At 61.5% G+C, this 115,343-nt stretch carries 82 protein-coding genes (2 of these 82 cut by a window edge); 33 read left to right on the top strand and 49 right to left on the bottom strand.

Annotated features, from left to right (window positions below; all coding sequences use genetic code 11):
• Positions 1-119 carry the 3' end of a DinB family protein gene (locus ACA047_RS13335; protein WP_497359660.1) on the top strand. The gene continues 436 nt to the left of window position 1, outside the view, so 119 of the gene's 555 nt are visible here — the last part of the coding sequence; its start codon lies beyond the left edge, outside the window; its stop codon occupies positions 117-119.
• A 74-nt stretch (positions 120-193) separates the two neighbouring features.
• On the opposite strand, the gene ACA047_RS13330 is transcribed toward ACA047_RS13335, so the two are convergent.
• The 5 genes from ACA047_RS13330 to ACA047_RS13310 form a co-directional block, all read right to left on the bottom strand.
• Positions 194-1,258, bottom strand: a complete 1,065-nt coding sequence (locus ACA047_RS13330) for a 2,3-butanediol dehydrogenase (RefSeq protein ID WP_497360342.1) — start codon at positions 1,256-1,258, stop codon at positions 194-196.
• 83 nt (positions 1,259-1,341) lie between these two features.
• Positions 1,342-2,454, bottom strand: coding sequence for an acetoin dehydrogenase dihydrolipoyllysine-residue acetyltransferase subunit (locus ACA047_RS13325; protein ID WP_497359658.1), 1,113 nt, complete (start codon positions 2,452-2,454; stop codon positions 1,342-1,344).
• Positions 2,454-3,470: an alpha-ketoacid dehydrogenase subunit beta gene (locus ACA047_RS13320; protein ID WP_497359656.1), complete on the bottom strand. Its 1,017-nt coding sequence runs from the start codon at positions 3,468-3,470 to the stop codon at positions 2,454-2,456. Before ACA047_RS13320 ends, ACA047_RS13325 begins: the two co-directional genes overlap by 1 nt.
• A gap of 39 nt (positions 3,471-3,509) precedes the next feature.
• Positions 3,510-4,487, bottom strand: a complete 978-nt coding sequence (locus tag ACA047_RS13315; protein ID WP_497359654.1) for a thiamine pyrophosphate-dependent dehydrogenase E1 component subunit alpha — start codon at positions 4,485-4,487, stop codon at positions 3,510-3,512.
• Between the two features lie 2 nt (positions 4,488-4,489).
• On the bottom strand, positions 4,490-5,572 hold the full coding sequence (locus ACA047_RS13310) for an ATP-NAD kinase family protein (RefSeq protein ID WP_497359652.1): 1,083 nt from the start codon (positions 5,570-5,572) through the stop codon (positions 4,490-4,492).
• Positions 5,573-5,931: 359 nt separating this feature from the next.
• Between ACA047_RS13310 and ACA047_RS13305 the strand changes: the two genes are divergently transcribed.
• Positions 5,932-7,812 carry a sigma-54-dependent Fis family transcriptional regulator gene (locus ACA047_RS13305; RefSeq protein ID WP_497359650.1) on the top strand — a complete coding sequence of 627 codons (1,881 nt, stop codon included), beginning with the start codon at positions 5,932-5,934 and terminating at the stop codon, positions 7,810-7,812.
• 10 nt (positions 7,813-7,822) lie between these two features.
• Here the strand turns inward: ACA047_RS13305 and ACA047_RS13300 are convergent, their stop codons facing one another.
• Together ACA047_RS13300 and leuA are read right to left on the bottom strand one after the other, a co-directional pair.
• Positions 7,823-8,152: a hypothetical protein gene (locus tag ACA047_RS13300; protein ID WP_497359648.1), complete on the bottom strand. Its 330-nt coding sequence runs from the start codon at positions 8,150-8,152 to the stop codon at positions 7,823-7,825.
• A gap of 341 nt (positions 8,153-8,493) precedes the next feature.
• Entirely contained in the window at positions 8,494-10,197 is a 1,704-nt protein-coding gene (gene leuA / locus ACA047_RS13295; RefSeq protein ID WP_497359646.1) for a 2-isopropylmalate synthase, read from the bottom strand.
• A gap of 322 nt (positions 10,198-10,519) precedes the next feature.
• On the opposite strand from leuA, the gene ACA047_RS13290 reads away from it, so the two are divergent.
• A complete protein-coding gene (locus ACA047_RS13290; protein WP_497359644.1) occupies positions 10,520-13,093 on the top strand; it encodes a bifunctional diguanylate cyclase/phosphodiesterase in 2,574 nt (857 codons plus the stop codon).
• Between the two features lie 99 nt (positions 13,094-13,192).
• Here ACA047_RS13290 and ACA047_RS13285 read toward each other — a convergent pair whose 3' ends face one another.
• The 19 genes from ACA047_RS13285 to gspG all read right to left on the bottom strand — a co-directional run bounded on the left by ACA047_RS13285 (position 13,193) and on the right by gspG (position 46,186).
• Entirely contained in the window at positions 13,193-14,173 is a 981-nt protein-coding gene (locus ACA047_RS13285) for a LysR substrate-binding domain-containing protein (protein WP_497359642.1), read from the bottom strand.
• Between the two features lie 105 nt (positions 14,174-14,278).
• Positions 14,279-15,223: a peptidylprolyl isomerase gene (locus ACA047_RS13280; protein ID WP_497359640.1), complete on the bottom strand. Its 945-nt coding sequence runs from the start codon at positions 15,221-15,223 to the stop codon at positions 14,279-14,281.
• Positions 15,220-15,699 (bottom strand): YbjN domain-containing protein, encoded by a 480-nt coding sequence (locus ACA047_RS13275; RefSeq protein WP_497359638.1) that lies wholly within the window; start codon positions 15,697-15,699, stop codon positions 15,220-15,222. The genes ACA047_RS13280 and ACA047_RS13275 overlap by 4 nt, the downstream gene beginning before the upstream one ends.
• Positions 15,700-15,720: 21 nt before the next feature.
• Positions 15,721-16,368, bottom strand: a complete 648-nt coding sequence (locus tag ACA047_RS13270; RefSeq protein ID WP_497359636.1) for a DNA repair protein — start codon at positions 16,366-16,368, stop codon at positions 15,721-15,723.
• 15 nt (positions 16,369-16,383) lie between these two features.
• Positions 16,384-18,075, bottom strand: coding sequence for a putative porin (locus ACA047_RS13265; protein ID WP_497359634.1), 1,692 nt, complete (start codon positions 18,073-18,075; stop codon positions 16,384-16,386).
• Between the two features lie 39 nt (positions 18,076-18,114).
• Positions 18,115-18,819 carry a TonB C-terminal domain-containing protein gene (locus tag ACA047_RS13260; protein ID WP_497359632.1) on the bottom strand — a complete coding sequence of 235 codons (705 nt, stop codon included), beginning with the start codon at positions 18,817-18,819 and terminating at the stop codon, positions 18,115-18,117.
• 2 nt (positions 18,820-18,821) lie between these two features.
• Positions 18,822-19,247, bottom strand: coding sequence for an ExbD/TolR family protein (locus ACA047_RS13255; protein WP_497359630.1), 426 nt, complete (start codon positions 19,245-19,247; stop codon positions 18,822-18,824).
• A gap of 10 nt (positions 19,248-19,257) precedes the next feature.
• Entirely contained in the window at positions 19,258-21,057 is a 1,800-nt protein-coding gene (locus ACA047_RS13250; protein WP_497359628.1) for a DUF2341 domain-containing protein, read from the bottom strand.
• Positions 21,058-21,075: 18 nt separating this feature from the next.
• Complete coding sequence (locus tag ACA047_RS13245) at positions 21,076-22,680, bottom strand: ShlB/FhaC/HecB family hemolysin secretion/activation protein (RefSeq protein WP_497359626.1); 1,605 nt, start codon at positions 22,678-22,680, stop codon at positions 21,076-21,078.
• A gap of 26 nt (positions 22,681-22,706) precedes the next feature.
• Positions 22,707-23,309 carry a transposase gene (locus ACA047_RS13240; protein WP_497360340.1) on the bottom strand — a complete coding sequence of 201 codons (603 nt, stop codon included), beginning with the start codon at positions 23,307-23,309 and terminating at the stop codon, positions 22,707-22,709.
• 317 nt (positions 23,310-23,626) lie between these two features.
• A complete protein-coding gene (locus ACA047_RS13235) occupies positions 23,627-36,064 on the bottom strand; it encodes a filamentous hemagglutinin family protein (RefSeq protein WP_497359624.1) in 12,438 nt (4,145 codons plus the stop codon).
• Between the two features lie 214 nt (positions 36,065-36,278).
• Positions 36,279-37,451, bottom strand: coding sequence for a substrate-binding domain-containing protein (locus ACA047_RS13230; RefSeq protein WP_497359622.1), 1,173 nt, complete (start codon positions 37,449-37,451; stop codon positions 36,279-36,281).
• A gap of 409 nt (positions 37,452-37,860) precedes the next feature.
• The gene (gspF, locus tag ACA047_RS13225; RefSeq protein ID WP_497359620.1) at positions 37,861-39,072 is read right to left on the bottom strand and encodes a type II secretion system inner membrane protein GspF; all 1,212 of its coding nucleotides are present in this window, start codon (positions 39,070-39,072) and stop codon (positions 37,861-37,863) included.
• On the bottom strand, positions 39,072-40,490 hold the full coding sequence (gspE, locus tag ACA047_RS13220) for a type II secretion system ATPase GspE (RefSeq protein ID WP_497359618.1): 1,419 nt from the start codon (positions 40,488-40,490) through the stop codon (positions 39,072-39,074). Before gspE ends, gspF begins: the two co-directional genes overlap by 1 nt.
• A gap of 169 nt (positions 40,491-40,659) precedes the next feature.
• A complete protein-coding gene (gspD, locus tag ACA047_RS13215) occupies positions 40,660-43,017 on the bottom strand; it encodes a type II secretion system secretin GspD (protein ID WP_497359616.1) in 2,358 nt (785 codons plus the stop codon).
• Positions 43,014-43,574 (bottom strand): type II secretion system protein M, encoded by a 561-nt coding sequence (locus tag ACA047_RS13210; RefSeq protein ID WP_497359615.1) that lies wholly within the window; start codon positions 43,572-43,574, stop codon positions 43,014-43,016. Before ACA047_RS13210 ends, gspD begins: the two co-directional genes overlap by 4 nt.
• On the bottom strand, positions 43,567-44,745 hold the full coding sequence (gene gspL / locus ACA047_RS13205) for a type II secretion system protein GspL (protein WP_497359613.1): 1,179 nt from the start codon (positions 44,743-44,745) through the stop codon (positions 43,567-43,569). The genes ACA047_RS13210 and gspL overlap by 8 nt, the downstream gene beginning before the upstream one ends.
• Positions 44,742-45,728: a type II secretion system minor pseudopilin GspK gene (gene gspK, locus ACA047_RS13200; RefSeq protein WP_497359611.1), complete on the bottom strand. Its 987-nt coding sequence runs from the start codon at positions 45,726-45,728 to the stop codon at positions 44,742-44,744. Before gspK ends, gspL begins: the two co-directional genes overlap by 4 nt.
• Positions 45,729-45,736: 8 nt before the next feature.
• Positions 45,737-46,186 carry a type II secretion system major pseudopilin GspG gene (gene gspG / locus ACA047_RS13195; RefSeq protein ID WP_497359610.1) on the bottom strand — a complete coding sequence of 150 codons (450 nt, stop codon included), beginning with the start codon at positions 46,184-46,186 and terminating at the stop codon, positions 45,737-45,739.
• Between the two features lie 149 nt (positions 46,187-46,335).
• Between gspG and gspI the strand changes: the two genes are divergently transcribed.
• A complete protein-coding gene (gene gspI / locus ACA047_RS13190; RefSeq protein ID WP_497359609.1) occupies positions 46,336-46,710 on the top strand; it encodes a type II secretion system minor pseudopilin GspI in 375 nt (124 codons plus the stop codon).
• Between the two features lie 40 nt (positions 46,711-46,750).
• Here gspI and ACA047_RS13185 read toward each other — a convergent pair whose 3' ends face one another.
• Entirely contained in the window at positions 46,751-47,182 is a 432-nt protein-coding gene (locus ACA047_RS13185; protein WP_497359608.1) for a type II secretion system protein N, read from the bottom strand.
• Positions 47,183-47,301: 119 nt separating this feature from the next.
• Here ACA047_RS13185 and gspH point away from each other — a divergent pair, with 119 nt between their 5' ends.
• A complete protein-coding gene (gene gspH / locus ACA047_RS13180; RefSeq protein ID WP_497359607.1) occupies positions 47,302-47,754 on the top strand; it encodes a type II secretion system minor pseudopilin GspH in 453 nt (150 codons plus the stop codon).
• On the top strand, positions 47,751-48,362 hold the full coding sequence (locus ACA047_RS13175) for a type II secretion system protein GspJ (RefSeq protein WP_497359606.1): 612 nt from the start codon (positions 47,751-47,753) through the stop codon (positions 48,360-48,362). The genes gspH and ACA047_RS13175 overlap by 4 nt, the downstream gene beginning before the upstream one ends.
• A 68-nt stretch (positions 48,363-48,430) precedes the next feature.
• Here ACA047_RS13175 and ACA047_RS13170 read toward each other — a convergent pair whose 3' ends face one another.
• From ACA047_RS13170 to ACA047_RS13160, 3 genes are read right to left on the bottom strand one after another with little or no spacing between them, the layout of a single operon-like run.
• Complete coding sequence (locus tag ACA047_RS13170) at positions 48,431-49,372, bottom strand: FecR family protein (RefSeq protein ID WP_497360338.1); 942 nt, start codon at positions 49,370-49,372, stop codon at positions 48,431-48,433.
• A gap of 37 nt (positions 49,373-49,409) precedes the next feature.
• On the bottom strand, positions 49,410-49,955 hold the full coding sequence (locus tag ACA047_RS13165) for a sigma-70 family RNA polymerase sigma factor (protein ID WP_497359605.1): 546 nt from the start codon (positions 49,953-49,955) through the stop codon (positions 49,410-49,412).
• Positions 49,952-50,584 (bottom strand): TonB C-terminal domain-containing protein, encoded by a 633-nt coding sequence (locus ACA047_RS13160; RefSeq protein WP_497360336.1) that lies wholly within the window; start codon positions 50,582-50,584, stop codon positions 49,952-49,954. The genes ACA047_RS13165 and ACA047_RS13160 overlap by 4 nt, the downstream gene beginning before the upstream one ends.
• Before the next feature lie 205 nt (positions 50,585-50,789).
• Between ACA047_RS13160 and ACA047_RS13155 the strand changes: the two genes are divergently transcribed.
• The gene (locus tag ACA047_RS13155) at positions 50,790-51,131 is read left to right on the top strand and encodes a hypothetical protein (RefSeq protein WP_497359604.1); all 342 of its coding nucleotides are present in this window, start codon (positions 50,790-50,792) and stop codon (positions 51,129-51,131) included.
• A gap of 60 nt (positions 51,132-51,191) precedes the next feature.
• Here the strand turns inward: ACA047_RS13155 and ACA047_RS13150 are convergent, their stop codons facing one another.
• On the bottom strand, positions 51,192-51,632 hold the full coding sequence (locus ACA047_RS13150; RefSeq protein WP_497359603.1) for a carboxymuconolactone decarboxylase family protein: 441 nt from the start codon (positions 51,630-51,632) through the stop codon (positions 51,192-51,194).
• 202 nt (positions 51,633-51,834) lie between these two features.
• Here ACA047_RS13150 and pdxR point away from each other — a divergent pair, with 202 nt between their 5' ends.
• The 3 genes from pdxR to ACA047_RS13135 all read left to right on the top strand — a co-directional run bounded on the left by pdxR (position 51,835) and on the right by ACA047_RS13135 (position 54,343).
• Positions 51,835-53,268, top strand: a complete 1,434-nt coding sequence (gene pdxR / locus ACA047_RS13145; RefSeq protein ID WP_497359602.1) for a MocR-like pyridoxine biosynthesis transcription factor PdxR — start codon at positions 51,835-51,837, stop codon at positions 53,266-53,268.
• Positions 53,269-53,391: 123 nt separating this feature from the next.
• Positions 53,392-53,673, top strand: coding sequence for an antibiotic biosynthesis monooxygenase family protein (locus ACA047_RS13140; protein WP_497359601.1), 282 nt, complete (start codon positions 53,392-53,394; stop codon positions 53,671-53,673).
• Positions 53,674-53,938: 265 nt separating this feature from the next.
• Positions 53,939-54,343, top strand: a complete 405-nt coding sequence (locus tag ACA047_RS13135) for a cupin domain-containing protein (protein ID WP_497359600.1) — start codon at positions 53,939-53,941, stop codon at positions 54,341-54,343.
• A 111-nt stretch (positions 54,344-54,454) separates the two neighbouring features.
• On the opposite strand, the gene ACA047_RS13130 is transcribed toward ACA047_RS13135, so the two are convergent.
• Positions 54,455-59,323: an NAD-glutamate dehydrogenase gene (locus tag ACA047_RS13130; RefSeq protein ID WP_497359599.1), complete on the bottom strand. Its 4,869-nt coding sequence runs from the start codon at positions 59,321-59,323 to the stop codon at positions 54,455-54,457.
• Positions 59,324-59,823: 500 nt separating this feature from the next.
• Between ACA047_RS13130 and ACA047_RS13125 the strand changes: the two genes are divergently transcribed.
• The 17 genes from ACA047_RS13125 (at position 59,824) to ACA047_RS13045 (ending at position 82,036) form a co-directional block, all read left to right on the top strand.
• Positions 59,824-60,177, top strand: a complete 354-nt coding sequence (locus ACA047_RS13125; protein ID WP_497359598.1) for a hypothetical protein — start codon at positions 59,824-59,826, stop codon at positions 60,175-60,177.
• Between the two features lie 248 nt (positions 60,178-60,425).
• Positions 60,426-61,451 (top strand): LacI family DNA-binding transcriptional regulator, encoded by a 1,026-nt coding sequence (locus ACA047_RS13120; protein WP_497359597.1) that lies wholly within the window; start codon positions 60,426-60,428, stop codon positions 61,449-61,451.
• Positions 61,452-61,604: 153 nt separating this feature from the next.
• On the top strand, positions 61,605-62,387 hold the full coding sequence (locus ACA047_RS13115; RefSeq protein WP_497359596.1) for a sugar phosphate isomerase/epimerase family protein: 783 nt from the start codon (positions 61,605-61,607) through the stop codon (positions 62,385-62,387).
• Positions 62,380-63,360: a sugar kinase gene (locus tag ACA047_RS13110; protein WP_497359595.1), complete on the top strand. Its 981-nt coding sequence runs from the start codon at positions 62,380-62,382 to the stop codon at positions 63,358-63,360. Before ACA047_RS13115 ends, ACA047_RS13110 begins: the two co-directional genes overlap by 8 nt.
• Positions 63,361-63,439: 79 nt before the next feature.
• Positions 63,440-64,738, top strand: coding sequence for an MFS transporter (locus ACA047_RS13105; protein WP_497359594.1), 1,299 nt, complete (start codon positions 63,440-63,442; stop codon positions 64,736-64,738).
• A 14-nt stretch (positions 64,739-64,752) separates the two neighbouring features.
• Positions 64,753-65,730 carry a 2-hydroxyacid dehydrogenase gene (locus tag ACA047_RS13100; RefSeq protein ID WP_497359593.1) on the top strand — a complete coding sequence of 326 codons (978 nt, stop codon included), beginning with the start codon at positions 64,753-64,755 and terminating at the stop codon, positions 65,728-65,730.
• Positions 65,731-66,406: 676 nt separating this feature from the next.
• Positions 66,407-67,465, top strand: a complete 1,059-nt coding sequence (locus ACA047_RS13095; protein WP_497359592.1) for a YcaO-like family protein — start codon at positions 66,407-66,409, stop codon at positions 67,463-67,465.
• Between the two features lie 151 nt (positions 67,466-67,616).
• On the top strand, positions 67,617-69,332 hold the full coding sequence (locus ACA047_RS13090) for an ATP-binding cassette domain-containing protein (RefSeq protein ID WP_497359591.1): 1,716 nt from the start codon (positions 67,617-67,619) through the stop codon (positions 69,330-69,332).
• Between the two features lie 245 nt (positions 69,333-69,577).
• Complete coding sequence (locus ACA047_RS13085) at positions 69,578-70,537, top strand: AAA family ATPase (protein ID WP_025213310.1); 960 nt, start codon at positions 69,578-69,580, stop codon at positions 70,535-70,537.
• Between the two features lie 10 nt (positions 70,538-70,547).
• Complete coding sequence (locus tag ACA047_RS13080) at positions 70,548-71,492, top strand: DUF58 domain-containing protein (protein ID WP_497359590.1); 945 nt, start codon at positions 70,548-70,550, stop codon at positions 71,490-71,492.
• Positions 71,489-71,983 carry a DUF4381 domain-containing protein gene (locus tag ACA047_RS13075; RefSeq protein ID WP_497359589.1) on the top strand — a complete coding sequence of 165 codons (495 nt, stop codon included), beginning with the start codon at positions 71,489-71,491 and terminating at the stop codon, positions 71,981-71,983. Before ACA047_RS13080 ends, ACA047_RS13075 begins: the two co-directional genes overlap by 4 nt.
• The gene (locus ACA047_RS13070; RefSeq protein ID WP_497359588.1) at positions 71,976-73,055 is read left to right on the top strand and encodes a vWA domain-containing protein; all 1,080 of its coding nucleotides are present in this window, start codon (positions 71,976-71,978) and stop codon (positions 73,053-73,055) included. Before ACA047_RS13075 ends, ACA047_RS13070 begins: the two co-directional genes overlap by 8 nt.
• On the top strand, positions 73,052-74,788 hold the full coding sequence (locus tag ACA047_RS13065) for a vWA domain-containing protein (RefSeq protein WP_497359587.1): 1,737 nt from the start codon (positions 73,052-73,054) through the stop codon (positions 74,786-74,788). Before ACA047_RS13070 ends, ACA047_RS13065 begins: the two co-directional genes overlap by 4 nt.
• Positions 74,785-76,422: a BatD family protein gene (locus ACA047_RS13060; protein WP_497359586.1), complete on the top strand. Its 1,638-nt coding sequence runs from the start codon at positions 74,785-74,787 to the stop codon at positions 76,420-76,422. The genes ACA047_RS13065 and ACA047_RS13060 overlap by 4 nt, the downstream gene beginning before the upstream one ends.
• Positions 76,423-76,554: 132 nt before the next feature.
• Positions 76,555-77,799 (top strand): exonuclease SbcCD subunit D C-terminal domain-containing protein, encoded by a 1,245-nt coding sequence (locus ACA047_RS13055; RefSeq protein ID WP_497359585.1) that lies wholly within the window; start codon positions 76,555-76,557, stop codon positions 77,797-77,799.
• Positions 77,796-81,437, top strand: a complete 3,642-nt coding sequence (locus tag ACA047_RS13050; protein WP_497359584.1) for an AAA family ATPase — start codon at positions 77,796-77,798, stop codon at positions 81,435-81,437. The genes ACA047_RS13055 and ACA047_RS13050 overlap by 4 nt, the downstream gene beginning before the upstream one ends.
• A complete protein-coding gene (locus ACA047_RS13045) occupies positions 81,434-82,036 on the top strand; it encodes a glutathione S-transferase (protein ID WP_497359583.1) in 603 nt (200 codons plus the stop codon). The genes ACA047_RS13050 and ACA047_RS13045 overlap by 4 nt, the downstream gene beginning before the upstream one ends.
• A gap of 171 nt (positions 82,037-82,207) precedes the next feature.
• Here ACA047_RS13045 and ACA047_RS13040 read toward each other — a convergent pair whose 3' ends face one another.
• The 7 genes from ACA047_RS13040 to ACA047_RS13010 all read right to left on the bottom strand — a co-directional run bounded on the left by ACA047_RS13040 (position 82,208) and on the right by ACA047_RS13010 (position 88,434).
• A complete protein-coding gene (locus ACA047_RS13040; RefSeq protein WP_497359582.1) occupies positions 82,208-82,333 on the bottom strand; it encodes a hypothetical protein in 126 nt (41 codons plus the stop codon).
• A gap of 161 nt (positions 82,334-82,494) precedes the next feature.
• Complete coding sequence (locus tag ACA047_RS13035) at positions 82,495-82,674, bottom strand: hypothetical protein (protein WP_497359581.1); 180 nt, start codon at positions 82,672-82,674, stop codon at positions 82,495-82,497.
• Between the two features lie 156 nt (positions 82,675-82,830).
• The gene (locus tag ACA047_RS13030) at positions 82,831-84,006 is read right to left on the bottom strand and encodes a lactonase family protein (protein ID WP_497359580.1); all 1,176 of its coding nucleotides are present in this window, start codon (positions 84,004-84,006) and stop codon (positions 82,831-82,833) included.
• Positions 83,993-84,289, bottom strand: a complete 297-nt coding sequence (locus ACA047_RS13025) for a DUF5629 family protein (protein WP_497359579.1) — start codon at positions 84,287-84,289, stop codon at positions 83,993-83,995. Before ACA047_RS13025 ends, ACA047_RS13030 begins: the two co-directional genes overlap by 14 nt.
• Positions 84,290-84,446: 157 nt before the next feature.
• Positions 84,447-86,027 (bottom strand): aldehyde dehydrogenase (NADP(+)), encoded by a 1,581-nt coding sequence (locus tag ACA047_RS13020; RefSeq protein WP_497359578.1) that lies wholly within the window; start codon positions 86,025-86,027, stop codon positions 84,447-84,449.
• 13 nt (positions 86,028-86,040) lie between these two features.
• Positions 86,041-87,033 carry an AraD1 family protein gene (gene araD1 / locus ACA047_RS13015; protein ID WP_497359577.1) on the bottom strand — a complete coding sequence of 331 codons (993 nt, stop codon included), beginning with the start codon at positions 87,031-87,033 and terminating at the stop codon, positions 86,041-86,043.
• 78 nt (positions 87,034-87,111) lie between these two features.
• Positions 87,112-88,434: an MFS transporter gene (locus ACA047_RS13010; protein ID WP_497359576.1), complete on the bottom strand. Its 1,323-nt coding sequence runs from the start codon at positions 88,432-88,434 to the stop codon at positions 87,112-87,114.
• A 193-nt stretch (positions 88,435-88,627) separates the two neighbouring features.
• Between ACA047_RS13010 and ACA047_RS13005 the strand changes: the two genes are divergently transcribed.
• The 4 genes from ACA047_RS13005 (at position 88,628) to ACA047_RS12990 (ending at position 101,289) form a co-directional block, all read left to right on the top strand.
• Positions 88,628-90,364 (top strand): IlvD/Edd family dehydratase, encoded by a 1,737-nt coding sequence (locus ACA047_RS13005; protein WP_497359575.1) that lies wholly within the window; start codon positions 88,628-88,630, stop codon positions 90,362-90,364.
• Between the two features lie 203 nt (positions 90,365-90,567).
• The gene (locus ACA047_RS13000; protein ID WP_497359574.1) at positions 90,568-91,287 is read left to right on the top strand and encodes a FadR/GntR family transcriptional regulator; all 720 of its coding nucleotides are present in this window, start codon (positions 90,568-90,570) and stop codon (positions 91,285-91,287) included.
• Positions 91,288-91,609: 322 nt separating this feature from the next.
• Positions 91,610-96,367: a dermonecrotic toxin domain-containing protein gene (locus tag ACA047_RS12995; RefSeq protein WP_497359573.1), complete on the top strand. Its 4,758-nt coding sequence runs from the start codon at positions 91,610-91,612 to the stop codon at positions 96,365-96,367.
• A 143-nt stretch (positions 96,368-96,510) separates the two neighbouring features.
• Complete coding sequence (locus ACA047_RS12990) at positions 96,511-101,289, top strand: dermonecrotic toxin domain-containing protein (protein ID WP_497359572.1); 4,779 nt, start codon at positions 96,511-96,513, stop codon at positions 101,287-101,289.
• Positions 101,290-101,380: 91 nt separating this feature from the next.
• Here ACA047_RS12990 and ACA047_RS12985 read toward each other — a convergent pair whose 3' ends face one another.
• The 8 genes from ACA047_RS12985 to ACA047_RS12950 all read right to left on the bottom strand — a co-directional run bounded on the left by ACA047_RS12985 (position 101,381) and on the right by ACA047_RS12950 (position 111,708).
• Positions 101,381-103,756, bottom strand: a complete 2,376-nt coding sequence (locus ACA047_RS12985) for an efflux RND transporter permease subunit (RefSeq protein ID WP_497359571.1) — start codon at positions 103,754-103,756, stop codon at positions 101,381-101,383.
• A gap of 43 nt (positions 103,757-103,799) precedes the next feature.
• On the bottom strand, positions 103,800-104,852 hold the full coding sequence (locus ACA047_RS12980) for a WD40/YVTN/BNR-like repeat-containing protein (protein ID WP_497359570.1): 1,053 nt from the start codon (positions 104,850-104,852) through the stop codon (positions 103,800-103,802).
• Positions 104,853-105,173: 321 nt separating this feature from the next.
• Complete coding sequence (gene pepN / locus ACA047_RS12975; protein ID WP_497359569.1) at positions 105,174-107,831, bottom strand: aminopeptidase N; 2,658 nt, start codon at positions 107,829-107,831, stop codon at positions 105,174-105,176.
• A gap of 13 nt (positions 107,832-107,844) precedes the next feature.
• Entirely contained in the window at positions 107,845-108,675 is an 831-nt protein-coding gene (locus ACA047_RS12970; RefSeq protein WP_497359568.1) for a DUF2797 domain-containing protein, read from the bottom strand.
• A complete protein-coding gene (locus ACA047_RS12965) occupies positions 108,672-108,932 on the bottom strand; it encodes a YeaC family protein (RefSeq protein ID WP_497359567.1) in 261 nt (86 codons plus the stop codon). Before ACA047_RS12965 ends, ACA047_RS12970 begins: the two co-directional genes overlap by 4 nt.
• A gap of 45 nt (positions 108,933-108,977) precedes the next feature.
• On the bottom strand, positions 108,978-109,850 hold the full coding sequence (locus ACA047_RS12960; RefSeq protein WP_497359566.1) for a rhomboid family intramembrane serine protease: 873 nt from the start codon (positions 109,848-109,850) through the stop codon (positions 108,978-108,980).
• Positions 109,847-110,821 carry a metallophosphoesterase gene (locus ACA047_RS12955; protein ID WP_497360335.1) on the bottom strand — a complete coding sequence of 325 codons (975 nt, stop codon included), beginning with the start codon at positions 110,819-110,821 and terminating at the stop codon, positions 109,847-109,849. The genes ACA047_RS12960 and ACA047_RS12955 overlap by 4 nt, the downstream gene beginning before the upstream one ends.
• Positions 110,818-111,708, bottom strand: coding sequence for an NAD(+) kinase (locus ACA047_RS12950; protein WP_497359565.1), 891 nt, complete (start codon positions 111,706-111,708; stop codon positions 110,818-110,820). The genes ACA047_RS12955 and ACA047_RS12950 overlap by 4 nt, the downstream gene beginning before the upstream one ends.
• Positions 111,709-111,811: 103 nt before the next feature.
• Here ACA047_RS12950 and ACA047_RS12945 point away from each other — a divergent pair, with 103 nt between their 5' ends.
• A complete protein-coding gene (locus ACA047_RS12945) occupies positions 111,812-112,777 on the top strand; it encodes a DUF1853 family protein (RefSeq protein ID WP_497359564.1) in 966 nt (321 codons plus the stop codon).
• Positions 112,778-112,880: 103 nt separating this feature from the next.
• Here the strand turns inward: ACA047_RS12945 and ACA047_RS12940 are convergent, their stop codons facing one another.
• Both ACA047_RS12940 and ACA047_RS12935 read right to left on the bottom strand, forming a co-directional pair.
• Entirely contained in the window at positions 112,881-114,164 is a 1,284-nt protein-coding gene (locus ACA047_RS12940) for an arsenic transporter (RefSeq protein WP_497359563.1), read from the bottom strand.
• Positions 114,165-114,454: 290 nt separating this feature from the next.
• Entirely contained in the window at positions 114,455-115,015 is a 561-nt protein-coding gene (locus tag ACA047_RS12935; protein ID WP_497359562.1) for an NADPH-dependent FMN reductase, read from the bottom strand.
• A gap of 185 nt (positions 115,016-115,200) precedes the next feature.
• Here ACA047_RS12935 and ACA047_RS12930 point away from each other — a divergent pair, with 185 nt between their 5' ends.
• Positions 115,201-115,343: the 5' portion of a hypothetical protein gene (locus ACA047_RS12930; protein WP_497359561.1), read on the top strand. 85 nt of this gene lie beyond the right edge of the window; 143 of the gene's 228 nt are visible here — the first part of the coding sequence; its start codon is at positions 115,201-115,203; its stop codon lies beyond the right edge, outside the window.

Raw genomic sequence — 115,343 nt, 5'->3', positions numbered from 1 at the left:
TCAAGCCGCCGCAGCTCGATGAGTTCTTCCTCGATTGCGACCGCCCGCTTCGGCAAAAAGAAGAACAGCAACTGCAGCTCAACGAAGGGTATGTCTGGCGAGACTATCGACCTGACTGAACCGCCCCGCAAAACCCGAATAAAAAATGCGATGGCCACTGCTGGCCATCGCCAATCGCCCACCTCAGGCGCTCTCAGATCCGTGCGGGTGACACGATGATTTTCACGTTGTGTTCCTTGTTATTGACCAGCTCCTCAAAGCCCTGGCCCACGATCTGTTCCAACTGGATGCGTCCGGTCACCAGCGGCGAAATATCCAGGCGCCCATCGGCAATAAAAGCGATCACGTCAGCGAACTCACCGTTGTAAGCCAGCGCACCGAGCACCTGTTTTTCGGTGGCCACCAGTTCGAAGAAGTTGAATTCGCTGGGCTCCTCGAAGATCCCCACCAGCACGCATTTTCCGGCCTTGCGGATCAGGTCGATGGCGAGTTTGGCGGTGTGCTTGTTGCCGATGCACTCGAAGCTGACATCGGCGCCCAGGCCGCCAGTCAGGCGTCGCACTTCGGCCAGTGCGTCGCATTCGTTCGGATCGATGACATGGCTGGCGCCGACTTCCAGGGCCTTGGCCTTGCGCGCGCCGGACATCTCCAGGGCAATCACCTGCGCCGCGCCGGCGGCCTTGGCACACATGATGGTGCACAGGCCGATGGTGCCGGCGCCGACCACCACCACGTTCTGCCCCAACAGGCTGCCGGCCTTTTTCACCGCGTGCATGCCCACCGCCAACGGTTCGATCAGCGCGCCGGCCTCGGCAGGGAAATCGGCGGGCAATTTGTAGAGCAGATTGGCCGGCACGTTGACCAGCTCTGCAAACGCACCATTGTTCATCAGCCCGGTGAACGCCAGGTTTTCGCAGATGTTATAGAGCCCGTGGGTGCAGTAATAGCAAGTGCCGCAGTGCTGACAGGCATCGGCCGCCACCGGCTCGCCGACATTGAAACCCTCGACGCCGGCCCCCAGTTCGACGATCTCACCGCAAAACTCATGGCCGAGGATGCACTGGCCCTTGATCCCGGTCAGCGGGTGCGGTGCGTCCACCGGAATGAACACCGGCCCGGCTACATATTCATGCAAATCAGAGCCGCAGATGCCGCACCACTGCACGCGGATCTGCACCCAACCGGCGGGCGGCGAGACGGGCAGTGGCACGTCTTCGACGCGGATGTCATGACGGCCATGCCAGACGGCGGCGCGCATGCTACGGGTAGGCGTGATTGAAACAGTCATAGCGTCTCTCCAGAGTTCTTGGGGGGCGACGACTCGAGTCGCCGCCCGTTTACTCAGTTCTGTTGAATGAATTCGAGGATCAGCCGGTTGACCTGCTCGGCCGCTTCCATCTGCACCATATGGCCCTGGCCCGAAAGCACCTCGACCCTCGCCGCCAGCCCTTCGCTGTGGGCCGCCGGGATGATTGCGTCGTCGCTGCCCCAGATCACCAGGGCCGGTACGTGGCCGGCTTGCACCACCTCGCGCAGGTCCAATTGCTGGCGACCGTCAGCGAACAGCGTCGCTGCCAGTTGGCGCAACGCCGTCTCTACGCCTTCCAGGCGCTTGTACTTGAGCATGTCATCGAGCATCTGCCGGTTGACCAGCTCGGCGTTGGAAAACAGTTGCACCAGCTGCGGCTTGAGGGCATTGCGGTTGGCGGCTTCAACAAAACCTTGCAGATAGCTGCCGTTGATCTCCGCGCCCAGGCCGGCGCTGCCGATCAAGGTCAGCGAGCGCACCCGCCGGGGCATCAGGCGCGCGGTGTTCAGCGACACTGCCCCGCCCATGGAATGCCCCACCAGGTGAGCCACGCTGATGTCCAGATGATCGAGCAAGGCCAGCACCACGCCGCTCAGCTCATCCAGATCGCCACGTTGCAAGACCTTGCCGGACTCACCATGGCCCGGCAGGTCCAGGGCAATGACCCGACGCCCGGCCGCCAGCGCTTCGTGGTTGAACAGCCAGTTGTTCAGGTCGCCACCAAAACCGTGTACCAGCACCAGCGGCGTACCGCCTTCGCCACGTTCGAAATAGCGAATCACCCGACCGTCCAGCTCGATCTTCTGCGGCTTGGGCCCACTGTCTTCGTCGGCGGCATCGCCGGGCACGAAGGTGGATTGGAACTGTTCGATGACCGCATCGATCTCGGCGTCGCTGGCCTCGCCGTCCACGACGATGCCGAGCAAGGCGCCGACCGAAAGCGTTTCGTCCTGCCGGGCGATCTGCCGGCGCAATACACCGGAAAACGGGGCCTCGACGCTGCTGGAAATCTTGTCGGTTTCCACGTCCAGTACTTCATCGCCCTTGGTGATGGCCTGGCCCTCCTCCTTGAGCCAGGCATCGACCCGGCCTTCGGTCATCGACAGGCCCCACTTGGGCATGGTCAGGGTATGAATCTGGCTCATCAGCGCTTGCTCCACTCGATCACGTTGAGCACGGCGGTTTCGATCTTCGCCGCGTCAGGGATGTACAGGTCCTCCAGGGCATCGGAGAACGGCACCGGTGTGTGGGGCGCGGTAACCATTTCAATCGGGGCCTTAAGTGCACCGAAGGCTTTTTGCGCCACCAGCGCCGAGACATCGGTGGCCATGGAACAGCGCGGGTTGGCTTCGTCGATGACCACCAGGCGCCCGGTTTTCTCTACGCTTTCAAGGATGCTGTCCTCATCCATCGGGCTGGTGGTGCGCAGGTCGATGACTTCGCAGTCGATGCCACGCGCGGCCAGGTTGCGCGCCGCATCCATCGCGGTGTTGACCATGCGCCCGTAAGACACGAGGGTCACGTCCTTGCCATCGCGCAGGAAGTTGGCCTCGCCAAAGGGGATGGTGTAGAGCTCTTCGGGTACGTCGCCCTGCATGCTGTACAACAACTTGTGCTCACAGAAAATCACCGGGTCGTTGTCGCGGATCGCCTGGATCAGCAAGCCCTTGGCGTCGTAGGGCGATGACGGGCACACCACTTTGAGCCCCGGAATGTGCGTCCACAGGGACGTGAGCATCTGTGAATGCTGGGCCGCGGCACGCAGGCCGGCGCCGACCATGGTGCGGATCACCAACGGTGTGGACGCCTTGCCGCCGAACATGTAGCGAAACTTCGCCGCCTGGTTGAGGATCTGGTCCAGGCAGCACCCGGCGAAGTCGACGAACATCAGTTCGCACACCGGGCGCACGCCACAGGTAGCAGCGCCGACCGCCGCGCCGACGTAACCGATTTCCGACAGTGGCGTATCCAGCACCCGTCCGGGAAACTGGTCGTAAAGCCCCTTGGTGACGCCGAGCACGCCGCCCCAGGCGTCGTTCTCACCGGGCGCGCCGGCGCCGCCGGCCACGTCCTCACCCATGATGAACACGCTGCAATCGCGGCGCATTTCCTGGGCCAGGGCTTCGTTGATTGCCTGCTGATAGCTGATTTTTCTCGCCATGATGGAGTTCTCTGTTCTTGTTTTATTAGGAGCGGGCGCTCAGGGATAGGAGACGTAGACGTCGGTCAGCAGGTCTGCCGCCGTGGGCTTGGGATCGGACTTGGCCTTGCGCACCGCGTTTTCGATCAGCAACTCCACTTCTTGGTCGATTTGGTTCAACTGATCGGCCGACAACAACCCGGCCCGGGTGGTGCTCTCACGGAACTGCATCAGGCAATCCTGGTTTTCGCGGAAATGCTTGACCTCATCCGGCGCTCGATAGGTCTGGGCGTCGCCCTCGAAGTGGCCGTAATAACGGGTCAGTTTGACCTCGATCAGCGACGGTCCCTCCCCGGCCCGGGCGCGCTCGATGGCGGCGCCGGCCGCTTCATGGACGGCAAAGAAGTCAAAGCCATCCACCGTGACCCCAGGCATGCCGAAGCCGGCGGCGCGGTCGGCGATGTGATCGCAGGCCACCGACCAGTTCGACGCGGTGGCCTCGGCGTAGCCATTGTTTTCGGCGATGAACAGGCACGGCAGGTTCCACACCGAGGCCATGTTCATGGCTTCGAACACCGCACCTTCGTTGGAGCCGCCGTCGCCGAAGAACACCACGGCAACGCTGTCGGTGCCCTTGAGCCGGGCCGCGAGCGCGGCGCCCACCACCAGGGGCGCTCCGGCACCGACGATGCCGTTGGCGCCGAGCATGCCTTTCTCGAAATCGGCGATGTGCATGGAGCCGCCCTTGCCTTGGCAAACGCCGGTTTTCTTGCCGTAGATCTCGGCCATCATCCCGTAGACATCCACGCCCTTGGCGATGCAATGACCGTGGCCACGGTGGTTGGAAGCGATGCAATCGTCATCGCCCAAATGGGCCATGACGCCGGCGGCCGAAGCCTCTTCGCCGGCATACAGGTGGACGAAACCGGGAATCTCGCCGGTGGCGAATTCCACGTGCAGGCGCTCTTCGAAAGCGCGGATGGTGCGCATCACCTGATAGGCGTGCAGCAGTTGATCGTGGGTGAGCGGTGTCGACATTTTTATTCTCCAGGGGTGTCTTGAAGGGCGACTTGAAGGTTCAGGGGGTGTTGCGGGTGTTCACGGCCGATGGCCAACAGGCGCTGTTGCGCGGCGTAGGCCAGCACCGCGTTGACATCGATGCTCAGCGGGCCGCCGGCATCGAGGGTGACCGTGGGTCGGTCCTGCGAGTTGAATTCGATTTCCCGCTCGCCATCCAGGGCCAAAGTGCCGCAAGGCAGCGACAGACCGTGGGCAACGCCGGGTTCCAAGGGCCCGGCGGCGAGCACGCCACAGCCCTGCAGCAGACCGGGAGCCAGCGGCACCAGCAACGCTTCGGGCGATTGCGGGTCCAGGCGCATCCAGGCGCCGCCCGGTGCTTGGCGAGAAACCGGAAACCACAAGCCACACAGCGCGGACAGGCCAATGGATTGCGGTTCGGCAAAGGTCACGAAGACCTCAGCCAGGTCCGCCGCCCGGCTGATGGCCCGGGCGCCGACAAAGCGCAGCGACGACACGGCGACGTCCACCAGGGCGATCTCACGCAAGCCACGAGCAGCGTCGCAGACCAACAAGCGTTTGTTGCGGCGCAAGCCGATCTGCGGCGGTATCCGGCCGCTGGCGTACAGCCCGCCGGCCAGCCCGGCGCTGGTGGCTTCGCGCAGTTCCGGGAAAGCGTTATTGGTGCCGGTTGAGAGGGTCAGCAGCGGGATGTCACCGACTTCGGCGGCCACCGCTTTGTGAGTGCCATCGCCCCCCAACACGGCGATCAGGGTTACCTCGCGTTCGGCCATCAGGCGCGCGGCCCGACGCGTGTCTTCGACGGTCTGGCGCAGGGTCAGGTCGAGAAACTCCAGGGCCGGCCAGTGGCTGCTGCGCGCCTGGCGGCTGTGGCTGTTCTTCAACACAGCGGCAGCAATGCCAGTCATGTCGGTGGGCATCAGGACCTGTTCGATGCCGGTGGCGCCGAAGGCGGCCAGCAGTCGTTGGATCACCGAGACCTTGTCGGTGCTGGAAAACAATCCGGCGTTGGCGGTCAGGCGCCGCACATCACGCCCCGACGCGGGGTTGGCGATGATGCCCACAGTCAGTGGACGGCGGCTCATGGCGTCACCGTGGACAGAAGAGGTAAATGACCCAGGCAGGAAAACCCTCGGCAGAAAAACATAGGCACCTCGTTTTTATTATTGGAAGTCCCGTCGGACGGGTTAGAGGCGGTAGAGCAAGTGCAGTGCCAGTTGCGCATAAAACCCGCGAAACGCCCGGAACAGAGCCCTCTGAAGGCGGTTTTCGAGACAGCAAACCGCAGCGCTGTGAGACGCGGCATGTCAGCCTGCACGAGGTTCTGGCGAGACGCTGAGACGTGGCGTCTCACACCTGCTCGTCTGGCTCGCCGAGCTTGTCTGCGCTCGGCGAACGGCGCTTAATGAGCGCACAACGATAAGAAGCTGAAACGGAGGCCCGTATGCTTTCCGCTCACTCCCGGGCGCATGTGGATTGCGTCAGCCGCGTGCTGAAAAACGCGGCCCAACTGCCACAACTGCCCGTCCCGGATCTGATCCTCGACTCCTGGCGTCGCTCCATGGAGCAACATCACCTGGACCCCGGTTCGCTGCAGGGCCCACGAATCCTGTCCCAGGACGTGCTCAAGCAATGCCGCGAGCGCTCAGAACTGTTCCTCAATATCGCCAGCGAAGAAGTCGCCCGACTCCATGGTCGAGTCCGCGATGCCGACTACTGTGTGCTGCTGACCGATGCCCAGGGCCAGACCATCGACTACCGGGTGGAAACCACCCTTCGCAATGACTGCCGCAAGGCCGGGCTGTACCTGGGCACCTGCTGGTCGGAGCGGGAAGAAGGTACGTGCGGCGTGGCGGCGGTACTCACTGCCCGGGCCCCGGTGACGGTGCACAAGCGCGATCATTTCCGAGCGGCGTTCATTGGCCTGACCTGTTCCGCTGCGCCGGTGTTCGATCCGCAAGGTGAATTGCTCGGGGTGCTGGACGTCTCGGCGGTGCGTTCACCGGATGATCGACGCTCGCAGCATTTGATCCGGCAGATGGTGGTGCAGAGCGCGCGGGAAATCGAACAGGCGTTTTTCATGAGCAGCGCCCAGGGCTACTGGGTGCTGCGGGCCCATCGCAACGCCGGCTACGTCGACAGCCAGCCCGACTTCCTGTTCGCCTGGGACGACGACGGGTGCCTGCAAGCCCTGAACCCGGCCGCGCGCCAATACCTGCTGCAACACTACGGCCAACTGCCGCAGCACATCAGCCAGGTCTTCGATCAACAATTGCTGCACCGTGCCCGCGACGAAAGCCTCTACCCTTTTTGCAGCCACGGCATCGCATCGCCCATGCATGGGCGCTTGAGCGCGCCGCGACACCGGGCGAATGCTCGCACCCGGGTGGCGATGACCCCGGCTCAGTTGGACCCACGATTGGCCGATAGCCTGCGTTTGGCGGTGCGGGTCAAGGATCGCAACCTGCCAGTGCTGATCCAGGGCGAAACCGGCTCGGGCAAAGAGGTTTTCGCCCGTCAGTTGCACCAGGCCAGCCAGCGCCATGACCGCCCGTTCGTGGCGTTGAACTGCGCGGCGATTCCCGAAAGCCTGATCGAAAGCGAGTTGTTCGGCTACGTCGCCGGGGCCTTCACCGGGGCCTCGGCCAAAGGTATGCAGGGCCTGCTGCAACAGGCCGATGGCGGCACGCTGTTTCTGGATGAAATCGGTGACATGCCGCTGGCGTTGCAGACCCGCCTGCTGCGGGTACTGGCCGAGGGCGAAGTCGCGCCCTTGGGTGCGTCACGCCGCAAGGCCGTGGACATTCAGGTGATCTGCGCCACCCACCGCGACTTGGAAACCTTGGTCGCCGCCGGCGAGTTTCGCGAGGATCTGTACTTTCGCCTGGGCGGCGCCCGCTTCCAGCTGCCACCGCTGCGCGAACGCAGTGACCGGTTGGCGCTGCTCAACCGCATTCTCGAGGAAGAATCGGCGCTCTGCGGGGGCACGGTGCAATTGAGCAGCGCGGCGCTTGAGTGCCTGCTTGGTTATCACTGGCCGGGCAATGTCCGCCAGTTACGCCATGTGCTGCGTTACGCCTGCGCGGTGTGCGAGGCAAGTGTGATCCAACTCAACCATTTGCCCGAGTCATTGCACAGCGCACAAGCCCCCGCCTACGCGCCGGAACCGAGCGCCAGCCCGGAGCGCCAGGCATTGCTCGATGCCTTGGTACGCCATCGCTGGAAACCCACCGCCGCTGCCCGGGCCCTGGGCATTTCCCGGGCGACCCTGTATCGACGGGTGCACCAGCATGGCATCGAGATGCCTGGCAGAAGCCCGGCGTGAAGTCGAACGTTTATCTTCGCGCCAGCTCATGACGCACGCATTGTTCATAATAGGTTTGCTTGACGGCGGCGGGCTTGAGACGCGAGTCGCTGTTGTAGGTCTGCTCGGTGATGCCCAGGGCGGTCATGCGCATCCAGGGCCGGGAGAATTTGCGTACTTGCAGTTTCTTGCGCGCCCCGTACAGCGTGATCCCGGAGAGTTTAGAGGCCTGGGCGCCCGCCGCGATGTCCGAACCCCAGCGGCAGACTGACTGCTGGTTTTGCGTCAATGCCCTGGCCTGGGCCTCAAGCGAGACAGTGGCCAGGAGGAACGTCGCCAGGACCCATATAGAAACTCTCATAAGTTCATCGCCCAACTTTCTGAAATGAAAGAAGTTTGATGATGTTCAGATGAGCAAGGGGCCAGCATTTAAACTGTCTAAACCTGAAACTCGACCTGTAGGAGCTGTCGAGTGCAACGAGGCTGCGATCTTTCCCCAGACAATTGAGTCGTAAGCAAACACCCCAACAAATCAAGATCAAAAGGGCTGTGTGCCGAGTTTCGCCTGAGCCACGACGCCGCCTTCGCAAGTTAAATGTGGGAGCGAGCAGGCTCGCTCCCACAAGGTTCAGCGCCAGGCCTGGAGGCCATTGAGGCTTTGTACGCCAAAGTGTTGCCACCCAGGTGCGCTACGCCGGCGGCTCACCTTGCGCTGACCGCTTCGTTGGCCCCGATCGAGCCAAGCAAGCCTTTGCGGGTAGCCCGATTGAGGGCGCTGACCAATGCCTTCAAAGAGGCCGACAGGATGCTGCCATCCCGTGCGGCACCGAAGATGAACTGGTTATCCAAGCGGATTTCGACATAGGCCATCGCTTCGGATTGGGCCCCGTCGCGAATCGCATGCTCGTGGTAATCGGCAATGTCCAGGCTGGCTCCGCAAGCAGCCAGCGCATCGACCATGGCCGCCAATGGGCCGTTACCCTCGCCGGACAAGTGAATCTGGCCCTGCGGTCCGTCCAGGAGCGCATCGATGTACGTCGTCTCGCCTTCGCTGACCACTTGCGGCTTGCCCAGTCGGTAAGGCGTTGCCTCGGTGAGGTACTGCTCGGTAAAACACTCCAGGATCATCTCGCTGGTGATCTCCCGGCCTGTATCGTCGGCCACTTGCTGGACCAGGCCGCTGAACTCCATTTGCAGGCGCCGCGGCAGGACGATGCCGTACTGCTCCAGCAGATAGGCCACGCCGCCCTTGCCGGACTGGCTGTTGACGCGGATGACCGCCTCGTAACTACGCCCCATGTCCGCCGGGTCGATGGGCAAGTATGGCACTTCCCAAAAACCGCCGGGGTGGGCATTACGTGCGGCGAAGCCTTTTTTGATGGCGTCCTGATGAGAGCCGGAGAACGCCGTGAATACCAGCTCGCCGGCATAAGGATGGCGCGGATGGGTCGGCAACTGGTTGCAGTACTCGACCTCACGCTGCACATGCACGATGTCCGAGAAGTCCAGCTTTGGCGAGACCCCACTGGTGTAGAGGTTCATCGCCAGCGTGAGAATATCGACGTTGCCGGTGCGCTCACCGTTGCCAAACAGCGTCCCTTCGACCCGTTGGGCACCCGCCAGGCAAGCCTGTTCGGCCGTGGAAACACCGGTGCCACGGTCATTGTGCGGATGGACGCTGATGATCACGCTGTCCATGCGACTGAAATGACGGCAGAACCACTCGATCTGATCGGCAAAAACGTTGGCGGTGGAGACTTCCACGGTGGTCGGCAGATTGAGGATCATTTTGTTCTGCGGGGTGGGCTCAAATTGCGCGGCCACGGCTTCACAAATTTCCAGACCAAAATCCAGCTCGGTAAAGCAGAAGGTTTCCGGCGAATACTGGAACGTCCACTCGGTCTGCGGGTACTGCTGCATCAACGCCTTGATCTCCCGAGTGGCATCGGTGGCAATTTTGATGCAACCGGCTTTATCGACCCCGAACACCACATCGCGAAACACCGCAGCGGTGGCGTTGTAGACATGGACGATGGCACGGGGGGCGCCCTTCAGCGCTTCGAAGGTTCGTTCAATCAGGTGCGTACGCGCCTGGGTCATGACCTGGATGGTCACATCCGGCGGAATCTTGTTGCCTTCGATCAGTTCGCGAACGTAGTCAAAATCGGTCTGCGAGGCTGCGGGGAAGCCCACTTCAATTTGCTTGAATCCGGTTTTAACCAGCAGCTCGAAAAACCGGCGCTTGCGTTCGGCGTTCATCGGTTCGATCAGGGCTTGGTTGCCATCGCGCATGTCGACACTGCACCAGGTAGGTGCCTGGCGCTGAACCCTGGATGGCCATTGCCGATCAGGCAGGTCGACGGTGGTGAAATGACGATATTTGACGGACGGGTCGCTGAGCATCATGGGTTTGTCTCCTTGAGAACGAGGGCAACTGGATCAGTTCGCAGGACACGAACAGATTGGATCCAATAAATGAAGTCTAGGGGATACTCGCTGCTCAAGGATTGCCAAGAATGGCTTAAAACATAATTTTTTAGCGTTCCGTAAGATGTTTTTCGTCTATTTATGAAATAAATAATCAAAAAATCTATTTTTAAGTCAAATACGCCCAATAACGAAGTAGCTTTACCGCCCGCATGAGTCGCAATCATGACTCATTGAATCATCCCGGCAGCCGATACCTATCAGGTGCGGGTGACATCGCTTTTTAGCTGACGACTAATTTATGACTGAAGATGCTGGCAACGCCTCAACCGTTCTTTCTCCGGGCTTGCCAACCCGAAGTTTTACCCGCCGCACCTTCCCGGCCATCATGTTCCTGCTCTTTGTCATGTCCGCACTGGCTATCGCGGTGTTGCTCAACATTACTGGGGATCAGGACGAGCGCGCCCGTCAACAGAGTCTGTTTTTCGCCCAGAAAGCCATCGACGGTATCCGCACGGGCATCGGGAGAGACCTGAGCGACTATTCCAAGTGGAGTGACGCCTACCGACATCTGCATGTGGTGGTCGACAAAGACTGGGCCTACGAGCAGGAAAATATTGGCAACAGCGTTTACGAGCTCTACGGCTATCAGGCTGTGTTTGTCATTTCCCCAGCGGGTAAAACCGTCTACTCGGTGATCGATGGCCAGATGAGTGAGGCCGATGCCAATACGTGGCTGGCCGGCGACCTGCGAGCACTCGGGACGAAAGCCAGTACCCCGCAGAACCGCGACGAAGTCATCGTCGAGTTGCTGCATCACGACGGCGCGCCCGCGTTCGTCGCCGCTTCCGCCATCACCACCGGCACGGACCACAGCGTGCCCGAGATCCCCGGCCCACCCAGCCTGCTGGTGTTTGTGAAAGTCCTCGATAGCGCAGCCCTGCAAAACCTGGCGCGGGACTTTGCCCTGCCTGATGCCCACATTTCCACCACGCCCGGCCAGGCCGGGACGGCCCAGGTGTCGCTTGACGGCCAGACCCAGGAAGCCCTGGCATGGCGGCCACCGACCCCCGGCAAGGATCTGCGTAAGATTTTGCTGCCCTTGTTGATGCTGGCATTACTCTTTCTGGCAATTCTGGCGCTGGCCGTGTTGCGCCATGCCTTGGTCATGCTCCGTGCCCAGGAACGCCAGTACACCAGCCTGCTGGCCCATCGCAAGGCGTTGGAGCGCAGTGAAGAACGATTCCGGGACATTGCCGAAGTGTCGTCTGACTGGTTGTGGGAAGTCGATTCGACCGGGACGCTAACCTACCTGTCGGAACGTTTTGAACAAGTGACTGGGTTCAGCCCCACCGAGTGGCTGGGCAAGCCTCTCCACAGGCTGCTGCACCCCCACGGCGGATCAATTTCGATTGCCCAATGGTTGCTTGGCGGCGCCAACAGTGCCTCATCCGCCCCGCTGTTATGCGAGTACACCGCACGCAACCAGCGCATACGCACCTGCAAACTCTCGGTCCGGGCCATCGAAGCCGGCACCCTGGGTTTTCGCGGCACCGCCACCGACATCACCGATGAATTGCGGGCGCTGGCCCAGATCACGCACCTGTCCCTCCACGACCCACTGACCGGGCTGGCCAACCGAAACCGGTTGTTTGACTGCCTCAGCGAACACTTGGACTCGGCAAGGAGCACGCCGCTGGCACTGCTGAACCTGGACATGGATCGATTCAAGCCGGTCAACGACTCCCTGGGGCATGCCGTGGGGGATAAAGTGCTAAGGGAAGTGGCCCATATCCTCCAACAGAACGTGCGCAGCACCGACCTGGTGGCCCGCCTGGGCGGTGACGAATTTGTCATCGTCATGCCCGACCCAGGCGATGCGCAAGACCTCGAACAACTCTGCGAGCGCTTGATCGACTGCATGCAACGCCCCATGCACCTGGACGGCAATACGTTGTACCTGGGGGTGAGCATCGGTGTTGCCTGGTCGCAGCCCGGCGACGAACGTGCCGATGAACTGTTGTACCACGCAGATATCGCGTTGTATGCGGCCAAGGCGGCGGGCCGCAATACCTGGCGCGTGTATGTGGAGGCCATGGGCAATGTGGCCCGCGACCGTCGGCGATACGAGCAGCAACTGCGCAACGCGATGCAAGGCAATCAACTGGAACTGCGTTATTTGCCCCGCTTCAACGTGAGCGCCGAGCAACTGCACGGCTTTGAAGCCCAGACCTTCTGGCATCATCCCGAGAAAGGTGAACTGGGTGGATCCGACTTCATGCCCGTTGCCGAGGCATCGGGCCAGCTGGAAGAATTGGGGAACTGGATGTTGATCAATGTCTGTGAAGAGGCGGTGAGCTGGCCGACCGTCGTCAACGTGTCCATCGCGGTCTCTCCAAAGTGGTTCACCAGCAGCTTTTTACTTAACCAGGTGCGAACAGCCCTCGAAATGAGCGGCCTGGCCCCTCATCGGCTGACGCTGGAAGTGGCCGAAGGCGTTCTGCTGGCCGACCACAAGGCGGTCGCCAGCACCCTTCATGCACTCAAAGACCTCGGCGTGCGGATCAACATCGACAAGTTCGGCACCAGCATCGCGTCCCTTCGCGAGGTTTTGAACCAGCCGTTCGATGGCATTCGCTTTGATCGCAACATCCTGTCCCAACTGGGCCTTGAGCATGATCAGGAAGGCGTCCTGGCCATGATTCGACTGAGCCGCAGCGTAGGGCTCATGGTCACCGCCGAAGGCATCGAAAACGCCCGGCAATTCCACCAGCTGCGCAGCGTCGACTGCGACCATGTGCAAGGCCCCTACTTCGGCTCGGCACTGGCCCGCTCGGAAATGGCCTCGTTCTTCACGACACCCAGGTGGTTATAGGGCAAACCTTCCTCTCGCCTTCGGTCAGTGGAAGCAAGCCTGCTCGCGATGGGGGCAACATCACGCTCGGGCGCGTTCGCTCCCACAGGATGATTCTGGCTATGTTTGAAACCACTCTCTGCGCTCATCCAGCGTGTGCCGAATCAGTTCGACAAGCATCTGCACTTCTGGCATCTCTGGGGCCTGGATGCCCACAGCCATCCACAAATGACGCTGCATAGCGTATTCAAACAACCCCGGCAAGGCGATCAGGCCACGGTCGAAGTGGCTCATGTACTGCGGCAACAGGCCGATGCAGGCGCTGCAGCGAATCATTTGCAGCATCAACTCGTAGGATTGTACCTGTACCACACCGACGCGACGTTGCTCCATCAGCGCGTTCCATGGTGCGAAACTGCCCACCTGACGGTCCGCCTGCCATTGCACCAACATGTAATCGTTCAGGTCGTCCAGACAGTCCGGGCGGGTGGCCGGTCTTGAATAGCGTTTGGCGATGTGCGGTACATAGTCCAGCCGCGCCAGCCATTCTGGCGGTTGCGTGGAGAAGCTCGGCCCCGACACCGCCGCGTGCGAATCACTCAACCACAGCACCAGGTCGGCACTGACAGCTTGCAGCGACAGTTCGCTGTCCAGGGTGATGATCTGCAATCGCACGCTGGCGTTGCGCCGCAGCAATGAGATCAGGTCCCGGCCCAGGATGTCATGCAGGATCGACTCGGCCACGGCCAGGCGAATCAGCGGCTGATCGGCCAGCGGCGGCGGACCTCCGTGGGCCAGGGCGATCAACCGCGCTTGCAACTGCCGACCTTCGCGGCTGAGGGTCAATTCGCTGCCCTGGAAACTGAACAGCGGGCATTGCATCTGGGCCTCCAGGTGCGCCAACTGCTTGCGCAACCACGTCGCTTTGACGTTGAGGCTACGGGCCGCTTGCATGAAACAGCCGCAACGGGCGCTGACCAGAAAACACTGCGCCACATGAGGATCGACGCCGGCGGCCAGGGCCAGCCAAGGCTGTGGGGCACGCACTGGCACGCGATATTCGGTGACAGCCTGGCGTCCTGCGGGCTCGGTGAATGACATTGGTGACTCCCTGTCGGTTGTACGAATAAGCGGTTCAGCGCGATCAGTCGCAGCCAAAACACAAACCCCTCGCCACAAAAATGAACACACCCAACGTTGTCGAGGCTAAAGCGCCTCCTCCAACACCTTGCTCAACTGTGCGCCATCGATGCTCAGGGTCGCGGTGTCGAGCATGCCGTCCAGGTAGGCCTTGGCGATCTGCTCCTGGCGTTGGGCGCGCAAGGCCTGGGTCAGACGTTCGCGTACTTCATCCAGCGTGGCTTCCCGAGCCGGTTGTTGTTCGGTGAGCTTGATTACATGGAACCCCGCTGCACTCTGCACCGGGTCCGACACCGCCCCGATTTTCAAACGCGTCACCACCCCGCGCACTTGCGGCACCAGTTGCTGCAACGGTTGAAAGCCACTGTCGCCACCCCGCTCGGCACTGGCACGATCCTGGGAAAAACGGCTCGCCAGGGCGGCAAATTCAGCAGGCGACGCCTGGGCTTTTTTGCTCAGTTCCACCGCTTGCCGACGCACCGCCTCCACCGTTTGCGGCTCGGTCGCGGCAAGAAATATCTGGCTCACCCGGTACAATTCCGGCGCGGTCCAGTTGGCTTTCCCGGCGTCGTAAGCCTGTTTTAATTCTTCTTCACTGGGATATCCGGCCGGTACCTGGCTGACCGACTGCAAATAATCACGAAACACTATCTGCTCAGTAGCGATCCGAGTCTGGCGCTCAACTTCCGGTCGCTGCCGCCAGCCTTGTGCATCGGCCTGTTCCAGCACGGCTTTTTCCGCCAGTCGCGCACGGATCCAGCCTTCCAGCGCCGCTCGGTTGCCGCGCATTTGCTGGCGAACTTCGGGAGCCAGGGCAGCGAGCAAGGCTTTGAGCTCATCGGGGCTGACTTGCTGATTGCCCAACCGCGCCAGGCTTGGCGAATCGGCCGAAACAACACTGACGGTCTGTACCGCAGCCACCGGATCGCTGCCCGGCCTCAGGCCAAGCACCAGGGCCACGGCGACCAGACCCAATACGGCGGCACTGATGACAAAGGTCGGTTTTTTCACGATGTGGCGGCCTCCTCCAACGGGACCTCGGCGGGCTCGGCCTGGGTTTGCATCCGCGCCGCGTTCTGGCTGTATTCGCGCAGGTAGACGATGAATTCCTGCAACAGGCGATCCCACAGCTCGAGATTGCTACGCAAGTGATCGGCGCTCACGCCTGCCGCGACTACCACGTCCATTTCCATCACCAGGAATTCGCCCTGCAGCGACAACCGGGCAAAACGTCGCGAGGCGTTCCACAGCTCAGCCAACCCGGCCGGCAACTCGCCCTGCACGCGCAAGGCACAGCTGAAGGTGAAATCCAGATATTGATCAGGCGCAGACGCCAGGTTGCCGAAGCGCACCGCATAGCCGATGCCCTGGCTGGCGCTGAGCAATTGCACGATGCCGTTCTGCTCCGTTTCGTTGACCCGGTAACCGGCGGCTTGCAACAGCTCGGTCAAGGACTTTGGAGAAACGTATTCAATCAATGAAGTCATGGTCTGTTCTTCCTTGCGCTATCAGTGAGTGATCGAGGCCTGGGGCGCATCGAAACGGTTCTTGTAGAGGTCATCGCCAAAGCCCTGGGCCAGTTCTTCGAAACGTACCCGGGTCTTGGCGGCGAACGGCTGGCGGATTTTCATGATGTCGGTCACATCAATGGTTTCGTAGGCGTGCAGCAGCGTTTTGGCCACTTCGTACATCTGTTGATTCTTGACTGAACATTGCTGCACTTGTGTGTCGCGCTCAGTCAATTGCGCCGCCAGACGCGCGCGCTCGGTCTCCTTGCCACGGGCCAGGGTCAACAGTTCGTCATAGGCTTTCTTGAACTTGCCGATCTGCTCGTTGCTGGCCGCCACTTGGGCCTGGGCCTGGCTTTGCAGGCTTTCCTGGTGCCCGGCCAGTTGCTCATTCAGGGTCTGGGCCTTGCTCAACTGCGCCGTCAATTGCTTGATCTGCGCCTGGGCCTCCTTGGTTTGGTTTTGCGCGGCCTGTCGGGCGGCGCTGGCCTGGGCCTGCTCACTCTGCAGGGCTTGCAACTGGGCAGTGGTGCTGCGCAGCTGCGCCCGCAGGCGTTCCTCCAGGCCTTCGCCGTGGGCCGTGCCGCCCAGTAACAAGCCCAGCACCAGCAATGCGACCGGGCAATGGTTCATGGCTCGCCTTTTCATGAGGCCTCCCTGCGCTTAGAAGCGCGTGTTGATTTCAAGCTGCAAGACATCGATGTCGTACGGCGCGCCGTACACCGCTTCGGAACTCAGCCAGCGGCCAGTGGCGAAAACGTTGTTCGCCAAGCCGTAGTTGCCGCCCAGGAAGTAACCCTTGGCGTTGGTGCCGCCCAGGTGGAACGACGAATCGTTGAAGCCGTCCGGCAAGGCGTCCGGTTGGATGTACTTGTAGCCGGCGAACAGGTTCCAGTCGCCCTGACGCTTGAGCTCAAGCGCGCTGCCAAGAGTGAACTGGAGCATCCACGCATTGGCGCCGCTTTCCACCTCGCCGTTGCTGTCGACGTTGTTGGCAAACTGCCCTGCGGAGCGCTTGCGCATCTGGCCTTCGTCATAACCCAGGTTGTGCACGTAGTTGGCTTGGCTGCGCAATTTCAAGTCTTCGGGCAGATCGGCATCCCACACCAAATTCAGGTCCAGCAGATTGAACTCCGAGGCCAGGCCGACATATTGCGGCTCTGGCGTGGTGGACGGATTAAGCGGGTCTGGCGTGATGTCTCGCAGCAGGAACACAGTGTTGCCCTTCTGCATGAAGGCAATGCGCGAGCCATCGCTGTCGCAACCTGGGTCACCGGACCACGGTTCACACGGCGAAGAGCGCTGGCCTTCGATGTCGTCGAAGCGGTAATAGGCCAATGCGCCCTTGACCCGGTTGCTGTCGTTGATCGCCCAGTTCACCCCCAACTGCGCGCCGTACAGCCACTTGTTGTCGCTCTCCTCCTTGTCCGACCCGTTGCTGGTGCTGGTGTCGTTGGTGTACTCCACCGGGAACGCACCGACGGTGCCGAACAGGCCCCAGTCCTGGTTGAGCTTGTGGTTGAAAATCGCCGCCACACCATCGAAATTCAGGTCACCGGAATACAACAGGTCGGTGGAGAAAAACGGGTTGGCGATGCGCCCGCCCGTCAGGGTCAATTCGTCTGATGGTTTCCACGTGAGGTAGCCCTGGTCGAGCCAGATGTCTTTCTTGCCGAAACCGCCGCCCAGGGTTTGGGTGGTGGACACCGGGTTGTTGTCCGAGCCGGTGCCGATACGAATGCCAGCGGTCCATTCCGGCGAGATCACCGCCTTCATGCCCAGGCGCGCCCGTAGGCGGAACAAGTTTTCCCGGTCTTCGCGGGTGTTGAGCAGCGGCGGCAAACTGGAGTTGCTATTGGGGTTCACATCGTACGGACCTCTGTCATTGAGCCGGGCGAAGTCGACAATTTCGTTGCTGTTGGTGCCCGAGTAGTAGCGCGACTCGTCCCGCAGACGAATGTCGCCATCAAAACTGATGCGCGAGACCCAGTCCGGGAAAGTGTTGGGCTGGGCCCAGTTTTCCTGCTTGGCGGTGGCCATGACTTCAGCCTTGACCTGATCGCGAATCTGATCGCGCACGATGTTTGGCACGTATTGCACCCGCACGTCCCCCGGGGCGCCGGCGGGCACAGCAGCTACGGCCGTGGCCGCCTGGCGGGCCTGCACGGCTTCCCGCTCGGCCTGGGCGATCAGGCCATCGGCCTGGTCCTGTTTCAGCACGCCCTGCTGCACCAGCAAGCGGATAAGATTGATCGTGGCATTTTCCGAAGGTGCCGGGGCGGCAGCCGCGTGTCCGGCCAGGCTCAAGACAATCAGGCCGATCGTCCACGACAATCGATTCACATTGGAAATCATCTGCACACAGCTCCTGTTGGCAAACTTTCAATAATTCGGTTAACCCGGACGCCGTCCCTGCAAGGACAGGCGCACGGGCAAAGTCAGGGAGGCCGGTGGCCGCTCACTCAAATGGGGCGAGGCTCGCAGCGCGGCCATCACTTGTTCATCCACTTGCGGGTTGCCGCTGGACTTGACCAGCTCGACCCGAGTGATCTCGCCCACGGCGCTGAGCCAAACGTCGGCTTGCAGCGAGAACGCCAGGCTGCGCAGATCAGGGTTTTCCCGCAGCAAGCGCTGGAAGGTGAACGCCAGAAACTGGCTGTAAGTGCCGTTACCCAGCCGTCCGCCACCGGCACCGGCCATCCCGCCACCCTTGCCCGCGCCGATGTTGAAAGCGTCGTTGCCGGACTGAGCGTCGCCGTCCATCTGCATCGGGTTCGCCAGGTCATCGGCCGGTGACGGTGGCGCTTCTTCTTCGGGCTTGACCTCTTCGGGTTCCGGAGTCGGTTCTGGCTCGACCACCTTCTCCTCGACCTGGGGTTCCGGTTCCTTGGGTTTCTCCGGCGGTGGTGGTGGCGCAGGCGGCAACGGAATGATGGTTGGCACCTTCGGTGCCTCACGCCGCACGCCGCTCATGTCGTTGGCCCACTGCCACAGCAGCCAGGCCGCCACGGCACCCAGCAGCAGGCCAGCGGCCCACTTGAGCAGGCGCAGCGGTGAGGTTTTCACCGGGGGCGGGTTGATGGGAAGTTTGGCGGTCATGGTCAGCCCTGGCTCGGTTTGCCGGTCACCAGACCGACCTGGGACAGTTCCAGACGCCGCAACAGATCCAGCACTTCGATGACCTTCTGGTACTGCACCGCGGCATCACCGCGCACGATCACCGGAAAGTCCGGGTTCTGGGCCTTTTCGATGCGCAGGCGCTCTTCCAGCTCGGCCAGGGTCACCGGGTAGGCATCAAGGAATACCTGCCCGCCGTCATTCACCGAAATCGCCTTGGTCTTGGCTTCGGACAGCGACACCGAGGCGCTGGCCTTGGGCAGGTTGATCTGGATACCCGACACCTGCGCCGTGGCGGTGAGGATGAACATCACCAGTACCACCATGAGCACATCCACCAGCGGCGTGATGTTGATGCTGTCGACTGCGGCGTCATCGTCGTCATCGTGTGAAGCATTTACGCTAGCCATCGCGATTCCCTCAGGCCGGTACGGACGATTGGACGTGATGTTCACGGCGATGAGCCGATTCACCGGACTGACCTTCGCCGTGCATCTCCGCCAGACGCGTAATGAACTCGTCGACGAATACCCGCATGTCGGCGCTGACTTCTTTGTTGCGGGTGATCAGGCGGTTGTAGCCAAACAACGCGGGGATCGCGACGAACAGGCCCATGGCGGTGGCGAGCAATGCCGCGGCCATGCCCGGAGCAATCGCGTTGATGTTCACGTCACCGGCCATGGCGGTGCCGAGGAACACCACCATGATCCCCAGCACCGTGCCGAGCAGGCCAATGTATGGGCCGCCGGCGATCGCGTTGGACAGGGTCGAAAGCTTCGAACTGAGCTGCTGGTTTTCCCGGGTGCGCACGCCATCCATGGAGCAGCGGATCGCCTCGATGGTGGCGGCCGACACCGACGAGGTATCGGCGCCCTGCTCGCGGCGGGTGCGGATCTCCTTGACCGCCACCAGGTACAGGCGCCACAGGGATGAGTGTTGCAGGCGCCGGGCAAGGTCCTGGTCGTCGGCGAACATTTCCAGGCGTGTACCAATCCGGGCGAACTGTTCGCGGAAGGCTTCGTTGGCCGCGCTGAGGCGGCTGACCATGTGGTTCTTGCGGATCATGATGATCCACGACTGGAACATCATCAGCACCAGTACAGCGATGATCACCCAGGCATCGAGCGGCACGGCGTTGAGCAGAAAACCCAGACTACCGAAACCGAAACCGGACTGCTCTTCATCGACACCGTAGGCCACCAGTTTCGATTCGGCGCCCTGAGCGTTGGCGTCGGCCAACAGCAGCGGCGCCGGGCGGGCAACCTTGGACAGGCGCGCCTCGTCCATTGCCCCGCTGAACGGTGCGAATGCACCGGCAGAAACATCGGCCCCCAGGGCGATCGGTGAGTTGAACGCTGGCATCGCCACCGCCAGGCTCGCGGTTTCACGGCCGTTGACGTACAACACGACCCGATCCCCCGAAGCGGTCAACGCCAAGTGCTGCCACTGGCCGGGGTTCAGCGGTTGGGTCGAGACGGCGCGCTGATCATTGATCGCCACGAAAGGCACGCCCTGGTTCACACCGACCAACAGGCTGGTGGCCGCTTCGCGACGGGCCAGGACCATTTGCTCGCCGCTGGCCTGATCCTGGCGCAGCCAAGTGCTGAACGTGAACGCCGCGCCAGCGCTGTGCTGCAACGAAGGGCTGGCCGGCAACAGCAGCGGCTGGCCGTTGAACTGCAAGGCACGACCGATAACGCCGTCGATGCTGGTGCCGGTGGCGTCCTGAGCGTTGTTACCGTAAGCCGTGGTGTCCCGGGGCGGCACACCAGTGGCGCCGTCGAAGTGGTACAACGCGGTGTAATCCGGGTCGAAGGTCAACTGGCCGCTGCCGGTGGCTGGCGCCTTCTGGTTGCCGTAATACATCCACAAGTCCTGACGCTGGCCGCCCTCCACGCTCGGCACATCGACCCAGATCAGCGCCATGCCCATCAGCGGATCGAAGCTTTCGATCTGGTGATTGAGCACGGTCTTATCGTCGGCACTGACGAAACGCAGGTCCGAGCCATCGTCCTTGACGCCGTCGAAAGTGAAGTTCCCGGTGTGCAGGCGCACCAGCAGTGCCGTGCGACCCAGGGCCTGGGCGATCGCCGCGCCTTGGGGAGTGGTGTCCACCGAAATCTGTTTGCGGTAGTGCCAGTCGTCCTGCCACCAGGCATTGGCGGTGGCCGGGAGCACCAGCCCCAGGCAGATAAACAGGGATAACAATAAGCGTTGCATGGACATGACTCCTGGGTTTCAAAACGTCGCTTGCAGGTTGAAATGCAGGCGCGATTCCTGTTTCGAGGTGTTCGGCCCTTCGAGCAGCGGGTAGCCCCAATCGAGGCTGCCGGACAGCCATTTGCTCAGGCTCGCGCGGGTGCCTAGGCCGACACTGGCCAGGCTGTAATCGGCTTCCTGGTCGGGCAGTTCGTCGCGCAGGTACAACTGCGCGCCTTCAGCGAAGGCATAGAAGCGCCACTCCTGGACGTAGCTGCCGATAAATTTGGCGATGGACGGCGTGCGCAGCTCCTGGGACAGCAGATAGCCGTCGTCGCCGGTGCGCTCGGCGGCCAGGTAACCGCGCACCGACGTCGCGCCACCGGCGGAGAACTGCTCGTTGGAGACCAGCGGCCCGGAGGCCAGCTGGAACGCGGCCTTGGATGCGGTCTGCCAGTCATTGGCGAAGGTGAAGGTGTAACTGCCGTCACCCTTGAGCACCGCGAAGCTGGGGCTGGCGCGGTAGCGCTTGTAGTCAAAGTCTTCGTCGGAACTGCCGTAGCCCAGCAGGCTGCGAGTGCCCGCCACCAGGCTCAGGCCGAGGCCTAATTGGCTGCTTTGGGTGTAGCGAAGCCCGTTATAGGCAAAGGTGAACGGTGCGTACTTGAGCGGAGCCTTGTCGCTGTCGCCGCCCAGGTTCAGCTCTTCCTCGAAGTCCTTGAAATCCACACCAACGGAAAACGTATTGGCCCAGGTGCCACTGGACGGCAGGCTGTAGATAGCCGAAACGCCATACGAATGGCCCTTGCCCACTACGTTGGTGCCGCCGATGGTCGCCACGTTGCTGTCTGACTGATAACCGGAGAACTGCAAGCTCCAGCGCTCGTTCAATGGCGCGGTGTAGGAACCCGACCAGACCTTGGCGTTTTCGGTGTCCTGGGGCGCGGTGAAAAAGGTCAGCGAGACGCTGTGGCCCAGTTGCCAGAGGTTGTTGTAGCCCAGGCTGGCGACGGTGCGCAGCTTCTCGGTGTCGGCGCTGTAGTCGTTGTTCAGCCCCAGGCTGGCTTGCCACGGGTTCTGGTCCTCGACCTGCAAATCCACATCCATGGTGCCGGGCCGCTGACCTTCGCGCACCAGCGGCATCACTTGGCGTCCCGGGGTCTTGTTCAACTGCGTAAGCTCGGTCTGGACTTGGGCGAAATCGGGCACCTCGCCTTCCTTGAGCGCCGGCACCTCGTCACGGATTTCCAGGGGCGAATAGTGCTTGGCCCCGACTACGCGGACCCGGCCGACCTTGGTCTCGCTGACCTGCAAGTAGACGATGCCGTCTTCGACTTTCTGCTCCGGCAGCTCGACAAATACCGATTGATAACCGCGCGCCTGATAGACCTTTTGCAACGCGTCCCGGGCCCCTTCGATATCGCTCAAGGCTTTTTGCGGACCGAGAAACGGGTACACCGCTTCCTCGATGGCCCGGGCATCGAGCACGGTGTTGCCTCGCACGAAATACTCGTTCACGTCCACCAGGCGCGCCGGTGCCGCTTCGGCCTCCTGCTCCGCTTGCGCGGCGAACGCCGACGGTCCCCCGACCGTCAACAACAACCAGCCCCACAGCGCCGGCCGCGATTTGAAGAAATGCTCCACACCACCCCCTGAATTCAAAGTACCGCTCAATTGCTTGCAGTCGATGTCGTGGTGTGCCGGGCCAGCCAGGTGTGCAGCAGTGCGAAGTTCAGAGAGAACTCCGGCATTTGCAGCAAGGCGCCACAGAACACTTCACCGATTATTTTCTGGATGAGCCTCACCGCCCGCGCATCGCCCAGCAGCGTGGCGAGGTCTTTGCTCAAGACGTTGAAGCTCCAGACCTTCTGATTCAGGTCCAGGCCGACGAACCAGCGAAACAGCAGGTTGTAATTGAGTTGTTCGTAGAGTTGCTGCTCGCTGGGCACCGAATAGAGCAGTTGCAGCAAGAGGATATGCATGGCGGTTTGCGGCGCGATCAGCATCTGCGCGCCGGCGTTGAGGCCTTGCAGCACGTCGCGATGGTCGTCCAGCAGGTCGTCGATCTGCGGACGCAGCAACACCAGTGAATGGCCCTGCGGGATGTAGCTGGACACCTCCTTGAGCGCGCCCTGCCAGTCATCCTGAGAAACGATCCAGACCCACGGTGCGCCATAGCGATACACCGAAACCGGCTGCTTGCGCGCCGCCTCGACGATCTTCGACAGCCGCTGGTCAAGCTCTTGCATGCCCACTTTCGAATAACGTTCCATAGTTCCCATCGCCTCACTCCCGGCTTCGCGCCCCGGTTCCAAACGACCCTGCAGGTCCCTCGAACACGTCACACAGGCATGACGGGAATGGCGATGTGCTACCGAACTTTTGTCATGAAAGCTTCATTTGGGAGGGTGGTGAGGCTCGCTGATTCTTTGTGGGAGCGAGCCTGCTCGCGATGGCGGTGGCAGCGTCAACATCAACGCAAGCTGAACCACCGCTTTCGCGAGCAGGCTCGCTCCCACAGGGATGGGTGTCGGCCGCAAAGCTTCTGCCCCCCCGGCTCGCGAATGGGGCAGCCTCGGCCTGCAATCGCTTACAAACTCAACCGCCCCCGCTCGTCCTCGGTCAACCGCTGCCGGGTCTGTTCGTCCAGGGGCCCGGCGCCCAGCACTTGCACTGGGCTGGCGGGGTCGTAGGCTCGTGGTGCTTCGCGGTTGGCGCCGTCTCGCGACGGGGTCAGTTGTTCGGAGCCGAAGCTCACCACCTGCACGCTGAATACCGACGCCTGGTTCTGCCGCGCCGCCGCCTGCTGCTGGCGGGTCACGTCTTGCGCCGCTTGCGTGGCCGAGGTGGCCGCCGAACTGGCGGAGGTGATGGCGCCGGTATTAACCGAGGCCGCCAGCGGTACACCGGAGGATTTGCCCTGGGTCTGGATGTTGGCCGCGTTCACCACGCTCAACGCCGCGATGTTCACGTTACCCGACACCCGGATCCCCGCCTCGCCCGCATCGATGGTGCCCAGCGGCGCGATCAGGTCGATGTCACCGGGAGCCACCTCGGCAATCGGGTTGAGGGTGGCGATACCCGCCCCGGTACTCGGTACCGAAGGCGACAAGGTCACGTTACCCCACGTGTCGTACAGCCGCTTGGGCGGGGTGTAGACCACGGTGGTTTTCGATCCGCGACCGGCGTTGATATCGCCTTGGGCCGACCAGCCGAGAATCGAGCCGCCAAAGGTCGTCATGATCCGACTCTGCCCCAGCAGAATGCTGTTCTGGGCATACAACTGGATATCGCCCTCACCCTGGGTGATGACCCCGGCAGTGGACGGCGGTGCGTTGCCCTCGATACCGAAGGTCTGCCCACCACCCGGGGTAAGCATCTGGATGCTGCCGCCGAAATCAGTGTGCACCCCCGCTCCGCCGAACAGGGTGATGTCGCCCTTGTAGGTGATCGCATTGCCCGCCACGTCCTTGGTCGGGAACAACAGGGCGATGGCCTCACGACCCCGCAAGTAGCTGCCCTCGCGCACGCCGCCGGCTTCGTTGTACTCGCGGCCACCGGCCTTGAGTTCGGCAAAATACACATCGCGGGCAAACACCCGCTGCTGCTCGGCCGGCAGCGCCGCGAAGTAGCTGCGGGCCTGGTCGGTATTGCCGATGAAGCCGTAGCGTTCTTCCAACCAATCGAGCAGTTCAGCCTCGTAGGTCTTGGCGACCTTGCCGTCCTGATTTGCCAGGGGTACACCGGCCAGGGCCTGGTTCGCCGGGTCCAGATAAGCCTTGACGAAGCGCTCGTAATCCGGCCCGTTGAGGCCCGCACCGGCTTGCAACACCAGGCTAGCACCGGGACGTGAATCCCCCGGTACCACGGCGCCAAGGCTGGTGATGCTGACCTTATCTTCCATCAGCAGATTGCGTCCGGCGGTGATTTCCAAGAGGCCGGGACCGGCGACGTTGAAGTTGCTATAGAGGATGTCGCGCCCGGCTGAAACGATGGAGATGTCGGTTGGGTTGTTGTGGATGAAGAGGTTGCCGGCGCTGGTGTATTGCCCCTCGTCGGGGACGCCACCATGGCCGCCGCTCAACGGTGTCCCGCTGCTGACGATGTCTCGCCCGGCCATCATCCACACCGCCCCTGTACCTTCGTAGTAGGTCTGCCCGAGGCGGCTGTCGTTCGAGGTGGTGAATGTCATCGCCCGCCCGCTATTGACGGCCAGCAAGTCTCCGTCAAGCGCATAGAAGCGAGCGGGATCGGTATTGAGGCCCCATTCACCGGAGGTACTGCTGCTGTCAAAGGCAAACAATGGCAGTTTAGCCGTAGAGGCCGCACGGTTTCCGTCGGCGGAGAGATTACTGACCACCACACTGCCATCGACGAGCCCCATAAAGGCTGGCTGCAATGGTGTGGCCAGGGCCGCGGAGGAGGCACCGGAACGACTGACCGTCAGGTCGCCGCCATAGATGGAGTCGCCGGCCAGAAACTGCAATTCGCTATTGGTGCCGGGCGCAAGCAGCAGGGCTGAACGATAGCTGCCATCGTAACCACCAGTACCAACATTTTTAGCCTGACCATAGTAGAGGCTGCCGCTGGCCGCAACAGCGCGCAGAATAGAGGGATAGACCACCGCCAAATCAGTTTCATTCGCTGATGTCAAAGGCGTCAGATTTCCCCCTGATGACCATAAGTCCACTGCCGTATTGTCGGTCCATAACGTAAACCAACTCACGCCCGATCCGTTGGTGGTGCCGTTGCTATAGGGCGAAAAGCTCATCATCGACGCCCGGCCCGGGTCGACAACGTCCTGCACCACCAGGTCGCCCTGTGTCGACAGATTGAAGGTGGCATCGCCCGGCACCAAGGTCAGCCCACCCGTTGCCTGGCTGCGTGTGGCCTGGAACGAATCGTAGGCCCGCGTTTCCCCAGGGGATTGGTCGGCCACCTGATTGCCGTAGTGCAACTCGATACGACCGATGGCGCCGCTGTCGATCTGGACATGCCCCCGCAGGTTGATAACCGCGCCATTGAGATTTCCGCTCGTGAGCTCGCTAGCAGGGTTCAACGCTCCGCCCACCTGCAAATTGAGGTCACCGCCACCGGTCAACTGCAGACTGCCATCGGCCCCCACACGCCCGGTGCTGCCCACCGCCAGCACCAACCCCTGGCTGCGACTGTTGCTGCCAGGTTCAAGGCTACTCCCCGCCAGTTGATCAACCACCCCGGCATCACCCGCCACCTGAACATTCAGGTTACCGCCACCCAGGGTGCCGAAGCCCGTAAACCCGACCATCAGATCGGCCTTGCCATCTTGTGCTGCGGTGTAAGAGCCAAAATTGATCCACCAGGCGGTGGGTTGTGCCTGGGTGCCGGTGTCGACTGAACCGTTGCCTTGGCGCCACAGCCAGTTTCCAACATTAGCAGTGTCATAACCGATATCGGGGGAATTGGGTCGCCCTTGGCTGCTGCTGGACACATCCATACTGTTGCCAATCAGGTTTCCGCCCACCTTCAAAGTCAGGTTGCCGCCAAAGTCCGGGTACCAGGCGCGGTAAAGGCTGTTGGTACCCCCATCCACGAATTGCTCGTTTTCACCGAATGCATCATTGAGCACCGTACCTGCCGCTCCCTGCGCCTTGGGCTGGTTGTACGGGTCGTTGGCATAAGTCTCACTGGCTGAACTGCCAGCGGTGTAGACGCCGTACAGCGAATCCATTTTCAAATCACCCGCCGACAGCAGCTCAAGGTCTGCCGAGCCGGTGCGAATGACGCTCCAGCGCTGGCTGCCAGCCTCATACTCAGGTGCTCCGCCCACCTCACAAAGATAAGGGTTGTCGGTACATAGCTCGGGATAACCGAAGGCGTCAAAGTCAACCGGCTGTCCCGCCATACTGGTGTCACCAAAATACTCCAGCGATCCTTCTTCGGACCACACCATCATCGCTTTGCCAAACATGCCGTAGTGACTGTCTGCCAGATGAAGATCACCACCAGCCAGTAGGGGCTGCACGATACGACTGTCCGCCGCCTGCGTATCGGCACCGGCCACCAGGCGCAGTGACCAGGATTGCGAGCCCTCGGCCAGCATCGGTGCGATGGCCCAGTTGCTCCCCTGACGCCCCGCCACTTCGGGACGCAATTGCACCGATTCAACCCCGGACGGCAACTTGATGTCGGTGCCCGATGGAATCTTCGAACCGATGTTCAGAGCCAGGTTGCCGTTGAGGCGCAGGACGTTGGACAAGGTATTCGGTGCATTGGCTATATCGGGCAGCGCAACGCCTTTAGGCCAGATCAGCCCGCGTACCGTCGTGCTATTGCTCAGCAGACTGCCCGCCCCCAGCACCGAACCGGCCTCCAGGGTCTGCCCCGCGCTGAGCAGGGTGCCGGCGGCGAACAACAGATTCCCGGACGCATCATGCACGGCCGCGGCCAACACGGTGCCGGCCGGCAACTCCAACGGTTGGTCAAGTGTTGCCGCCACCGGCAGACGTGTTCCGGCGGCCAGGGTGGCGCCCTTGAGTGGCACGTCGTAGTTGAGCACCGAGCCGGCCGGAAACGCCGTACCGTCTGCCAGCGTCACGCCGCTACCGGGCACGACGATGTCGCCCGCCGCAAAATCAATGCCCGGCAACAGCACCCAGCCCTTGTCGTCATTGGTGGCGGGCGGCTGCTCAAAACCGTCGTTGATGCTGCCATAGATATTCAGGTCGCCACCGGCCCGCAGTGTCAGGCTGCCGGACTCACCGGAACCGTAGACAGCGGTTTTCTGGGTGTGCGGATTCACGCTTGCATAGCGATAACCCGACAGGTCCAGGTCACCCTGCACCACCAGATCGCCGTCGGCCGTCGCGCTGACGATCTCGACGCCGGGCCGCAGGTGGAACGCATCGGCATAGCGAGCGTTATTCAGGCCGGCGAGTTTGCGCTGCATCAGGTCGCCGTTCGCCAGGGCTGCGTTGATAAACGCAGTGCTGTCCTGGTGCTTGCCATCCAGGTACGCCTGATTGATCACTTGATAAGGACGACCGTTGGCCGCCGGATCGCTGCCCAGCGGAGCGTCGTTGTACTGCCAGGTGCCGTTGACAGCGATGGACCGCGCGCCCTGGATATCCAGGCTACCGCTGGCATCGATAGCAATATCGCCGTAGGTGGCATCCGGCCCGGCGCGCCGGGCATTGAGTTCCAAGGTGCCGCGAGCACGACCGTCATGCTGCCCGGCCGGTGCCTCGGTGCCATGGCGCAAGTCGATACGCGCACCGTCGGTCAGGGTCAGCACGCCAGCGCGGGAGGTCAGATCGACGATGGCACGGTTCGGTGAGTCGATGATCTTGCCATAGCTGTCCACGCGAAGACGGTTGCCGTGGGCATCGAGCACCGCGTTGCTGCCCAGGGTCAGGGAGCGCCCGGCGGCGAGACGGATGCTGCCGACCCGCTCGCCACTGGCGTCCACCGTGCCATTGACTAACAGGCTGCCATTGTCCAGGGACACGTCGATGGACGAGGCCTTGAGTTCGTTACCGATTACCAGGTCGCCCTGCTTGAGCTGGAAACCACGGGAACCGAACACCTGCCCGTCGTTCAACCGTTGGTTCAATGCCGCGAACTGCTCGCTGAGGCTGCCGCTGCCGCCCAGGTGTTGGGCCTGGATCTCCACGCCGCCGGCCAGGTACGGCATGGTGGTGCCTCCGGCGTCATATTCGCCGGTGCTGCTACCCAGAATTCGCCCTTGCAAGTCGACCACCCCGGCCGCCGCGTCCAAGGCCACGGCACTGAGCCGGCCGGCCTCGTTATTGCTGGCAGAGAGGTCGATGCTCGATCCGCCGGCCTGGAGAATATTGCCGTTGCGGCTTTGCAGAATCACCTCGCCACCGGCGCTGTAGCGCGTCACATCGTTAAAGACGACCGCGCGACCAGCCACATCGATCAAGGCCTCATCGGCGAGGGTCAGGTCATGGGTCGCGCTCAGGGTCAGCTTGCCGCTGGGCAGCACCACCGCGCTGGCCAGGTTGAGACTGGCACCGTTGAGAGACAACTCTGCACCCTGCCCGGAGATGCTGCCCGGTTGAACGGTCGCTCCGGTCACATTGACCGCCCCGCCCGCCGTGATGCGGTTGACCGAACCGGCTTCACCGGTCAGCAACGGGGTGACGATATTCAGGTTGCCGCCGCTGTAGGCGAAGCCGCTTTTCGGGTCATACACCCCCTGACTTTGATACACCGCCAGGCTGCCCTTGTGATTGGCGGTCAGGCGCTCGCTGGCGCTGAGGTTGACGTTGGCGAACCCGAGGGCCAGACGATCCAGGGTGGTGACGGAACTGGGTTGAGCGAACTCACCGTAACCGAACTCGATGCGCTGGGTCTGGATGTCCAGGCGGCCGGCACCGGTGCCAGCCCCGCCGGCAATCACCGACCCCGGCGCATCGACGGCACCGTTCCAGATCAGGTTGGCGGTACGAATAGTCGCCACGTCGTCGGCGCTGCCGGCGCCATAGATGGCCGGGGTGCTGAGCATGAGGTTGCTCAGCCGCGACTTACCTGTCGTTGAGTCATAGGTATCGAGGCTGACGGTGCCGTAGAAATTCAGCGCCTCGCGGGCCGACAGTTCAAGGGTTTCCAGGGCCGGCGCGCCGTATTCGGTGTCCCCGCGCAACAGGCGATCGAGCACCGTCTGGCTCAAAGTCAGACCGGCCGGCAGGACCTGACGCCCCGCCGCGTCGCTCAGGGCCTGGGCGGTGCCGACATTGATATTGCTCAGGGCCAGCGTCAGGTGACGGGTGCCGTAACGTACCTGATCGCTCAGTTCCAGGCTGCTACCCGAGGCTGCGACAATACTGCCTTCGGAGTGAATCCGTGTGACGCCACTGCACGGCGTCAAGCTGCACCCACCGATGTTGACCGAGCCGCTGGAGCCCGACAGAGGAGCCAGTACATTGAGCAAGCCATTGGAGGCGGCCAGCAAGCTGTAATTCTGGAACTTCACATTGAGGTTATAAATAAACCCGTCACGGGCATCGTAAGCGGCCTCGCCCCGTCCGATGGTGTTAATGGCGGCGCCTTGTTCCACCAACAGCTCGCCGCCGTCGGCCAGCAGGAAAACCTCCGGTGCCGCCAGGGTCGCGCCTTCACGCAGGGTCACACTGCGCGACACCCTTTGCGGAGTGATGTAGTTGCCGCCCTGGCCATAGAGAATTGCAAACTGGCCACCGATCACTTGGCGCGAGGCATTCAATGCATTGAGGCTTTCGGCATTGAGCGTTACGCCCTCGAAACCATCCGTGGCCCCCTGTCCATCGGCGACCACCTCCAGCGCTTTGCCGTTGCTGCCGACCACCGCGACAGAACCGCCGTATCCATCCGTTTGAGGCGCGAACTTGCCGGTCCCTTTGAAGGAAAACGCCTGATCCCCCGCGCCCTCGGCCAGGCTCAACTTCAACGTCTTGGCGTCCACCGGCAACAAAGCCCTGGGGACACCCAAACGGGCGGCGTCAGCCACGGCAAATTGGGCGTAGCTGGTTTCGTTGTATTGCGAGTAACGACGCAACACCTCACCCGAAGTCACGATAACCTGGCTGGACAAACTGTTGCGCTGCCCGGTATTGGCCACCGACAGCACCCCGGCGGTGGTCCAGGAACCGTTGCGCATCTGTTGCGCACCGGTTGTGGACGCCTGGCCCGCCAAACCATTGATCTCGACCCGGAACGCCCCCGGCACCAAGGCATAGGTGGAGGGCATCAGCGTATAGGTACCGGCAGCCAGCCCCGGCACACCGGCGCCTATGGTGATTTGCTGGCCCACGTTCGGGTCCACCGCGCCGCCTTCAGGGGCCACCGGTGCGTACGAACTCTGATTGCCCGGCACGATGGCGTAGACCGGATTGCTGGACAGGCCCGGCAAGGTAAAATCGCCACTGGCGCCGATTTGCACCAGTGGGTTGAAACGCGCGTCAGTGGAGCCGCCACGGCCGGAGATGAAACCGGCGCCGAGCAGTTCACCGCCACCGGACAGATCGACGACCGAGCCTTCCTGGGCCGCCACCGACTGACCGCCAAGAATGATGCCGATGTTGATGTCACCGTTTTCGGAGGCCACGGCGCCTTGCCCCAACAGCACCACGTTTTTGCCGGCGTACTGGTAACTCTGGTCGTCCACGGTACCGCCGTAAGGTAAAACCAGTCCCAAGCCACTGACCGAGGTCAGGCTGTCCGGTAAAAGGTCCACCCGAGCGCTGACGCCGGTGCCGGCATCGTTGGTACCGACTTCAACCAAGCCCAACGGAGCCCGAACCACCCCGCCCTGCTCGATCTTCGCGCTGCCCAGTTGCAAGCGACCGAATACCGAATACGGCACTTGCGGCGTCTCCTGGGTGGTCCGTCCGATGACCAGACTACGCGCAGGGTCGTAGAGGCTCGCGCCGTTCGCAGCTTCACCCCAGCCATACCCAGCCAATACCCGGGCACCGACCCCGGTTGCCGGATACAACTGCGCCGCTTGCAGGATCATGTCCGAAGGGGTCAGCAATTGGGTGGTAAAGCCTGCCGGCAATCCTTCGCTGGAGGACCCGGCCAGGAATCGTAAATCACCCCGGCTGCTTAGCTGGACCCGGTCGAAACCGGCGCGCTCCAGCTCGACTGTGGTGCCGTCGGCCTGCTTCAGCGTGCCTTTGCTGCTGAACATCACACTGCCCTGCACATCCAGCAGATCCGCGTTGACGGAAAACACCGCCTTGTTCGCCAGCAGCGACACACCGCCACCCTCGATCACTGGCCGGGTATAAGGGTCAAAGCTCGGTCGACTGGTCGCCAGTCCCGTCGCAAGTGCCAGCAACACGTGGGGGGCATTGAGTTCGACCCGGGTATTGGCTAGCGCGGTTGCGCTCAACCCAAAACTGCGGGCGTACAGGCTCAGGCTCTGGCCCAGGGACATCGACAGGTCACCATCGACACTCATCAGGCCGTTGCTCAACAGAGACAGACTGTCGAAACCACCGGCCTGGACCTTATCGACACCCAGACGACCGTGACCGTAGACCAGCGAATCCGCCGAGGTCTCGGCCGTATCGCTCAGCGCGCTGGCCTGGGTGTTTTGCTCCAGCACCAGCTCACGCGCCTGCATGACCCGGTCATTGACCGCGCTTTTGGAGTAATAAGGGGTCTCCAGCGCCACCGCCAAACTCCCCCCCGCCGCCCCAACACCGCCCGAGCGAGCCTGGAATTCACCGTCCAGGTACAGACCATTGGCCGAGGCCAGGGAAATACTGCCGCCGTCGCTCGCCACCAACGTGCGCCCCTGGCCGGAGATATCCAGCACGGCCTGGCTGCCATCCGCTTGCAGACGGGCACCGTCGCGCACTACCACAAATAATTCGGACGCCGAAGTCGATCCTTTCGCGGCATCAATTTGACCGCCAATGACAATCTGACCGCCATCGTGCACCAGGCCGTAGGTCTGGCCGCGCACGTCCCGGGCAGTCACCGCCCGACTGGAGACATCGATCAATGCTTGCTCCCCGAGCCAGATCGAGCGGCCGTGGCCCTGGGCATTGACCTGATCGCGGACGGTATCACTGACGCTCAGCTCGGTGAGATTGACCCGACCACCCCAGGCGTTGAGGGTGCCGTTGGCGGTCAGTTGACCGATGCTGCGCACATCGATGCTCTGGCCCGGATCTACGCTGATTACACTGCCCTTACCCAGGCTCAATACCGTATTGGCCATGTCGGTCGCGCTGGAGTTCAGGGTGCCGGCGGTGAGGCTCAGGCTGGCACCGTCGCGCTGAGTGAGGACGCCCTTAATCGCATCCTCCTGATACAGCTCGGGTGTCCAGCGCTGCAAAGCGTCTGCCGGTTCTGCGTCGCTGCCCGTGCTCAATGCTTGCTCGCCGAAACGGTACACTGGCATCGTCACATCGACCCGGGTCCCTTGCGCCACCGTCAGGCCCTGGTTGCCAGTGATGTCATAGGCCGAAAAACCCTTGTCAAAGAAATCGCCGCCCAGTTGCAAGGTGCCGGCTTCGAGCGTCGAGTCACTGTTACCGATCAGCACTTTATTGGCCGACAGTTTCAAGGTCCCGCCGCCGCTTACCCCGGTGCCACGCAATTCACCGTCCAGATTCAAGGCACCGTTACCGGACGATGCGTTGGTACCCGCGGTCAGGGTCAGGTCGCCGCCCTTGCCGCCGTGAGTCTTGCTGTCGGCCGTGACGTCGGCACCGGAGGAGACATCGATCAGAGTGCCCTGGCGCACATCGATATCGCCGCTGCTACGCACGGATACGGTACCGCCGTTGATGAACGGCAGCCCCTCGCGGTCGTTGCCGTCAAGCAGCAGATTGCTCCACAGCCCGGCGGTGTTCAGCGTAACGCCCTCGCCCAAGGTGACCGCGGCTCGAGTGCCTGTGGCGGACGAGAGCACGACATCTTCCATCTTGAAATTATCGGTTCTGATCTGGTTAAGCACGTTACCCAAGGCAATGCGACCGCTGCGGGCCGTCAGGTCGGCGTTCACCTCGACCTGCGGCGCGTAAAGCGTGATGTCGCCGCCATCGGCTACCTTGAGCGCGCCATCGACCTGAATGCCTTCACGCGCCGCGACCTTGACCGCTCCGAGCTGGAAGCCATTGAGCAACTCGCTGTCCAGCACCAGCTTGCCTTGCCGATCGGTGCCGACCGCCGAGGTCAGGTCCAGCCCCGCAGCAATCTTGTCCGTCACTTTGCCAAGGGTGACCTGATCGACCGTGGGGTTCAGGCCACTGTTGATCACGCCGCTGGTCTTGTCGTAGATCGGCGTGTAACTGCCCACCAACAATTGAGCTCGTCGGGCCGCGGCGTTTTGCGATTGCTGATAACCGTCGAGGTTGAGGTTCGGTGCCTGGGTCTGGCGTTCGCCCTGATAGACCTCGCCAACGATCTGGCCTTCCAGCACCGCGTTGCGGGTCGACACCACCAGCTTGCCGGCATCGCGGCCGACGGTGTAACCCGATTCAAAACGCTCGCGAGGAGCGATCAGGGGATTGTAGAAATAATCGGTCTGGCCCCAGCGCTGGCTGTGGTCCTCATAACCTTGGTAAATGCCGGTGTAGAGGATGTCCCCCGGTGCCTGGGACAATTCATACAAACGCCCATTTTCGCCCTTGAGCCAGGACTGGTGCAGGTAACCGCTCTGCACATCCAGGGTGCCGCCGGATAAGTTCAGTTGAGCGGCCTGCTGGGTCACCACATCGTTGCCGGTGAACGTCAGGGTTCCGCCCTGGGCCGCCCACTCACCGACGCTGTGCCCTTGAGTGCCCAAGTAACCGCTGACTTCCAACAACCCACCGGCGGTGTACCAGCGGTCCGTGGCGTAACCGTTGGTGCCGGCCGGGACATAGACCAAGTCGCGCACGTCCACCCACACATCGCTGTTGGTCAGATTGCCGCCCTCGCGGTTGACCGAGGCGTCGCGCTGCTCATTGCCCTGAACGTTGACCTTGACGGAGTTGGATTCCATCGCCACCTGGACGCCAATGGCGCCAGACACATCGATCACCGCGCCATCGCGCACCAGGCTGCGACCGGCGGCGCTGACCGCGACCTGGCCGCCGGTGGCCAGGGTGATGGAACCGTTCTGAAAGTCGACACTGCCGCCGCTGACGATCTCGACCCGGGACTGGTCGGTACGGTCCACGACGCTGCTGAGGTTGTTGAACTGACCGGTGATCAGGTTGTTCGGCGTACCGTCCAGGCCGGCGGGCCCGGCGTCGCGCTGACTGTCCAGGGCACTGCCGCTAGCGGCGTCGAGGAGTACGGCGGTGGTGCTGCCCTGCCCCAGGGTCACGCTGCCGGTGCTGTCGCTGATAGCGTTGAGCAGGTGCACGGTGCCGCGGATGTCCACCGAGCTGCTGGCGACCGCAACGCCGTTCTGCTGCACCTGATGCCCGGTGAGGGTGATGTCGCCGGTGCTGGCCTGGATCAGGCCGCTGTTGATTACCGTACCGGCGCTGCTGCCGGCCTTAAGAGAGGTTGCGACCTCGTTGCCACGGGTGGTGGAACGCAGGTTGCCACTGGTGCCCTGGCCGCGACGGATATAAAAGTTGTCGCCCGCCGCCAGGGTGGTCTGGCCCTTGGCGGTGATGATGGAACCGGCGTTCTCCACTTCCGACCCCAACAGCAAGGCATAGCCGCCTGCCTCGGTGGAGGTGGCGGCGCGGTGGGTTTCGATCTGTGCACCACGCTGCACGTCGACCTTGCCGGCAGCATCGGTAAAGGTCGGCTGGGTACCGGTGGCATCGACGTACAACCCGCGCTGACTGAACTGCTCATCACTGATGTTGGCCGCCACCGCCGCCAGGTTGCGCACGTTGACCTGGCTGCTGCCACTGAAAATGATGCCGTTGCGGTTGACCAGCATCACCGTGCCGTTGCCCTTGATCTGGCCTTGGATCTGGCTCGGTCGGGCCTGGGGGTCGTTGACCCGGTTGAGCACCGCCCAGTCCGATTGCTGCTGGAAATCCACCGTGGTGTTGCGCCCGACGTTGAAGGTTTCCCAGTTGAGAATCGCCTTGTCGGCGGTCTGCTGGATCTGCACCGTGGTCTTGCCGTCGGCTTGGGTCTGCTGTGGCGCGTTGGCGTTGAGCCAGCCCTGGGTCAGGCTGTTGTCGACTTTCAAGCCGCCCTCGCCCAGGCCATCGGGTATGGTCTGTACCTGCCCGAGCGCGGCTTGCCGCCCCGCCGCCTGCGCCGCCTGCTGGGCCGCGATGGCGGCCACGGTGTTGTTGAGGTTGGTCAGCGAGCGCTGCAACTGGGCATTGGCCCGTTGCTGTTGCGCCAAGGGCGGTGACATTCCTGACGTTCCGGTGGTGGGCCGCGCCGCGCCACTGGCCTGAGCCGCACCCTTGGACGCAAACCAGGAAGAACTGAACGCCGTGGCCGCCTGGGCATTGCCGGCCACCATCAACAGCGCAATGGCCTGGGCCAACGGCTTGAGCCGCCACATCAACAACTCGCCATCGCGATGTGGAGCATTCAGTTTCGTCTGGGGTTTGCAGCGCAGCATCCTACTTATCCTTTCGGTTTGCTCTAGGAGGTCGCAACGCGGTGCCATCAAGCTGCCAGCGTCGCTTATAGGTGATAGGCGGTTGAAGTCGACCGGGACCGAACGGATGTCACGAAAACTTCATGTGGCTGTGTTCTCGCCGCTCGATAGGCAAAAAAATCAGCAACGGCTCGCGCCGTTGCTGATCGGTGTTGCGTGTCGCTCAAGCGTGGTGTTACAGCGGACGACCAATGTTGTTGCAGACGTTGGTGTTGCCGATGCTTTGAGCGTTGGAAGTGGTCAGGAAGCTGCTACGAATAGCAGCTTTCCAGGCTGTTGGCAGCGGTACGAAGCGATTGTCGGTGATAGCGCCGTCGTTGCTGTTGGCCACGTTGGCGTTGTAATGACGGGTGAAGAAGTCACGCACTTGCGTGCTTTGAGCAGCGTTGGCGTAGCACTGGCTGAAGATCAGGTTGGTGAAGCCCAGGATCGGATAGCCGGTGGTTGGGTAAGCTACAACGCTTGGGTCGTTCGGGTTGGTGGTTGCAGCGAACACCGGTACCCAGGCGTTCGGGTTAGAACGGTTGGCGGCCGCTGGAACCGCGACAGCAGCGATGGCCGACGACACGTTGGCGGGGGCTGGGGAAACACCGGCAACGCGAGCGACTTTGGTGGCGTCGTCCAGGCCGGCCAGGGTAGTGGCCGCGTAGTCCGGGCTCATGTAGGTGATGCGACCTTGGGCAGCGTTCACCGCGGTCATCACAGCCTGGCTGCCAGTGGCGGATACGGCGCCGGCTGGCAGGCCGCCGCTGTAGCTGGAGGCGAAGTTGGTGGTGATGGCGAAGGTGCCGGTTTCAGCGCACTTGGCGTTCAGGAAGCGGGTGAACAGCTCGGAGGTGCCGCTGCTCTCGGCACGGTAAACCACGGTGATCGCGCCGGTACGGCCAGAGCCGGTGATCTGGTTCCAGTCGGTCAGACGGCCGGAGAACACGCCGCACAATTGGTTGACACTCAGGTCGACGTTAGCGGTGCCGGTCTTGTTGAAAGGAATGGCAACCGAAGTGGCAACCGAAGGCACCTGGATCAATGGACCCCAGGCAGCACCGTGATTGGTCACGTAGCCATCCAGTTCAGCCTGGGTGAGCTTCGAATCGCTACCCGCCCAGTGCACGTTCTTGCTGGTGTTACCAGCCACGAACTTGGTGTAGTCGTTGTTCAGGAAAGCGGCCTTGCCGGCACCGCTGCCCACACCGATGTATTGGGCAAAACCGGTGGTGAGCACACCAGCAGTCTGGTACAGAGGCTGAGGCAAGGTAGCACCGCCGCCGTTGACATCAGCCATGGCGGCCTGAGCGGCGCAGAGGCCGGCGAGGGTCAGGGATACCGCGAGAACGTTGCGCTTAAACATGAAGAATCTCCTTTCATCGTGTTCGTACGTAGGTTGGGTGACGCGTGCTTGCCGTCATGGCGCTCGGTCCTGTAGCCGATGGCGGTGGGGTGAGGCCATGGGTTAGAAATTCGCAGCTTCCAGTGACAGATAAGGGAAAAAACCTCGGGAGCCGGAGGCTGTTTTCAAAGGGTTTTCCTCGGGTGTTCGCGGGCTCTGGGCTGGGTTTTCAGGCGGCTTTTTCGGCGTTGCGTCGGGGCTGGCGATGGAGGTGCCGGCGGGGTGGTTGTCTGACGATGGAAGATGACAGAACGAGGAACCCGAGTTTGGCGCTGGCAAGGCTCGGGAGGTGTCGCGGCGCTGCATTTTTTTTATTCGCCCCGCTGTTGTGGTGAGGGAACTTGCTCCCTCACCACGCGATTGTCCGTGTTTATTGGACCAACTGATTGATCTCGATAATCGGCAACAGCACCGCCATGACGATCACCAGCACCACGCCGCCCATGACCACGATCATCAGCGGTTCCAGCAGCGCGGTCATGCCCATGGCCCGGCGTTCGATGTCTCGGGACAGGGTTTGCGCGGCGCGTTCAAGCATCGGTGGCAGGCAGCCGGTTTTCTCGCCGCTGGCAATCAGGTGGATCAGCACCGGCGGGAAGACTTTTTCCACCCGCAGCGCCGACGCCAGGTTGACCCCTTCGCGGACCTTGGCCGTGGCATCGCTGACGCTCAGGCTCAGGCGGTCGTTGGATAACGTCTGGCGCGCCGCCTCCAGGGCACGCAACAAAGGCACCCCTGCGCCGCCGAGAATCGCCAGGGTAGAAGCAAACCGCGCGGTGTTGAGCCCCAGCACGAAACGGCCGATCAGCGGCAGGCGCAGCACCCGGGCGTGCCAATTCAACCGCGCTTGCGGGTTGCGCAAATACATCCGCCAGCCCCAGAACCCACCGGCCAGCACGCCGAAACACAACCAGCCCCAGGCGCGGATGAAGTCGCTGGCGGTGAGCATCGCCAGGGTCAGGCCGGGCAAGTCTTGCCGGGCCTGGGAAAACGCACTGACCACCTGGGGCACGACATAGCTGAGCAGGAAAATCACAATGGCGATCGACACCAGCCCCACCACTCCCGGATAGATGAACGCCGTGAGGATCTTGCCCCGCAGGTTGTTGCGCTCTTCGATGTAATCCGCCAGCCGCTCCATGACCTGGGCCAGGTCGCCGGACTCTTCACCGGCGGCAATCAGTGCCCGGTAGATTTCCGGAAAGTCCCGTGGCCGCGCCGCCAGGGCTTCGGCCAGACGCATGCCGCTGCGCACGTCGGCGCGCACCGCGCTCAGGGTCTGGGCGATGTGCTTGCGCTCGGCCTGCTCCACCGTGGCGCTCAGCGCAGCCTCTAACGGCAGGCTCGCCCCCAACAGGCTCGCCAGTTGCCGGGTGGCCCAGGCCAGGTCGTTGTCCGAGAGCTTGGCGCTGAACAGTCCACCGCCGTTGGCCTGGTGTGTGTTGCGCTCGACCTGCACCTGCAATGCCGTCAGCCCGCGGCTGCGCAACAGGTTGAAGGCGGCACTCTGGCTGTCGGCTTCCAGGTGTCCGGATTCGATCTTGCCCTGGGCGTCGGCGGCCTCGAAACGGTAGCGATTCATCAGGCGTCCCGTGTCACGCGCAAGATTTCTTCAGGAGCCGTGGCGCCGCTACGGACCCAGCGCTCACCGTCCTCACGCATGCTGAACATGCCGGCCTGGCGCGCGGCGGCGCGCAGCGCTTGTTCCCCTGCCCCTTGGTGGATGAGCGTGCGGATGTCATCGTCGATGCAGAATAACTCATGGATGCCGGTGCGGCCGCTATAGCCGGTCTGGTTACAGGCCGCGCACCCCACCGGACGCCAGGTGCCGGGCGTAGCCGGATCGGCTTGTTTGCAGTGAGGGCAGAGCCTGCGCACCAATCGCTGAGCGAGCACGCCGAGCATCGAAGATGCCAGCAAAAACGGCTCGACGCCCATGTCGATCAAGCGGTTGATGGCCGAAACCGCGTCGTTGGTGTGCAGAGTCGCCAGCACCAGGTGACCGGTCAGGGAGGCCTGCACGGCAATTTGTGCGGTCTCCAGGTCACGGATTTCACCGATCATGATGATGTCCGGGTCTTGGCGCAGAATCGCCCGCAGAGCCAGGGCGAAGGTCATGTCGATCTTGGCATTGACCTGGATCTGGCTGATGCCCGGCAGGTCGTATTCCACCGGATCTTCCACGGTGAGGATGTTGCTGGTGCTGGCGTCCAGCCGGGCCAGGGCGGCGTAGAGGCTGGTGGTCTTGCCGCTGCCGGTGGGGCCGGTGACCAACACGATGCCGTGGGGCTGGCGGATCAGGTGATCGAGTTTGCCCAGTACGTCCGGGTCCATCCCCAGGGTTTCCAGTTGCAGGCGCCCGGCCTGTTTGTCCAGCAAGCGCATCACCACCCGTTCGCCGTGACCGGTGGGCACCGTGGAAACCCGGATGTCGATGGGTCGCCCGGCCACCCGCAGGGCGATGCGCCCGTCCTGGGGCAGGCGTTTTTCGGCAATGTCGAGTTGGGCCATGATCTTGATCCGCGACACCAGCGCGCCGTGCAAGGCCTTGCGTGGCGAAACCACGTCTCGCAGGGTGCCGTCGACCCGGTAACGCACCACCGAATGGCTCTCGTAGGGTTCGATGTGGATGTCGCTGGCCTCGTCCCGGGCGGCCTGGGTCAGCAAGGCGTTGATCATGCGGATCACCGGTGCACCGTCCTGGGTGTCCAACAGATCGGTGATCTCAGGGATGTCCTGCATTAATCGGTCGAGGTCGACTTCGTTTTCCGCCGCGCCCACCACGGCGGCGGCGCTGCCGGTGTCGGCGTAGGCGGTGTTGAGCAGCCCGTCGAGTTCCTCGTCGCGCACCCGCTCCAACCGCACCTCGCCGAACTGACGGCGCACTTCACTGATGGACCAGCCCGGCGTGGAGGGGCACACCATCAACACCGCGCCGTCTTCGGACTGGCGCAATACCAGGCGTTGGGCCTTGGCCCAGGCGTATGGGAGGGTGTTCATGAGAACAACGCCTCTGTTACTGAGAGGCACACCGTGGCGAGGGAGCTTGCTCCCGCTGGGTTGCGAAGCGACCCCACACAGGTTGAATGCAATTTGCCTGACACACCGAGGCGCCAGGGTTCAGGACTGCTACGCAGCCCAGCGGGAGCAAGCTCCCTCGCCACGGCACTCATTGTCCAACCGGCTCCGTTGCAGGAACCGCCTTGATCACCGCCCTGGGCGTTTGCAGCCCGGCAGGCGCGGCCACTGGAATCGCCTTGGCCGAAGCCGGCAATTGCGGTGCTTGCATGTCCGGCATCGCCCAGCTGCGTTCCGGTTGCAGTTGGACTTGGGCGCGGCGCATGAAGTCGTAGCGGTTGAGGGTGATGCCGCGTCCCGCCGCTGTGTCGCGGATGATGTAGGGCCTCAGGAACACCATCAGATTGGTTTTGGTGATTTGCCGCCGTTCGTTGCGAAACAACGCACCGATGCCGGGAATGGTCGACAGCCACGGCACCGCATCGTTGCTCTGGCTGTAGCTGTCCTGCAACAACCCGCCGAGGACCATGATCTGCCCGTCATCCAGCAGGATGCTGGTGTCGATGGCGCGCTTATTGGTCACAACCCCCGTGGTGCTCGAAGCGCGGTCGTCGACGCTGCTGACCTCTTGATAGATATCGAGCTTGACCGTGCCACCTTCGGAAATCTGCGGCCGGACATTGAGCTTCAGGCCGACCTCCTCGCGGGTCACGGTCTGGAACGGGTTGTCGCTGGAGCTCCCACCGGTGACGTAGCTGCCGCTGACGAAGGGGATGGTCTGGCCGACAAAAATGCTCGCCGCTTCGTTGTCCAGGGTGAGTAAGTTGGGCGTCGACAACACGTTGGTGCCGCTCTTGCTCTTCAAGGCCCGGGCCAGGACCTTGAGGTCGAGGATCTTGCCGATGCCGGGAATGTCCACGGTCCCATCCACAATCCCGAGGTTCAGGCCCTGGGGCAGCACGTCGATGCTGGTCTTGCCGTTGACGTTGAGCCCCGTGCCGCCCAGATTGACGCCGCCGATCACTCCGCTGCCACCCAGGTTACCGGACTGCCATTGCACGCCGAACTCGCTGGCATCGTCCTCGCCGACCTCGACAATCAGGCTCTCGATCACCACTTGGGCGCGGCGCTGGTCCAGCATGTCGATGACTTCCCGCAGGTTGCGGTACAGCGGGTCCGGCGCGGAAATCAGCAAGGTATTGGTGGTGGCGTCGGCCTGGACGGTCACGCCGCCAGCGCTGAAGGCCGTGTTCTGCTCGTTCTTGGTCGAAGCTGAAGTATGCCCGCTGCTGCCCTGGGCGTAGCTGTTGCCGCTGGTCGACGTACTGCCACTGGTGGTGGTACTGGAGCTATCGCTGTTACTTTGCCCACTGTTGCCGCTGGTGCTGGCGCCCATGCCACTGAGCACCGAGCGCGAGTTGTCTTTGCCCTCCCCTTCGCTTTCCCCAGTGAGCAAACCGCGCAGGGCCTGGGCCAGTTTGCCGGCCTGGGCATTGCGCAGGTACACCACATGCAAATTGCTCGGGTTGTTCTGGGCGTTGTCGAGTTTGTAGATGAGGTTGCGCGCCAGCTCCGTACGCTCGGGGCTGCCGGCGCGAATGATGATGGAATTGGAACGCGGGTCGCCAATCACGTTGATTTTTTGGGTCTGGTCGCTGCCCTGGGTTTCCAGCAACTCGGAAACCATTTGCGCGATGTCCACGGCGATGCCGTTCTGTATCGGCACCACGTCGGTGTCGATGGCGCTCGGGGTGTCGATACCTTCAATGATCTGCGCTACGCGCGCGAGGTTTTCGGCGTAATCGGTGACGACGATGGTGTTGTTGCCGGGGTAGGCATTGATCGGATTGTTCGGCGAAACGATTGGGCGCAGCACCGGGATCAGGTTCACCGCGTTTTCGTATTGCAGGCGAAAGGTGCGGGTCAGCATGCCGTTACCGGCCGGTTTATCAGCGTTGTAGATCGGCCCCCCCAGCAGCTTGGCGTCGGCCTCGGGCACCACCTGCGCCACGCCGCCGACGTCCACCACGCTGAAGCCCTGCATACGTAGCGCGGCCAGCAGCATCTCATAGGCCTGGTGAGCCGGCACCTGGCCTTCGGAAACCAGCGTCAGGTTGCCCTTGACCCGGGGGTCCACCAGAAATTGCTGGCCGGTGGAACGGGACAGGGCTCGCACCACGGCCTGAATGTCGGCCTCGACGAAGTTCAGGGTCACCGGCTGATCGCCCAGCGGGTTGCGCGCCGGCGTGCTGCTGCGAGGTTCGCGGGCACGGGACGTGAGAGCGACCTGGTGCCGCACCGCTGGCTTCTGTTCACGCAAGGCTTGGGCCCGTTGGCGGTCCATCAGCGCATCGCCGCTGCGCTGGGTACTGCCCAGCGGCAAGCCCAGTTCACTGTCCACCAGCAATGGTGGCTGTGACGCTGGCGGCGTGCTATTGCACGCGCTCAGTGCAAGCAACAGCAATGGCGCGGCCTTGCGCCAATGACTTGGGTATCTGAACCCCTTCATGAAGCGTCCTTAGCGCCTGGCGCCTGATTCATGCGAACGGTTCCGGACAGTGTGCCGGCGGTGTTGTCGGAATTGGCCGGGGCCGTGCGCTGCAAGCGGGCCTCGATCACTTCCAGGGAGAATTGTCGTGGGTTGCCCAGCAGCCAGCCGATCACCGCATCGGCGGGAGCGTCGTTTAAGGTAAGTTGCCAGGCGCTGGGTGTTTCGGCGCTGGGCCCCTGCAACTGGTAGTGCTCGCTCAACCCGCTGGCGTCCAGGGTCTGGCGCAGAACCGTTTCGAGGGGCTGGCCTGCTGCTGCGGGGCCGCCGATGTCCCGCAGCAGCACTTCGAGGGCTTCGGTCTGCGAGCGCAGTTTCGGCGTTTCGGCCTGCCAGTGCGCAAGGGTTTTGAGCGGCGGCTGGATCAGCCCCAGCCAGACCAGATAGCCGCCCAGCACCAGCGCGGCCAAGGCCACGACGCGTTGCTCGCGCACGGCCAGGCCCTGCCAGGACGTCCGGCAACGCGTGCGAAGGGCTTGCCAACGCGCCCACAGCAGTGCCAGCGATTGCTTATTCATCGTCTGCTTCCGGAGTTGCGTCGGGGTTGCCCTGAGTTCCTTGGTCGGCCGGGGCCACACGCAGGGTCCAGCCCTGGTCGAGGGCTGCGACGTCGATGCCAGCCTGGGTCAGAGGGGTTTTCCAGTCGTTTTCAGCGGATGTTTTTTGCGCCTCGGCCACGACCTTCAGGCGCAACTCACCGTTCTCGAACACCAGCTCTTGCACGTTACCGCTCATGAACGGCATGGCGTCGCCCGCCTGTTGCACCAGGCTGGCGAAGCGTTGAGCCGGGTCCGTCACCGTCCCCTTCTGGCGAGCGGTGATTTGCTGCCGCGCCTGTTGCAACGGGTTGAGAATCACTGGCAATTCAGGAAACGCCTGCTTCACCCGCTGGCTCATCTGCGCCTTGAGCCGTTGGCCCTGGGCCGCTTCACGGGCGGCGTAGAGATTCAGGCCAACGACCCACACGGCCAGCGCAACCGTACAGATCGTCGCTGCCCGGCCCCAGCCGCCGCGCCCGGCCAAGCCATGGCTCAGGCCGGCATGCAAGCCCCAGCCCGGCGCAGCACCGGTCCAGCGCTGGGTGGCAGGCAAGGTGCTCATCGACGCCTGCGGCGACTCGCCCACCCAGTGCAACCCGGCCCCGGCCTCCATCAACCACTCATCCATGGCCTCTTCCAGCAACGGCTGCACCACGGCGTGCTGCACGCTGTAGCGCACCAGCAGGTGGCCGTCTTCGATGCAGGCCACCGGCCCGGACAGCACTGGCAAGGCGTAGGCCGCCGGATAGAGGCCGCGCAGTTTCAGGCCGGCCTGATGCAGGATCTGGCCCAGGATGGCGAGCGATTCACGCTCCAGCCAGGCGATCTGTACCTGGCCGTCGGCACCGCGAGGGCTGTGGGCCACGTGCATGCGCTCGCTGGCACCGAGCATCAGGGCCTGGGTCGCACAGGTCACCGCAGCGGTGATTTTCGCCGCCGGCAACAGCGGTAATTCCAGGCAGGTCAGCAAGCTGTCGCGAGGATGGAGAAAACATTCCACCCAGAGGCTCTTCGCGCCCAGGCCCAAGTCCCGGAGACTGCTGCGCCCTTGGTCACGAACCTGACCCTGGCGGTCCAGCCAGGCGAACGCCAGTGGAGTGTCGAGGCTCAGGTTGCCCAGCGGCACCAACGCCACCCGTAAGCGATTCATACGCCCACCCGTGACCAGATCACCTGGGGCAAACGGTCCTGGCTGCGTTGCAGCAAAGCATCCAGCTCGACCCGCCGTTGACCGCTGCGCGCCTGGCCCCGCAGGCGAAACCAGTCGCTGGTGATGCCGACCTTGACGGTGGTCGTTTCCAGCTCTGGCATGCGCAGGCGATTGACGAAATCCCCGCGATTGATAAACCAGTGGCCGCCGTCCCGCTCGGCGACCAGCGCCTGGGCCCGTTGCAACGACAGCCCCGGCACGTAAGCGGCCAGCACCGGGGCGCTGGCCGTGTTGCCGTTGAGCCAGGTATTGGCCGGCAGGATGGTCACGTAAGGCATCAGCGTTTCCAGTAACGCCGAGGTGACACCCCTGACGCTGCGCAGATCTTGCAGCGTACGAAGCATGGGCCGCGTAGGCGCCACCGGCGAGTCGAAAGCTTGCGGCGAGGTGCTGCGGCCGCTGTCGAATGTACCGCTGACCGGGGTCTTTTGCGCCGGCGTCGGATTCGACACGCGCGGGTACGCGGTAATCACTCGCTCGACGATGCCCGCGCGTACCGTTGCCGCGACACCAAGCTGCTCGCACAACCGTTCGAAAGCACGCACCTGTTCCTCATCCACTCGTTCATTGGCAACAAGGTTGCGCAGGTTGAATTTGCCTTGCTCATCTTCCAGTTGTCCTTCGAACGGCGTGTCGATCTGGCTCGAACCGGGTATCACAATGGGCTTCGTCCAGGGCTGGCCGACACGCGTCAAGGGGTCGCGCTGGCGAGCGTCCCATAACAACTGACGACTCAGTTGCAGGCCTCCTTGCAACCGCGCTGAGCCTTGGATACGCAACTGCTCGGCTTCCAGGCTGCGGGTGAACAGCGTCTGGCGGGTGAGCATGCCGCCGGCGATAACGGCCACCACGGCGGCGATCAGCAAGGCACTGATGACCGCCATGCCGCGCTGCTTCGCCGCGATGGGCGAATCCGTTCGCATCACGGCCCTTATAGCTGCCAGGAGCCGATGTCGGCGTTCACGCCGTCGCCATCAGGCTGACCGTCGGCCCCCAGGGAAAAGATGTCCACTTCGCCATTGGCACCGGGGTTGAGGTAGTGGTAGGGGCGGCCCCAGGGATCGTTGGGCAGGCGTTCCAGGTAAGAGCGCCAGGTGCCATTTTTTGCATCGGCGGGCCGTTCTACCAGCACCTTGAGGCCCTGGTTCATGCTCGGGTAACTGCCGTGATCCAATCGATAGAGCTTCAAGGCTTGCATCAGGCCGCCAATGTCCTGTTTCGCCGCCGTCGCCCGAGCCTGGTCGGGACGGTCGAGCACCTTGGGCACCACCATCGCCGCCAGGATGCCAAGGATGACCACCACGACCATGATTTCGATCAGGGTGAAACCCTGCTGCCCGCGTGGGCCTTGGAGACGGGCGTTGTAACGGGCAATCTGCATCTCGACGGTCCTTCGCTGGATTCGATTCGAGGCGCAGTGTTGCAAGAAAGTATGTCAGCGATATTGAAAATGCTCAGGAGCTTAAGTCGTCAATTGGTCACGAACGCTGGCTAGCCTTGGGAACTGCTTTCATCCATCGAGCCCGCGCAATGCCACGCTCTGCTCCGCAAGCCGGCTTCACTTTGATCGAAGTACTGGTGGCCCTGGCGATCATCGCCGTGGCCATGTCGGCAGCGGTGCGCGTGGCCGCGGTGATGACCCAGAGCAATGGCCTGTTGCGGGACAAATCCATCGCCCTGCTAGCGGCCCGTAGCCAACTGGCGCAGTTGCGTCTGGAGGGGCGTTTTGCGCTGGGCTCAAAGGTGTTCGAATGCGATCAAGGGCGGTTGCTGCTACGTTGCGAACAGACCCTGCGCCTGGCGGAAAATGGCCAGATGTTGCGGGTGGAGCTGACCGTGTCGGACCGCAGCCACGAAGCACCGCCATTGGCTCGGCTGGAGACGCTGGTCAGTCGGGAAAAATAAAAACTGAACACTAGCCTTGTGGCTAGGGTTCGGTGTGATTTCAGGGGCGGGTCAGCGGCGGCAACACCACCGTATCCGGCAACCGCGCAAGAGCCAGCCGGGTTTGCTCATTGCCCCGTTCGATCACCACGGCCTGCGCCTCGATCGACACCAGCCGTATCCCTTGGGCGACCCGCTCACCGGCCAGGAAACTGCGAGGTGGCCCGTCATTGAGACTGAGGATCGCCACGGATCCGCGGGCACCGGCCATCACACCGCTGACTTTGATATCCACCGGTGCCGGCTGATTGGAGAACCATTGCAGCGCCGGATTATCGGGACGTTCGGCCATGCGTTGCGGGGCGACATCCGGTGTGCGGGACTCGGCCGATGTCAGCAGCAGCGAAGACCAGGTCGCCACCCCGGCCAACGCCGCCAACAGGCCCAGCACCTGAACGATTTGCGCCGGGGATACACGCTCGATAAACGCCATGGCCTGGATCTCCTTTTTTTGATTCCAGCCCCCAGCGTACGCATCAATTCTCTCCGTTTTATTTCACATCCTTATCATCTTCAGCGTGCAGGATGAATCCTGACGCAAAGGAGCGCGCTATGGCCCGGGGCAAGCAACGCGGTTTCACCCTGATCGAATTGATGGTGGTGCTGGTGATCATCGGCATTGCCAGCGCCGCCGTAAGCCTGAGCATCAAGCCAGACCCGTTGAAATTGCTGCGCCAGGACGCCGAACGGCTGGCGCAGCTGTTGCAACTCGCCCAGACCGAAGCCCGCACCGACGGGCGGCCGATTACCTGGCGCTGGAACGCGAAGGGGTTCAGCTTTAACCGCAGCGCTGATCGAGGGCCGGCGCTGGATCGCTTCAAGGACGACCCGCAACTGCATCCGCGTGCCTGGCAGAGCCCATCAATGGACATTCGCGTGGAGCCCAAACAGCGGGTCGTGCTGAGCGGCGAATGGATCGGCGAGCCCCTGCAAATTCGTCTGTCGGACGGCCAGAACAACCTCAGCGTCCAGCGCAGTGCCGCCGGGCGGGTGCAAGTCCAATGAACCGCCGGGAGAGAGGCTTCACCTTGCTTGAAGTGATGGTGGCGATCCTGTTGATGGCGGTGGTCAGCCTGATCGCCTGGCGTGGGCTGGACAGCGTGACTCGGGCCGACAGTCATTTGCAGGCCAGTACCGAGCAGACTGAGGCCTTGCTGCGAGTGTTAAACCAGTTGGAGCTCGACGTGGCCCTGCGCGCCAGCGTCGAGTTGAGCGAACCGGTAAAACCCGGAGTCGACGACGAACCTTCGACCGCTCCGCCCGCCCTCACCGTGCGCAGCACCGACGGCCGTGGGTTGCGCCTGGACGTGATCCGCGTGGCCGCCACTCAGCAGGGCGAGTTGCAACGGGTACGCTGGTGGCTCAAGGGCGACACACTTTACCGCGCCCAAGGCCAGGCCCGCAGCCGCTACCCATTACCCGCACCCGGTGCGGGGGTAGCAGTGCTCAGCGAAGTCAGCGATGCAGGGCTGCGGTTCTGGGACAAGGAAAAGGGCTGGCGCAAACTCAGCGGCAATCGGCAGGAGAACCCGCAGGGTATCGAAATCAGCCTGACACGACAGACGCCCCAGGGTGTCGAAAAGTATCGGCAGGTGTTGGGGCCGCTGGAGTGAGGGGAGCCCACGCAGCCCCATGTGGGGCGGGCTTGCTCGCGAAGAGGCAAGCCCAGCCACCGCTGACCTCAGCTAAGCACCACCACCCCACCCGGCAACTCGGTGCATTTGGCGCCGTAGGCATCGCGGATCAACAGTGCCACGCCAGCCAGTTGGTCGAGACGGAAACGCGCCTGAACCTTGCGCTGGCCCAGTTCGCGATTGAGCAACAGCAACATGCCAGGACGGTAGCGGTTGATCTCGTCGATGACGCTGGCCAGGGTCGCGTCGTTGAACACCAGCACCTGCTCGCGCCAAGCAATGGCGGCTGACACATCGGCGTTCTGTGGGGTGCCTACCCGGCGAGTGTCGTAGGTCAGTTGCATGCCCGGCTCCAGGCGAAAACTCTGGCCTTGCACCTGAACCTGTACAACGCCTTCCAGGCAGGTCGCGCAGACGCTCTGATCGGTGTAGCGGATATTGAACCGCGCCCGGGCGGCGCTGATCCAGCCCGCGCCAGCCTGGACGCTGACCATCGAGGCGCTGCGCCCCTGCACTTCAATCTCTCCACCGAGCAATTCCAACCCTTGCCCGCCCTCAGCCAGCGGACGGTGGCTGAGACGGGTCTGGGTGTTGAGCTCCAGGCTGACGCCATCGGCCAGGTCTACCCGGCGTTGTTCGCCGACTTCGGTAATGTAGTCGGCACCCAGTCCGGATACGCCACCGGGCACCGTGGCCCGGATCAACAGGAAACCTGCCGACGCCGCGATCGCGCCGCCGAGCAACGCCCGGCGCCCGAAATGCCGCGGCCCCTGCAACGCCACGGCGGCCGGTTGCAACCCGTGCCACAGGGCCTTGGCCTGTTCGAAGGCGTGGGCATGTTCGGGGCTTTGTTCGCACCATTGGCGCAAGGCTCGGGCATCAGCCACAGTGGCGCGTCCCGAGGTCAGCAGGATCAGCCAATCTCGGGCCTCACTGGCCAGTCGAGCCTGGGGCATGGCGTCAGGGGAAGCGATGCTGAAGATGTTCAAGCGCACACATACTCACGAATTGATCTGGTCTCTACTCTCAAGACGGTTTTCCCGCGCCGGGACCGAACCGCTGAATAACTTTTCTTTCCAGGCGCAGGGCGCAATGCCCCAACGCAGCCTTGATTTCCTTCTCTACCATACGCGTGGAAATACCAAACCGCTGAGAGATTTCCAGGTGCGGCGCTTCCTCCAGGCGCGCCGCGATGAAAATCCTGCGGCGCCGTGACGGCAGCTCATACAAGGCCTTGAGCAGAATCTGCAACTCCTTCTGCCCGCCCACCACACGGGCCGGATCCAGGGATTCATCGCAAATCTGCAGCAACTCCTCGATCTCACCGCCAGTAAGCAGGCGAGCATCGGACTGTCGACGGTCGGCGGCAATGTTCAGGGCCATACGATACAGATAAGCGTTGGGCTGAGCGATGTCCGGCGTCTCGGTCATACGATCGACCCGCAGATACGTTTCATGCAGCACATCGTTGGCCAGTTCCTCGGAGCCCAGGCGCCTGCGCAGGCGTACCTTGAAATCCTCGTAAGAGGTGAGGAACAACTTGACCATAGGGCTGCGACCATTGTCTTTCATGGCCCAGACACCCCTTCACCTGCTGTGCATTCCATGCTTCTTCCTGATGAGTCGGGTAACAAAAGCAGGGTCACCGGTTGGCGCAACGAACTGGGCGCCGGGCGGTCGATCCTGAGGTTTTGCAAGCTGTTGACCAACGCCTTGTCACGCATCAGATCACCACTGGAACTGACCAGGCGGCTATGCTGAACCACCCCGTCACGGCCGATCCACACTTGCAGCACCGCCCGAAAATTTCCCGGATGGGTCAACGGTGAACGACACAGGTTGCGCTGGATGACCGTCTGGATCGCTGCTGCATAATTGCTGTTACTCAGGCCGGGGATAATGCCGGGAGGCAGTGGCACTTCTCGGACCTGTACCGGTTGTAGCGTGAACGCATCCTCTCGGGCGTAATGTGCCGCAAGCCCGGTACCGCTGAGCAATACATTCAATCCTTCGGAGGGCGTGAACCGTCCCTGGACGCCCAACGTATGGCGCCGGCTCGATAACAGGTGGTCCACCAGCACAGCCATACCCGTCGCACGGCTGAACTGCTCCAGCGCCGTGTTCAGCTCCTGGGGCGCAATGTCCAGGTCCACCAAGCCGACCGCCTGAACCGGCGGAGCCTGCAGACACAACAACATCACCAGCCACCCCAAGGGCGCCCAGGTCAATCCACGCCTGCGTCCACCCTCGGCTCTGCCTTGTTGCACGACTGACGTATCCGTTGAAAACCGTCATCCTGAGGGGTGTTTATGAATCTCGTATGACGACTGATACAAAACCCTCGAGCCACACTAGACTGATGCCCTGACAACGAGCCGTCCCCTGCGACGACCCAGGAGGCCAGTGATGAAACAGTGGATGAGAATGACGGCAGGCCTCGGCCTGCTCATGACCCTGCCCTGGGCCCAGGGCGAAGAGGCTCCGGCGTGTATCGAGGTGACCGTCGGCGGCTACAAGACCCCCGACTACAACTGCCTGAGCCGACAGATGGCCAACGACCCGCACGCCGCAACTGCGGCACAACGGGCGCAGGACGCCTTGGATGTACCCGTCAACGAACGCGCACCGAGCAGCATCGGCCTGGCGACCCCGGCAGCCACCGGCGTGCGCATGGGCAACACGTTCGGCACCTCGGTCAAGCCCCAGCGGCCGCCTGTTCCGGCGGGTAGCTCGTCGCCGCCAAAGTAACGATTTCGTTACAGTGGAGAGCCACAGGACACTGCTCGGGCGGGATCAAGCGACAAACAATCAGGCACTGGGACTTTGGCGAAAACTCACCGCCAGCCGGTTCCAACTGTTGATCGTGCTGACCGCCAGGGTCAGGTCCACCAATTCCTCCTCGCTGAACAAGGCACGGGCCTGGGCATAGACGTCATCCGGCACCTGGCTTTCGGCCAATAGCGTTACCACTTCGGTCCAGGCCAGGGCGGCGCGTTCGCGGGGGGTGAAAAACCCGCTGTCGCGCCATACCGCCACCGCGTAAAGACGCCGTTCGGGCTCGCCCAGGCGTCGCGCTTCCACCGAATGCATGTCGGTGCAGAAAGCACAGCCGTTGAGTTGCGAGGCGCGGATTTTGATCAAGTGCAGCAACGCCGGTTCGATACTCAGGCGGCTGGTCAGCGCCTCCAGGCCGATCATCGCTTTCATCGCCCCGGGGGACGCACTGTAGTAATCCAGACGCTGGCTCATGGCGGTTTCCGTGGCGGTTGATACCTGCACGGTAGGCCTTGGGATCCGTCAGCGACAGGTCCAATTCGTCGAAAAACCCAGGACCACTTCGCACAAGGCCAATGGGCGGGATTTTCTCCACGCAACTTCTATGCAATCGCACAATGCGGGTAATCTTGACCCTTTGACGCTTGCCGCCACAATCGCCCAGGAGCTTGCGGGTATGGAACTTCATGTTGTCATCAACGGCCGCAAGGACCTGGCAGGCCAGTTGTATCAACAATTGCGCAGCGCCATTGAAAGCGGTCGCCTGGCCGCCGGCACGCAACTGCCGCCCAGCCGCTTGCTCGCCGAACAGTTGGGCGTTTCGCGCAAGACCGTTTCCGACACCTACGCCCAACTGACCTACGAAAATTTCCTCACCGGCATCATCGGCAAAGGCACCTACGTCAATGCGCGACCGGCCAAAATCGTGCGCAAACAAAGCCACCGGGAACTGGCCGGCGCCGATGTCGTCGAGGCTTGGCGCAGCATGCCGGACCTGCTGCGCCACCCGACACTCGAAGGTGCGTTGCGTTATGACTTCATCGGCGGCGCCACCGGCAAGGGCCAGTTTCCACTGGATGACTGGCGTCGTTGCACCGCCCATGCCCTGCGCCAGATCGCCAGTACCAAGGGCTTCTACAGCCAGCCCGAAGGCTTGCCAGCGCTGCGCAACGCCATTGCCCGACACATCGCGTTTTCCCGCGGGGTCAATTGTCAGGATGATGACGTGGTGGTGTGCAACGGCGCGCAGCAGGCCCTGGACCTGATCTCGCGGGTGTTGACCCGCCCCGGCAGCCTGGTGGCCATGGAAGATCCGGGTTATCCGCCGGCGCGGCTGCTGTTCGGCTCCCAAGGCGCCACCGTGGCCGGGGTGCCAGTGGATGACCAGGGCATGCGCGTGGACCTGATCCCCGATGGCACACGGCTGATTTATGTGACGCCTTCTCACCAGTTTCCCCTGGGCATGCCCATGAGTCAGGCTCGCCGCGAGGCCTTGCTGGCGCGGGCCTATGAGCTGGGGGCGATCATCATCGAAGACGACTATGACAGCGAGTTCCGTTACGAAGGCCGGCCCGCCGATTCGCTGCAAAGCATGGACGAGCGCGGGATCGTGGCGTACGTCGCAACCTTCTCCAAAACCCTGCTGCCGGAGCTGCGGCTGGGTTACGCCATCCTGCCGCCGGCGATTCTCGAAGCGGTGATCCTGGCCAAGCGCCTCACCGACCAGCACACTTCCACCCTGCCCCAGTGGGCACTGGCCAAGTTCATCGCCGAGGGCTGCCTGCTCAAACACATCCGCCGCTGCCATACCCTGTATGCCGGTCGACGTGAACGGATACTGGCCCGCATGGCCGGGGACTTGTCGCCCTGGTTCGAGGCCGTGCCCACCACCGCTGGCTTCCACATGGCGGTACTGTGCAAGGTGCCGATCGACCTGGCGCTGGTGATCGAGTTGGCGAAAAAAGCCGAAGTCGGGCTGTACAGCCTCGATGGTTTTTTCAACGATGTACCGGTGCGACCGGGCCTGTTCTTCGGTTTCGGGGCCATCGAAACCCTGGACATCGACATCGCCCTCGACCGTCTGCGGGACATTCTGCAGCAAGTGGCCTGAGGGATTGGACTGGGGATTTATCAGCCCATTGGCTGTTGGAGCCCCGCGCCGGGAGGCCTATCCTGCATGGGTGTCGCTCATCGCTGAGCGAACCCCGTCCGACTTGATTCAGGAGCCTGAACAATGTCTCGCCAAGTGATCAATACCGTCCAGGTGCAAGCCGCCGCCGGTCGCTCGGAAGAACTGGGCCGGCAGTTGCAGCAAATCGTTGAGACCCTGCGTGCGCTTCCGGGCTGCGATGCCTACATGGTTGACCGTTGCCCGGAGACTGGCGACCGCTGGAACGTCAGCGCCCGCTGGCAATCGGAAGCGGCGATGCAAGCCCACTTCAACTGCCCCGAGGTGCAGGGCTTCATCAGCCTGATCGACAACCGCCTGGCCCGAAGTGTGGATTTCAACAGCTGACACCCCGAGCCCGTAGGAGCTGCCGAGTGCAACGAGGCTGCGATCTTGTCCAATCCAATTAAATCTCAAGCAAAAGATCAAAAGATCAAAAGATCACAGCCTTCGGCAGCTCCTACGGAGGGTTACCTTTCAAGTTTGGTGGATCGCGGCATTGGTCTACCCGCCTTCCGAAAGATTGGACGTTTGTTTGCCCCACCGTGGGGCTTAGGGTGAATCCATCGCCGCGACAGCGCGAACTCACTCGAAACCACCAAGGCCACCTGCCATGAAAACCCTCTATCTGATCGCCGCTCTCAGCCTGTTGCCCGTCGCCCAGGCCTATGCCCACGAAGCCGCGCCTTCGGAGAAGGTCACCGTGTTGCAGGAACAGATGCTGAAAAACCTGCCCGGTAAAAAAGCCATGATGCTGACCGTCGACTACGCCCCAGGCCAGTCGTCCATTGCCCACAAGCATGAGGGCACAGCCATGGCCTACGTGCTCGAAGGCGCCATCACTTCCCAGGTCAAAGGCGAGCCGGCGACCACCTACAAGGCTGGGGAATTCTGGTACGAGGCGGCAGGGTCCGAGCACCTGGTTTCGAAAAACGCCAGCGCGACCCAGCCGGCGAAACTGCTGGTGTTCATGGTGCTGGGCGAGGATGAAGCGGTGTTGATTCCGCTGAAAAATTAACCGACCACAACACAATACGCACAGGGATCTCTGTTCGCTCATGAATCGGGAATCAAATCCAAAAAAAAGCCCCGCATCTCTCAATGCGGGGCTTTTTCATTCAACCCAGGATCAGTTGGCCGTAACGACCGCCTGACCACTCAACGCCAGGTCCAGCAGTTCGCGGTTGGCGACCGCGTACATGGCGTAGTCGGTGCCGCTGGCGGCACGGATGTCCACCAACATGGCGCGCCAGCGCTCGACCATGCTGCGATGCTGCTCCAGCCACAGCGCCAGGCGCGTTTCCACGTCCTGAGTGCCGTCGCCCTCTTGCAGGACCGAGATGGTGATCGCCCGTTGCTGCCAATCGATGTCATCGCGGAACGCTTCACGGGCCAGTGCCTGCCAGTTGTTTTCCACCGGCAGTGCGCTGATCTGTTGCAGGTACCAGGTAATGTCCAGGGCGCTGCCCACGGCGAAGTAGGCCTTGGCCACATCGGCGGCGTTCTGGCCGGTGACGTCGGACGCCTCGATGATCGGCAGCAAGGTGTACAGGTGGGTGGTGCCTGCAACCATACGGGCCAACAGCTCCGGCACGCCAGCCGCCACGTAGGCTTGGTAACGGGTCTGCCAGCCTTCACGGGTCGGGCCTTCCAGCAGTTCGTCGAGCTTGAGGCCCAACGCCGCCAGGTGCGGACCGAAGTGAGCGACGTCACGGGCAGCGTTCTGCTCGTTACGGCGGCTGCGCAGGAACCAGCGAGTTGCGCGACGGCCCAGGCGCATCAGCTCGTCCATCAGCTCCAGTTGCACGTCGGCCGAAACCTGGTGGTCCAGGGCTTCGATCTGACGGAACCAGTGCGGGAGATGGAAGATGTCCCGAACGATCACATAAGCGCCAGCAACGTTCGCCGGACTCATGCCCGTAGACTCTTTGAGCCTTTGGACGAAAGTAATGCCCATGTGGTTGACCAGGTCGTTGGCGATCTGGGTGCTGACGATCTCGCGCTTGAGACGATGGCGACGCATGGCTTCGGAGAACTTGCTTACCAGCATCGGCGGGAACGCAGTCTCCATGTCACGGGTCAGGTACTCGTCGTCCGGCACCAGGGAATTGAGCAGCGCTTCCTTGAGGTCGATCTTACTGTAGGAGATCAGCACCGACAGTTCGGCACGGGTCAAGCCATGGCCTGCCGCGACACGTTCGGCCAGTTGGTCTTCAGTCGGCAGGAACTCGATGGCGCGGTCCAGCTTGCCCCGGGCTTCGAGATCGTTCATCAGGCGCTTGTATTCGGCGATGCGCACAAACGCGCGACGCGCCGCCAGGGACAGGGCCTGGGTCTGCTTGTAGTTGTTGCCCAACACCAGGCCACCGACTTCGTCGGTCATGCTGCCAAGCAACTGGTTACGTTGCTTCTCGGTCATGTCGCCGGCCTGCACCACTTCGTTGAGCAGGATCTTGATGTTCACTTCGTGGTCGGAGCAGTCCACGCCGCCAGCGTTGTCGATGAAGTCGGTGTTGGTGGCGCCGCCATGCAGGCCGAATTCGACGCGACCCAGCTGGGTCATGCCCAGGTTACCGCCCTCGCCCACGACCTTGCAGCGCAGCTCGTTGCCGTTCACACGCAGCGCATCGTTGGCCTTGTCGCCTACATCGGCGTGGCTTTCGGTGCTGGCTTTGACGTAAGTGCCGATACCGCCGTTCCACAACAGGTCCACCGGGGCCTTGAGCAAGGCGTTCAGCAGTTCGGTCGGGGTCAGTTTGTCGGCCTTGATGTCGAAGCGCTCTTTCATCTGCGGCGAGATGGCGATGCTCTTGGCGCTGCGCGAGAAGATACCGCCGCCTTCGGACATGATGCTGGCGTCGTAGTCGGTCCAGGCCGAACGCGGCAAGTCGAACAGACGCTGGCGCTCGGCAAAGCTGCTGGCAGGCGTAGGGTTTGGATCGATGAAAATATGCAAGTGGTTGAATGCCGCGACCAGTTGCAGCTTGTCGGACATCAACAAGCCGTTACCGAACACGTCGCCGGCCATGTCGCCGACGCCCACCACGGTGATGCTGTCTTCCTGGACATTGATGCCGCGCTCGCGGAAGTGACGCTGAACGCCAACCCACGCGCCCTTGGCGGTGATGCCCATTTTCTTGTGGTCGTAGCCAGCCGAACCGCCGGAGGCAAACGCATCGCCCAGCCAGAAGCCGTAATCGATGGCGATGCCGTTGGCGATGTCGGAGAAGGTCGCAGTGCCTTTGTCCGCCGCCACCACCAGGTACGGGTCATCGTCGTCATGACGCACGACGTTGGCCGGCGGCACCAGCGCGCCCTCCTTGAGGTTGTCGGTGATGTCCAACAGGCCCGAGATGAAGATGCGGTAGCAGGCGATGCCCTCGGCTGCGATCTCGTCCCGGCTGCCGCCCAGTGGCAGGCGACGCGGCAGGAATCCACCCTTGGCGCCCACCGGCACGATCACCGAGTTTTTCACTTGCTGAGCCTTCACCAGGCCCAGCACTTCGGTGCGGTAGTCTTCTTCACGATCAGACCAGCGCAGGCCGCCGCGGGCAACGTTGCCAAAGCGCAGGTGCACGCCTTCGACCCGTGGCGAGTACACGAAGATCTCGAACTTGGGCACCGGCTTGGGCAGTTCCGGGATCAAGTGCGGGTTGAACTTGAAGCTGAAGTAGGACTTGTTCTGACCGTTGGCATCGGTTTGGTAGAAGTTGGTCCGCAGGGTGGCCTTGATCAGGTCCAGGTAGCGACGCAGGATGCGGTCTTCGTTGAGCACCTGAACGTCGTCCAGGGCCGTGAGGATCGCCTGTTCCAGGCGCAGCTGCTTGTCTTCCAGGTCGTCGCCGCTGAGTTTGCGGGCCAGGTAGAAGCGGGTCTTGAACAACCGGGTCAGTTCGCGAGCGATGTCCGTGTGGTTGTTCAAAGTACTGGCGATGTAACCCAGGTCGAAGCCCAGGCGAATCTGCTTCAGGTAACGGGCGTAGGCACGCAGCAGTGCCACGTCGCGCCATGGCAGGCCGGCAGTCAGCACGAGGCGGTTGAACGCATCGTTCTCGGCATCGCCACGCACGATGTGGACGAAGGCATCCTGCAAGGTGTCGTTGAGCTGCTGGATGTCCAGGTCCAGGCCTTCGGCGGCGGTGAAGGCAAAATCATGGATCCAGAACTCGCGGCCATTGGTGTGGCGCAGGCGGTACGGGAACTCACCCAGCACGCGCAGGCCGAGGTTTTCCAGGATCGGCAGCACATCGGACAACGCCAGCGGCGTGTCGGCGTGATACAGCTTGCAATGCAGTTCGCGCTGGCCGGATACCTGGCCCAGCGGCTGGTAGAAACTCATGACCAGCGGATTTTTTTCGCTCAGGCTCAGCAGATGCTGCATGTCGACCACGGCCGAGTGCGCAGCAAAACGCTCACGGTAGCCGGCCGGGAAGCCTTTGGGGAAATCGGACAGTACGTTGGTGCCCTGGGCTTCGCCGAAGCTTTCGATCACCAGGTTGGAGTAGTCGTCCTTCCAGCTGCGGCAGGCCTGAACCACTTCTTTTTCCAGCAACACCGGGTCGATGTCGAGACGGTTTTTGGGGTCCACTCGCAGGATCAACTGCACGCGGGCCAACACCGATTCGGAGAAGAAGGTCCAGAACTCGCAATCCGAGGCTTTCAGACGATCCATCAGTACTTGCTGGATTTTCTGGCGCACTTCGGTGGAATAGATGTCGCGTGGCACATAGGCCAGGCAGTAGCAGAAACGGCCATACGGGTCTTTGCGCAGGAACACGCGGATCTTGTTGCGTTCCTGGATCTGCACGATGGACATCACGGTGCTGAACAGCTCGTCCACCGGGGTCTGGAACAGGTCGTCACGGGGCAGTACTTCGACCACTTGGGCCAGTTCCTTGCCCAAGTGTGCCTTGGCCTGGAAGCCCGAGCGACGTTCGATTTCTTCGACCTTGTGGCGGATGTACGGAATGACCCGCACGCTCTCGCCATACACCGAGGAGGTGTACAGGCCCATGAAGCGGCATTCCTTGATGACCTTGCCGTCGGCGTCGATGACACGGATCGACACGTAGTCCGGGTAGGCCGGACGGTGTACGCGGCTTGGGTGTGCTGCCTTGGCGAACGACAGCAGGGTCGGTTCGCGCAGGTAATTGACGGCGTAGTCTTCGATGCGCAGGTCATCGGCGGTGAGGCCGGCGCGCAGCAGTTTGGTCAGGCCGAGGAAGGAATCGGGGTTGTACTCGATGTGACCGCCATCGGCTTCGTCACGGACCACGAACTCTTCGTAGCCGAGGAAGGTGAAGTGGTTGCCCACCAGCCATTCCAGGAAGCTCTTGATTTCACTTTTTTCGTCGGCATCGATGGCGTAGGCGCTATCGTCCAGGCCGGCGAGGATTTCCTGGACCTTGGCTTTCATCGGTTCGAAATCGGCCACCGCCACTCGCACTTCGCCCAGCACTTGCTCAAGTTCCTTGCTCAGGACGTTGAGTTCGGCGGCGTTGGCGCAGCGATCGATTTCCAGGTACATCAGCGACTCTTGCACAATGCCGTCGCCCTGGGTGCCTTTTGGCAAGACTTCCAGCAACTCGCCCTTGCTGCCGCGACGCACGCTCAGCACGGTGGTTTGCAGGGTATGAATGCTGTAGCCGCGACGGTTCAGCTCGGTGCGTACCGAATCCACCAGGAACGGCAAATCGTGGTGCAGCACTTCCACCGCGGTGTGAGTCGACTGCCAGCCGTGGCGTTCGTAATCGGGGTTGTAGACACGCACCTGCGATTGCGTGTGATCGAAGCGCTCAAGCAGGCGCCAGGCAGACAGGGTGCAGCCGGCGAGGTCGGACAACCGGCGCTGGGTGAGTTCATCGAGGGAAATGATGCCGAAGAATTGTTCAGCGAACAGCGCCACTTGTGGCAGTGCCTGTTCACTGATGTGCTGCGCCAGTGCCGCTTGCAGTTGGTGCTGGAAGTCGGCTTTGCTGGCTGCGGTGAAGAACGCCATCTGTGGTACTCCGCTTGGGCTTGTTATTGATGGAAGCGTCGCGTGCAACCCGTTTCGGGGCTGTCGGCCATCCCGTTCCTGATTCTCGGGCAGAGGAAACAGGATGACAGGTGGGTGAAGCTGGACGAGACCCGCAGGTCACATTCCTTTTCCATGTAATTTCCATGTAATGAACACCTGCAAAAAACACTCACGATGCTCTTTGCAGGTGCACATCCGTTGCGCAGCTTAACGAGTGCGACAACGTGCCTGCTTGCAGCGCTGCGACATATTCGGTCATCGGCTAGCTAAACAGCCGGTACGCCTCGAACAACCCTAGCAGCCCAAGGCCCAAACGGCACCTCGCGGCGTGAAATCCACGGCCAGGCCTGTGATCTGCTTGGCATATAGTCGCACCCGGATCTTGCAGTTTGACGGCGGGAACCCTGCACAAAATCGCTCGGGCTGGCAGAATCCACTTTTTGCACCTTGCAAGGCTCATCGAGCCAGGAACCCTCACCATGCAAATGACCACCGCCCTTCTGATCGCCAACCCGTGCGACGACGAAGAAGACAACATGGCCATGCTCTGCTGCCACAGCAGCCAGGGCGAAATGTTCCTGATGACCCGCTACCCCGACGAAGACGAACTGGAAATCGCCCTCGATGGCGAGCCTTCGACGCTGGAGGGTGTAAAGGTCACCCTAAGCCCTACCCGCCTGCTGATTGAAATTGCAGCGGCCGACGCCGATGCGCTCGATGGCCACGATATGCTGGAAATCACCCATGACACCGATGCGGCTGATCTGGCGGAAGTGGAACTGACGTTGCAGAACATTCTCAAGGGTACGGGCACCTATATAAGCCTGCTCTGAGCCTGGGACGCCAGGAATGCAACACAGGATGTTTGGTAATCCCTGTGGCGAGGGAGCTTGCTCCCTCGCCACAAGGGTTCGAGAGCATTCCCCTCACCGCACCCGGCCCAAGGCGCGGGTCGTTACCACAAAACGAACCACCGTCGGTCGCTCTCGCGTTGCGACGCCCTTGACGACCGACTGGATTCTGATGTTTCCTGAAACCGGTTTCAGAGCCACTAATAAATCCAATAGGCAGGTTTTAATCCGTGAATTCTTTCTCCGCCGCCCAGCGCAGCCGCGTGACCATGCTTGACGTCGCCGAACGCGCCGGGGTCTCCAAGGCCAGCGTCTCGCGTTTCATTGGCGAGGACCGCGCCCTGCTCTCCGAGGCCATCGCCCGGCGCATCGAGCAGGCGATCAGCGAACTGGGCTACCGCCCAAACCAGATGGCCCGCGGCCTCAAACGCGGGCGCACCCGCCTGATCGGCATGCTGGTGGCCGATATCCGCAACCCTTATTCAATTGCCGTGATGCATGGCGTGGAAACAGCCTGTCGTCGCCATGGCTATAGCCTGGTGGTGTGTAACACCGACCGCGATGACGAGCAGGAACGCCAGCACCTGGCGCTGTTGCGCGCCTACAACATCGAAGGGTTGATCGTGAATACCTTGGGTCATCACCGTGATGAACTCTTCGAACTGCGTAGCGAAATGCCCCTGGTGCTGGTGGATCGCAAGGTCGATCGGCTCGAAAGCGACCTGGTGGGGCTGGACAATCCGGCGGCCGTCGAGATGGCCCTCGATCACCTCGAACAACGGGGCTACAGCGATCTGCTGCTGGTGACCGAGCCGTTCGACGGCACCAGCTCGCGGATCGAGCGGGTCGACAGTTTCCAGGCCGGCATCAAGCGGCGCCCTGCCCTGGCCGGCGCCGTGGTGGAAACCTGCGATCAGTTGGCCGCGCGCATCAAGACCTTCCTTGCCCAGCCGGGCCATGGCCCCAAGGCGCTGTTTTGCGCCAACGGCATTGCCGCGCTGGCCGCCACCCAAGTATTGCGCGACCTGGGTTGTCACTTGTTCGACGACGTGGGCCTGATCGCCCTCGACGACCTGGATTGGTACCCGTTGGTGGGTAGCGGCATCACCGCCCTGGCCCAACCGACGGCCGAGATCGGCGCCAGTGCGTTCGAGTGTTTGCTCAAGCGCTTGCGCGGTGACAACGGACCAGTGCGGACCCTGGATTTTGCGGCGCGGTTGATTGAGCGTGGGTCGACGCTTGGGAATGGTCGGTGATGGTGAGGGCGCTATCGCGAGCAGGCTCGCTCCCACACCGGATCTGCGTTGCACTGAAGATCCCATGTGGGAGCGAGCCTGCTCGCGATGATGCCCTCAAGCACAACCTTTTTTTTGAACAAAACTGAAACCGGTTTCAGAGGTACAAAAACAATGAACAAACCACCTGTTTCCATCAGCCTCTCCAGCTACGGTGCCGACTTGGTGCGGCAAAGAGGCCAAGGCAGTTTCATCGATCTGTTGGCCGCCGCTGGTGCCTCGCGAATTGAATGGCGCGAGGAATTGCTCACCACCGAACAACCCGCTGAACTGGCCGCTGGCGCACGGGCCCAAGGACTGCAAAGTATTTTCTCGTCGCCACTTGAGCTGTGGCTCGCCGGCCAGTCCAGGCCCAATCCCGCCCTGTCGCGTGCCTTGCAATGTGCCGAGACGTTCGGCTCGACATGGCTGAAAGTCTCCCTCGGCCATTTCACCGATTCCCATGACCTGTCGGCCCTGGCGGATGCGCTTGCCGCAAACCCGGTGCAGTTGCTGGTGGAGAACGATCAGACCTTGCAGGGCGGACGGATCGAACCGTTGCAACGTTTCTTCGCCGAGATCGAGCAGCAGGCGTTGCCCATCGGCATGACCTTCGACATTGGCAACTGGCAATGGCAGGACCAATCGGCCGCCGTGGCGGCCCGACAGCTCGGACGGCATGTGACTTATGTGCATTGCAAGGCGGTGGCCCGGCGCGCCGACGGTAAACTGATCGCCGTGCCTCCGGCCATGACAGACCTGCATCTGTGGGAACAACTGCTCAAGCAGATGCCAGCAGACGTGATGCGCGCCGCCGAGTACCCGCTACAAGGCGACGACCTGCTGCAAGTGACCGCTGAACATGTCGCCACCCTTTCCCGCCTCGGGCTATCGCGTCGCGAGCGTGCCCATGTCTGAGTTCGATGTGTTGTCGTTCGGCGAAACCATGGCGATGCTGGTGGCCGACCAAAGCGGTGACCTGGCCAGCATCAATCAATTTCACAAACGCATCGCCGGGGCCGACAGCAACGTGGCCATCGGTCTGTCGCGGCTGGGCTTCAAGGTGGCATGGCTGAGCCGGGTCGGCGCCGACTCCCTGGGACGTTTCGTGGTGCAGACGCTGGAGAACGAAGGCCTGGATTGTCACCACGTGGCGGTCGATCCGGCACGCCCCACCGGTTTTCAGTTCAAATCCCGCACCGACGATGGCAGCGACCCGCAAGTGGAGTATTTCCGTCGCGGCTCGGCGGCCAGTCACCTGTCGATCGAATCCATCGCACCAACGCTGCTCGGTGCCCGTCACTTACACGCCACCGGCATTGTGCCGGCGCTATCAGTCACGGCCCGCGAGATGTCCTTTGAGTTGATGACCCGCCTGCGCAACGCCGGCCGCAGCCTGTCGTTCGACCCCAACCTGCGGCCGAGCCTGTGGGCCAGCGAGTCGATGATGATTCGCGAAATCAATCGCCTCGCCGCCCTCGCCCACTGGGTCTTGCCGGGGCTCGGCGAAGGCCGGCTGCTGACCGGCTTCGACGACCCGGCCGACATCGCTGCGTTCTACCTGGACCAAGGCGCCGAGGCCGTAGTGATCAAGCTCGGCGCGGACGGTGCTTATTACCGTACGCAACTGGACCAAGGTGTTGTCGCTGGCGTACCGGTCGCCCGAGTGGTGGACACCGTGGGCGCCGGTGATGGCTTCGCCGTCGGCCTGATCAGTGGGCTGCTGGAAAGCCGCGGTATCACCGGTGCAGTGCAGCGCGCCAACTGGATTGGCAGCCGCGCGATACAGAGCCGTGGAGACATGGAGGGATTGCCGACGCGCGCCGAGTTACTGGCCGAATTCGAAAGCGTCGATCGCGAGCAGGCTAGCTCCCACATGGGTTCGAGGTGAACCTGCTCGCGATAAAGGCCTGACACACACCGTAAACACACCTGCTGCAAAAAAAACAACAAGCTCAGGAGTCAACGACATGCAAACGCTCAACCTCGCCACCCGTCGCTGGTGGTACATCATGCCCATCGTGTTCATCACCTACAGCCTGGCCTACCTGGACCGGGCCAATTACGGGTTCGCCGCCGCCTCGGGCATGGCCGCGGATCTGATGATCACCCCGGGGCTGTCGTCATTGCTCGGCGCACTGTTTTTCCTCGGCTACTTTTTCTTTCAGGTGCCGGGGGCGATCTACGCGCAAAAACACAGCGTGAAAAAGCTGATCTTCGTCAGCCTGATCCTCTGGGGATCGCTGGCGACGCTGACTGGCGTAGTCTCCAACGCGTACTGGCTGATCGTGATCCGCTTCATGCTCGGTGTGGTCGAAGCCGCCGTGATGCCAGCCATGCTGGTGTATCTCTGCCACTGGTTCACCCGGGCCGAACGCTCGCGCGCCAATACCTTCCTGATCCTCGGCAACCCGGTGACCATGCTGTGGATGTCGGTGGTGTCGGGTTATCTGGTGCAGCAATTCGACTGGCGCTGGATGTTCATCATCGAAGGCCTGCCGGCGGTGCTCTGGGCCTTTATCTGGTGGCGCCTGGCGGATGATCGTCCGTCCCAGGCCAAGTGGCTCAGCGACCAGGAAAAACAGGACCTGGAAAGCGCACTGGCGGCCGAACAAGTCGGTATCAAGGCCGTGAAAAACTATGCCGAGGCCTTCCGCTCCCCCCAGGTCATCATCCTGGCAATGCAGTTTTTCTGCTGGAGCATCGGGGTCTACGGGTTCGTGCTGTGGTTGCCGTCAATCCTCAAGGCTGGCCTGCAGATGAGCATGGTCGAGGCCGGGTGGCTGTCGTCGTTGCCGTACCTGGCGGCGGTGGTTGGCATGCTGGTCGTGTCCTGGGCGTCGGACAAGGCACAGAAGCGCAAGCGCTTCGTCTGGCCACCGCTGCTGATCGCCTCCATCGCGTTCTACGCCTCATACCTGCTGGGGCCTGAACATTTCTGGTGGTCCTATGGCTTGCTGGTGGTCGCCGGGGCTTGTATGTACGCACCGTACGGGCCGTTTTTTGCCATCGTTCCGGAAATCCTTCCAGCCAACGTCGCCGGCGGTGCCATGGCGTTGATCAACAGCATGGGCGCGCTGGGTTCGTTCGGCGGTTCGTACCTGGTGGGCTACCTCAACGGTTCGACCGGCTCCCCTGGCATGTCCTTTCTGCTGATGAGCGGCGCGTTGCTGCTGTCAGTGGTGCTGACCCTCGCCCTCAAGCCCGGCGCCAGCGACCGGGCAGTGTCCAAAACCGCGACGCCCCACTCGGCGCCCGCCCATCCCTGAATCGAGAGCCTCCCATGAAAAAGCACGTGGTGTTATACAAAGCGCTGTCAGCGCAATTGATGGCCCGTTTGCAAGCGCAGGCCCAAGTCACCCTCATCGAACGCCTCGATGTGCAGGGCCTGGCGCAACTGCGCAACGCCTTGCCCACCGCCAATGGCCTGCTGGGTGCCAGCCTCAAGCTGGATGCACCGTTGCTGGACCTGGCGCCGAACCTGCAAGCCATCGCAAGCGTCTCGGTGGGGGTCGACAACTACGACATCGATTACCTGACCGAACGCCGGATCCTGCTCAGCAACACCCCGGACGTGCTGACCGAGACCACCGCAGACACCGGTTTTGCGCTGATCCTGGCGACGGCCCGACGCGTGGTGGAACTGGCAAACCTGGTCCGCGCAGGCGGGTGGCAACAGAGCATAGGCCCCAAGCATTTTGGCAGCGATGTCCATGGCAAGACCCTGGGCATCATTGGCATGGGACGCATCGGCGAAGCCTTGGCCCAGCGCGGGCACTTCGGCTTCGGCATGCCGGTGATCTACCACAGCCACTCGCCCAAACCCGCAGTCGAACAGCGTTTCGGCGCACGCTACTGCAGCCTCGAAACCCTGTTGCAGCAGGCGGACTTCATTTGCCTGACGTTGCCCCTGACGGCTGAGACCCAAGGCCTGATTGGTGCTCAAGCATTTGCGCAGATGCGCCCTGAAACCATTTTCATCAATATCTCCAGGGGCAAGGTGGTGGATGAAGCGGCGATGATCGACGCCCTGCGCAACGGGCAGATCCGTGGTGCGGGGCTGGATGTGTTCGAGCGCGAACCCTTGAGTCCGGATTCGCCGTTATTGCAAATGGACAACGTGGTGGCGACACCGCACATGGGCTCGGCCACCCACGAGACACGGGAGGCAATGGCGCGTTGTGCGGTGGACAATCTGTTGATGGCATTGGCGGGTGAGCGGCCGGTGAATCTGGTGAACCTGGGGGCGTGGAAGAGCTGAGGCGTTTGTCCAAGAGAATGAAGCCGGGCGCAGCTTTTGTGGCGAGGGGATTTACCCCCGCTGGGCTGCGCAGCAGCCCTGAAAACCTGACCCCGGTGTACCTGGCTGATTGAAGTAACAATACTGGGGCTGCTTCAGCCCAACGGGGATACCCCCCTCGTCACAGGGGTTTGTTCGGGATGGTTATTGCTCGCCTGACAGGCCCCCCTTAAGTCCTGCCCAAGCACTCTCCCACTATTATCCTGCAAGGGGAGTAAACCTTTAAAATCATTGAAACAGAGGCCAAAAAAAGACATTTTCAACAAAACTCATCTTCCCACAGTCGCGTCCTACCGATCGCCAAGAACAGGCCTACGCCAGCATCGGAAGTTGCGCCCTAGCCCAATCAAAAGCCCACTGTTATTAATTATGCACTTGCACAAAAACACGCAAGTTAGGTGATCGCTACGCGACACTGAATAATCAACAGAGGAGTAAATGATATGGGTAGCAAACGTTCCGAAATAAACACCTTTGATGATCTGCCGCAGACAATGGGCTTTTCCAAAGAACTTCTGACAACTGAAGCCAACTTTTTCGCCTCCCTGACTAACTGAAGTCAGTGCACGACTAAGAGTCTGCTAACAGGTGCCGAAAGATTATTACCTTTCGGCACCCAAAAAAACCAGAGGCCCCTATGTCTGAACGCGAACTAACACCTACCGATGCTCTGTTCAATATCATGTCTACCCTCAACACACTTGGCCTCAGAGCCGAGGCACGATATACGATACCTTCCAGACTAGTAGCAACAGCGGAACTTTTTGACAGTGACAACAACCTTATTGAGTCCGACGCAGGTAAAGGGCCAGACTCACTAATAGGTGCGCTGGCAGAAAGCATTGAGCACTTCAGCACCTTTCAAACCCCTGCCAATGAATCAACATGGCATTGCACCGATAACATCGCCTCTCAGAAAGCAGCTAAAGACGACGGCTTTTTTACCTGCCTGCCCTACAGCGCGGAACCCATAGGCTGCTTCACACTTACATCCCTAGACAAAAAAGAAAATCTCATTGCCCCAAGCGCTCTTCTCTGCCCTGCTGCAGCACGAAACATCTCCAACAGCGCCAGTTCTACCGTGCAATTTCTATCTCGTTACTCATCCAACTCAGGCATTGCTTTTGGTTGTACGGAGAACGAAGCTCTGTTGCATGGCACCCAGGAAATCATCGAGCGACATGTCCTATCCCTTTTCTTCATGGCGGTGTGCGAAATCGGCCCCAGAATGGAGCTATACAAACCATCTACGAGCTTGCTTACCAAGGCGCTATTAAACAACCCATTCGCCTTGGAGCCCGCCAATGAATTGCAGATCATTATTATAAAGGACGTATTATCCGTTTACTTTGCCGTTGCATTTCCCAAAGCAGGTCCAGGTGACCAGCATCTATCAGCCATTGGCTCAGGCTGTTCGCTGGACATCTGCACAGCCATTCAGAGAGCGGTGACCGAACAGTTCCAATCCCGGGAATTATATGACGTTTTTGAAGAATCCATGGACAGAAAGACTTTTAACCTACTGTCATGCTCAAAAAACCTCAAAAATTTAATCGACTTAGCGCCAGTTAAAACACTAAATCTTCCTGAGCTTGACTGTCCGCTAAACGACTACACCGAAACCGTCTCAACTCAATTAGATACGTTACACAAAGCCCTGTCAGACTCCAACAAAAAATATTTCACAGAACTGTAGTTAGTTTTTCAAGCAACAGCATCGTCACCCAGGTCTATATTCCAGGACTTGAGCGCTTCAACATAATTAGAAATGGGCGCCTCGTTGTACCCCAGCACGTATTGCGCAGCAATTAAAACCATCAACCCACAAAATAATCACGGACGGTCGTATGCATCCCATGCAAACGCTTATTAGAACTGCCTGCGAGAAACATACGACTCTTCTAATAACAACCATCGTAACAATCATAGCACTCAAACTCATCGCCCTTGCCCCACCCTTGCTCCTAGGAACAATTGTCGACGCGTTATACGGTGAAAAACATGCAACACCTAATACGCTGCTCACGCTCACGGCAGGCCTTGTTGTCGCCGGATGCATCCAAGCGATCATCAGCCCACTGCAGATCCACTTCCTATCCAAGCTCGTCCAGCAGATTGTCATGGCCGCGTCTATTGAGTGGCTGGCAAACCTTATGCGCAAGGAGTTCGCCCGGTTCAATTCGTGGCGGATCGGTCACTTCATAAAGTCGGTTGAACGTGGCATTACCGCTCACGAACAACTGCTGACGTTCTTTGTCACCGTCGGATTGCCATTGTGTCTGGAATTCCTGATCGTTGGCGGTGCTTTTCTTTATATGGGAGGCAGTGAAGTTTTTGTGGGCATGACCGGTTTAGGAATCATCTACCTGATTGTCACCCACAAAATTATCAGATGGCGCAGGAAACACATTGATGCTGTCAACGAGCAGGAAGATGAATTAAGCGCCCATTTGTACAGCACACTCAATGCCGGCAAAGCAATAAAGCTGGAAAACGCCGAGCCTACCGCAACACAGCCGTTAAACGAGGCTTTCAAGGGCTACGCCAATGCGGCGGTGATTGCGGCAACCTCCGGTGGTTTTTTGAGCGCCGCCAAGATTCTGTTCGTCAGCCTCTCCACGGGCGGATTACTCGGATGGGGGGTTGTTGATCAACTGTCGAGCCGGCCCAGCATCAGTGTCGGACAACTGGTAGCCATTTTTTCCATAGCGGGCAGTTATTTACTCAATATCGCCGCGTTGACGGAGGGCTATCGTGTGCTGGATCAGTTTCTTGCCGACCAGCGTCGACTTCAAAACCTGCTTTTGCTCCCAAACTTCGACCACTGCGATCGGCAATCGGAAGTCATTTTTCAGGGGGCATCGACATTGACTCTTGATCCGTGCGCACTGACCGAAAATGGCGATGTTCGTTTGTCGATCACACAAAGCCTGACATTTATGCAAGGTCAATCAGTGGCGATCATCGGTCAGAGCGGTGCGGGCAAGTCTACCCTGCTGGAAGTTCTAGCAGGTCTCGATCAAGAAACGCGAAACCAGCTGCGGATCGACGCGACCCCCGTTTCGCAACTGAACCCTCGCACCCATTTGAATGCATTGAGGTACTGCCCTCAGCAACCCTGTTTTCTGGAAGGGCCGTTCGAAAGGTCGGTTCTGTTCGGCGCTAAAACGTCGCCTCGCCTCGACCAGGCAATACGACGACTGCAGCTACAGGAAATTGTCTCTGAACGGTCCATCAGTGAACACGCATCGAATATTTCTGGCGGTGAAGCCAAGCGCCTGTCACTGCTGCGGCTGATTAACAGGCCTGGACGATTCAATTTGTTCGATGAACCCAGTGCATCCATCGAGCCTGGGCTGACCGCTTCCTTATGGGACCTGCTGTTCGATATCTTCGCCGAACGCGGGTTAATTTGTGTCACTCATGATTTCGATCATCTGCTGCGCTTTGATCGGGTAATCGTCCTGCACAACGGCGCAATTGTTGACGACGGGCCTTGGCAGGAGCTGGTCGACAGACCGGCAATCAAATTGTTGCTGAATGACATTCGGACACAGCACTAGCCAAAATACAGGAATAGATGTGGACACCAGTGCCTGTGGGAGCTGAGCTTGCTCGCGATAGCGGTGGGTCAGGCTCGCCGTCATCGCGAGCAAGCTCGGCTCCCACATTGAATCCAAGCCGATCACAATTCTGCACGCCAAACAAAATCCCGTTAGTCGCCACCCCCTGCCATGCATTAAAGTAACGTCCCCAGCCCCGGCGTTATCCGAACGTGCGGGGCCACCCTTTCCAGGAACAGTCACCGATGGAACATCGTGAAGCGCTGCTTGCGCTGCGAACCTTTCTTTCAACGCAGATTCTCGGCCAGGAAAAACTCATCGAGCGCCTGCTCATCGCCCTGCTCGCCGACGGCCATATGCTGGTGGAAGGCGCACCGGGGCTGGCCAAGACCAAGGCCATCAAAGAGTTGGCCGAGGGCATCGAAGCGCAATTCCATCGTATCCAGTTCACCCCCGACCTGCTGCCCGCCGACATTACCGGCACGGAAATCTATCGTCCGGAAACCGGCAGTTTCGTGTTCCAGCAAGGGCCGATCTTCCACAACCTGGTGCTGGCGGACGAAATCAACCGCGCCCCGGCCAAGGTCCAGTCGGCCTTGCTTGAGGCGATGGCCGAGCGGCAGGTCAGCGTCGGACGTAGCACGTATGAACTGTCGCCGCTGTTCCTGGTGATGGCCACGCAGAACCCGATTGAGCAGGAAGGCACATACCCGCTGCCTGAAGCCCAGCTCGACCGGTTTCTGATGCATGTCAAAATCGGCTTCCCTGATGCTGCGGTGGAGCGTCGCATTCTGCAGCAGGCTCGGGGTGAGGCGCTGAACGGCGAAACCAAACCCGAGCGTCGGGTGAGCCAGCAGGCGATTTTCTCCGCCCGCAAGGAAATCCTCGGGTTGTACATGGCCGATGCCGTGGAGGAATACCTGGTGCAACTGGTCATGGCCACCCGCACCCCGGCCAAGTTCGACCCGGAAATGGCCGAGTGGATCGCCTACGGCGCCAGCCCGCGGGGCTCCATTGCCCTGGATCGCTGCGCCCGTGCGCACGCCTGGCTGGCCGGACGCGACTTTGTCAGCCCGGAAGACATTCAGGCCGTGCTGTTCGACGTACTGCGCCATCGCATCATCCTGTCGTTCGAAGCCGAAGCCGCGGGCATCGATCAGGACCGCGTCGTGCAGCGGATTCTCGACGTCGTCGCTGTCGCTTGAGTGGCCAGGCATGAATAACCCACTGGCGCCGGCCCCGGGCATCCGCGTCAGCCTTTCGGATCTGATCGAGATGCGCCATCGCGTGCGCGAGGTGCAGTTGTTCTCGACGCCCGGCCAGCGCAGCCCGCTGATTGGCCTGCACCATTCCAAGCTGCGCGGGCGCGGAGTGGATTTCGACCAGGTGCGGGTCTATCAGGCTGGCGACGATGTGCGCACCATTGATTGGCGCGTCACCGCCCGCACCCAGGAGCCCCACACCAAACTGTTCCACGAAGAGCGTGAGCGGCCGATCTTCATCATGATCGAGCAAAGCCATCGCCTGTTCTTCGGCTCTGGGCTGATGTTCAAATCGGTGCTGGCTGCCCAGGCCGCCAGCCTGATCGGCTGGGCTGCGCTGGGTCACAACGACCGGGTCGGCGGGCTGGTGTTCGGCAATAACACCCATTACGAGGTCAAGCCCCGGCGCAGCAAACAAAGCCTTCTGCAATTGCTCAATCGCCTGGTGCGGGTCAATCAGTCGCTGCACACCGAAGGCGAACCGGACCGCGACTCGTTCGGTATCGCCCTGCGCCGGGCCCGAGAAGTGCTACGGCCCGGCAGCCTGGTGATCGTGATTTGCGACGAACGAGCGCTGTCCGACAGCGCCGAGCAGCAGTTGAGCCTGCTGTCGCGCCATTGCGATCTGTTGCTGCTGCCGCTGTCGGACCCGCTGGATCATGCTCTGCCCGCCGCCGGGTTGCTGCGTTTCGCCCAGCACGGCGCACAGTTGGAGCTCGACACCCTGAATTTCGAACTGCGCCAGACCTACCGCGCCCAAGCCGAGGCACGCCTGGAGCGCTGGGAGTTGTTGGCGCAAAAACTGCGGATTCTGCTGATGCCCTTGAGCACCCAGGGCGACATGGTCGAACAACTGCGCGAATACCTGAACCCCAAGCGGGCGGGGAAAAGCCGATGATCAGCCTCGATCAGTTGCAGCCGCTGATGGCGCCCCCCCCCATCGGCTTCTGGCCTCCGGCGCCGGGTTGGTGGTTAATGCTGGTATTGTTGCCGTTGCTGGGCTTGGGCCTGTGGCAGTTGCGCCGTTTCATTCCCGCCAAACGCAGCGTCGCCCGGGCCGAACAGCCTCTGGACCCAGTGCGCCTGGCCGCCCTGGCCGAACTCGCCCTGCTGCCCAAACCCTACGACGGCGCGCCGGCCGGAGCCTGGCTGCAACAGCTCAATGGGCTGCTCAAGCGCCTGTGCCGCAACCACTACCCTTACAGCCAGAGCCACACCCTCAACGGGCGTAAATGGCTGGCCTTCCTGGATAACCGCTGCCCGGCAGCCGGCCTGACCCGCTGGATGGTGTTGGTGGAAGGTGCCTACAAACCCGAATGCAAGCTCGACGACAAAGCCATCGCCGGCCTGACCCAAGCCGTCGACATCTGGATTCGCAAACATGTTTGAGTTCGCCTGGCCGTGGGTCTTCGCGTTATTGCCGCTGCCCTGGCTGATGCGCCTGGTGCTGCCGGCGGCGGACAGCGGCGAGCCGGCGCTCAAGGTCAGTTTCCTGGAGGACCTCGAGGGCCTGGTGGGGCGGCGAGCCCGGGCCAATCTGCCGACCTGGCGTCAGCAGGCCCCCTTCATCCTGCTCTGGCTACTGCTGCTGATTGCCGCCGCCCGCCCACAGTGGCTGGGCGAGCCATTGCCCATTGCCGCCAGCGGCCGTGATCTGCTGGTGGCGGTGGATGTCTCGGGCTCCATGGATTTTCCCGACATGCAATGGAAAGACGAAGAAGTCAGTCGCCTCACGCTGGTCCAGCATATGCTGGGGGATTTCCTCGAGGGTCGCGAAGGTGACCGGGTCGGCCTGATCCTGTTCGGCAGCCAGGCCTATCTGCAGGCGCCGCTGACCTTCGACCGCCACACCGTGCGACGCTGGCTCGACGAAGCGCGCATCGGCATCGCCGGCAAGAACACCGCCATCGGTGACGCCATCGGCTTGGCCCTCAAGCGCCTGCGTCAGCGCCCGGCACACAGCCGCGTGCTGATCCTGGTCACCGACGGCGCCAACAACGGCGGCGAAATCGACCCGCTGACCGCCGCCCGGTTGGCCGCCGACGAAGGCGTGAAAATCTACCCGATCGGCATGGGTGCCGACCCGGAACAAAGCGGTACGGCGGGCTTCCTTGGCGTCAACCCGAGCCTGGACCTGGACGAACCAACACTCAAGGACATCGCCCAAGTCACCGGGGGCCGGTATTTCCGCGCCCAGGATGGTGAACAACTGCTGGCGATCAAGACCACCCTTGACCAGCTCGAACCGGTGGCCCAGCAACCGACCCAGGCCCGCCCCGCCCTGGCACTTTATCATTGGCCTTTGGCCGTAGCGCTGCTGTTGAGTGTGTTGCTGGTGGCCCGGGAACGCTGGCCGGATAACCCATTGCAGCGTCTGTTCAACCAGCCACTGTTCCAAACGGCCCAACACACCGAATGGCGCCAGCGGCTCAAGCGCCTGCGCCTGCGGAGGCGCCGATGATCGCCTTCTGGCCGCATTGGCTGCGCCCCTGGTTCGTGTTGCTGCTGCCCTTGTTGGGTTGGTTGCTCTGGCAACTGTGGCATCGGCAGAAACGGGTGGGCCGCTGGCAGTTGATCCTGCCTGCGGCGTTTCATGCCGTGCTGCTCAGCGGCGGCAACGGCCGTGAAAGCAAGCTGCCGTGGATTGCCCTGGGTCTGGGCTGGCTGTTGATGGTGCTGGCGTTGCTGGGACCAAGCTGGGCACGAGTCGAACAGACCAGCCAAAAACCCGCCGACCCGCTGGTGGTGGTGCTGGAGCTGACCCCGGAAATGCTCGCCACCGACGTACCGCCCACACGCCTGGAACAGGCTCGGCGCAAGGTGCTGGACTTGCTGCATAACCGCAGCGACGCCCAGACCGCGATCATCGTCTATGCCGGCAGCGCCCACACGCTGGTACCGCTGTCCGACGACCTGTCCACCAGCGCCAACCTGCTCGAAGCCCTCGCGCCCTCGATCATGCCGCAAAGCGGCCATCGCGCCGACCTGGCGATCAACAAGGCCATGGCCTTGCTGGACCAGGGCGAACTTGGCCACGGCAGGATTCTGCTGATCGGTTCGTCGTTGAGCGAGCAGGAACGCCAGGGCATTCGCCAGGTTCTGGACGGTTCCGCCACACGATTGTTGATGCTTGGCATCGGCACTCGGGAAGGCGCACCGGTGGCCCAGGACGATGGCAGTTATCTCAAGGATGACAAGGGCGCGATTCTGGTGCCGCGCCTGGACAGCCCGAGCCTCAAATCCTTCGCCAATGAGTTGGACGGCCGTTACCGTCCGGCACGCCTGGACGACAGCGACCTGCGCGGCCTGGGCCTGCTGGACGGCCCTCGCCATCTGCGCAGCGACGGTCAGACGTTGCGCCTGGACACCTGGGCCGACCAAGGTTACTGGCTGCTTCTGCCGCTGTTGCTGCTGGCCGCCTGCGCCGGCCGTCGAGGCTGGCTGTTCTGCCTGCCGCTGCTGTTCGTACTGCCGCAAACCAGTCATGCCTTCGAATTCCAGGACCTGTGGTTGCGCGCCGACCAGCAGGGTCAACATTTGCTCAAGCAAAAGCGCCCGGCCGAGGCCGCTGCCCACTTCGAGGATCGCCAATGGCAAGGCGTCGCCCTGTACGAAGCCGGCAGCTACACCGAGGCCGCCCGACGCTTTGCCGAAGGCTCCGACGCCCGCGCCCATTACAATCGCGGCAATGCCCTGGCCAGGAGCGGCGAACTGGAAGCCGCGCTGGATGCCTATGAACAGGCCCTGGAGTTGCAACCGGATCTACGCCCTGCCCAAACGAACAAGGCGCTGGTGGAAAGCCTGTTGAAAGAGCAGGCACCGCCACCGCAAGAGCCCAAGCCTGCCAAGAGCGAGGAACAGGGCCCCGCCGAACAATCGCCGGATGCCGATACACAAACCCAGTCTTCCGAGCAGGGGCAGCCGTCCTCCGAAGCAACCGAGACGCCGGACGAATCCCAGGCAGCCCAGACAGCATCACCGCCCGGCGCCCAGGATGTGCCGGGCAGCGAGCTGTCCGATGAGCGCACCACCACACCGCCGCTGCGGCCCGCCGCTGGCCAGCGCAATGAAGAAGAGCAGCGCCAGGCGCTTGAGCAATGGCTGCGCCAGATCCCGGATAATCCGGGCGAACTGCTCAGACGTAAATTCTGGTATGAACAGCAAAGCCATCAGGCCCAGGGAAAAACCCAATGACCCGCTTCACCGCCTACCTCCTCGTCTTGCTGCTCTGGGCCTCTGGAACCCAGGCTGCACAGCTGACCGCCAGCGTGGATCGCGGCCGCCTGAACTCCGGGGAAACGGTGGAACTGACCCTGGAATCCAATGACGCCACGCTGTTCGGCAAACCCGACCTGAGCCCGCTTCAGGCCCTGTTCGATGTGCGCGGCACCCGCCAGGTCAACCAGCTGACCACCCTGGACGGTGAGAACCGCGCCACGACCCGCTGGATTGTGACGCTGCTGCCACGCCAGAGCGGCACCGTGATCATTCCGCCCCTGCAACTGGGAGAAGTCACCAGCCAGCCCATCACCCTGCAAGTGATCGAGAGCGAAACCCGCAATGCCTCCGGCACTCTGGCGCCGGTGTTCATCGAGGCCAGCCTCGACCAAACCAGCGTGTATGTGCAAGCCCAGGCGATCCTGACCCTGCGCATCTACCATTCGGTGTCGCTGTACGACGACAGCAGCCTGACGCCGCTGCACATCCCCGATGCGCGCACCGAACAGCTTGGCGAATCACGCACCTACGAAAAAGTCATCAATGACGTGCGCCACGGCGTGATCGAGCTGCGTTATGGCATCTACCCGCAGCGCAGCGGCGAGCTGACGATCCCGGCCCAGACCTTCAGCGCCACCCTGGTCGAGCCGGTGGCCCAAGGCGCAGCACCGGCGGGGCCGAAACCCGGTCAGTTGATGCGCGTCAGCTCCGAGCAACTGCTGCTCACCGTCAACCCCAAGCCTGCCAGCTATCCGGCCGATGTGCCCTGGATACCCGCACGCAGCCTTTCCTTGAGCGAGAGTTGGAGCCCGGAACCGACCCACAGCCAGGTGGGCGACTCCCTGACCCGCAGCCTGACCCTGGAAGCCGAAGGCCTGACCAGCGCCCAGTTGCCGCCCCTGCCGGCCACTGAAATCAACGGCCTGCGGCGCTACCCCGACCAGCCGGTACTCAGCAGCCGCAGCAGTGAACGCGGGTTGGTCGGCAGCCGCGAAGACCGCGAGGCCCTGGTGCCCAACCGCAGCGGCACCATCGAGCTGCCGCCGGTGGAAGTGGTCTGGTGGAACACCCTGGAGGACCACCTGGACCGCACCAGCCTCCCGGCGCGAACCCTGCAAGTGGCGAACAACCCAAGCCTGATGGTGGACACACCGCCGGGCACGCCTCAGGTCGTGACGAACGTCGACAGCGACACCCTATGGTATTGGCAACTGAGCACCTTCGTTCTGGCCTGCACGACGTTGCTCGGTTTCGGCCTGTGGTGGCGTGCCCGCTGGCAGCCGGCAATCCTGCGCGCGACCCAGGCCGGGCCGAGCCCCCGTACCCTGCTGGACGACCTCAAGCGTGCCTGCCTGGCCAACGACCCCCACGCCACCCGCCAGGCACTGGACGCCTGGGCCCGGCAACAACCGGAAACCCTGGCCGACATGGCGGCGCGCTTCGTACCGCTGTCCGACGCCTTGGACGGCCTCAACGGCGCGCTCTACAGCGAGACCGGCCAGCACTGGCAAGGCGAAGACCTGTGGCGCGCCATTCGCACCATTCCTGCTGCGGAACGTTCCAAGGACCCGCTGGGTGACAGTGGGTTGCCGCCGCTGTATCCCAAATAACCCACGGCTTTTGGGAGATAGAGCTCCTGTGGCGAGGGGATTTATCCCCTCGCCACAGGAACGGTTGGTAAACTCTGCTTCTTTTAGCCGCCTCTCTTTCCTGCGGCCATCATCTGTTTTCTGGAGTTTGCCTTGCGTCTGTTTCACACCTCCGACTGGCACCTGGGGCAAAACCTGCATGGCCAGGAACGCGATTTCGAACACGCGTGTTTCCTCGAATGGCTGTTGCGCCAGCTGGTCAGCGAAAAGCCCGACGTGCTGCTGATCGCTGGCGACATCTTCGACACCGTGAACCCGCCGGTCAAAGCCCAGGAGCGCCTGTACGATTTCATCGTCAGCGCCCATGAACAAAGCGCCAACCTGACCATCGTAATGATCGCCGGCAACCACGACTCCGGCTCGCGCATCGAGCTGCCCGCGCCACTGATGCGACGGTTGCGCACCCATGCCCTGGGCCGGGTGTTGTGGCTGGACGACGGGCAACTGGACGTTGAGCGCCTGTTGCTGCCGTTGCCCGACGCCAAGGGCAAGGTCAAGGCGTGGTGCCTGGCCCTGCCGTTCCTGCGGCCCGCCGAAGTCACCGGTGCGCAACTGGGTGACGACTACCTGCGAGGTATCGGCCAGGTTCATGAATGGCTGATCGCAGCCGCCAACAGCAAACGCAAGAAGGGTCAGGCGCTGATCGCCATCAGCCACGCGCACATGGCCGGCGGTTCGGTGTCCGAGGACTCCGAGCGCAGCCTGATCATCGGTAACGCCGAGGCCCTGCCCGCCAGTCTGTTCGGCCCGAGCATCAGCTACGTCGCCCTCGGCCATTTGCACAAACCGCAAAAGGTCAACGGCGAAGAACGCATCCGCTACAGCGGCTCGCCCATCCCGCTGTCGTTTTCGGAAATCGGTTATCAACATCAGGTCCTCGACATCACCCTGGATGGCGAAACCCTGGTGAAGGTGGAGCCACGGCTGATTCCCCGGGCCGTGAACCTGCAACGCCTCGGCCCGGCACCGCTGGCCGATATCCTTGTGCAACTCAAAGACCTGCCCGACATCGACCTGTTGGCCGATGTCCAGCGCCAGCCCTGGCTGGAAGTACGGGTACGCCTCGACGAGCCGCAGCCAGACCTGCGTCACCAAGTGGAAACCGCGCTGCAAGGCAAAGCCGTGCGCCTGGTGCGGATCGCCGCCGAGTACGCCGGCAGCGGCGGCACGGGGAGCGCCGAAGAAGGCGCCGCGTTGATCGAACTGGATCAACTGAGCCCGCAGGAATTGTTCAGCCGCGCCTGGCAGGACACCTACGGCAACGAAGTGGACGAACAAACCCTCAAGGATTTTGCCGTGCTGTTGCAAGACGTGCAGATGGAGAGCGAGCAGCCATGAAGATCCTCGCAATCCGCCTCAAGAACCTCGCCTCCCTGGCCGGCCCTTTCGAAATCGATTTCACCGCAGAACCCTTGGCCAGCGCTGGCCTGTTCGCCATCACCGGCCCCACCGGCGCTGGCAAGAGCACCTTGCTCGACGCCTTGTGCCTGGCGTTGTTCGGCGCCGTGCCGCGCCTCAACAACACCGGGCGCGACGCCAAGGTGCCGGACGTTGACGGCGAAATAGCCACGGGCGATCCACGCACGCTGTTGCGCCGCGGCACGGGCGATGGCTATGCCGAAGTGGATTTCCGCGGCATCGACGGGCGCCGCTATCGGGCCCGCTGGGAAGCCAATCGCGCCCGGGAAAAGGCCGGCGGCAAGCTGCAAGCCAGCCGCCAGAGCCTGCGGGACCTGGATAACGATCAACTGCTGGCGAGCCAGAAAGGCGAATACAAGACCCAGCTCGAAGCCGCCCTGGGCCTGAACTTCGAACAGTTCACCCGCGCGGTGCTGTTGGCCCAGAGCGAGTTCAGTGCGTTCCTCAAGGCCGACGACAACGACCGCAGCGAACTGCTGGAAAAGCTCACCGACACCGCCCTCTATACCCGCCTCGGCCGCCGCGCCTTCGACAAGGCCAAACACGCCAAGGAAAACCACAAGCAGTTGCAGGACCAGGCCACCGGCGTCACGCCGCTGGCCCCCGAGGCCCGGGCCGAGCTGGACCAGCGTTTCAACGAAGCCCAGCAACAGCTCAAGACCCACCAGGCGCAACTCAAGCAGCTGGAGCAGCAGCACACCTGGCTCAAGGACCTGCGCCAGTTGCAGGACGAACACGCCAGCGCCGCCGAGCAACTGCAACAGGCCCAGGCCGACTGGAGCGTCCTGGCAGACGAACGGCTGAAGCTGACCCGCCTGGAACAACTGGCGCCCCAGCGGCATCAGTTCATCCGCCAGGCGGAACTGACCCGACAGCTCGGACCGTTGACGGTGCAGATCCAACAGCTCACCCAGCAGCAAACTGACCGGCATGAACAGCAGGCCGAACTGGAAAAGAGCCTGAGCGTAGCGCAACTGACGTTGGCCGAAGCTCGGCAACAAAGCACCGACAGCGCGCCATTGCTGCGCCAGGCCTTCGACGAGCAAAACACCCTCGCCCGCCTGGCCAGGGACGTGAGCCTCGGCGCCGAACGCCAGGAACAGGCGCAGCTCGCTTGCACCGAAGGCCAGCGCATAATTGATACGCTGCTTGAACAGCAAAAACAGGTGAGCGAGCGCTTGCAACGCATCGCCGGCGAGCTTGAACAAAGCACGCACCTGGCGCCGCTGAGCGACGCCTGGAAGGCCTATCGCGACCGCCTCCAACAGTTGATGCTGATCGGCAATCGCCTGAACAAGGGCCAGGCCGAACTCGCCTCCCTGGAGCAAACGGCCACGCTCGCCGCCGAGGAGCTGGCAACCCGTCGGCAAGACCTCGAGGTGCTCTATAAAGAAGCCGGCGCCGAACCTGAAGCGGTGGCCGAACAGATTCAGTTGCTCGGCAACCTGCTGCAAGACAACCGCAAGCAACTGCGGGCATTCGAAGAACTGACCCGGCTCTGGGCCAGTCAGCAAGCGCTGGAAAAACGCGGCGCCGAACTTGAACAACGCCAGCAACTGGCGTTGCAGGAACGTGACCGGTTGGTGCGTGAAGGCGGCGAAGCCAAGGCCGAACTGGTGATTGCCGAACAGACCCTGACCGTCACCCGTGAACTGTTGGAGCGTCAGCGCCTGGCCCGCAGCGAGAGCGTCGAGCAACTGCGCGCACAGTTACAGGACGAACAGCCCTGCCCGGTGTGTGGGAGCGTCGAGCATCCTTATCATCAGCCCGAAGCCCTGCTACAAAGTCTGGGGCGCTTTGATGAAACCGAAGAGGCCAATGCCCGCAAAGCCGTCGACCTGCTGAATGAAAAAGTCATCGACCTGCGCGCGCAATACAGCGGCGTCATCGCCCAGCTCAAAGAGCTTAAACAGCAGCAGGAACAACTCGCCAGCCAGCAGCAGAGCCTGGCGCCCAGCCTTGAGGCCCATCCGCTGTCGGTGCAACTGCTGGCCCAGGATCCGACCAAGCGCGACACCTGGCTGGCCCAGCAGAACGACCAGCTAAACCTGCGCATCAGCCAGGACGAACAGCGCCAAGCCGCCCTGCTGACCCTGCAACAGGACGCCGTGCGCCTGGCGCAGCAACTGCGCAACGCCGAAACGGCGAGCCAACAGGCGTCTTTGCACCTGAGCAACCAACAGCAAGAACTGGCCCGTGATCGCCAGCGTCTGGACGATGAGTTGGGTCACTTCAGCGCTTTGTTGCCGGCAGACACCTTGCAAGCCTTGCGCACCGAGCCCGCCGCGACCTTCATGCAGCTCGACCAGCAGATCGCCCAACGCCTGGAGCAATTGGAGCAGCAGCGTGACGAGCTCAGCGAACAGCTTCAGCATCAGCAGACCCTGGAAAAGGAGCAGGACCGCCAACAGACCCGCGCCCAGCAACTGGAATCGGCGCAGCAGCAATTCAACGCCCTGACCGAACAACAACAGGCCTGCCAGCAGAAACTCACGCAACTGCTGGGCGCACACACCAGCGCCGAACAGTGGCAGAACCAACTCGACCAGGCCCTGGAACAAACGCGCAACGCCGAGGCAGCGGCCAATCAACACCTGCAAGAGTGGCGCAACAGCCTGGTGCAATTGGCCGCCGAACTCAAAGCCCGGCAGGAACAGGCCCACGCCCTGGACACCGAACAGCAGGTGCTGGCTGCCGGCATCACCCAATGGCGCGCCTCCCATCCGGAGCTGGACGATGCCTCGCTCGAGGCCTTGCTCAACCTGGATGAGCAACAGGTTGGCCAGTTGCGTCAGCGATTGCTCAACAGCGAAAAAGCCATCGAACAGGCGCGCGTGCTGCTGACCGAACGCGAGCAACGCCTGCAGAACCACCAAGCCCAGCACAACGGCAATCTGCTGCCCGAGCAGTTGGCCGAAGCCCTTACCGAGCTGCAAACCCAATTCGCCGCCAGCGAGCAACGCTGCGCCGAGTTACGTGCCGAACAGGCCGAGGACCAGCGCCGGCAGAATGCCAACCAGGCCCTGGCGCAACAGATCGAACAAGCTTATGCCGAGTACCAGCGCTGGGCACGGCTCGATGCGCTGATCGGTTCAGCCACCGGCGACCGTTTCCGCAAACTGGCCCAGGCTTACAACCTCGACTTGCTGGTGCACCACGCCAACACCCAATTGCGGCAACTGGTTCGCCGCTACCGGCTCAAGCGCGGCGGCAGCATGCTCGGGCTTCTGGTGATGGACACGGAAATGGGCGATGAGCTGCGCTCGGTGCATTCGTTATCCGGCGGCGAAACCTTCCTGGTGTCCCTGGCCCTGGCGTTGGGCCTGGCCTCGATGGCTTCCAGCACGTTGAGAATCGAATCGCTATTCATCGACGAAGGCTTTGGCAGCCTGGACCCTGAGTCCCTGCAACTGGCGATGGACGCCCTCGACGGGTTGCAGGCCCAGGGACGCAAGGTCGCGGTCATTTCCCACGTCCAGGAAATGCATGAACGGATCCCGGTACAGATCCAGGTCCGTCGTCAGGGTAATGGGTTGAGCACCGTGGAGGTGAAATGAACCACGCCACGCTCTATTCCTTCCGCCGCTGCCCCTACGCAATGCGAGCGCGCATGACATTGCGCTACAGCGCTGTGGAACTGGAGATCGTCGAAGTCAGCCTCAAGGCCAAGCCGCCGCAGATGCTCGCGCTCTCCAGCAAGGGCACGGTGCCGGTGCTGCATGTCGATGGCCGGGTAATCGATGAAAGCCTGGAGATCATGACCTGGGCCTTGGCGCAGCACGATCCGCAAGACTGGAGGCTAATGGCCGATCCTGTAGGCCAGGCGTTGACGAGCGCATTGATCGAGGAAAACGACCAAGGGTTCAAGCTTCATCTGAACCGCTACAAATACCCTGAGCGCTATCCTGAACAGCCGATGGAGCACTATCGGAACGAGGGCGAAGGCTTTTTGCGCACGTTGGAAGCGTTGCTTGAAGGGCGGCTATTTCTGGCAGCAGACCACCAGAGCCTGGCTGACGTGGCACTGATGCCGTTTGTGCGTCAGTTCGCCCATGTCGACCGCGAATGGTTTGCCCAGGCGCCCTACCCTCATTTGCAACGATGGCTGCAGCGGTTTCTGGACTCAGCGCTGTTCGTGGCGATCATGGCCAAGTAACTTCACTCACCGCCCTGTGGCGAGGGGATTTCTGTGGGAGCAAAGCTTGCTCGCGACACAGGCAACTCGGTCCCAGAGAAACCGCGTTATCGTTGATCGCGGGCAAGCCTTGCTCCCACACAAGCCTTGCTCCACAAAGTCTCGCCTCGGTTTCTTAATCGCTGACCCCGATCAGTCGCTAAGCAGGCTCAATAATCGCTCCCGAGCAGCGTCGGGTTCGCCGGGAATCGGCTGGGCAGCCGAAACAATTGGGGTGGAATAGAGAAACAGCAGCATCACTGCCAGACGCATCGCCATGTGTCGATCCTTATTGGAGAAGGAGTCAATTTGTCAGCGTCAAATTTAAACACATGGCCATGTGATATTACAGTGGGATTTTCGTAAGTGCAGGCGAAACCTGCGATCTTTTCTCTCCTAAAAGATGAAAAGATCGCAGGCTTCGACCATTTTACGGAATTTCAGGGCTGGGTTTTGTGGTCCAGCGCGGCGTAGAAGTTGGCGCTTTGTTGCAGGTATTTTTCGGTGTAGCTCTGGGTGCGGTTTCTTTTGTCACTGATCTCGATGCTGGCACTGGCCGGCAACGCAACGGTGGCAGAAATAGCGGAAGCAGCGATCACAGAGAAGAGATTCAGGTTCATGGCGGTAGTCCTCGGATTCAGTTGGCTGATTTGCCCGGTTGGGCCGTGAAGCAAACTTACGCGCCGAGGCGTCTCGCTTTGAAATGCTTTGCAATACTAGCCACTATCAGTCTCGTTGATACAACGACGCAGCCCCCGGAAAGCGGGGCCTGCGGTCTATTGACGCACCAGAAACTTCAAGTCGCTCGGCGCATCCATCGCCAGTTTCTGCACGGTTTTACCCAGCAGACCGGTCTTGGGATCACGCTCGAGCACCACGATCTGGTTGCTCTTCTGGTTGGCAATCAGCAGGAATTTCCCGCTCGGGTCGAGACTGAACTCGCGCGGATGGTCACCTTCCACGGAGCGTCGCTGCAGCTCTTTCAGGGTGCCAGCGGCCGGGTCGATGGCGAACACCAGCAACTCGTTGGTGGTGCCGCGGTTGCTGACGTACAGGAACTTGCCATCCTTGGAGGCATGCAGTGCCGCCGCGGCCCTGCCTGGCTGCGGCTTGCCGGCCGCCAGGTCAACCCGTTGGCGCTGGGTCAAACGTCCGTCCTGATAGTCGAACACGGCCACCTGGGCTGTCATTTCCATGGTCAGCCAGGCGTGTTTGCCATCGGCGCTGAACAGCAGATGACGAGGACCACTGCCCGGCGGCAACTGTACGAAGGCCGGATCGGCAGCGGTCAGCGGCAGCTCGGGGTTGGCCTTGGGGTCGTAGTGGTAGATGAACACCTTGTCCGCCCCCAAGTCGTTGGCGAACACGTACTTGCCATCGGGCGAGGACACCGCGGCGTGCACATGGGCCGACATCTGCCGCTCGGGATTGACCCGGCTCGGCTGATGGCTGCTCAGTTGCACCACCGGCGACAGCTTGCCGTCGGCGCTCACCGGCAACACCGCCAGGGTGCCGCCCGGGTCTTCCACGACCGAATAGTTGCTGACCAGCAGGTGCCGGCCATCTCCACTGAGGCTGGAATGGGTCGGTTCGTTACCCAAGGACTGCACCTGGTTGATCAGGCTCAGTTCATGGCTTTTCGGGTCGATGGCGTAGCTGCTGACCTTGCCTACAGGGTCTTTCTGCCCCGGCCCGTTTTCGTTGACCACAAACAGCCGGGTCATGTCCTTGGAAAGCGTCAGCCACGAAGGGTTGTCCGTCTTGATCACTTGCAATGGTTTGGCATCGAGCTGACCGGTACGGCTGTCAAACTGCAACCGGTAGATGCCTTGGCTCTGACCCGCCGTGTAGGAACCCACCAGCAATTGATAGCGCTCACTGGTGTCTGCCTGAACGCCCATGGCGCCCAAGCTGCCAGCCATCAGCAGCGGCCAGAGACTACGCACTTTCATGTTCGTCATCCTCATCGTCGTGGCCGCTGGTGGCTTCCACGCACTCCAAGTGATGGTCGCCCGAATCGCTGGTGATGATCCAGTGATTGGAGGCTTTGTCGAGCGTCGCGGCCTGCATTTGCGCCGGTGTGAAACGCCAATACTCGAGGGTGCGGCCGTTCATGCACTCGACGTGCAATTGCTCCTGCTCGTCGAGGTAAAAATCGAACGCGTGCAGCCCGTCGATAATCAGCATGTTGCAGGATTCGAGGGCAAACAGCAGGGTGTCTGGTACGGCAGTCATGGTGATCAGTCGGTCGTTGGGAAAGTGTGCATCATAACCCAATGTCGTAGTGGGGCTTGGGCCATAACTCCAGAAGCGATGTTGACTGGACTATCGCCTTCGCGAGCAAGCCCGCGAAGAGGCCGGCACATTCAACCTTCATGTACCGGCCTGATCGTCAGAGCACCTCGCGGCCCGGCACCCCATCCACCAGCCGCTGGATACCCAACGGATTGGCGTTCTTCAGCGGTTCCGGCAACAGGTTGTCGGGGTAGTTCTGGAAGCACACCGGGCGCAGGAAACGATCGATTGCAAGCGTGCCCACCGAAGTGCCGCGAGCATCGGACGTTGCCGGGTAAGGCCCGCCGTGAACCATCGAATCACACACTTCCACCCCGGTCGGATAACCATTGAGCAAGATGCGGCCGACCTTCTGTTCCAGCAACGGCGTCAATTCGCTGAAGCGTTCGAAATCCGCCGGCTCGCCGATCATCGTGGCCGTCAGTTGTCCGTGCAGGCCGTTCAGCGCGGCAGTCAGTTGCGCCTGGTCCGCCACTTCGACAAACACCGTGGTCGGGCCGAACACTTCTTCTTGCAGCGCCTCGTCACCGTTGATCAATAGGCTGGCATCGGCCTTGAACAACTGCGGCTGGGCCTGGTTGCCCTGCTGCGCCCGTCCGGCCAGGTGTTCGATGCCCGGGTGAGCCAGCAACTTCTGCAGGCCCTTGCCGTAGCTTTGCAGCGTGCCGGCGTTGAGCATGGTTTGCGGGGCCTGGTCGCCGATCAGCGCGGCCACTTGCTGGGTGAATGCGCTGAATTGCGGCGAGCGGATGCCGATCACCAGGCCAGGATTGGTGCAGAACTGACCGCAGCCCTGCACCACCGAAGCGGTCAAATCGCGAGCAACGCTGTCGGCGCGGTTTTCCAACGCTTGCGGCAACACGATCACCGGGTTGATGCTCGACATCTCGGCGAACACCGGGATTGGCTGAGGCCGCGCGGCGGCCATGTCGCACAAGGCGCGCCCGCCCTTGAGGGAGCCGGTGAAGCCCACGGCCTGGATCGCCGGATGCTTGACCAGCCATTCGCCGACGCCACCGCCGTAGATCATGTTGAATACACCCGCCGGCATTGCGGTTTTCTCGGCCGCGCGGATGATCGCGTCGGCCACCCACTCGGCCGTTGCCATGTGGCCACTGTGGGCCTTGAACACCACCGGGCAACCGGCGGCCAGGGCCGCTGCGGTGTCGCCACCGGCCGTGGAAAATGCGAGTGGAAAGTTGCTGGCGCCGAACACCGCCACCGGGCCCAGGCCGATGCGGTACTGGCGCAGGTCTGGACGCGGCAACGGCGTGCGCTCGGGCAAGGCCCGGTCAATGCGCGCCCCGTAGAAATCGCCCCGACGCAAGACCTTGGCGAACAGGCGCATCTGGCCGCTGGTGCGGCCACGCTCGCCTTGAATCCGCGCCGCTGGCAACGCCGTTTCACGGCAGACCACAGCCACGAACTCATCGCCCAGGGCATCCAGTTCATCGGCAATGGCCTCGAGGAACTCGGCCCGGCGCACGGCGCTCAGGCTTCGGTAAGCCGGATAAGCCGCCGCTGCGGCCTTGGCCGCCGCGTCGACTTCTTCTGCCGTGGCCTGGACGAATTCGTGGGGCAAGGCTTCGCCGCTGCTGGCATCGAAGCTCTGCAGGCGTGTCTGGCCGGCCGCGCTGCGCGCCCCGCCGATGTAGTTGTGGCCAAGGATCTGGTTCATCGCAAGTCTCCTTTTAAAGTGTGCCGATAGTGCCCGGGTTGAACACTGCGTCTACCGGAGCAATGCCGTTGACCAGCGGCGCGCCGAATTCAGCCTGGCTGATTTCGAACACATCCCCCGGCTGAGTACGGATGCCGTCGGCGAACGACAGGGTCGCGGTGCCGAAGAAGTGAACGTGCACGTCCCCCGGGCGCAGGAACTGACTGTACTTGAAGTGGTGGAATTCCAGGTTTTCGAGGCTGTGGCACATGTTTGCCTCGCCGCTGAGGAATTCGTTCTGCCACAGCACTTCGCCGTTGCGCAGAATACGACTGGTCCCGGAAAGATGTTGAGGCAGTTCACCCACGCGAAGTTCCGGGCCATAACTGCAACTGCGCAGTTTCGAATGGGCCAGATACAGGTAATTTTTGCGCTCCATCACGTGGTCGGAAAATTCGTTGCCCACCGCAAAGCCCAGGCGATAAGGCTTGCCGTCGTGGCCGATGACATACAGGCCGCTGATTTCCGGCTCTTCGCCGGCATCTTCGGCAAACGGCGGTAGCGGGAACGGATGGCCCGGGCGAACCACGATGCTGCCGTCACCCTTGTAGAACCATTCCGGTTGCACGCCAGCCTGCCCGGCCTCGGGTTTGCCGCCCTCCACGCCCCACTTGAAGATACGCATGGTGTCGGTCATGGCGCTTTCGTCGCCGGCCTGCTGATGCATCTTGTCCCGGGCCGAAGCACTGCCCAGGTGGGTCAGGCCGGTGCCGCTGACCAGCAGGTGCGCCGGGTCCGGGTGATCCAGCGGTGGCAGGATGCGCAGCTCTTTGAGCAATTGCGCGTAGTCATGACCGGCCCCCAGGCCCAGGCTGTTGACCTGCTGCTCAAGCTTGACGCCCGCCTCGATGGCTGCCAGCGCCAGGTCCCGCACGGTCTGGGCGCCCTGCACTTCTCGCACCTGATCGCCGTCGACCACACCGACGCGGCGCTCGCCGTTATCCAATTCGAACTGAACTAAACGCATGGATTTTCTCCTTGTAAACAAAACTTGAATTCGGTGCAGTCCCCTGTCCCACAGTTTGATCGGAGTCAGCCCTCGGATTTATGTACGCGTCGCACCCCGGGCACTGGCCGCAAACTGATCCGCTGGCAGCACATGCTTACGCTCCAGCAGGCGATAAACCACGCCGGTCAACACCAGGCCGAACACCATCACGCAGGACAGGAAGTACAGCCCCGATGCCAGGTTGCCGGTGTATTCCTTCAGTGCGCCGATCACGAACGGCCCGATGTAGCCACCCAGGTTACCCACTGAGTTGATCAGCGCGATACCCGCCGCCGCACTGGCGCCGGCAAAGAAACGCCCCGGCAAGGTCCAGAACACCGCCGTGCAGGAAAACAGCGCAAACGCCACCAGGCACAGCGCCGCCAGTTGCAGCACCGGCACCGACAGCCAGGCGCTGAGGAACAGGCCGATGGCGCCCAACACATACAGCACGGCCAAATGACCGTAGCGATCATTCAGGCGGTCAGAGCTGCGGGGAATGATCAACAAACCGATGATGCCAAAGATGTACGGCACCGAAGACACGAAGCCGGTCACCAGGTCTGTGCCGCCGAACTGCTTGATCAGCGTCGGCAGCCACAGACCCAAGCCATAGATACTCAGGGTCACCGGCAGATAAAACAGCGCCAGCAGCAAGACACGTTTGTCCTTCAGGGCGTGCAGCGGATTGCCGTGGCGGGTCTGGCCGTATTCCTGAAGGTCTTTTTTCAGCTCACCGGTCAGCCAGTCCTTCTCGGCCTGGTCCATCCACTTGACCTGTTGCGGACCATCGGGCAGGTAACGCAGCACCGGCCAGGTCAACAGCACCGCTGGCAGGCCGATGACGATGAACAGCCATTGCCAGCCGTGCAGGCCAAGCACACCGTCCATGCCCAGCAAGCCGCCGGACACCGGGCCGGTGATCATCATCGCGATCGGTTGAGAAAGAATGAACAGGCCCAGGATCTTGCCGCGATGGCGCACCGGGAACCACTGGGTGATGTAGTACAGCACGCCCGGAAAGAACCCGGCTTCGGCCGCGCCCAGCAAAAAGCGCATCACGTAGAAACTGTGAGGGCCCTGAACGAACGCCATGCCGATGGTGATGGCGCCCCAGGTGATCATGATCCGCGCAAACCAGCGCCGGGCACCAAAGCGTTCCAGCATCAGGTTACTGGGGATCTCCAGCAGGAAGTAACCAATGAAAAACAGCCCTGCCCCCAGGCCATAGGCGGCGTCGCCGATGCCGAGGTCGGCGCCCATGTGCAGCTTGGCAAAGCCCACGGCGGAGCGGTCGACGTAGGCGATCAGGTACAGCAGGATCAGGAAGGGAATCAGCTTCAGCGTAATGCGACGAATAAGCCGCAATTCCTGGCTCATGGGACCGTTCTCCAATTGTTGTTGTTATAGAACCTCGGGGGATTTCTCTCGCGAATGATCGCCAGGACAACCCCTCCATTGAATCGGACTATATAGTAATACTATTTACCCAACAACACTTCCAAACAGCTCAAATTGAGCTTATGTTACGCTTCAGCTAGAACAATATAGTCATACAATAAGAGAATTGATCATGTCTGATAAGAAACCCTCCCTGCGCTCGGCCCAATGGTTTGGCACCGCCGACAAAAACGGCTTCATGTACCGCAGCTGGATGAAAAATCAGGGCATCGCCGACCATCAGTTCCATGGCAAGCCAATCATCGGCATTTGCAACACCTGGTCGGAGCTGACGCCATGCAACGCGCATTTCCGGCAGATCGCCGAGCACGTCAAGCGTGGCGTGATCGAGGCTGGGGGCTTCCCGGTGGAGTTCCCGGTGTTCTCCAACGGCGAATCGAACCTGCGCCCCACCGCCATGCTGACCCGCAACCTGGCGAGCATGGACGTGGAAGAAGCGATTCGCGGCAATCCGATTGACGGCGTGGTGCTGCTCACCGGTTGCGACAAAACCACCCCCGCCTTGCTGATGGGCGCCGCCAGTTGCGACGTACCGGCCATCGTCGTCACCGGCGGGCCGATGCTCAACGGTAAACATAAAGGCCAGGACATCGGCTCGGGCACCGTGGTCTGGCAACTGAGCGAGCAGGTCAAGGCTGGCACCATCACTATTGACGACTTCCTCGCGGCCGAAGGGGGCATGTCCCGCTCGGCCGGCACTTGCAACACCATGGGCACGGCTTCGACCATGGCCTGCATGGCCGAAGCCCTCGGCACGTCCCTGCCCCACAACGCTGCCATTCCAGCCGTGGACGCACGCCGTTATGTGCTGGCCCACATGTCCGGCATGCGCGCGGTGGAAATGGTCCGTGAAGACCTGAAGCTGTCGAAGATCCTCACCAAGGAAGCCTTCGAAAACGCCATCCGGGTCAACGCGGCCATCGGCGGTTCCACCAACGCGGTGATCCACCTCAAGGCCATCGCCGGTCGCATCGGCGTGCAACTGGACCTGGATGACTGGACCCGCATCGGTCGCGGCATGCCAACCATCGTCGACCTGCAACCCTCCGGGCGCTTCCTGATGGAAGAGTTCTACTACGCCGGCGGCCTGCCAGCCGTGCTGCGCCGTCTCGGTGAAGCCAATCTGATCCCCCATCCCAATGCCCTGACGGTCAACGGCAAGAGCATCGGCGAGAACACCAAGGACGCACCGATCTACGGCCAGGACGAAGTCATCCGCACACTGGACAACCCGATCCGCGCCGACGGCGGCATCTGTGTGTTGCGCGGGAACCTGGCGCCACTGGGGGCGGTGCTCAAGCCATCCGCCGCCACCGCCGAACTGATGCAGCATCGCGGTCGCGCAGTGGTGTTCGAGAACTTCGACATGTACAAGGCGCGGATCAATGACCCGGAACTGGATGTGGATGCCAACTCGATCCTGGTGATGAAAAACTGTGGGCCCAAGGGTTACCCAGGCATGGCCGAAGTAGGCAACATGGGCTTGCCGGCCAAGTTGCTGGCCCAGGGTGTAACCGACATGGTGCGGATTTCCGATGCGCGCATGAGCGGCACCGCCTACGGCACCGTCGTTCTGCACGTGGCACCGGAAGCGGCGGCCGGCGGCCCTCTGGCGGCAGTGAAAGAAGGTGACTGGATCGAACTCGATTGCGCCAGCGGCCGGCTGCACCTGGAGATTTCCGACGCCGAACTCGCCGCCCGCCTGGCCGGACTCGAACCGCCGCAACAATTGCTGGTGGGCGGCTACCGCCAGTTGTACATCGACCATGTACTGCAAGCGGACCAGGGCTGTGACTTCGACTTCCTGGTGGGCTGCCGCGGCGCCGAGGTGCCGCGTCACTCCCACTGACACCACAACCCCCTGTGGGAGCGGGCTTGCTCGCGAAGACGGTGGTACAGTCAACATTGATACTGACTGACACACCGCCTTCGCGAGCAAGCCCGCTCCCACAATTTGATCCTCGCTGGATTCAAGTTCGCACTAGCGACCCGCCCTCGCCGCGCCTGCTATCATGCGCAACATCCCCTCCGCACAGGATCGCGTCGCGCCCCATGGATTATCGTAAACCCTCCGACCGCAAAAGCATGCACGCGCGCATCGTCCAGGAATTGGGCATGCAGATCGTATCCGGACGTTTCAAACCAGACGATAAACTGCCCGCCGAAGCCTTGTTGTGCGAAGAGTACGCCGTGAGCCGGCCGGTGCTACGCGAAGCCACACGGGTGCTGGTGGCAAAGGGTCTGGTGTATTCGCGGCCACGGGTGGGCACGGTGGTCAAGGCCCGTCGGGAATGGCACATGCTCGACCCCGATGTGCTGCACTGGCTGATGCAGAGCAGCCCGCAGAATGAATTCTTCAGTCTGCTGACCAGCGTGCGCAGCATCATCGAACCGGCCGCCGCCGCCCTCGCTGCACAGTTCGCCACCGACACCGACATCGCGGCCATCCGTGAAGCCTACCAGCGCATGGAAGCGGCACCGACCCCCGAAGCCGTGCTGCAACCGGACCTGGACTTCCACAGCCGCATCGCCGACGCCACTCACAACGACCTGCTCGCCAACCTGTGCAACATGTTGTCGGTGGCCATCGCCGAGGCGCTCAAACACTCCAACCAGCGGCCCAACCTGCATGAGTTGGCGATGCCCAGGCACAAGGCAATCCTCACTGCCATCGAGAGCCGCGACGCCCTCGGTGCCCGCCATGCCACGCTGGTGCAACTCGACGATGCCCGCAGCGCGCTGAATGTGGTGCTGGGCAACGATCCTTCCTGACATTCCAGAGCCAGCCAACAGACCGCCTCCTATCCTGGTGCCGGGATAATCCGCGCATCTGAAGACCACCCAGCGGTAAACGGTTCACCAAGCACGCCTGCCAACACCGGGCACAACCCGCGCTCAACAGGGTGGTATCTATATACCGCCCGCACGGGACAGGGATGACGATACTGATTTCGTCGTCATCCCGACGGCCATGAGTTTGTGAAAAGGACTTCTTATGACCTCACCCTCCCCGGCCGACAGCGCCACCACGCTTGCACAACGCATCAGCGTGCAATTTTCCGACCGCCCGACCTTTGGGCAGGTCGTACAAGACATGCTTGAGCTGACCCTCAAGGAAAAGTACCCCTCACTGACCATCGATCTCTCCAAGACACAATTGGCAACACCGAACGTGGCCGCCACCGCCTATACATTTCAGCCGTTCATACCCCGCGTCCTTGAGTACCTGGCCCTCGGCACGCCCGTGGATTTCAGCAGTCGACGCGAACTTCACTGCTTTCTTTCCGATATGCCGCCGCACCAGCTTTCGCCGGCAAACGGAAGGTTGAACATCAAGGATATCGAAACACTGGTGCTTGAACTGCCCTGGACCGTACCGATCGGACTGGAGGATGCGCTGACACACTATTGGAACGCCGAAGTCGATCCCTACGACAGCGTCGGCCCCAGGCTGCGCGATGAACTCAAGGCATTGGCAGAGGCGAAGAGCAAGCAGGAGCTGCTGCCTGATCTGCCTTCGACCCTGCCGAGCGAGGTCACCCATACACTGACCCGCTATTGGAACACCGAAAGCGGCACCCGCCCCCATGTCAGTCGTTGGCGCTGGCTCAGCGATGTATTCAAGAACGAACTGCATATCCGTGGGCTGCAACAGCCGGGCCTCACCGAGCCGGCACGTGAGGCGCTGGACCAGATTGTCCGCTGGCCAGACCGAGACCAACGTTTCAACCGCAATATCCCCCCCGTCTACGCCTACAGTTTGCAGAGCACCGTGACTCAAGGTGCCTCCAGTGCCGTACTGTCTAGCAACGAGCTCCTGCTGCTTCATTTCACACAATATGGGCTTGTCGTCCTGCTTTGCGGCCCGGGCAGCGCCGTGCAATCCTTTGCATCGATGCAGGCTTTTCTGGATCACTGGGGCAAACGTATCACCAGCCAGTACCTTGTCGACAGCGTCACCCTGCAACGCAGCGAAATCAGTGGCAATGCCTTCGACACCCTGGCGGCCATGATGCTGGAGCAGCAACTGGCCGATCTGAAGGCCGTGCAGTTACCCTCACAGCTGGGTCTGCGAGATCTGAACACCCTCTACAACGGGTTGAGCGACCCGGCACGCTATCTGCTCGACGCCCCGCGCCCCGCGCCTGAAATGTCGACACGACTCGAACCCCTGCTACCTGAATGGGTGAAAAAGGCGTCCGTCATCGATCAAACGAAGTTCCAGCAATACAGCCTGGCACTGGCCAGCTCAAAAAAACGCAGCGAGGGCCGAACCTACCTCAGCGACATCATCGACATACGCACCTTTACAACTAACGCCTTGCTTGAGCACTTGAACCAAGCGAACGCCAACAGCCCAGCCAAAGCTCCAGCCAGCCGATACCAGCCCGACGATATAGAACTGACCTTCTCCCAGGCCGTTGGCCCTTTTGAAAGCGCCGGCTATATCGTGAAAACTCATATGAGCCTGGCTGAGCTGGCCATCAAGAATCTCGTTTCCCGGCCTAAAGGACAGCTGTCGCTCAAACATCGCCGGGGCCTGTCACTTCCGACGTGGCTGACGCCTGAGTTCATTACCCGCAGGAACGGGCTGATCGAACAAGTCGACATCGGCACGACTTATCCTCGATATCTGCAGCAAAAACTGTTCGATGAGTTACCTCAAGCGCAAGAACGTGAACGATTGTTCGCCGAGCAGATCCCGCCACAGCTGCTGCTTGAGGCGCTCAAACAGGTGCTCAACAACGAAAACGGCATGACGCGGCAGGGCCTGGCGCTTGTTGAGGCCATTCTCAAACCCGACGTCGACGGCCAACAGATCAGTGGCCGACCCGTGGTCATTCGGCACCTGGCTTTCCTGCGTGAACCCGAGGCCCAACCCGATATCGTGACAAACATGTTCATTATCGAGCCTCATGACGTCGAGACAGGCCCCCACCTGCTCTATGGCCCGTTTTATGCCGGATCTCTCTTGGAGTTCCCGACGCGCCAGGCACTGCTGCAGGCCATCGTCACACCCGGGAATCTACAGAACAGCGTGCTGACCTGGATGTCCGACGACGCGCGGCGGGTGTATGTCAATGGCGGTTTTCTGGAGCCGCATTTCGTGCGCTACCCCTTTGGCATCGAGAACACCTACCCCGTGCCGCCCACCCCAGCGATGCTGGCAGTCAATGGCGTCAACGACGAACTGGCGCAATACCTGCGCAACGGCAAACTGATGCAGTACCTTTATGGCTGCAATATGCGCACCCTGGTCACCCAGGCCGACCGGGATTCGGTCTCCAACAGCGAAAGCCGCTGGGCCGTATTTTTTGAAGGCGCTTGCCTGCTGTTCAATTCGCTGCTGATGTTCCCCCTGCTGCCCGGCCCGCTCATGGTCGCCGGCTGGCTACTGAACCTGGTGACCAGCGCCAGCAACGACATTCCGGCCCTAAGTAGCGATGACCCGGTGACACGAGAGTTAGCCGCCGTCGACCTGCTGCTCAACCTCGGCATGCTGGCGCTGCACTTGCCCGCCCTGCGTGCTCCTGCTCATACGCCGCTGCCCGAAACTCTCAAAGAGCAAGCGATGGTCCCTCCTGCACCGCGCGTTGTCCCCGAGCAGTGGCCCACGCAGCGCTCGCCACGCATTATGAATGGCCCCGTTGCCTTGCCTGGCGAACACTTCGAAGCGTGCGACACGATTCTGAACTTGAGCCAAGCCAACGCTCATCCTGACCAGGCGCCGGCCATCATCACCTTGCTGCGAAGCGTACGGGTGCCGCGACCTGCTTCACTGCCTGAGCCGATTCAAAATGGCCCTTTCAGAGGCCTATACGTGATCGAAAGAAAATGGTGCGCCGTGCTAGGAGAGCATCTGTATCGAGTCAGCCCGGAACCGGATGGCAGCGTGGCGATTGTCGACCCGATCGACCCCTCGCGACACGTGCTGGCGTTGGGCTCAGATGCCCAAGGCAACTGGTTTGTCGATCTGCGCCTGCGCCTGCGCGGAGGGATGCCACGCGGTCGTTTGGAGCAAAAGCGTCAAGAGAACGAACGGGACAAACAGAGACTGCTCAACGATTTAGAGAAATACATCGAACAGCAGGACGAAAAGCAAAGCGCCGAAAAGGCTGCTTTGGACGAAGTGATGATATTCCAGAAAGGGAGTGCTTATACCGAGGAGCAACGCGCGCTAAAACGTCAGAAGTACTATGAGGTGCTGCAGGACCAGAGCAAGTCCTATTTGAAACAGCTGGACAGCAGGAAAGAACGCGACAGGCTGAATGTACAACTGCCTTCTGGAGCCCTTCGCTTATTGATGACAAAGATGGTTGAGACCGCTCGCAATGCCGCCGTGATCATCGATTTGGATCGCAAGGCCCTCCTTGCTGCCAACAGAAAATTCACAGACCCGCTTACAGTGCACCAGGCTATCGTCGATGATCGGCTGGAACACTTGACGTACCTCCAGACATTGAGCGTGATCAACGATCGCGAGATCTACTGGCTGAAACTGAACGACCAATACCTGGAGGAGCTAAGGACCCTGGACACCGCCGGCGAGCAAGTGTTCAAAGACCTGACCAAGGGGGACCGTCCGGAGAATTTGCTCGTCCCCCAAGCCCGGCAGGTGAGCACCCTATCGCTGCTGGCTATCAAAGACATCTATTCTGACCTGACCGATACGCTGCTTGTCATCAGCGAGCCATTGGCAGAGCAGGTTCGCTCCCACTCGGACCTGCGAACGTCCGACCTGACCTCCTTGGAACGGCTTGAGGTACTCAACAGCCTGACCGAACACTATCGCGAGGCAGTGGACGCTTTATACGGTGTGCAAACCTTCTTTGGCGACGAAGTTGAGCAACCCTATTTCAGTGAGCTGCTCACGCTGGTCAAGGGGCTGTACCAGGAAGTGTCTGAGCAATTGGCCACAGAAGAACTCACAGCCCGGTCAGCGTCGGGCCAAGCCCCGTCAGAAAGCGAAACACCTGCCGAAAGCCCGCAAAAACCACCTGCTAAACGCACTAAAAAGAAGATGATCAAGACCCGCAAAAATGGTGTCTTGATAGGTGACTTGAAACCAGCCACCACTGAGGATGAGGTCGACGTGGTCGAGCTACGCTCCGAAACCGATGACCAATTGCTTGCCACCTATTCACTTCAAGATGACGTCTGGGACGTCGTCAGTCCAAGTCCAACGGCCGCAAAACCCCCACCGGCCCCACTGCCCCGATCGAGGTCGCTCAAGGCGGTTCGCAGAGATGCGCGAACACTGCTTGGCAAGTTGCAAGAACGCTTACGTTACGCTGAAACCTATGCAGAACATTGCTACTCGCCCCAGCAAATCGAGGAAATTCTGAGCATCGAGCTGAACCGCTACCGAGAGCTTTCCAAAGAACTCGAAAGAGCCTTCGACAATTCGCAATCGCAGCGCACGCCGGCAGATCTGCAGTTGACCAAAGAATTGTCAGACGCCATTCACAGCCTGACGATCAAGGGCCGGAAGCTGCGTATCGACCGGAGCCTGGACTTGCCACCCACCGACACCAACCTTCAATACCTGCTCGAACAAAATATGCTGGAGGTCGCACCGCCCGCGGAACGCGTAGCCTTGGCGGGGCCCCAGGATTATCTCCAGGAATACGCCATCAAGATCGCCAGCGGTGAGCGTAAAGGCCAGAAACTCTGGTATGCGCATTTTCACTACAGAGCACAGACCACCCCGAAAGCTGAATATAGCGTCGCGCATTTGAAAACCGAGGCTCAACGCTACGATGGCTCCCGTTCAGTGGTGAAGGTGCATCGAGGGGAAATCGGCAAACACTTGGCCCAGACCCGCTTTTTGCCATTGGCCCCTGATCGCTGAGAGAGAGCACGCTTGCCCTGGTGCGGGCAAACATAACCCGCGGCCAACAGGGTGGTATCTATATACCGCCCGCACGGGACAGGGATGACGATACTTGTTTCGTCGTCATCCCGACGGCCATGAGTTTGTGAAAAGGACTTCTTATGACCTCGCCCTACCCGGCTGACACCGTCACCACGCCGGCGCAACGCGTCAGCCTGCAATTTGCCGACCGCCCGACCTTCGAGCGGGTCGTGCAAGACATGCTCGAACTGACCCTCAAGGAAAAATACCCCTCACGGGCCATCGACCTCACCACTGCCCAATTCGCCACCGTGGATGCTTCTTCTCGGGGCCCCAAGCTCCAACCGTTCATGCCCCTCGTCCTTGATTACCTGTCCCTGGGCACACCCGTGGATTTCTTACATGAGGGAACGCTGGTCAACCCTCATCTCGACTCGATTGCAGGCATCCTCTTGCCGGTCCAAAGGCTGGACATGACGGTCGTCGAAACACTTGTGCATGAACTGCCCTGGACGGTGCCGATCGGGCTGGAGGATGCGCTGACCCGCTATTGGAACGACGACATCGACACTCGAGTCCTAGCCGATACGCACAACAGCAACAACCGCTGGCGCTGGCTCAGCAACGAACTCAAGAACGAGCTGCATCTGCGTGCACTGCAACAGCCGGGCCTCACTGTCCCGGCACACGAGGCCCTGGACCAAATCATCCACTGGCCGGACCGGGAGCAACGTTTTAGCCACAACAGCCCCCCTGTCTACGCTTATAGCCTGGAGAGCATCGTCACCCAAGGTGCCTCCAGTGCCGTACTGCCGAGTAACGAGCTCCTGCTCCTTCATTTCACCCAATACGGGCTCGTCGTGCTGCTTTGCAGCCCCGGCAAAGCCGTGCAGTCCTTTGAGTCAATGGAGGCCTTCCTTGGTCATTGGAGCGAACATATCGCCAGCCGGTACGCTGTCGACACCGTCATCTGCCAACGCAGCGAGATCAGCGGCAATGCCTTCGACACCCAGGCAGCCATGATCCTGGAACAGCAGTTGGCTGACCTGAGGGCTGTACAGTTGCCCTCCCGAATCGGCCTTCAGAATCTGAGCACGCTATACCAGGAACTGAGCGATCCGGCCCGTTATCTGCTCGATGCCCCTCGCCCCACGCCTGAAGCGTTGGCACAAATCGGACCGTTGCTGCCCGAATGGATAAAAAGGGCGTCCGTTGTCGATCAAACAACGTTCCAGCGATACAGCCTGGCACTGGCCGGCGCCAAAAAACGCAGCGAAGGTCGAACCTTTCTCAGCGACATCACAGACATCCGGACCTTCACGGCCGACACCCTACTCAAGCACATGGAGCAAGCGAACGACAGCAGCCCGGACAAGGCTCACCCCAGCCAATACCAGCTCGACGACGTGGAACTGACCTTCACCGTGGTCGCGGGCTTACCCGCAGCCCCCGGTATCAGCGAGAAAATAAAGATGAGCCTGACCGAGCTGGCCATCAAGAATCTCGTCGCTAAACCCCAAGGACACCTAAAGCTCAGTCATCGCCGGGGCCTGACGCTTCCCGAGTGGCTGACGCCCGATTTCATTACCCGCAAGGGCGGGTTGATCGAACAGGTCGACATTGGCAAGACCTATCCTCGGTATCTGCAACAAAGACTGTTCGACGATCTGCCTCAAGCACAGGAACGTGAACGGCTGTTTGCCGAACAAATCCCGGCACAGCTGGTCCTCGACGCGCTGAAACGGATGCTCAATAACGAAAACGGTATGACCCGTCAGGGCCTGGCGCTTATTGAAACCCTGCTCGAACCCGACGCTGATGGCCAGCAGGTCAATGGCCGGCCCGTGGTCATCCGCCACCTGGCCTTCCTGCGCGAACCCGAGTCTGCGCCTGATATCGTGAGCAACATGTTCATTATCGAGCCGCAAGATCTCGAATCCGGCCCGCACCTGCTATATGCCCCACTTTATGCGCAATCGTTGCTGGAGTTCCCGACGCGCCAGGCACTGTTCCAGGCCATCGCCACACCCGGAAAGCTACAGAACAGTGTCCTGACCTGGATGTCCGACAACGCGCGCCAGGTATACAGCCTTGGCGGCTTCCTGGTGCCGCGCATTGTGCGTTTTTTTCAAGGCGACGAGTTCAGCCCCCCGGAAAACCCCGCCCCGGCGACACTCGCAATCGACGGTATCAACGGCGAACTGCTGCAATACCTGCACAACGGCAAGCTGATGCAATACCTCTATGGCAGTAATGTACAAGCCCTGGTCACCCAGGCCGACCGGGATTCAGTCTCTAACCGTGAAAGCCGCTGGGCGGTGTTTCGCGAGGGCGCCAGCCTGCTGTTCAGTACGCTACTGATGCTCCCCCTGCTGCCTGGCCCGCTCTTGACCGCCGCCTGGCTGGTGAGCCTGATAGGCAGCGTCGGCCACGACATCCCGGCCCTGAACAGCGAAGACCCGGTGGAGAGAGAGCTCGCCGCCGTCGATTTGCTGATCAACCTCGTCATGCTGGTTGGGCATTTTTCATCCACCAGCACGCCTACTCATACACCGCTGTCCGAAACACTCAAGGCCCAGGCCATGCGCCCACCCGCGCCACGCGCCATCCCCGAGCAGTGGCCCGCGTCGGCCCCACCACGCATTGTTGATGGCCCCGTAACCCTGCCTGGCGAACAGTCCGAAACCTCCAGCAAGACCGTGCTCTTCACACCGTCTGAACAGAAAAACATCCAACTGCAGCGCTTGCAGTTGCCGCTCCCCACTTCATTGCCTGAGCCGGTTAGAAGCGGCCTCTATAAGGGCTTGTACGCGATAGGCAACAAATGGTGCGCCCTGGTTGACGGCCTTCTCTATGAAGTCGCCCCTCAATCACCACTCAGCGCGATGATTGTCGACCCGCTCGACCCGGCGAGAAACGGCCCGATGTTGCAGGCGGACGAGCAAGGCAACTGGTCTATTGACCGACGCTTACACCTCGCGGGGGGGATGCCATTCAAGCGCATGGATAAATTGCGTCGTTCCACCACCCAAAGACGTATCGCATTGGTCAATGAACTAGAGGCGCACCTGGCGCAGCAGGAAGACGACCTAAGGGCCGTGGAAACGGCTCGGGATGTCATGAAGAGAGTCCAGGATGGGAACTATAAAGAGGAGCTGCGTGCACAAAAACGCACTCAGTATCTTGCATTGCTCAAGGAGCAGACCGACGGCTATCTGAAGCTGCTGGACAGCAACAAAGAACGCGCGGATCTGGAAATCCCCTTGTCCTCTGAAACCATTCGCTTATTGATGGCCAATGTGGTTCAAAACGCCCGAGCCGCCGTCGCGGTAGTCACGATGGATCTGGAGGCCTACTTTAAAACTCATGGCCAATTCACAAATGAGAGTACGGTATTCCAGGCAATCCGCGCCGACGTGCAAGGCTATTTGAAGTACCTCAACAGATTGATTGAGGTCACTGACCGCCAGATTTATTGGCTGGAACTCAGGGATAGCTACCTGGAGAAGTTGGCGAACAGGGGCTCGGCAGGTAGGCAAGAAGTCAAAAGACTGAACGAGAACCGTCCCCAAAACGAAAGCAATGCAATAGTCGTAAAATCCCTGCAGATAACCACACTCCCAGAGCTGACAATCAAGCATTTCAGTTCTGATCTGGCCGATGCCCTGCATGGCATCGTTAAACCATTGATAGAGCAGATGCGTTCCCACTCCGACTTACGAACGTACGAGGTGCTTCCATCGGAGCAGCTTGAGGTGCTGGAGACCCTGTCCGAGCATTATGGTCGGGCTTTGGACGCTTTGCAGGGGGTAAAAACCCTGTATGCGGACGATATAGATAAACCTCACTTCGACAAATTGTTCGAGCAGGTCAACAGCTTATATCAGGACGTGTCTCAGCAACTGGCCGCAGAAGAAATCAAAGCCCAGACGGAGTCGGGCGATGCTGCGCCTGCAAGCGAAACACCCACCAAAATCCCCCAAAATACCCGTGTCAAAAACCCTCGAAAAAAGGTGATCAGGACCCGCAAGAACGGTGTTTTGATTGGTGACATGAAACCGGCTGGCGAGGACCCGTCGCTTGAAATCGTCGAGTTACGCTCACAGAGCAACAATGAGCAGGTGCTTGCCACCTATTCGCTTCACGGCGACGTCTGGGACGTCATCGAAACAGCCCCACCGACCCGACCAATCCGACCGGCCCAAACGAGGCTGGTTAACGAAGTCATGGGCGACGGTGAACAACTGCTTTCCCAACTGGAAAAACGTTTACGTGATGCTGAAAGCTATACAGCACACTGCCGTTTTCCTCAGGAAATCGAGGAAATCATGAACATCGAGGTAAACCGCTTCCGCAAGGTTTCCCAAGAGCTCGACAGAGCCTTTACCGCATCGCAATCGCCGCGCACACCGGCAGATCAGCAGCTCACCCCACAAACGTCAGACACCGTTCAGAAGTTGGCCCAAGAACTGTCAGACGCCATTTCCAGCCTGACAACCAGGAGCCGTGAGCTGCGCACCCAACGGAGCCTGGAATTGCCGCCCACCGGCAGCAACCTTCAGTACCTGCTGGAACAAAAAATATTGAGAGTCGCACCGCCCGGCGAGCGCATAGCCCTGACAGGCCCCCGCCAGGACTTTCTCCAGGAATACGCCATCACGTACACCATCGAATACGCCACGTCCGCTGCCAGCAAGGGTAAAAACCAGGCACTGTGGTATGCACATTTCCACTACGAAACGGTCAACATCCCGAAAGGCTTCTACACCGCCGCGCATTTGAAACTCAAGGAACAACGCTACGATGGCGCGCAGTCGAAACCTAAAGGTGCTGAAAGCATCCGCCCTCAGGTGAGCGTGTATCGAGCACCGATCGGCAAATTCCTGGCGCAAAACGAGTTCTTGCCATTGGCTCCTTGATCGTTGAGAAGAGCCGGCTTGCCCGCTATACAGGCCCATGAAAAACAAAGCCGCAACCTGAGGGTTGCGGCTTTGTTTTCACAACAACCTATCAGTGAGCAAACAACGAATTGCCCTTCTGCCCCGCCAGTTTCTCAGGTTTGATCAAGAACCGCGCCAGAGCCGGCAGCAGCCACAGCGCACCGAACATGTTCCACAGCAACATGAAGGTCAGCATCAGTCCCATGTCGGCCTGGAACTTGATGGCCGAGAAGATCCAGGTGCACACACCGATGGCCAGGCACAGGCCAGTGAACAGCACGGCTTTACCGGTGGATTTCAGCGTCTGGTAGTAAGCCTCCTGCAACGGCAACCCGGCTCGCAGGAAGCTTTCGAGACGGCTGTAGATGTAGATGCCGTAGTCCACGCCGATCCCGACGCCAAGCGCCACCACCGGCAGGGTCGCGACCTTAACGCCAATGCCCATGAAGGCCATCAGGGCGTTACCCAGCACCGAGGTCAGCACCAGCGGCAGCACGATGCACAGCGTCGCCGCCCAGGAACGGAAGGTGATCATGCACATGGTCGCCACGCAGATGTACACCAGGATCAGGATCGTCAGTTCCGACTCCTTGATCACTTCGTTGGTGGCCGCTTCAATGCCGGCGTTACCGGCGGCAAGGATGAACTCCAGGCCATCGCGGTTGTTTTCCTTGGCGAACGCCTGCACCGCTGTCACCGCACGGTCCAGCGTCTCGGCCTTGTGGTCGTTGAGGAACACCAGTACCGGTGCCAGGGAGCAACTGTTGTTGTACAGGCCATCGGCCCGGGCGATGGAGTTGTTCAGCACGTCAGGGTTGCGCGACAGAGTTTCCCATTTCAGGTTGCCCTCGTTCATGCCCTTGATCATTTGCTTGGACACGGTCACCAGGGAGATCGCCGACTGCACGCCCTCGGTATTCTGCATCTTCCACATCAGCTCATCGATGGGCGCCATGGCTTCATAGCGCGAGCAGCCCTCGGCCTTGGTCTTGACCATCACCACCAGTACATCGGAGCTGGTGGAATAGTTGCTGATGATGAAGTTGTTGTCCTTGTTGTAGCGTGAGTCCGGACGCAGTTCCGGCGCGCCCTGGTCCAGGTCACCAATCTTCAGGTTCTGGCTGTACCAGAGGCCGCCGCCGAAGGCGATCACGGCCAGGGCAATCGATACCGGCGCGACTTTGGGGCTGGCGAAATTCGACAGCGTGCGCCAGAACGGATGCTCGCGAGTCGCGTCTTTCTTGCTGCGCTCGACGGCGCGATTGCTGATGCCGGCGTAGGAAATCGCCACCGGCAACAGGATCAGGTTGGTGAACACGATCACCACCACGCCAATGGACGCGCCGATGGCCAGCTCCCGAATCACACCGATGTCGATGATCAGCAAAGTGATGAAACCGACGGCATCCGCCAGGATCGCGATCATCCCCGGCAGGAACAGCTGACGGAAAGTGCGCCGCGCCGCCGTCAGGGCGTTGTCCGCCTCGCTGGACTGAAAGGCGATGCCGTTGATTTTCTGCACGCCGTGGGAAATGCCGATGGCAAAGATCAGGAATGGCACCAGCATCGAATACGGATCGAGCCCGAAACCGACGGCGTGCATCAAGCCCAACTGCCAGACCACCGCCACCAGGGTGGTGCTCAGTACCGCAACGGTGCTGCGCATGCAGTTCGTAAACCAGTACAACAGAATCAGCGTAATGACGAAGGCCACGCCGAAAAACATCACCACCATGATCAGGCCGTCGATCAGGTCGCCGACCTTCTTGGCAAAGCCGACAATGTGGATCTGCACGTTGGGGTTCTGGGCTTCGAACTTGTTGCGGATCTTGTCTTCAAGCTCGTGGGAGAACTTCTGGTAATCGAGCGCCAGCAACTTGCCCTGGTCCTGCGGGTCCGGGTAGGACTCCAGCAACGGGATGTCGATAATGCTCGATTTGAAATCGTTGGCCACCAGGCGCCCGACCTGGCCGGACTTGAGCACGTTGTTGCGCAGCAGGTCGAGGCTGTCGGCCGAGCCGTTATAGCTCTGGGGAATCACCTCGCCACCGGCGAAGCCCTCCTCCGTCACTTCGGTCCAGCGCACGCTCGGGCTCCACAGCGACTTGAGCCCCGAACGGTCGACACCGGATATGTAGAAAACCTCGTCGTGGATCTGGCGCAGGGTCTCCATGTACTCCTTGGAGAAGATGTCGCCATTGGTGGCCTCCACGGAAATCCGCACCGTGTTGCCCAGGTTCGACAGGTCGTTGCGGTGCTCAAGCATCTTCTCGATGAAGGGGTGCTGGAGGGGGATCATTTTTTCAAAACTGGTGGACGGCCGGATCAGCGTGGCTTGCCAGAACAGGAAAATACTGACCAGCAGGCAAATGACGATCACTGCCGGGCGGTTGTTGAAAATCAGGCGTTCGAGGAACGTCGCCTTGTCTTGGTGATGACTGCTCATTGGGTCCGCCTTCTTGTTTTTATGCCCGTCTTACAGGCGTGACTCATTTGCTCAGTTCGGCGCCGGTGGAGGTGGTGGCGCGTACGCCGCCCTGCCCCGCCAGAATCAGGTTGCCGTTGCCCGCAGCCGTGACGGCCGCCACGGAAATTCGATCCGGGCGATTGAACACGCTGAACGTCACGCCATCGTCGGTACTGCGCACCACGCTGCCGCCGTTGCCGACGATCACGATGGAGTCGTCCGGCGACAACGTGGCCCCAGACAGACCAAACTCCAGGGCTCCCCGAGCGGCCTTGAGCTCGACTTGTTCCCAGGTGCTGCCGAAGTCGGTGGAGCGATAAAGGTTGCCGCGCAAGCCGTAGGCCAGCAGTGTCGAAGGCTGGGCGGTGCCGATTACACCGAACAGCGAGCCTTCGTACGGACCTTCGAGCTTTTCCCAGGTCTGGCCCCAGTCGGCGGAGCGAAACATGCTGCCGGACTCGCCGACGATGAACAGCCCGGCGTCTTTCACCGCTGCGACAGCGTTGAGGTGGAACTGATCTTCGTTGTCGAGGCGGTCGCTGACGTCTTCCCAGTGCTTGCCGCCATCGGTGGTTTCAAACAGTGCACCGTAGGCACCCACAGCGAAGCCGTTGCTGGCGTCCTTGAACCAGACGTCCAACAGCGGCGATTCACGCGCAAGGTCTTCGAATTGCTTGGTCCAGGTGCTGCCACCGTCGTCGCTGGCGAGGATCTGGGTGTCGTGCCCCACGGCCCAGCCGTGTTTGTCATCGACAAAAAATACCGCGGTGAGCAATTGGCGGGTCGGCACTTTGGCCTGGGTCCAGGCGCTGCCCTGGTCGTCTGAATAGACAATGTGACCACGATCACCAACCGCGACCAGGCGCTGGCCGGCATGGACCACATCGAGCATCAGGGTCTTGCTGGCCTTGGCTGATTCGACGGAGTAGATGACATCGGACGTCGGCGCCGCAACGGCCATCACCGGTACCGACAACACAGCGGAGCCCAGCAGCGAGAGCGCCGAGGCCAGCAGCGCAACTCTGCGCAACACCGGCGGGCGGCAGCGGCCCACAGCCATGACAGGCTCATTCATAGACCTTTCCCCCATTATTATTGTTAGGTCATTCAACCCTTTCAGGGCGCCGTAAGCGGGCTCATCATGATTGCCGGTTCTGGAGCGTAGTCCTGAAACCTGCAATCTAGAGCCCCTTCGGAAGCTGACCTATCCTATCGGGCTTTGGAAAGGTCTGACAATCGACGCCACGTTATCTTTTGTTAACCACGGGGGTTGGCGCAAGGGGTGAATGGCGGGGTATTCGGTGGGGTGATGGCTGGAGACTGAGCGGCTACAGCGGTGACTGGTCTGCTCGCGATGAATACACCGCGGTCTGCCAGGCAGACCGCGGTATCAAGGTCACGCCAGGCTCTTGCTCACCACTTCAAACACATCGCTGGACAGCCCGCCGGACGCCAGGATGCGTTCCAGTTCGGCTTTCATCAGCGCCTGGCGGGCGCTGTCGTATTTGCGCCAGCGGGTCAGTGGCGCCAGTTGTCGCGACGCGATCTGTGGGTTGAAGCCGTTGAGCTGGATCACCAGGTCTGCCAGGAAGCGATAACCCGAACCGTCGGCGGCGTGGAAGTTGATCAGGTTCTGCCCGGCGAACGCACCGACCAGCGCCCGAACCTTGTTCGGGTTCTTGATATTGAACGCCGGGTGTTCCATCAGCGCCTTGACCCGCGCCAGGCCGCCTGGCAACGGGCTGCCCGCCTGGACGCTGAACCACTGGTCCATGACCAGCGGGTTGCCCTTGAAGTTTTCCGCGAACACTTCCAGGGCGTGGGCCCTCTCGGCTTCGAACAGCGAATTGACCAGCACCGCCAGCGCGGTAAGACGCTCGGTCATGTTATCGGCGGTGTCGAACTGCTCCAGGGTCGCACTCAGTACCTCAGGCTTGTCAGTCAGCATCAGGTACGACAGCGCGATGTTCTGCAATGCACGACGGGCGAAATGTTCGGCCTCAGCCATGTACGGCGTTCTTTTCGACAGGTCACGGTTGACTTCATAGCGAAGCCACAAGGCTTCGAACAGGCTTTCGGCCAGTTGCTGGCGGGCGAACTCGCGCGCGGCATGGATCGCCTCCACGTCGGCCACTTCGCTGATTTCAGTCAGATAGGCCTCGCTTGGCAGCGAGAGCATTTCCGCGACCATGGCCTGGTCCAGGGATTCGTCCGACAGCACGGTACGCAATGCGCTGACCAGGCGCGGGTCCAGCGCCAGGCGCTGGCCCTTCTGATGCTGGGCGATCAGTTCCTGCAACACCTGCACCGACAATTGCTGGCCAGCATCCCAGCGATTGAAGCCGTCGCTATCGTGCTGCATCAGGAACATCAGCTGATCGCGGTTGTACGGGAAGCTCAGCTTCACCGGTGCCGAGAATCCGCGCAGCAACGATGGCAAAGGTTTTTCGGCGATATCGACAAAGGTAAACGTCTGCTCGGCTTCGGTCACCGAGATCACCCGGGACGTGCCCTCTGCCGCCGCTTCGCCGGCCAGGCGCAGGGGGATTTCAGCGCCCTTGCTGTCCAACAAGCCCAGCTCCACGGGAATCACGAACGGCAGCTTTTCCAGCTTGTCCGGCGTCGGCGGGCAACTCTGGCTGAAGGTCAGGCTGTAGGTCTTGGCCGCTGCGTCGTAGGACTCGCTCACCGCCAGACGCGGTGTGCCGGCCTGGCTGTACCAGCGTTTGAACTGGCTCAGGTCGACATCGTTGGCATCTTCCATGGCCTTGATGAAATCATCGCAGGTCACCGCCTGGCCGTCGTGGCGTTCGAAGTACAGGTCACTGCCCTTGCGAAAACCCTCAGGCCCCAGCAGGGTGTGGATCATGCCGACCACTTCCGAGCCCTTTTCGTACACGGTCAGGGTGTAGAAATTGGAAATCTCGATAAAGCTGTCCGGGCGCACCGCGTGAGCCATGGGGCCAGCGTCCTCGGCGAACTGGTGGGTGCGCAGGTAGGCCACGTCCTGGATGCGCTTGACCGTGGCGGAGTTCATGTCGGCCGAGAACCCGGCATCGCGGAACACCGTGAAGCCTTCCTTGAGCGACAGCTGGAACCAGTCGCGGCAGGTCACGCGGTTGCCCGACCAGTTATGGAAATACTCGTGGGCGACGATCGCCTCGACCCGCTGATGCGCGGCGTCGGTGGCCGTTTCGGCGCGGGCCAGCACGGCGCTGGAGTTGAAAATATTGAGGCCCTTGTTCTCCATGGCGCCCATGTTGAAGTCGTTGACCGCGACAATCATGAAAATGTCCAGGTCGTATTCACGCCCGTACACCTCTTCGTCCCAGCGCATCGACTTCTTCAGGCTGGTCATGGCGTGCTGGCACTTGTCGATGTTTTCTGGCTCGACATAAATGCGCAGCGCCACGGTGCGCTCGGTCATGGTGGTGAAGGTGTCCTCAACGCACCACAGGTCACCGGCCACCAGGGCAAATAGGTAAGCAGGCTTCTTGAACGGGTCTTCCCAGGTCGCCCAGTGCCGGCCATCTTCACCGGGACCGCTGGCAATCGGGTTACCGTTGGACAGCAGCACCGGATAGCTATGCTGCTCAGCCACCACCGTAGTGGTGAACTTGCTCATGACATCCGGGCGGTCGAGGTAATAAGTGATCTTGCGGAACCCTTCGGCCTCGCACTGGGTGCAGAACATGCCGCCGGATTTGTACAGGCCTTCCAGGGCGGTGTTGGTTTCCGGGTGGATCCGCACGGTGGTATCGACCGTGAAGGCCTCGGCCTTGGGCTGCAGGGTCAGATAACTGTCGTCCAACTGGTAATCGCCCTGCCCCAGGTCGGCATCGTCGAGCTTGATCGAGACCAGCTCAAGATGCTGGCCATCAAGGACCAGGGGCGGCAAACCGGCACCGCGCTCGGGGTTGCGGCGCATCACCAGTTGCGCATGGACCAGGCTATGGTCCTCGAACAACTCGAAGGTCAGGTGCGTCTCGTCGATCAGGTATTCAGGCGCCTGATAGTCCTTCAGGTAGATCATCTTCGGTTGTTCGGTGCGCATGGGTCGAATCCTTCTACTGATGCACGGCGAGCTGGTAAGCCGTGTATTTACGAATGTTGATCACGCCGGTGTCGAAAATCAGGTACTGGCCCTTGATCCCCAGCAGCGTGCCTTCGGCAATCGGGTTCTTGTCCAGGTTGAAGCTGACAATCTTGGCCGGGTATTGCTCCACCGGGTAGCGGATCTCGATAGGCTCGACGTCCGCTATGGTCTGGATCGCTTGCAGGCCAAATCGTTCCTGTAAACCCTGCAACCCCTGAGCACAGCTTTCGAACAGTGAATCACGGATGTGTGGCAAGTCCACCGCAGCGGCGTCACCTTTGAGCAATGCGCGCCAGTTGGTCTTGTCCGCCACCTGGCTGCGGAACAGGTCTTCGACAAACCCCGATTGCTGGCGGGTAGCAACCCGCAGGATCGGCAGCGCCTGGCTGGCGCCCTGGTCCAGCCAGCGGGTCGGCAGTTGCGTGGCGCGGGTGATACCGACTTTCACGCCCGACGAATTGGCCAGATACACCACATGATCGGTCATGCAGAACTGCTCGCCCCAGGCCGGATCGCGGCAAGTACCCGCCTCGAAGTGGCAGCGCTCGGGGCTCATGATGCACAGGTCGCACTGGGCCAACTTGGTCATGCAGGGGTAACAATAACCCTGGCTGAAGCTGGTCTTGGTCTTGCGCCCGCAATGGCTGCAGTGAATCGCACCGAGAAACTCCAGGCGTACCGTGCTACCGATCAACGGATTGACCGGCACCTCGGTATCACCCAGGCGAAAGGCATATTGAACGGTCGGCCCGTCAAGGCGTGCCGACATTTTGCTGATTGCACCACGGCCAATCTCGATCAATGGATGGCGTCCGACTTGAACAGGATGTTTGGCACCTCGGTCGACTTCGACTGGCACTCCTGCGGGCCCATGTAGCCAGTGCGCTCTTCTTCAGGCAGGTTCTGGATTTCCCAGGCAATCATCGCCTGCAGCGACAGCTCACGCTGTTCGGCAGTGAGCTTGTTGCCATCGGCCCATTTACCGATTTCCACCGCCAGTTTCAGGCTCTGGTAGATGTCGGGGGTGATGTTTTTGATCATTTCGTTGAACGAGGACATGGAATCTCCGCGCAATCGCGCATTTTCAAGAGGTACAGGTGCCAATCAGCGGGCCATTTTACGGCGAGCGAACAGCCCGCCCAACAAACCCGTGAGGCAACCGACGAGCAGCCCGCCGACGTGGGCCCCGTTGGCGATTTCACCGAAACCGATCAGCGAGACCAGCCCCGACAGGCACAACACCAACCACACCAACATCATCACCAGCACCCCACGGGGCAAGTGATAGGCCGGGTTCGGTGCCAGCAGCTGATAGATCCAGCAATGCCCAAGCAGACCGTACAACACGCCGGACAAACCGCCGAACAGGGTCGGGCCGCTGAAAAAATACTGGGTGAAATTAGATACCAAGCTGAACAGCAGCGTCAGCCCCAGCAGGTTGATACCGCCCTGACGCGCCTCAATCCGCCGCCCCAGCTCCCAGTACCACATGCCATTCATGGCGATGTGCAGGAACCCGAAGTGGACCAGCATCGGTGTTACCAGGCGCCACCACTGCCCCGCCGCCAGGCTGTCGGCCAGGGGGGTGAACTGGATGTAGTCGCCGACGACGTGAAACTCCAGGAAAGTCAGCCAGCGCAGGGTCTCAAGATTGTCCCCCAGCAGGGTCACGGCACTGACGATCAGGCTCAACAGCAACACCAGGGCGGTGACCGGACTGTGGGTCAGCTGTTGGATAAAACCAGGCCGCCGCGAAGTGCTGCCAATGGCCGGCAGCTCCAACTGTTGTTCAGGGTCGCCGGCCGGGAAACGCGCGTACAGGGAACGTACGTCTTCGCTGATTTCGTCCGGCACCCAAAGCACTTGCTCGCCCGCCTCCTCGCTGACCCTATGAGGCACCTGCATACGCTGCAGCAGCTTGACGAAGCCGCTCAAGTCCGCCGCCAGGGGCAAGCGCAAGACCGCGACGATACTCATTGCATCACCTCCGGCCGCTCGACATCGACCCAGACGAACTTGTGCGGATCCAGTCGGGTTTCCTGGTCCAGGCGATAAGCCACCAGTTTGCCGTAGAGCACGGCGCTGTAGTCCAGGCATGCGAGGTTCTGGCGGATCGGCGCGGGTTTGCCGCTGCGCCAATAGTGGCCGACGAACAACAGAGGCTCATGGACGCCATAACGCAGCAGATTGTTCTTTTCATCCGGGGACAGCGGCGTGCGGGCCACAGGCTCAGGCAAGGCATCGGGCTGGAACACGATGTCGCCGTAGGTCTGCGGGTTGTCTTCCCAGAACTTGGTGCGGAAGAACGAGCGGGTCAGGCCGTCGCCGCCGGTGAGCGTCAGGCCATGGGGCAGACGCATGTCGGTGCCGCGCAGCAGACGATCGAACACCGTGCAGGCGAAACTGCCCGGTTGCGCCGAGGCCTGGAGGAAATGCTCATCGATGCAGCCATTCGGGAACAAGCTCCGCAGCGGGTCGATCAGACCGGCGTCCCAGCAGGCATGCACCACCCGGAAACGGCCGGCGTCGACAAACAACGGCAACTCGTAGAACCACTTGAGGAAGTCATTCCAGTCACCGGGATGCTGCTCGAATTGGGTCAGGGTTTCGCTGAGCAGGCGGGCATGACGCGGGGTGTGCTCGCGCACGTAGCGCTGGCCACTGCCCGGCAGCGCCGGCGTGCTCCACCCCAGGGCATTGAACTCATGGTTGCCCATGATGCACAGCGCCTGGCCAGCCACGACCATGTCGTGGACGATGTGCAGCGCTTCGCGGATGCGCGGGCCACGGTCGATGATGTCCCCCAGGAATACGGCCATGCGCGACGGATGCCGCCAGACTCCGCCCTGCTTGTGATAACCGAGTCGGTCCAACAGGTGTTCCAGGGTCAGGGCGCATCCGTGCACGTCGCCGATCAGGTCGTAACTGCGGGCAGGATCGAGCATCAGTCGCCTCCACCCCCCAAGCGACTGCCCCAGCCGAGCTTGGTCCGGCAGACTTCGTAGTAATTGTGATCCAGCGGATGGATCAGGCGCAGCTTCTGCGCCTTTTTGCTGATGGTGATGGTGTCACCCGGCGCGCAGGTGAAATGGTTCTGACCATCACAGGACACTTGCGGGTAGATCTGCATATCCTTGGACACAACGATTTTCAGCTCACTGTTGCCATCGACCACAATGGGTCGCCCAGATAAGGTATGGGGGTACATGGGCACAATCACAATAGCGTCGAGCTTGGGATGCATGATCGGGCCGCCTGCAGAAAGCGCATAGGCCGTCGATCCGGTGGGCGTGGCGACGATCAGGCCGTCGGCCTTCTGGCTGCAGACGAACTGGCCGTCGATGTACAGCTCGAATTCGATCATGCGCGTGGATTTGCCAGGGTGCAGCACCACGTCGTTGAGCGCATCGCCCTGACCAATGGCCTCGGCATGACGGCGCACCTCGGCCTGGAGCAGGAAGCGGTTTTCCACCAGGTAGTGGCCATCCAGCACTTCGGCAACCTTGACTTCCAGCTCGTCAGGGCGGATATCCGTCAGGAACCCCAGGCTGCCCCGGTTGATCCCCAGCACCGGAATGTTATGCCGCGCCAGTGCCCGGGCAGCCCCCAGCAGGCTGCCGTCGCCACCGACCACAATCACCATGTCACAGACTTCGCCGAGCATCTTGCGCGACGAAGTCTGCAGGCCATGGCCCGGCAGCACTTCGGCGATGGTATCTTCGAGGATCACATGCAGGTGCCGCTCCAGGAGGAAACGTTTGAGACGGCGAACGGTGTCCAACACCTGCGAACTGCCCAGGCGACCGATGATGCCGATATTGCGAAATTGCTCCATGAGGCTCCTGCGAGGGTCTGCGGCGGGCGAAAACCACGATTATGGGCGAAAGCGGTCCATAGACAAAATTCTTTAAGCCTTCCCCGCAGGCTATGCTCGCAAAATGATCCTGTTTCCCGAATTGCTGGACTTGCCCCGCCGCCTGCGCCATCCCGAAGTGCGCGATTTGGCGTGGGCGATACTTGCCCCGCCGATGCTCATCGACACGCCCTGGCCCCAGCGCCACCCCCTGACCGGCAGCGACTGGGTGCAGCAGCCCCAGCGACTGGAACAGTGGCTGCGGCAACTGGACCGCGACAGCTATCCGTTGCTGCACTGCCTGTCCCAAGGACGGACGCGGCGCCTGGGCCTGTATTACGAAAGGCTGTGGCAATTTGCCGTGCAGCACGCGCCGGGCATCGAACTGATCGCCGCGAACCTGCCAATCCGGCGCGAAGGCCATACGCTGGGTGAACTGGACCTGCTGCTGCGCGACGGCGAAGGCATCCATCACCTGGAACTGGCGATCAAGTTGTACCTCGGCCCGCCGAAGGGTAACGGACAGGACACCGCGCAGTGGCTCGGCCCGGGCTGCCATGACCGGCTCGACCGTAAACTGGCGCATTTGCGCGAGCACCAGCTACCGATCTCGGCGCGCCCGGAAAGCCGTGAGGCCCTGGCGACGCTGGGCATTGAACCGTCGGGCATCGAGCTGTTTCGTTCCGAGCTCTGGCTGGGCGGGTACTTGCTTTATCCCTGGCCCGGCCAGGCTGAACCGCCAGCCGGTGCACACCCCAGGCATTTGCGCGGCAGTTGGCTGCATCAGCGGGACTGGCCGGCGTTCGTCGCCCAACGCCCTCCAGGCCGCTGGCAACCCCTGCCCCGCGCCGCCTGGCTAGCCCCGGCCCATTATCCGGCGGACCAGACCTGGAGCGACGAGCAACTGGACGCCTGGCGAATGGCTCTCGACCCCATGGCGTCGGCGCAGTTGATGGTGCGCCTGACGGAAAACGCCGAGGGTGAGTGGGAGGAAGCCGAGCGGCTGTTTCTGGTGGCGGATCTTTGGCCGAATGTGCCGGGCAATGGCTGAGTTTTTCGGTGTCTGCCAGGGCCTCATCGCGAGCAGGCTCGCTCCCACACTTGGAATGCATTCTCCCTGTGAGCGAGCCTGCTCGCGATGAAGCCACCTCGGTTTAAATGGACAACCGCAACGCCAGCGCCGCCAACGTCACCAGCAACACCGGCGCAGTCAGTACGATCCCGACCTTGAAGTAATACCCCCAGCCGATCCGGATGTCCTTGCGCGCCAACACGTGCAACCAAAGCAGGGTCGCCAGGCTGCCGATCGGGGTGATTTTCGGGCCCAGGTCGCTGCCGATGACATTGGCGTAGATCATCGCCTCTTTCACCACACCGGTGGCCTGGCTGGCATCGATAGACAAGGCGCCGATCAGCACCGTGGGCAGGTTGTTCATGACCGACGAGAGCAACGCCGTCAACAACCCGGTGCCCATCGCTGCGCCCCAGACGCCATATTCGGCGAAACCGTCGAGCCAGTGGGCCAGGTAGCTGGTCAGCCCGGCGTTACGCAGCCCATACACCACCAAGTACATGCCCAGGGAAAAGATCACGATCTGCCACGGAGCTTCCTTCATCACCTTGCGGGTGGATATCTTGTGACCCCGGGCCGCAACGGCCAGCAGCAACGCGGCGCAGACGGCCGAAATCGCGCTAATGGGAATGCCCAGCGGCTCCAGGGCAAAGCAACCCAGCAGCAGAATCACCAGCACCGCCCAGCCAGCATAGAAAGTTGCCGTGTCGTGGATCGCCGTCGCGGGGTCGTCCAACTGATGCGGGTCGTAGTCGCGCGGGATATCGCGGCGAAAGAACCACATCAGGATCCCGAGGCTGGCCGCCACGCTGACCAGGTTCACCGGCACCATCACCGCCGCGTAGCGGTTGAAACCAATGCCGAAGAAGTCCGCCGAGACGATGTTCACCAGGTTCGACACCACCAGCGGCAGGCTCGCGGTGTCGGCAATGAAACCGGCACCCATCACGAACGCGAGGGTCGAGGCAGGCGAAAAACGCAAGGCCAACAGCATCGAAATCACGATGGGCGTCAGGATCAGCGCCGCGCCGTCATTGGCGAACAACGCCGACACCAGCGCGCCCAACAGCACCATGAAGGCAAACAGCTTGCGCCCACTGCCCCGCCCCCAACGGGCCACATGTAGCGCCGCCCAGGCGAAGAACCCCGCCTCGTCCAGCAACAGGCTGATGATGATCAGCGCGACAAACGTACCGGTGGCATTCCAGATGATGTGCCACACCAGTGCAACGTCGCCAACCTGCACCACCCCGCTCAACAAGGCCAGCAACGCGCCGAGCGTCGCACTCCAGCCGACGCCGAGCCCCTTGGGTTGCCAGATCACCAGCGTAATGGTCAGCAGGAAAATCAACGACGCAATGAGCATGCGCAACAACCTTGGAAGAGGGATTGAACAGAAGAAATCAGCAGCACGTGCCGGCCAGTGCCTTGAGGACTTCAACGCGAGGGTGAGCATCGGGCATGGCGAGCGAGGGCGAAGATAGGGAGTTTCAGATATCCAGTAAAGCGCGAACTTCGATTACACATGCATCTATGGCGAGGGAACTTGCTCCCGCTCGGTTGCGCAGCAACCGCCAAAAAGGAGCCTGCTTCGCAGCCCGGCGGGAGCAAGCTCCCTCGCCACAGGTGTTTGTGGTTTTCCTGAAATTTCGGGGTTCAAACCTTTTTATGTTGCTCAACCCACTTGCCATAAGCATCAATGAATTTTTGCAGGAACGGCCTCACGGACTCCGACAGGTCGCCTTTATCGTCGAACGCCGTCCCGGCGCCGCTCAGGTAGGCTTCTGGCTGCTGCATGCAGGGCACATCGAGAAACACCAGGGACTGGCGCAAATGATGATTGGCACCAAAACCACCGATGGCGCCCGGCGACGCACTGATCACCGCGCCCGGCTTGCCGCTCAGGCAACTTTGACCATAGGGACGCGAGCCGACGTCGATGGCGTTCTTCAGCGGTGCCGGCACTGAACGGTTGTATTCAGGGGTGACGAACAGCAACGCGTCGGCTGCGCCTACCTGCTGACGGAAAGTGCTGTAGGCTGCCGGCGGCGGCGACACGTCGATGTCTTCGTTATAGAGCGGCAGTTCGCCGATTTCGATGATTTCCAGCTTCAGGTTGGCCGGTGCCAGATCCGCCAGTGCCAGCGCCACCTTGCGATTGATCGATGCCTTGCGCAGGCTGCCCACCAAAACGGCCACAGTGTAGACATTACTCATGAGAGGCTTCTCGACTGTCGACTCAAAGGAGCCTGTAGTTATAGATGATCGAAGTCACAATTGGACCAGTGGAGCGACGAAAATTTTTCGGCTGGACTATTTTTTTCTTGTAAGAAAACTTACCGCACTTGACCAGGGTCTACAGAACCGCAAATCGAGTGATCTATTTCCAGAGGTTCTAAGCAATGGCAGCAGTACTTGTCGGACAATTTCATGCGCGGGACGCCGAAGGTCGCGTCTATTCGGTGCATGAATTCCAGGAATCGACCCCGTCGCACGACGGAAACGGCAAGGAGCCTGTCACTACCTATAAGTTGGCCATCGGTGA

Source organism: Pseudomonas sp. LBUM1664 (assembly GCF_059695895.1).
This window is presented reverse-complemented; position numbering and strand designations above follow the sequence as displayed.

Coding starts and splice junctions, on each gene's coding strand:
- ACA047_RS13330 (WP_497360342.1), bottom strand. CDS start 1,258: ATGCGCGCCGCCGTCTGGCATGGCCGTCATGACATCCGCGTCGAAGAC.
- ACA047_RS13325 (WP_497359658.1), bottom strand. CDS start 2,454: ATGAGCCAGATTCATACCCTGACCATGCCCAAGTGGGGCCTGTCGATG.
- ACA047_RS13320 (WP_497359656.1), bottom strand. CDS start 3,470: ATGGCGAGAAAAATCAGCTATCAGCAGGCAATCAACGAAGCCCTGGCC.
- ACA047_RS13315 (WP_497359654.1), bottom strand. CDS start 4,487: ATGTCGACACCGCTCACCCACGATCAACTGCTGCACGCCTATCAGGTG.
- ACA047_RS13310 (WP_497359652.1), bottom strand. CDS start 5,572: ATGAGCCGCCGTCCACTGACTGTGGGCATCATCGCCAACCCCGCGTCG.
- ACA047_RS13305 (WP_497359650.1), top strand. CDS start 5,932: ATGCTTTCCGCTCACTCCCGGGCGCATGTGGATTGCGTCAGCCGCGTG.
- ACA047_RS13300 (WP_497359648.1), bottom strand. CDS start 8,152: ATGAGAGTTTCTATATGGGTCCTGGCGACGTTCCTCCTGGCCACTGTC.
- leuA (WP_497359646.1), bottom strand. CDS start 10,197: ATGATGCTCAGCGACCCGTCCGTCAAATATCGTCATTTCACCACCGTC.
- ACA047_RS13290 (WP_497359644.1), top strand. CDS start 10,520: ATGACTGAAGATGCTGGCAACGCCTCAACCGTTCTTTCTCCGGGCTTG.
- ACA047_RS13285 (WP_497359642.1), bottom strand. CDS start 14,173: ATGTCATTCACCGAGCCCGCAGGACGCCAGGCTGTCACCGAATATCGC.
- ACA047_RS13275 (WP_497359638.1), bottom strand. CDS start 15,699: ATGACTTCATTGATTGAATACGTTTCTCCAAAGTCCTTGACCGAGCTG.
- ACA047_RS13270 (WP_497359636.1), bottom strand. CDS start 16,368: ATGAAAAGGCGAGCCATGAACCATTGCCCGGTCGCATTGCTGGTGCTG.
- ACA047_RS13265 (WP_497359634.1), bottom strand. CDS start 18,075: ATGATTTCCAATGTGAATCGATTGTCGTGGACGATCGGCCTGATTGTC.
- ACA047_RS13260 (WP_497359632.1), bottom strand. CDS start 18,819: ATGACCGCCAAACTTCCCATCAACCCGCCCCCGGTGAAAACCTCACCG.
- ACA047_RS13255 (WP_497359630.1), bottom strand. CDS start 19,247: ATGGCTAGCGTAAATGCTTCACACGATGACGACGATGACGCCGCAGTC.
- ACA047_RS13250 (WP_497359628.1), bottom strand. CDS start 21,057: ATGCAACGCTTATTGTTATCCCTGTTTATCTGCCTGGGGCTGGTGCTC.
- ACA047_RS13240 (WP_497360340.1), bottom strand. CDS start 23,309: ATGGAACGTTATTCGAAAGTGGGCATGCAAGAGCTTGACCAGCGGCTG.
- ACA047_RS13235 (WP_497359624.1), bottom strand. CDS start 36,064: ATGCTGCGCTGCAAACCCCAGACGAAACTGAATGCTCCACATCGCGAT.
- ACA047_RS13230 (WP_497359622.1), bottom strand. CDS start 37,451: ATGTTTAAGCGCAACGTTCTCGCGGTATCCCTGACCCTCGCCGGCCTC.
- gspF (WP_497359620.1), bottom strand. CDS start 39,072: ATGAATCGCTACCGTTTCGAGGCCGCCGACGCCCAGGGCAAGATCGAA.
- gspE (WP_497359618.1), bottom strand. CDS start 40,490: ATGAACACCCTCCCATACGCCTGGGCCAAGGCCCAACGCCTGGTATTG.
- gspD (WP_497359616.1), bottom strand. CDS start 43,017: ATGAAGGGGTTCAGATACCCAAGTCATTGGCGCAAGGCCGCGCCATTG.
- ACA047_RS13210 (WP_497359615.1), bottom strand. CDS start 43,574: ATGAATAAGCAATCGCTGGCACTGCTGTGGGCGCGTTGGCAAGCCCTT.
- gspL (WP_497359613.1), bottom strand. CDS start 44,745: ATGAATCGCTTACGGGTGGCGTTGGTGCCGCTGGGCAACCTGAGCCTC.
- gspK (WP_497359611.1), bottom strand. CDS start 45,728: ATGCGAACGGATTCGCCCATCGCGGCGAAGCAGCGCGGCATGGCGGTC.
- gspG (WP_497359610.1), bottom strand. CDS start 46,186: ATGCAGATTGCCCGTTACAACGCCCGTCTCCAAGGCCCACGCGGGCAG.
- gspI (WP_497359609.1), top strand. CDS start 46,336: ATGCCACGCTCTGCTCCGCAAGCCGGCTTCACTTTGATCGAAGTACTG.
- ACA047_RS13185 (WP_497359608.1), bottom strand. CDS start 47,182: ATGGCGTTTATCGAGCGTGTATCCCCGGCGCAAATCGTTCAGGTGCTG.
- gspH (WP_497359607.1), top strand. CDS start 47,302: ATGGCCCGGGGCAAGCAACGCGGTTTCACCCTGATCGAATTGATGGTG.
- ACA047_RS13175 (WP_497359606.1), top strand. CDS start 47,751: ATGAACCGCCGGGAGAGAGGCTTCACCTTGCTTGAAGTGATGGTGGCG.
- ACA047_RS13165 (WP_497359605.1), bottom strand. CDS start 49,955: ATGAAAGACAATGGTCGCAGCCCTATGGTCAAGTTGTTCCTCACCTCT.
- ACA047_RS13155 (WP_497359604.1), top strand. CDS start 50,790: ATGAAACAGTGGATGAGAATGACGGCAGGCCTCGGCCTGCTCATGACC.
- ACA047_RS13150 (WP_497359603.1), bottom strand. CDS start 51,632: ATGAGCCAGCGTCTGGATTACTACAGTGCGTCCCCCGGGGCGATGAAA.
- pdxR (WP_497359602.1), top strand. CDS start 51,835: ATGGAACTTCATGTTGTCATCAACGGCCGCAAGGACCTGGCAGGCCAG.
- ACA047_RS13140 (WP_497359601.1), top strand. CDS start 53,392: ATGTCTCGCCAAGTGATCAATACCGTCCAGGTGCAAGCCGCCGCCGGT.
- ACA047_RS13135 (WP_497359600.1), top strand. CDS start 53,939: ATGAAAACCCTCTATCTGATCGCCGCTCTCAGCCTGTTGCCCGTCGCC.
- ACA047_RS13130 (WP_497359599.1), bottom strand. CDS start 59,323: ATGGCGTTCTTCACCGCAGCCAGCAAAGCCGACTTCCAGCACCAACTG.
- ACA047_RS13125 (WP_497359598.1), top strand. CDS start 59,824: ATGCAAATGACCACCGCCCTTCTGATCGCCAACCCGTGCGACGACGAA.
- ACA047_RS13115 (WP_497359596.1), top strand. CDS start 61,605: ATGAACAAACCACCTGTTTCCATCAGCCTCTCCAGCTACGGTGCCGAC.
- ACA047_RS13110 (WP_497359595.1), top strand. CDS start 62,380: ATGTCTGAGTTCGATGTGTTGTCGTTCGGCGAAACCATGGCGATGCTG.
- ACA047_RS13105 (WP_497359594.1), top strand. CDS start 63,440: ATGCAAACGCTCAACCTCGCCACCCGTCGCTGGTGGTACATCATGCCC.
- ACA047_RS13100 (WP_497359593.1), top strand. CDS start 64,753: ATGAAAAAGCACGTGGTGTTATACAAAGCGCTGTCAGCGCAATTGATG.
- ACA047_RS13095 (WP_497359592.1), top strand. CDS start 66,407: ATGTCTGAACGCGAACTAACACCTACCGATGCTCTGTTCAATATCATG.
- ACA047_RS13090 (WP_497359591.1), top strand. CDS start 67,617: ATGCATCCCATGCAAACGCTTATTAGAACTGCCTGCGAGAAACATACG.
- ACA047_RS13085 (WP_025213310.1), top strand. CDS start 69,578: ATGGAACATCGTGAAGCGCTGCTTGCGCTGCGAACCTTTCTTTCAACG.
- ACA047_RS13080 (WP_497359590.1), top strand. CDS start 70,548: ATGAATAACCCACTGGCGCCGGCCCCGGGCATCCGCGTCAGCCTTTCG.
- ACA047_RS13075 (WP_497359589.1), top strand. CDS start 71,489: ATGATCAGCCTCGATCAGTTGCAGCCGCTGATGGCGCCCCCCCCCATC.
- ACA047_RS13070 (WP_497359588.1), top strand. CDS start 71,976: ATGTTTGAGTTCGCCTGGCCGTGGGTCTTCGCGTTATTGCCGCTGCCC.
- ACA047_RS13065 (WP_497359587.1), top strand. CDS start 73,052: ATGATCGCCTTCTGGCCGCATTGGCTGCGCCCCTGGTTCGTGTTGCTG.
- ACA047_RS13060 (WP_497359586.1), top strand. CDS start 74,785: ATGACCCGCTTCACCGCCTACCTCCTCGTCTTGCTGCTCTGGGCCTCT.
- ACA047_RS13050 (WP_497359584.1), top strand. CDS start 77,796: ATGAAGATCCTCGCAATCCGCCTCAAGAACCTCGCCTCCCTGGCCGGC.
- ACA047_RS13045 (WP_497359583.1), top strand. CDS start 81,434: ATGAACCACGCCACGCTCTATTCCTTCCGCCGCTGCCCCTACGCAATG.
- ACA047_RS13040 (WP_497359582.1), bottom strand. CDS start 82,333: ATGGCGATGCGTCTGGCAGTGATGCTGCTGTTTCTCTATTCCACCCCA.
- ACA047_RS13035 (WP_497359581.1), bottom strand. CDS start 82,674: ATGAACCTGAATCTCTTCTCTGTGATCGCTGCTTCCGCTATTTCTGCC.
- ACA047_RS13030 (WP_497359580.1), bottom strand. CDS start 84,006: ATGAAAGTGCGTAGTCTCTGGCCGCTGCTGATGGCTGGCAGCTTGGGC.
- ACA047_RS13025 (WP_497359579.1), bottom strand. CDS start 84,289: ATGACTGCCGTACCAGACACCCTGCTGTTTGCCCTCGAATCCTGCAAC.
- ACA047_RS13020 (WP_497359578.1), bottom strand. CDS start 86,027: ATGAACCAGATCCTTGGCCACAACTACATCGGCGGGGCGCGCAGCGCG.
- araD1 (WP_497359577.1), bottom strand. CDS start 87,033: ATGCGTTTAGTTCAGTTCGAATTGGATAACGGCGAGCGCCGCGTCGGT.
- ACA047_RS13010 (WP_497359576.1), bottom strand. CDS start 88,434: ATGAGCCAGGAATTGCGGCTTATTCGTCGCATTACGCTGAAGCTGATT.
- ACA047_RS13005 (WP_497359575.1), top strand. CDS start 88,628: ATGTCTGATAAGAAACCCTCCCTGCGCTCGGCCCAATGGTTTGGCACC.
- ACA047_RS13000 (WP_497359574.1), top strand. CDS start 90,568: ATGGATTATCGTAAACCCTCCGACCGCAAAAGCATGCACGCGCGCATC.
- ACA047_RS12995 (WP_497359573.1), top strand. CDS start 91,610: ATGCTTGAGCTGACCCTCAAGGAAAAGTACCCCTCACTGACCATCGAT.
- ACA047_RS12990 (WP_497359572.1), top strand. CDS start 96,511: ATGACCTCGCCCTACCCGGCTGACACCGTCACCACGCCGGCGCAACGC.
- ACA047_RS12985 (WP_497359571.1), bottom strand. CDS start 103,756: ATGAGCAGTCATCACCAAGACAAGGCGACGTTCCTCGAACGCCTGATT.
- ACA047_RS12980 (WP_497359570.1), bottom strand. CDS start 104,852: ATGAATGAGCCTGTCATGGCTGTGGGCCGCTGCCGCCCGCCGGTGTTG.
- pepN (WP_497359569.1), bottom strand. CDS start 107,831: ATGCGCACCGAACAACCGAAGATGATCTACCTGAAGGACTATCAGGCG.
- ACA047_RS12965 (WP_497359567.1), bottom strand. CDS start 108,932: ATGTCCTCGTTCAACGAAATGATCAAAAACATCACCCCCGACATCTAC.
- ACA047_RS12960 (WP_497359566.1), bottom strand. CDS start 109,850: ATGAGTATCGTCGCGGTCTTGCGCTTGCCCCTGGCGGCGGACTTGAGC.
- ACA047_RS12950 (WP_497359565.1), bottom strand. CDS start 111,708: ATGGAGCAATTTCGCAATATCGGCATCATCGGTCGCCTGGGCAGTTCG.
- ACA047_RS12945 (WP_497359564.1), top strand. CDS start 111,812: ATGATCCTGTTTCCCGAATTGCTGGACTTGCCCCGCCGCCTGCGCCAT.
- ACA047_RS12940 (WP_497359563.1), bottom strand. CDS start 114,164: ATGCTCATTGCGTCGTTGATTTTCCTGCTGACCATTACGCTGGTGATC.
- ACA047_RS12935 (WP_497359562.1), bottom strand. CDS start 115,015: ATGAGTAATGTCTACACTGTGGCCGTTTTGGTGGGCAGCCTGCGCAAG.